Below are 115,343 nucleotides of genomic sequence, written 5' to 3'. Positions count from 1 at the left end.
CTCCACACTTCAGTTTGGTCGATGTTTGTATACGCCTCTTTGAGAAACTTATGGATGCGCTGTAACCCTAAAACTCCCAACTCATTGAGTCCCCTCGCTTGGGCAAATGAGATCCGATATTCATCGATATAGTCTCGCTCTCGGTAGCTGAATTTAGGTAAATCGATCGCTTTGATACTGTATTTGCTCATCAGATCTTTGAGTTCTTTACGCTCGTAAACGTGCGACCAATCGTCTTGCAGTCCCAAATTACGAATCAGGATATGCCGAATTTTTCCTTCAAAATGATTGACCGATTCCACAAACAGTTTGACACTGTCAAAACCACCCGTGCAAACGAACCATTTGCAAATGTCAATTCCATGCTGGGAACTAACATCTAACAACGTGTTGCGTTCCATCCAATCATTAACAGTTGTGAAGACTTGAGCAGGCAAATTGACAATTACAGGTTTGGCTAACGCTAGTTCAAAAATCTTGTCTGCCTCATAAAGCTTGCGCTCCGATTCGCTGAAAATAGCTTGTTTATAATGGACAATCTTTTTGCCATTTTTATCTTCAACATTTTCTGGATAAAACTCTCCCACATCAGGGTTACTGCGATCGGCTTCGACTAGGGTAAACGGATATCCTTTATCAAGGCAGTATTGCACCATAACTCGGCAAAATAGGGATTTACCGACTCCTCCCTTTTCGCCGTCAACAAAGTGAATCGTTGGCATAATAACTAATACTCCATTTGGTTAGGTAGGTTGCTTTAAACAAGTCGGTGCAGTTGTGTCCACGCTGTATCTTTGTGCTTAATAGTCAAAATCAAATCCCGTCAAATAATCCAGTTTCGTCTTGAAATGAGCCTTTTCCAGGTAGCAGGGCATCAGATTTCACGACTCGAGTACGCTTTGAGTTGGCACGACTAGCCATTGGAGCTACGGGTTGACTTATTTCAAAGGGAGCGCTAACAGGGGTAGTAACCGGAGCGATCGCCAAAGCAGCGCTCGCAGTAGAAGCGCCAGAGGCAGGCAAATGCAGCGTTTGTCGCAGGTGCATCAGCTGTTGTTCTAGAGCATTACAACAGTTCAAACTAACATGCCGAAGTTCTTCATCGCTGAGAGTGCCTGCCCATTGGTAGGCTAGAGCTAAATAGCACATCCGCAGTGCCTGGATCGCCATTTCTCTACCACAGCGAATGCCATCTCCAGCTTCGAGAAAGCGTAGAAGGACATCATCAGAACTGTCCGCATAAGGCTGGTAACGGAAGATAAAGACTTGGCGCTGTTTGGTTATACGCTTATTCATACAGCTGACTGAGTTGCTCTAAATTTTAAAAATAAACCGAACCCATCGACTAACCGAAACGACAGCGATTCCTTGCCTGACTGACAGGAACGATAGTCTAAGCCTAAGATTTGCTCAATTTGATGCTGTAAGTCCATACCCCAGTAAGTTGGCGTACTGGGAAAGTAGTCTTCTAGTTCTTGGTAAAGATACATTGCTGCACCACCTGAAAGCACCACTTGAGTGATTGTTCTAGGCAGCACCGCATCCAGCCATTCTTGAAGCCTGCGCCAGTATTCCACTCTTGCCGTAGCGATCGCCCCAATGAGTTGTTTCAGTTCTACTACCTGGTTATCTGGATTATGGCTCTTGACTAAAGATTGCAGAACGGGATTGTTGGGAGTTAACTCAGTTCCTGCCTCATAGATGGCAGCGGTCAAAGAGACTAACTCTTGCCCAGAAGTCCGCTCGATCGCCTGTTGCACCAATTGATGGAATCCCAAGTTGGTGGTGTGTCCGGCGGTCATTTTGCCTCGTTCAAAGATCAGGGCAGTGGTGTTGCGGTGTCCAAACATTAACACCGCGATCGCCTGACGTTGAAACCACTCAACTCCATTTTGCTGGCATTGGATTAGTGCCAACCCTGCCCCCTCTGGTAGACAATTAAAGCTTTCTAGCTTGACTTTGAACCGCTGTCCTCGAAACCGAAAGTCTTTGAGAGCTTTTTGGAGATGAGCTTTCAGCTGCGGGTGATTGCGATACTCCCCATACGGTAAAGGAGTTACAAGCGCCAGAGAAAAGCGATTAGGAAGTCCGCTAGACTGAGCGATTGCCCCAACCGCCGCCAGCACTTTATGAAGGGTAGATTCGTACTTGAGTCGGTTGAGGCGAGGGGAGGCTAGGAATTGTCGAGCTAGAAAACCCACCACTTGACATTCTGATTCACCCGCGCATTGCACCCAGGCTTCATTTTCAGGTCGAGCCTGCCCAACCCCCTGCCGATTGACTAAATACGACTCAATTGAACTTTGAGGCAGTTGAATCATCTCTGGTTCCATTAAGAGGAGCCGAATAGTTTCTTCATTGCCTAATTCATAAATTACCTTGGTCAGGGATGCCCCTGGATCGAAACTGAGAGTAAGATCCGCCATTGATTTAGTTAAGGGGAATTGCCGATCGCATTGAAGGGTGCGACTAACTTGACTTACTACTGAGAAAGTATAAACTCTCCCCTCAAAGTTATAGCAAATGGAAGTGTATATTGCATTTAATTTTACTTGCTTAATCGTAAATTCACTGAAGTATTTTCAACTTAAACAATGCTTCATCAAGGATGGGGCGAATTTTGAACCCAAAGCTGTCACCCTTTCATGGTATATTCATTCAACCCCGATCACTCCTCGATCTGATCGCGGTTAGACCTTTACAAAATACCAAACATACCTTCATCAAACCTTTATCCAACCCCGATCGCTCCCTCGATTTTCATGGATTAATATGTATTTAACAAAATTTTTCTCGTCCTACCCCGACCGGACTGCGATCGCACCTTTATTAAAGCGCGATTAGCCTGCAATTGGACTGCGATGCAACTTGTCTAAATTTCCTAAAGCTCACCCAAGTTGGGTGCGTTAGTTGGTGATGGACGTGGAGTTGACGGAGTAGCAAGCCATGTTTTTTATATGTAAAAAATTTTACGTAAGTTGCTTAAATAATCTTAGGGAATGGAGTCGTGCGATCGCTTTTTTGCAAGCGAGAGGACTGCCACGTACCAACTCAGTATTGTTAGCGATGTAGTGATGCAATCGATTTGATTATGCGAAGACCGCGATCAGAAGATGGAACACCAGCTAACCAGCGGGTGACAATTTACCTGACGGCAGATGAAAAGAAACAAGCTAAGGAATTAGCAGGCAACCTTAGCTTAAACGAGCACTTTCGTCGAGCTGGGTTAAAGATGAAAACTTTACCGCCTGCGCCGCAGCTGAATCGAGAGACTTATTTGCAGCTGGGTTGGATTCGGAATCATCTCAACCAAATTGTTAGAGCCTGCAACCAAGAAAAGAAGCAGGGAGGCGACATTAATATCAACGTGGAATGGTTGAAAGAGTTAGAAGATCGGGTTAGGCAATTGCAGCTGCAAGTACTAAATCCTGACTTGGTCAATTTAACAACGATTGAAAGGCAAGATGAATGATTGGAAAACAGTTTAAGTGTGCGTCGTTTCGCAAAATACTCAATTACTTACACAACAAGTCAGGTGCAAGACAAATTGGCACAAATATGGGGAGTGTAACACTCGATGGGCTTGTCAAGGAATTTCACGAGTCTCGCAAGCTCAATCCTCGACTTAAGCGGTCGGTCTATCATGCTTCTTTAAGCGTTATTCCCATCGAAACAATGGATGACGATCGGTGGATGGATATTGCTGAAGACTACTTGCAAGGGATGGGGTTTGGAGATTCTCAGTACGTAGTTTACCGACACCACGACACCGCTCACGACCACATTCACATGGTGGCAAGTCGGATTCGGATTGGGGATGGGTCTATCGTGAGCGATTCTTGGGACTATCGCCGGAGTGAAGTTTTGATTCGTCAACTAGAACAGGCTTATGACTTACAATCGACAGAACCAAGTTGGGACAAACCAAACCGCGCTCACCCCTCTGGAGAATTTAGCCAGCAGAAGCGTTTGGGGCAGCCTAGTGTTCGTCAAAAGCTTTATCCAATTTTGAATTGGGCAACGGCACACACCGACACGATGCCAGACTACATTCAGCAGGTACAGTCAGCTGGAGTAGAAGTCAGAGTCACCGAACAAGGCATTTCTTATGCCCTTGAAGGAGTTGCGTTTAGTGGTAACAAACTAGGTAGGGATTATTCATTTGTTGGCTTGCAAAAGTATCGAGGAGTGAGTTACGTACCCGATCGAGACGATGAGGCGATCGCGCAACTGATTGGCACGAAGCATGGCTCGTCTCAAACTGCGGCTTTTGAAGTTGAAGCCAATGAAAAGGCGATCGCCCAATTTGACTCGCATGAGAATAAAACCCTTATCGTGCAACTCGATCGCAACTGTCAGCAACAAAACCGAGCAAAGCAGGTGCAATTAGAACTTTGATGTGCAATCAACAGCGAGCTTCGTTAATTATTCAGATTGCAGTTCCTTATTTTCAACAAGCACACGAGCAGGGGCTAACGAAACTGGTAGACCCCAACCGTAATATTTGGCAATTGAACCTAGGACTTTATCAAATCACTTACGCACAACCATTATTGACCGAGAAAAGCTTAACAGTGGAGGTGAAAGGACGGGGGTGTTTATTTATGCTCCAACGCTCAGGCGATCAAACCCAAATTCATATACAGCAGTTAATTACTCAAAAAGATGTTCAGTGGTTTTTACATCTTGGAGAGACAAAACCACAAGACTTTCAGCAAAGAAGGACGCACCGACGGAGGCGGGGACGACAAAGGCAGCTACAGATATAAAAAATTAAGTTTTAAAGACTTTTTATTATTATGTTAAAGATTGATTTTTAGTTCTGGAATTTAATCGATTAAATCTAATGATTATCAAAGTTAAATTGACGATGTTTATATAGAGCAGTGTTAAGTTATCTCGATTAATTTTTCAACTGATTTTGTTACTTCTTTATAGGAGATTTACTGGAACTATTTAGCAACGAAACTAAGCATCAATGAAGCCAGTATGAACAGAACTTTGTTTGATTGGACAGCCCTAGCTGACCGAGGCACGTTTATTGTGGGGGTTGAGTATTTTTTGACTGATAGAGGTCAAATCTTTCAACACTTCCAACGCTGGGGAGAGGAGCGATCGCTTCCTGTTTATTTTTGGAATCCTGGTTGTTCGTCCATTCAACAACTGGGTAATCAGGAGGTGGAAAATACTGTACGTACAGTTTTTCAACCAACAACACTTGCAGAGCGCGATCGCGATATTATCCAATATCTGCTTGACACTCCACAACCAGGAATTTTTTTGCTCGAAGGCGTGTTGCAATTTGACGAGCGCGGGCAGTTGAGCGATCACTTGATTTATCAGCTTTCTAATGCTTTCCAACAGCTTTCTTGGGGCAAGATTCGTCAATATTGGGTGTTGCTGGCAGAGCAAATCGAACTCTCGCCGAGCTTACAGCCTTTTATCCCAGTCTTGATCAATGCTTTACCTAGCCTGCAACAAATTACGCAAGCAGTCGAGCAGTTTTGCCAATCTCACAATAACTTGCAAACCGATGCTGATACTCAAACTCGCTTAATTAGAGCTTGTCAGGGGTTATCTGCGGGAGAGATCGATCTGGTGCTCGTTCAGTCGCTTCCTTTTGCTCGAACTGTAGGGCAATTAGCCCAGATGGTACTGTCTTACAAACTCGCCAAACTTAGTGGTAGGGGACTGGACTTTATTGCCGATCCAGATGTGCCAACAGCAGCAGGACTGGACTTGTTGGATACACGACTCGATCGCATTAGTGCTTTATTCAATCCAGAAGCACAAAAGCAGTATGGGTTAAAGTTTCCCAGAGGCTTAATTCTCTGGGGTCCACCTGGCACTGGAAAGAGTCTTTCAGCAAAACTCGCAGCCAAAAAAATGGGGGTGCCGCTGATGGCCGTGGATTGGGCATCCATATCATCCGATCGAGAGTTACGATTTTTATTGGCTACAGCCGAAGCGATGGCTCCTGTAGTTCTGTATTTCGACGATTTCGACAAAGGATTCGCAGGTTGGGATTCTAATGCAGATGGAGGATTGTCCAAAAGACGCGCGGGCAAACTACTGACTTGGATGCAGGAACATCAATCGCAGGTGTTTGTCATCGCTACGGTCAACCGTTTGGGAATGCTACCGTTAGAGTTGCAACGCCGAGTCGATGACATTTACTTTGTAGACCTACCGCATGACGGGGGGCGGTACGACATTTTCAACCTGCACTTAGCCAAGTACTTTCCCGCCTTCTGCGAAGCACAAAAAACGGGGATTTCGCCTTGGACTGACGACCAGTGGCACGTACTACTGACTGAATACAGACTGTGTACGCCTGCTGAGATTGGTAATGCCGTGCGCCGAGTGGCTGAAGAGAAATATTTCCAACTCGATCGATCTGGAAGACTGGGCGATCCCCTCGAAATCACCTTTGAGGAGATGAAGCAGCAGCGGTGGCAGTTCACCCCAGCTATGATTCGAGAGGAAAATCAAATGTTAGAAATTAGAAATAATGCAACGTTTGCTAAGCCAGTCGCAGGACCTGATCGTTCAAAATTTGCTAAACCCCGCAAGGAGCTATTTCAGAGCGACGAGGAGGAACCCGCGCAACTGCCCTACGTAGAAATGTAAGCCTTATTCACCACCCCAATTAGCAGCCACTTTAACTTCTACTACAGCTGGGATCGGGTCGAGGAAAGGCTGAGCAGCTCGTTCCATGCATCGCTTGAGTTGTTGAGCGATCGCTAGAGCAACAACCTCTGGGCACTCCAGCAGGATTTCATCATGCACCACAGCAATCAGCTTTGCGCCGAACTTTATTAAAACCGTTTCTAAGTCGATCAAAGCCAGTTTGAGGATATCGGCACACAATCCTTGCACTGGGTGATTGTAGAACTCGGTGAGCCGAGGTTTTTTCCTCCATCGCCTGCGTCTGCCAAAGAGCGTGCGAATCTCACTTACTTTCTGATGACCGTAGACCAGTCCTGCTAGCATATCATGCCAACGTTTGATGCCCGGATATGCTTCAAAGAATCGTTTCCTGAACCGACGAGCTTCCTCCAGTGACATGCGAATGCCGTACTTGGTTTCAGCATAGACTTGGAGTTTGACAGCACTCATACCGTAAATCAGTCCGAAATTAATCGCTTTTGCTAGCGTTCGATCTTCTGGGGCGATTTCTTCAATGGGTCTTTCTGTAATCAGTGAAGCAGTCAGGCGATGAATGTCTTCTCCTAAGCGATACGCCCGCAGCAGCCGCGCATCTCCACTCAACTTGGCAACAATACGTAGCTCGATTTGGCTGTAGTCCGCTTTGACAATTCGACAGCCAGGGGAAGCCACAAAGCATTGCCGTGCCGCTTTATTGCGGGGAACGGTTTGCAGTGCTGGGTTGCGGCAGCTATATCTGCCAGACTTAGCTCCATATTGAAACCAGTTAGCGTGAATCCGACCCGTCGTCTGGTGGATGTGTTTGGGTAGGCTAGTGTCGAAAACAGTTAGTACCTTTTGCAGCTTGCGGTAATCCAGCAATGCTTGAATGACTGGGAATTGCCCCGCCAGCGGGACGAGTTCTTTTTCGCTTGTAGATTTGATCGGCGCACCAATCGCTTGTAGTGCCGCAAGGAGTTGTTTGGGTGAGTTGGGGTTGATAGTATCGGTTATTTCTGGTAACAACGACAGTTGTTGCTTGCCAGGAATCGAAAGCTGCTTCACCACTGCAAGCGCGGCTGCTTTTTGCTTTTCTAACGATGCACCGTACCCCTGCCAACGGCTGAGGTCGAGTAACATCCCGTTGAGTTCCATCTGCGCGGTGACAGGGATACAACTAAACTCTAATCGAGCGACTTCGAGCAGTTGGCTTTGTTTGAGTCTGCCGTGCAGGATGGGATATAGATCCAGCAGAATGGCTGCATCGATCGCAGCGTATCGGAGTTGCTGGGAGGTCAATTCAGCTTGAGCAAAATTACTGTGCTGCAATGATTTATTTAATTTCACTCCCAGCAGTTTGCTAGCAACTGATTTGAGAGACAGTTTAGTTTTGATCCCCGCACTCCAGATTCGGTATGCTAGTTGCGTGTCGAAGAAAGGATGAGCTAACCCTAATCCAGCTTGAGTAAGGAATTGCCACTCAAACTTCAGGTTGTGTCCTATTTTCAGGGCAGGACTGTTTAAGAGTTGCCGAAGCGGTTTGAGGTGCTTTGGTGCGATCGCAAATAAGTCGATGAGCAGGACTCTCGCGTGGGGAACGGCAATCTGCACCAGCCGGAGGCGATCGCGCTTGGGATCGAGTCCTGTCGTTTCACAGTCAATCCCGAATAGAGCAGTGCTTTGAATTGCCTTGAGCTGCCGAGCTAGGGTTTTTTCATCTTGAATCAGAAGGTAATTAGGAGTTGAGTAATCCCGCAGTGTGGAAGTTAGAGCGCATATCATGGAGACGTAAATCTGGAGTTGGAAATTACTTAGCGTGCAGCGGTAGCTTGCGAGCTGAAATTAAGAAACTTTCAACCGTTACTGGGCGATCGCTCTGCCAAAAAATCTCTAGTGGCAATTTCTCTACTTGTGCATCAATGCGTTGCAAGAAGGCTCGAAACGCTCTCGCACGAGGACAGTTCTTGCAATTCATCGATGCGCTGACAACTGTCACCAATTGACCGCCAGGAGCAAGAAATAGGTGGAATGCACGTTGAATGTGTTCCAGATCTACCCCTCTGGTGTGGCGATCGGAAAACGGTGGGTTGGCAAGAATGATGTCGTAGAGCGTTTGAGGTTCGGTAGTCAAGAAGTCAGTGCCAACGAGATTGAATCCCTGCTGCTTCAGCAACATTTGAAAATTGGGGTCGATCTCGATCGCGTCCACAACTGCCCCTCGTTCGCGCATTGCACAAGCTAAAGTTCCAGAACCAGCAGATGGGTCAAGCCCTCGCATTCCGAGCGTAATCGTTGCTAGCTTTAGCATTCGCTCAATTAGATCGGGAGAGCTTGGAAACCAACCATAAGGCGGGTTTTGAGTAATGGACTGATAGAGAGGATAAAGGTGAGTCGGTATCATGAAACTACAAACTTAGAAAAATCCCGCTGCCAAGCACTTGGGCAAGCATAAAAACGCACTTAATTAAAAGCGGTAGCTAGGCAGAAAGCTCGTTTGCTCTCTAATTAAAACTTTGTGATTTTTATAACCTTACTAATACCTTAAGAAAACTTGACATGATTTTTACTCGATTCTTGATTTCCTTACAAAGTATGGAAATATTAAGACTTTTATTGTTTATTTATAACTGGATATTTTTTAAACTATGTATAAAGATAATTTGAAATTTACTCAAAAATACTGATAATTAGAATTAACAATAATACATTTATAGTAGGGCTGCGGTACTTGATTTAAAGATTTAACTGAAATGAATACTTACGGATTACCCGAAGACGAAAACTACACCACGAATGGCTACAGTTCTAGCGGTTACGACTCTAATGGTTATGGATCGAATGGGTATGAGACTGAAGGCTATGGTGGCACCAACGTGTTTGGAGCTGGAGATAGCAGCTGGCAAGAAGATCTTTTCAGCAACGGCTACCAGGAGAACGTGTTTGAAGTGAACCACGCCGATTCGCCCTACACCGAGACTGCTGCTAATCCTAATCCCCAATTTAACAATCCTTCAGCCGAAAAGGGCTACAAGTACGAGGATTTTGAACTGTAGTTGAACTTTAGGTACTAAAACATTGGACAACTAAATATCATTCGCTTTCTAGCCTTGAAAAACTAGACAATTTCTGCTGTCTAGCGATTGTTTACTTTGGCAATATTTGTTATGACTGCTGATGTGGTAAAGCACTTGAGCAAGGTGCTTGTTGTATTCATTTTGATTACAGTTGCTTGGTCCGGTTGGGCAGCAGTTGCAAAAGCAGAGTCGGGACGGTTCCCAACACGAGTTTGGGAAGTCCCGATGGGCGAGAGAACTACTAACGTGCTGTTGCCAGATTGGAGCAAAATTAGCTTAGCCAGTATGCCACCGATCGCCTCTAACGGCTCATTTGATGGTAGTGCCTACACTAAGACGGTAGGGTACGATCTCAGCCGGAACTGGAGTGCTGGCATGACTCCCGATCAATACTTGAAGCTGGGCGATCTTTCAGATGCTCTCAGTTTAGAGGTATTTTCTCTAGATGCTATTAGTCAACTCACTGAACTGAACCTTTCTCAAGTTTCTTTAGATGCTTTTACGCTGGCAGGAGAGCAAACTCTCCAACAATTGGTGAAGATTGTGCCAGGTCTGGGCAATCTAACAGTTGCAGATGTGCCTCCAGTTGCAAAGCTACTTCAAACCCAACTGGGTAATACGGTTGGCAGCTCTGCAACTTTGGCTTATATTGTCACCAATCCAAGGCTTGGTCAGTTACAGCTCAATCAAATTGACTTGTCAACGTTTAGTATTGATTCCATTCCCAGCTTAAGAGCAATTGAGCTGCAAAATTTTGCGAACTGGCAAAATAGCTTTGTTAGCAACGTGCCAAGCCTCAACCAAGTTGCTTTTTCTGACTTCCCGACTCCAATTACAGAAGTTGGCTCGGTGGTAATGCGGATTGACACGATCTACGGTTCGTCGGAAATGCATCGAAATAACACCGTTTCCGGTTCAGACCAACAAGGGTATTCTGTACCTTGTGACGAAAAGGACTGCGCCTACATCGAACTCGACGATCTGGAGAACGCAGGGCGAGGTGCTAGAGCTAATTTAGAAGGTAAGCAGTGGATCTCTGGCAAATACCAGGAAGTTGAAGGTGGTTTTGGCATCCTAGGCGCAGTTAATGGTGGAAAGGAACCGACCGGACGCCACCCTTTTGGTTCTGCTTTCAAAGTAGTGGTAACAGAACCAGATGAGGCAACAGATACGGTAGATACGGCGTTGTTTTTTCGCTTCTGTAACCGAGGAATTCCCGATCTTGGCTGCACCCCCTACTTCATTGGTCCGATACCCTTTTTCACCTATAAGGTTAATGCACCTATTTTCATTGGCCTTCTGGAGGAGAAGAGAAATTCTTCTGCCTCGTCCCAACCTACAGGCGCTACCCGCAGCATGTCCAGTTCCTATGGTGGTGGGCAAACTGGCACTAGCAACCTGCTGACACCAGACTGCTTCACTTCTGCCAATGGTTCTACGCTCAAGTTGAGCGAACTGTCGGAGGCGATCGCCTCAATTGAAAGTGCTGCCAGTGGTGACTTTATGGCGATCGGCGTTTACACCTGCGCTGACGGGGGTGGAAACTGCGGGCGCGGACTCGGTCGCTACCAGTTCATGAGCTATAACGAGTACGCTACTAGTTTAATTGCAGCTAAACCAAACGGACAGGACTTTTTGAAGCAAGTCAGTAGGGGGTACGAACCGGCCCCAGCCGAATTGATGCAGTATTTCCCACCAGAAGATCAAAACCGAGCATTCAACAGTTCTCTATCAAGCGCAATCGCACGAGCCAGCCAAGAAATTGACCCTACGACAGGCCAGTTCTTCACAGGCGGTCGCTTGATTGAGCGAGTTGCCCAGATGCATTTTGGTGGTCTCTACAGTGCTGTTGATGGAAGTAGCTCGGATACGCTGGGAAGTTTGAGCCTCAGAGACTACGGAAGGCAAGTAGCAGCTCGTTATCAGGCTAGCAACACCACTCTGACGTGTGCTCCAATTGGTAGGGCTGGTTCTTTGCCAATTGCGATTTTCCCAGTTCGAGACTCCTATCGCGTAGTGCGCGAGTTTGGCGCACCAGCGGTTGCGGCAAGCAACCAGCACAGCAAAGGCATTGACGTGGAGGTGGCTGAAACCACGCCTATCTATGCCGCAGCAGAAGGGAAAGTCATTTATGCAGGACACGCAGAAGGCTATGGCAACACAATTGTGCTGGAACACGACAACGGACGGCAAACCCGATACGCGCACGTGACTTCTATCCAACCGATAGTCGGTACTAAAGTCAAACAGGGCGACCTAATCGCTCTTACTGGTTCGTCCACTCTCCACATTGAAATGAGAGAAGGAGCGATTGCAGGCAACCCGTTTAGCGGTCGAGCAGTGAATCCACGAAACTACTTTGCAAGTTGACGAAGCAATGCATCAGATTTTCAGAATTATTCTGCTATTTGCGATGGGGCTAGCCACCGCGATCGCAACAGCCTTTTGTCATTCAGCTCAAGCCCGTCTACCTTCTTATCAAACTTGTATCGCACCCCTTGGGCTTGAGCGAGTTGAACAGATCGGTACTGCTAGACTGCAAGCACAAGCTTACTATCTCTTGGCTGCTTACGAGCAGGGGGATGAAGATGCAACCGACCTAGTGGTTGCAGCGACAGGCAAAACTTGCCAGCGCTTGTTTTACAACCCCACAGGCGATCGCACTCCTCTAGCTGGTTCGATGCCTTTAGCTGTGGCACAACAACTGACTCTACAAAGATACCGCAAAGAACTCAATGAAATGGGTAGATCGGCACTCCAACAACAAGCAATCTCCGCTTCAGAATCCGCCGAGCAGTGGTTTGCGGAAGAAACCTGGGCGCTGAAACGGCTAGGTATTGCTGTACCTGCAACCTTGGATTAATTACCTTTCTCCAAACGATTATGTCTCAGCAATCGCAGATATCGCTAAATTTACAACCATTTGATGCTGCAACACAGCCTGTTTCTGCTGAACTGGTGTTAGCTTCTAGCAAGGGCAAAACCAACGAAACCAGCAGCGAGCTACCCCTACCTCCTATTTGGTTGAAGCGGTTTGCTTGGTGGTTTCGGATCGGGCTAGGACTCTTTTTGTTGATTTCTTCTCTGTTAGGACTCACTGGATGCAGCGTAGGTGCCGGTGGTGTTCCTTGGCAACAAGCAGCCGCGTTAGTCCCTGAACCCGTGTTAGAGCAAGTCATTGCTCAAAACAGTACATTAAGTGGGAAAGCGGTTGGGCAGCTCGTTCAGTCAATGCAAGGCTGGAAAGTCAATGGCAGTGACGGTAAACTAGTTGTACTCAACTTCAACACGCCAGACTTGTGTGGCGCATTAGGATGCCTCTACAGCGGTGTGTGGTTAAGGAAAAATCAGCCAGCCACTCAGGTTTTTTCAGTTTACCTCGATCCCAATTTACCGAATGGACAAGCCTTATTTAAAGCTAGCGATCTACCTCAACAAAACCAAGTGTTGCCTTGCTTAGAAGTGGTTCAGCTTGACAAAACGCAGCAACAGCTCGTGCGCCAAACTCACCTGTGCTTTAACGGGCAGCAGTACCAAACTGTTGATGGCGTACTGTTGAAAAACGCCAATTCAACATCTACAAAATCTCCATCCCCAATTTCTTCTAAATCGCGTTATTCACGCAATTCAAGTACAGTTCGTTAATTTACATTAAGTAAGTCATTCATTTGTATGGGCACAATTCACGTTCTCCCACGATAAACTGGGGGCTTAGTTGACATTGTAATAATCATTCCACAAAAGCGCGTTACTCTCTTTTGAAGATGGTTAAAGCAGGAGTCAGTAGCAAAATAAATGTGGCGATCGCTCAGCAGCAAAACTCTCCTGAAGTTAACTGGCTGTGAAAGCCCTTCCACAACCAATTAACTAAACGGTGCTAGTTAGTCTTCGTCCTCCTCGAAGTCAAACTCATCGTCGTCTTCATCCCCTTCATCGTTGTCAAGCACCTCTTCGGCTTCTACATCGAGGAAGTCATCGTCAGATTCATCAAACTCGTCTGAGTCTGCTACTTCTGGCTCGCTGGAGCTAGAAGGCAGTACCGGAACAGGAGATGAAGTTTCAATGAAACCAATAATCTCCTCTCGCTGGCTTGTTAGCTGCTGATAGGCGTTGACACTACCAAAGTAGAAGATTTCCTCAAAGGTTTTCCAAGAAGGTTTGTTACGAATGACAGTGATGCAACAGGGATGAGTTTGGTCTGAGCCTCGGTCTTCAGCTACGAATTCGAGGTCGAGGATAGCACAGGCGTGCCACGCATCGCCCTTGCCAGAATAAGTAATTGGCTTGCTGGACGCATTTCGGATTTTCTTTTTGGTACAGTAGTCCACAAACGCCTTTTCCAGTTGTCGTCTGAACTTGCGGATGGCTTTGTTGAATTCCTTACGAGCAATTTTGCGCCAGCTAATTTTGATCGCAGCAACAGTGTGCAGGGGTTGGTTGTCATCATCCAGAAAGATAAAGGCATAATCCGAGCGGATTTCCATCGTTTCTGGATCGTAGTCATCTCGTTTTTCATCGTAAAAGCCGACGAACTCAGGTAACTCGTCTCCCTCTGATTTTGTTTGGATGTAATCCTTACGTTTGCCCAGAATTAACACGCGGGCTTGGGTGAGGAACAGTCCCGTGACTCGGTTCTTGCCGAATTTGCAGGTGGTCAAGTCATCTTCATCTGGGAGATTGGTCCAACCTGCTTCCTCCAACTGATCGAGCGGGATGAGAATGCCAGCTGGTTCATCATTAACTACAATGCCATAAGCCATATCGGGGGGATGAACTTCGTTGTGTTCTTCACCGAGTACTTCTGGGGAAAGCTGGTAGTTGGGATCGACTTTAGCCGCTTTGGGTTTAGGCTTTGATGCTTGCTTCGATTGGGCTTGGGATGCACCAGAAGATGCGGCTCTTGCTGATGGCTTTGCCGAATTATTGCGTACAGAGCGATTGGAGGTTGATTTGCTGGTTCGAGCCATATTTATGCTAGTAATTCTGCCTAATAAAAAGGCGTTAGCCGTTAATTTGATCGCTTAACTGAATGCACGCAGTATTGCTATGATTATCAAAATTTCAACAAAGCTTTACGTGCAGGAAGTGCATCATGATTAATACTGGGTATAATTAGCAACAAAAGTTTTTTTACTACCGTGAATCATCTGACTTATGAAGTCGCGCCATCTCCAACGCTGGCGTCAATTGACTTAGGCAAAATATTTCAAAAGTACAATACCCCTGAAGGCTTGGCTATGATTGGGGGACTGCTGTTTCTAGTGGCGCTCTTCCGCGTGGCAGGTAGCACTAAGGGCAAGATTTCCACTGGACGGCTGGCAGGTATTTCAGAAAAGCTTTCAGCGACTAATCTGGCACTCAAGCAAATAAACATTGTTCGGGATTTGCAAATTTACAATCGTTCTGCTAGAACGCAAACTGAAAATGCTGTCCAACCAACTAGTTCTAAGACTAAAAAATCTGAGCCTAGCTCACCAAAAAAGCCTGCCCATAACCGCATGACTCTGTGGTGTGGTATGCCTCGCTACTGGTGGAATGGTACAGGTAAAGGATTCGTTGCTCGACTACAAACTATGCTAGGGGTATCGCCTACGGTTTGGCTCCCCGATGCCCAGCGGAGTATGCTTGCGATTGGTGCGCCAGGTTCTGGTAAAACATTTGGCTGCATTGATCGAGCGATCGAAAGTGCGTTTGCTCAAGGGATACCCACAATAATCTACGACAAGAAAGGAGACCAAATGCGGTTGCACGCACCCTTGGCTGCCCGCTATGGCTATAAAGTATTTGTGTTTGCTCCTGGCGAACCGTTTAGCGATATCCTTAACCCGTTAGACTTCCTGCGAGATGAACGAGACTCCGTCATGGCAGGAGAATTAGCGCAGGTCATCAACCGCAATGCATCAAGTGGCGGTAAAACAGATGAATTCTTTTCTAAAGCTGGGGATTTGCTAGCTAAAGGCTTACTTCAGCTAGTGAAAAGCCCTGAAGCCAAGTTTCATGACATGGCGATGCTTTATGCGATTCTGCGCTTGCCTGGACTAGTCAAACGTTTAGACTATGCCGTGCAACAAAAACAAATTGACGAATGGATCGCAACCAGTTTCAACCAATTTTTATCAAGTAAGGATGCTGAGAAAACTGTTGCAGGCATTCAGACTACGGCGACAGGTACTTTTTCTTCATTCATCCAGGCTGACCTGCTGCACGCATTTATGGGCAGTTCTACAATTCCAAAACGGATTGAAGGCAAGCAGCTGATTATTTTCAAACTCGATGACGAACGCCGCACAGTGATTGGACCGTTGTTAGCAGCAGCTATTCACTTGTGCATTGTTTCCAACTTGTCTGTACCCCGACGCGACCCGCTCGCCATCTTCTTAGATGAGTTACCGTCAATTAAGTTGGATAAGCTGCCGCAGTGGATTAACGAGTACCGTTCTAATGGCGGTTGCTTCGTGTTAGGAATTCAGTCGCTCAACCAGCTCTACGAAACTTACGGAGAGAAGATGGGCGCTGCGATCGCATCGGCATGTTCTACTCACATCCTCTTCAACCCTGGCGATGCTAAAACCGCTGAAGAGTATTCCAAGCGGTACGGGGAAAAAGAAATTAAGCTGAAAAATCGCTCTACAAGTAGCTCGGCAAACTCGCAGTCGGTAAGCTGGAACGAGTCACTGCAAAAAATTCCTCTATTTACGGTAGACCAAATCTTGAAGTTCACTGAAGGTTGGTGCGTGATTACCAACCCTGGTTACCGAGTAGGTAAAGAGGGTTCGGTTCCTTACGCACTGAAAATTCCGGTTCCTAAGTCAGATGAAACACGAGCAGAAGAGTGCGAGCAGTTGTGGGATTCTCACGTGCGACCTGCGCTCTCAAGACGAGTGCCACCACCCGATCCGGAAAAACTCACACGAGAACTGCTTTTACGGGTAGAACACGCCAAGAAGTTGTTGCCTGATCCACCAGAAGAGGGCAGTCAAACCCCACCACCCTCAGCTGCACCACCACGGGGGACTACACCAAAACGATTTTCGGCTGAGCGCACTCCACGCTCTAATGTTAATGCTCTAGACTTCATCGCACCTGACACTGGACAAGAAGCAAGTTAGAAAATCATTCTAGTAGGTTAAAGCTGCTTGTAGAGCCTGCGAATTATCCGTGCTGTTTTGCCTGTAAATTGAACAACCCATTGCTTGTGACTATTGCTCACCTTGAATAACTCTGTGCTTTTAGCAGGACGAAGCAAGCCCGTTTCAGGGTTTGGGATACATAAAGTTGCACCTGCAACTGGATAGCGATACCAAAACTCCACTGATTCGACCACATCTCCTTTTACTAGTTCTGTCAACGCTTGTGGATAGAAAACAATTTGACAGTTAGTTACATTAAGAACTCGGTTTTGCACCATGAGGCTACGACCTTTGACAATCCACTTGACTAAAACAGACTGCTGAACTCGAACAGGTTGAGTGGTTTGAGTGGTTTGTCGCATTGCTTTAGTTAAAACAGTTTTGCTGGTGCATCTTTTAATTTACTATCTATTTAGCAGCAATGCGGCAACAGGTCGCAGTTTTTAGCAATCAAAGCGGTAATCCTACTAGACTCTGTAGGTGTTGTGCTGTCTGGTTGAATGCTTGGTGCAGTTTTGCTGGAGAATTTGACAAGTCTAATTGTTGTTGAGTCTTTTTTATTGCGATCGCTTATCCAAATCCTGTTTGATTTGCAACCACTTATTAACATCTTTAGGCGTGAGATTCTTAGCTAATTCTAATTTTTCAGTTGGCTCTGCCAGATTAACTTTTATCAATATTCCACGTTCGTCTATGGCAGAAATTAGCAAGGTTTTTGCTTGATTGTCGAGCGTCAGCTTGTAATCTTTTGTTTCTAATTCTTCTAGACTTGGACCGGTTTCTTGAGTCGGAACCAAAGCGTAGGGAGCACGCCCTGCTTCTAATAAACGGCGAGCAATAGGTACGATCGCTGCTGCTCGTTCCCGTTGGGGTGGGTATATGGATCTAGTGTTAAAATCTGTAGAGCTTGATTGTTGTTCTATAGATCGTTGAGGTTTGTATGATACTTGAGTGGACTCTGTGCTAGCCATCGATTCTGGCGTACTTTCTAGCTTTAAAATCCGCTTAACTGGTTCTTGCAAGAGCGGAACGTCATTTTGCACAATATCCCAGATTACTGCTTCTCTTACTTTAAAATAACCATGAGCTAAGAGATTTCGTAATCTGCCAATGTCTTGCCACTCAACTTCTGGATAGCGTTCGCATACTTCTTTGGGTATGTTTAAAACAGCCTCCCCAATTATTTCTAGATTGCGAGCCACCGCATCAAAAGTACGTTCGTCAGCTATGAAGTCATCAAAGCTCATACTGCAAGTGTAGCGCTGAATCTTATTAATGCTTTTGATAATATCTTCTAAATACAATCTGTAATCACGCAATGGGGATGATGTCCTTTTCTACATTAGAACGAATTTCTGGTCTGAGCGTATCCCAATCAACTAAATCAACTTTTCTCCCTAATAAGTCTTCTAGATAGCGATTGAGTTTTACATAGTTCCGAAAAGTTGGCGTTCCTTCAAACTCCACCAAGATGTCTACATCACTATCTGGTCGAGCTTCGTCCCGTGCTACAGAGCCGAATAGTGCTATAGCTTTTACTCCAAATTGAGCAATCTGCTCGGAGTTTCTAATAATTGAAATTATCACTTCTTCTGGGCTAGGAATACTGTGATTTTGAGGCTGGCTTTCCCTATCAAATTGAACTAAGTTAATAGGAATAGCATCCTCCATAACCTTTGGAATAATTTCTGGTCTGAGCATCTTTAAATCTGTTAAATTTACTTTTCTTTTGAGTAGTGTTTCTAAGTGTAGTTTCAAATCTATGTACATATCAAATGTCGGCTCAGTAAAAAATTCTACTAAAATATCTACGTCGGCGTCGCTATTAGGTCGAGCTTCGTTCCGTGCTACGGAGCCAAATATTGCTAGTGATTTGATGCTAAACTTGGGGTAATCGGGAGCTAAACTCACAAGCTTGATTATCGCTTCCTCCGCACTCAACGGTTTTAGCTCTGCTTGTGCTGAAGGTAGAGTGTTTGAGGCAGCAACTTCTAGAATGCTTGTTTGCTTTGGAGCTTTTTGAGGCTTTTCAACAGGGTTCATAACTGCGATTTTTAATTATTACTCGTTGTTCGTACTCCGTGAATCAACCTAAGTCGTGCCTGGGGCTAATAGCTAGAGCAAAACTGGAATTAAGAAGTTGAATCGGCGGTGGCGATCGCACCGCTCAGCTTTTCTAGTAACGCTCCCAGCACGACCCTGAAGCATACACTTGCAGTTGTGTTGGCGAAAGCGTTTAGCATTGGTCTGGGTCTTTAAGAGAGTGTGCCGTGCTGCCAAACTAGATTGTAACCTCTGGGATCGTTTCCAAGTCTAGCATTGGTGTTATAGACTGCTCAACTTGTGGTCGTACTGGGGTTTCTTCAAGGGACTGGTTAACGATCTGACTCAACCATAGCTGGGTTTGAGCGTGTTGCTCTTGGTTCCAACCTATCTTCACTCTACAAACTGGTTTGGAGGGATGTAGGGCTAAGATGATAAGTTGCACTAGCTGGGGGGACACAGAGTATTGCTCGCACGCTGCCCACAGCTTAATTCTGTCTTGCCAAATTAACTTTGGACGGCGAACTGCCCACTCGTAGAGCCTAGGAATGCCACGCCTGAACCCCAGATTAGTATGAACTTGAATAAATGCGTTCTCGGCAAGAGGTGCAACAATCTGGGTATCAATCAGTAGTTTCCTTTTGGGTTGAAACAATTCGGGAGCAAGTTTTTTCATCTGACGCATCCAGCGCCCCATGTGTGGGTGAACCCTTAACAAGGGTTCAACGGGTAGCCCTAGAAACATCTGTTTCATGACAAGCTGAAAATTAGCTTCGTCTTGTTTGGTTGCATTATCATCTTTTACAACGGGTAGAAGTCGGTTCTTAGCAATTATTTGGTTAAGTTGAGGGATGGTAATTAATGACATTAATGGGCTGATCTTAAACGGTCCATCCCAAGAGCGGTAGCTGCGGCTACAAACTAGAAAATTAAAAAGCTAGCTGGAAATTCAATTTCCAGCTAGTAAGTTAACAAGTAGCATCATTAAGTAGTAAATAACTTAGCAAGCAGATAGAGTGCTTGATACAATCATCTCTGCTGTTCTCATCTAGTTTTCGTTTTTAGCGCGATCTCCTATTTTCGATTTCCTGAATTTTCTGGCGAATGGCTTCTTCCCCGATCCTGATGCTCTCCTCATCTAAAGGTGCTGGATACCACTTGGTATCAGGGCTTCTCTCCTGTTCTATCTTTGCAAAAAAAGCATCCCATGCTTCTTCATCATCTCGATGATCTGTCACATAAGTTCTGAGGTCAGCGCGGCTCATTTCTTTAAAGTTTGGTTTTGTCATCAGATGAATCTCCAAAGTCCGCCTTGAGGAATTTCTACTTCAATTTCGTCAGTTTGTACTTCGGTGCCTGCTTGGATGTACACAATTTGTCTCCTTGTGTCATATCGAAATACATAAATAGCTCGGTAGCTGTTTGAGAGCATTTGACACACTCGCATGCAGGCGAAAGCTTGTTCTACTGTCGGCAAATTTGTCTTTCCTCCATGTTAGCTGAACCGCGCTTGTATCCCTACTTCTTAAGCTTTTACCTTAGGGCTGGAATGAGAACGCGGTGTTTGTGTCTAGGTACTTGCCTTTCTTTTAAACTTAAATGTAGGAGCTAACCATTTACTGTTAATTACAGTGCAAGGGACAATTTTTACGCAGTGGCAGCGAGTGCCTCAATTAGTTGGGCTTTCTTCATTTGCATAAATCCTCTAACCTTGCCTCTAGCTAAACTTCTCAATTCTTGAACGGTCATAGCCGCATAATCAAGTCGGGGCGGCTTTACGAGTGAGATCGCCCGAACTTTTGCTAGTTCGATAACGTCTTTGTCACGCGCATCAGCAATCTCATCTACTAAGGTAATTTGCGATAAAAGCCAGTCCAATGTGGCAATTTGCGGCTGTGGATCAACGCCTGCTTTAGTAAAGTTAGCATCACAACAAATACTTTGGCAGCAGTCTGTTTTTAAGCGTGGCTGCATGGGTAGCGTTGTATGATAGGGTCTTACGATGTAATCTACAACCATAGCTAGAAACGAAAACATAGCGATAAATTCGATAACAAATGTCAGAAAGTCTTGGATTGCAGACATCTTGAAACCTCCTAATGCCGATGATTTAATAATTCGCATCGATGCCCTTTGTGATGGTCTTGACCTCTGTCGTAACGCTTAACAAAGGGTTGTGATTCGATGATTCAGGTAGAGTAGCGAACGAAAATGATGTAGAGATCAGCAGTTCAACAAGTATCTGTAGTAACAGCTTCCTTTCACTCCTAATAAGTAAGTAAGCAGCAGTAGCGGAACTTCCACCAATGCTAGTTAGGGCTAGGAGGGGCGATCGCCTCCAGCAAAACTAACCCCAACTGCTTGAGCAATGCAGTGTTACCATCCGGACAACCATGTTGGATCAGGCACTTGGCACATCCAGTTGAGCAATCGCAGCTGCGGGCGATCGCAGCTGCCGCACGAGCAAGTTCAGGCAATTGCTTGAACACAGCTTCTGAAGCACCATTACCACCGTCCGCCTCATCGTAGAAATAGCCCACATAGATGGAAGTTTCTCCCAGTTCTTTGGAAGTGGCAAAATTCACTTCTTTGGGGTCAGCCCGTACAACCAGTTGCAATGCCTGCATGATTTGATGCCCGAAACTGTGCAACGCAATCAAATTACTGGGATGCTCCCAAAGTTGTTGATAGCCTGGTGGAATGGGTAGCCCAGTACGGCTCAAGCTAAGGCGAGTGGCTTTAGCAACTTGTTCGATCGCAGCCTGGGCTTGTTGATTCAAAATCACTTTCACCATTGGTGTAGAGAACTGCACTCGGTAAGGCTGCTCAAAGTTTTCTTCTGCCAACGTCTCAGTAATAATGGCTTTACGAGTTGCCTTGCCGCAAGATGGGCATTGACGTTTCCCTGGCAGCGGCTCTTTGTAGCTCAGGCATCGCTTGTTTAAGCAAGTTTGCTCGTAGATTTGATTCATCAAGCTATAGCCACTGGTGATGTAGCTGACTTGTCCAAAGCTGAGTTCCAGCTTCATCGCAGGGGTAAATTCTTTCTTTTGTTCGCGATCGCATTCGTGTAGTTCTTGGGGCAAGAGCAAGGGAACTTGCACTGGATCGGTTAGGAGTTTGATGCTGCTAGTTTCAAATTCGGTGTTAGCAACTGTATATAAGGAGTTATCTGCCGCCTGCTTCAAGATTGCCCGCCGACCTTGCAAATCCAAAGATATGCAATTGTATGCGAGCATTTTTCCATCAATATCTTGTCGTTTGTAGATTGCTCTAGGGTGAACCTCTCGATAGGCAATGTCAAGAGAGACTTCCTCCAGTTCTTCCCCTGATTCGGCATCTACCAACTTTATCGTGCTTTGAGTAGCTCCGCCGCGAAAATTAATGTCAATATGAGGGTTGCCTTTCGTCCATAGCCCATTCCTACCTTTGTTGAGATGTCCCTGTGACAGGAGCAGTTTCGCGACTTCAACCGCAGCACTGCCAAAGTAGTGCTTAATCTTGTCTGTGGGAATGCCTGTTTCTGCTGCCGCACACATGAGGTGCTTGGCGGCAAAGATGGGATACTCGTCATTGAAAGACACTTCTTCTGCTTCCCCAGATACCAGCATTTCAGGGTGTTCTGCCACATAAAGGTCGATAGGGTTGAGGGCATTGAGAATTAGCACCGTCAATCCAGGCGCTTGTCGTCCAGCTCTGCCCGCTCGTTGCTGATAAGATTTTTTTGACCCAGGCCAACCCCGAAGTACGCAGCACTCTAATTCAGGTAGGTCGATTCCAGCTTCGAGGGCATCTGTGGCAACAATCCATTGGATAGTTCCAGCTTGAAGTTGCTCTACCACCTCAGCTCTACGTTCTGGCGTGATGCCGCTATAGAATGCAGACACCTTAGCAGATTTCAGCAAACCCGTTAGCTCTCGCACGCTTCTGCGCGAATTACAAAACGCGATCCCCGACTTACCCTGTGACAGCAAGAATTGAATAATCCGAGCGGTGTCAGCAGTAAGATTGTGACTGGGGTGAGTTACTACAATTCGCTTGGGAGGGACTGCTGCTCCGCTCTTGCGAATCCAAATAATGGGTTTGAGGTCGCGTTTAGTTGGCTTCAGGGCAGAAAGCTTTTGGGCAAGCTGACGGGGGTTGCCGCAAGTTGCACTCAAGAAAATGAATTGCAGCTGCTTCGAGTCTCCGCCGTAGCGATCTACTGCTAGTTTGATGCGACGAATGAGCCACGCCATATTCGCCCCATAGCTGCCTGAAAGAGTATGAGCTTCATCAAATGCAATATACCTCAGCTTGCTGTAAAAACCTGCCCATCCTTCTGATTTCCAAGCTTGCCGTAGTTGGAAATGAATTAGCTCTGGCGTAACTGCCAAGATATGAGGGTTGCTAGCTAAAATCTCCGCTCGCTTGTCTTGCTCTTTGACATCGCCCGTAATCATTCCCAGCCTGGGTCTGACTTTCTGAGGGATTTTAGCTAGAAGGCTAGAAACCTTATTGTACTGGTCTGCTGCTAATGCTTTAAACCCATAAAACACCAATGCTCGATGTCCTTGCATGCAACCCTCAATCATGCCAGGATAAATACTCAAGGTTTTACCGCTGGCGGTTGGGGAAGTCAAAATTAAGCTTTTCCCAGCTCGAATTGCTTGCAGGGCTTTGAGTTGATGCGAGTAAAGCCGATTGATTCCCTGCTCGTGGAGGGCGTTTGTCAGTTCAGGAGGCAAGTCGCCTGGAATGTCTCGCAGAGTGGGTTCTTGAGCTTTTGTGGTGGTCTGCCAAAGTAGATCGTCGCCTAGAAATTCAGCAATATCTGCTGGTTCTGTTGTTTGGGATAAGCTTGAATTTTCTGGAATGGGTTGGGTGGCAGGAGTCCAAAAGCTCTGAAGCAGAGCGCCATAGTTAGGTGTTGACATGGGGATTTTTTAGCATTTTCTTTAACTACTAAAAAAATCCCCATAAGGGGGAGTTAGTCCAACTGACTCCGCAACAGCGAAATGCGCCTTTGGTGGTGGATGGTGCGATCGCTTGTCAATTCTGGATTGCGGCACCAAGTCGCATCATTATGCTCAAAACACTGTACAACTCATTCCCAGGACTGAGAATTGAAAACACCCTTGACAAAGCGTACTGTGGTGTACCAGAACGAGTTAGCTTCAGGAAAACGAAACTACCGCCATTTGTGATTAACCCAAAGGTCGGTTTATCTACCTTTGGAGACGCTAACATATAGGCTAGTGCCTGCGCTCTAGCAGCCTCTAGAGAGAATTCTGCTTTTTTGGACTCAATGACCAGTATCCACAGCTGGTCGTTCAGCACTAGGACGTCAATACGACCCTTGACGACAATCCCTTCATCTTCAGCGGTAAGTAAGATTGATGTTTCTGTCTCAATTCTAAATGGGGATTGATAAAACCCCGCTAAGTCAAGCAATGGAGATAGAACCACCATCTTGACCGCATCTTCTAGTAGGGGTGGGTATTCAATTAAGTTGCGATAGTTGCTCTTTACCCGGTCAAGTGATCGCTTTTCTTCTTCTGCGATCTCCGGTAAATCATCTTGCCATTCACGGAAAAACTGTTCATCTTCAGTTTGGGTAAGGCTGAATTTAGTCCTTAAGTCGTGTAACGTAATATCAATGGCTTGAAGGGTTTGAATCATAAAAAAAAATGGGAGTGTGAAAACCCAGCGGCTGATTCGCCCTGGGAGGAAACACGACTTTGGGCAACTGTTAAGAAGTACCCTTTGAACAAATGCTAACTAATTATCTCCTAAAGAAACTCCAGATATCGCTGTGACAATCATAAACAAAGTATAAATGCCCACAATGTCTATGTTGTGAACGTTGTGGGCGAAATAACTGAAACAAGGGGAGCGTCAATTGAACAATCGAGCTACTTTGAGAAAAGCTGGCAGCATGACTTTTGTGCTTGCACCCTGTTTTAGTTCAACCTCCAGTTCAAACAACCAAATCACAGCAGTAGCCAAGGCTTTGATAGAGGCGGCTGCAACATCCTTTTTCAGGTAATAGAGCCGATTGGGATTGCCAATTCCACATAATTGGGCAATTTCTACATCTTTCCGCTGCACTCGGTCTTTGAGCACACTTTTCACCCATAACCAAGTCAGAAATTGGGTCTGGAGCGTAGCAACGATCGCCAGCGGTACTTCAGCACGAGACAAAAGATCGTGAGTCAATTGGACGACCCTAGTTGAGTCGCCACATCTGGCTGCTTCTGCCAATTGGAAACTGGTTTGAGTATGGCAGGGGACTAAAGCCTCTACTTCCGATTGACTCAGGGATTTGCCTTGAGCGTAGACCCTTAGCTTGTTTAGCTCTGATGCTACCCTAGCGGAGTCGTTACCGATCGCAACAGCCAAGTAGGTGACGACTGACTTAGACAGCGACAGCTTCATAGCTTTGGATCGCGCTGCAATCGATTGAGCGATTAGATCGGTGCGCCAAGGCGGGAGCAAGGGATATTCTGTCAACTGCCCGTGTTTGAGTAGAAATTTAGCAATTTTCAGCCGTTTATCTAACGAGGCGGCGGTGAATACTAGATTGGTGTTTGGTGGTAAGTGGGGAAGGCACTGCAATAGCTCGAACTGCCATTCCCCAAATTGAGTGACAGAATTGAAGTTGCAGTCTTTGACTACCACCACCTTTAAACGATCGGCGACGGCTGGCGTGCGAGCGGTATTTAAGGCTTCGTCAAGTTGCGTCGGGCTGAAGGCGTGATAGTTAAATGTCAGCCAGTTGGGATCGAGCTGGCGCTTGAGGGCGGCAAGCTGTTGACTGATAGCATACTCGTCCTCTCCAATTAACAACAGCACTGTCATGCGCTCAGTCTCCGATGAGATCTAGCATTCGCATTGGCAGCAGTACGAACAAATACTGTAATGGGTTTAGGGTATTGGGTCACGCGCTGGAGCAGACGGGCGATCGCCTCTTTGTTAGCTTCAAACTTCTCCAAGTAGGTTGGGGCTACCTCCAAGATAGCTTTGGAGCCATTGAGCTTAACGAGAGTAGCTTTAGACAGCAGCATCCGGTTGTTGGATTTAGCGCTATTGATCGCAGAATGCCAAATTTCGTTAAGCGTAGGTTCTGCGGTTGTAGTCGTCAGCTTTGTGAAAATTGGCTGAGGCTCTTGTTGCGTAGCTGACATCAAATTCAGCAAACAAACTTCCAGCCATACTCCGGCGTTGATGGACTGTCGGAGCTGGAGTTCTGCTTTGTGCAGTTGTACCAAAACTAGATTGAGCGTGTCGAAGCTCCACTTGGCTGCTAGTGACTTGAGCTGATGGTAACTGACTACACCTGTTAGCAAGCTCTGCTCTTTAGGAGCAGATTGAAGAACGAGCAAATCTCGAGAGGTTTGCAGCAAGCTGTTAAGAATCAGCGTCGGCGTTTTACCTGCATCCACTAGTTCTCTGGCGGCTTGCAGGAGTTGTAAGGTGTTGCCAGCAGCGATCGCCTCAACGATCGCGAGCAGTTCCGATTCGGTGGTTCCACCTGCCATTTCAATTACTTGGTTTGCCGTCACGCCTTCACCCAACAACCGCACCTGAGACAGCAATTGCAGGGCATCTCTAAGTCCCCCATTAACGATGCGGGCGATCGCCAACAGTGCATCGTCACCGATCGCAATTTCTTCACTCACAGCTACTTTGCGTAACTGCGTTGTAATAGTCCCAATAGAGAGGGCGCGGAATTCAAATCGCTGAGTGCGGCTGATAATGGTAGGCAGAACTTTATGAACTTCGGTAGTGCAAAGCACGAACACTACGTGAGCTGGAGGTTCTTCAATGCATTTAAGCAGAGCATTTTGGGACTGGGTAGTAAGCTGATGGCATTCATCGAGAATGAAAATTCGGTAACGTCCTGCCACAGGTGCAAAACTGCTACGCTCAACTAGCTCTCGCGCATCATCTACGCCATTGTGAGACGCAGCATCAATTTCGCTCACGTCCAGGCTGCTGCTCGACTCAATTGAACGGCAAGATTGACATTGACCACAAGGGTTAATGGTCGGCTTTTTGCTCTCTAGGCAGTTTAACGACTTGGCAAAGATGCGGGCAGTGCTAGTCTTCCCCGTGCCTCTCGGTCCCGTAAATAAGTAAGCTGGGGCAATTTGTCTATTAGTAATGGCATTAGCTAAAGTTGCTTTGACGTAGGGTTGTCCTACAAGGTCTTCAAGGGTTTTAGGTCTGTAAGCTAAATGAAGGGCTGCGCTCATAGTTTTGGTTGTGAAATTGTAAATTGCTCCCCGATAGGGGATAGCCAGAAGCCTGTGCCTGAACGGTCAAGCACAGGTGAAAAAATCAGCGCCTTGCATCAACCAGAATTTGACTGGGCGTTGTACTCTTGCTTCGCCTTTTCTAGATCGTAGAGAGGTAGGATAAAATAGGTTGCGTCGATAGCAATTTCGGGAAATTCTAAATCCCCAGCTGGCTTGAGGCTAACAGGGGTGTAGGGTCGATCCATCGTGAAATTCACTGCCGTACTGCTTAAAGCCTTTAGAGCATCGATCAGGTAGTTGATATTGAACTGAATCTCAAATTTTCCCAGCTCATCAGGGATTGTGGCAGACACAGTTTGAGTGCCTCTGCCGTAATCCCGCTCAATCGTGAGATAGATTTCTTGCGTGCTGCTGTCGAACAGGAGTTTGACAGCGTTCTCCTTCTTACTTGCCAAAGCTGAAAGGCGATCGAGTTTGGAGAGCAAGGCATTGGTTTCGATTGCTACTTGCTTGGGATACTGATATCGCTCGACCAAAGCTTGGCAATCCGGATAGGTATCTTCCAAGCATTGAGAAATTATTTCTTTTTGGAGCTTTTTATCGCTAAACTCAAACAGAACGCGCTTTGATGGGGCATCATAGGCAAACCGCAGCCACTCATCAACTTCAATTTTCTCTAAGTTGCGGGTTAGTTCTTTAAGTGTCTTGGCTGGAATGATGCAAGTTTGATCGCTCAAGTGGGACTTAGCTCGCTGCTTTCGCCCGATCCCATTCGTGGACAGAGCAATCAGGGCGACTTGGTGTCCGTCGGTTGCAGTACAGCGCAGCTGCCCTCGTTCGGCACTGTGTAACCACTGCACGCCTGTCAGGATTTTCTTAGAATCGTCCGTACTTGCTGCAAAGATGACTCCTTTCAAACCAGCCTTGACTGCTTTGGCAGGCAGAGAAACCAAATTGGTTGTGGGTACTGAAATCTCTGGGAACTCTCCTGCATCCATACCATAGATTTCAACCGCTCCCCCCTGACTGTCTTCCAATAGCACGACGGGGCTAGAGTTAGTTTCCTGTGCCTCTGTCTCAGCCTTTGATTTTGTCTTGCGGTTTTTGGCAGCGACTGTAGCGTTCAATTGAATCAGGGTTGTTTCACCTGTAGGACACTTACCCACAACACTTACTAAAATTTCAGCAGGCAAGGCGATCGCCCCACCCCGTAGCACGTGCGCTTCAAAGGCAGCACTCAGAGTTAGGCTGATGTCAGAGGCAATGAGCTTGACCTTGTTCTCCTGCTCGTCAGCGATCGCCAGAATATTAGCTAGAACGGGTTGCAGGGGTTTAGTTGGGACGGCAGCTTTGACAAAGGCTAAAGCCGAATCGAGCGCTTCTTGCTGGCAGATGACGTGCATTCCTTGACTGGCGGCAAGATCGTTAGATGCTGACTTAGCTGGAATCGATCCATTGACAGCATCGGATTGGCTCAATAGATCGGGTTGCTCAATTGAATTCAGTTGTTCATCGGATTCAACCAACTTTTTGCGCTTTGTTTGCTTCGCCGTCTTACCGTTGTGCCGTTCTAATTTAGCTGGAGTAGTAGTAATTTGAGTTGCCCCAGCTACAGCCGATTTAGCATTCTTGTTAGTCTCTCCCGTGGATGAGGTATTGGTTTGCTTAAGTCTAGTTACGCTCATATTTTTAAAAACCGATTTGCCGTGCTACGCTGCGGTAGCAGTGAGAAAGGTGCAATCCGTCGGATTGAGCGATCGCACCTGTTGATTCGCCAACTTTTGATCCAGTCTTGCAAGATTACTATTTAACGATAAACACCCGTTCTCTAGCCCGCGTCGATCCTACATACCAAAGCCGATTGAGTTCCCGCACGCTGCTGAGTTTTCCGTCCAATCCTCGCTTGTTTAAATCGTTTGCATCGATGGCGACTTCATCAAACGTAGACCCTTGCGAGTTGTGAACCGTGAGGGCAAAGCAGGGTCTGACGTTGGCAAACGTTTCTAGATGCTTGTAATACTTCTGCCAGAAGAAGGGGTTACTTTTGGCAGATTGCATTAGCTGTTGAGCTTCAGCATCAAACCGCTGCCGTTCTTCATCATGTAGCACGTAGATCTGCCGCTTTATGTCGTTGTCAGTGGTGGCGATCGCCCGCCATACTTTATAACCTGCGTAGCGGTCTTCGCAGTAATCTGTAACGACAAACTCGCTGGAGGTTGGCAGAATCACCGTTTTCCCGTCTGGGGCGACTATAGGATCGCGAGCGATTAGCCGTTCGCCGATAACAAACCGAGCGGCATTTACGCCGTAAAGGTGGGTACGAATATGGTGGTTATACCAGTCCACCTGCTTATTCGTCCAACAGAGAATTCTAAAGCAGTCGGGGTTGTTGTCAAACTCGCTCTTCATTTTCTTACAGGCGTAATTCAAAAGTGTCTGCTGCCGCACGACGAATACACCATTTTGCTTGTCCTGCGAGTATTTTGGGCAGGGCTTAAACGGCTGCTTGCTTTTCGTAACAGCTTGGCGGCAGGTTGTGACGAATTCCAGCAGAGGACTGTCAGCTCCTTGTCGGACTACCTGCTTCAGCACTGCCCGATTAGTCACGCTGAAACTGGGAGACTTCTTCTCGTTGACTGGATTAAGCTGCGCGGGATCTCCCATCAGCACGATTTTGAGTCGAGGTGCATACAGGCTAGCCACGTCTTCAATCCAATGCCAGAGCTGCTCGCCAATCATGGAGCATTCATCAATGAAAACGATATGAAAGGCATGAGCATAAGATGAGCCAGTCCGTTCTAAAACTTTCTCGCCAGCTCGCGTCACCATCCCTAGTCCTAGCAACTGGTGAATGGTGAAGAAGTCTAGCCCAGCAAGTTCGTTCTTAGCTGCCATGCGCTGGAGTACGTTTACAGCTTTATTGGTGGGAGCGGTCAAAGCAATTCGCTTGCCTACGCCGACCAATGCTTTAACTAGCAGCGAAACCAAAGTAGTATTGTGAGTCACGATGCAGTGCTCTGTGACGTAAAGTCGAGAGGGATGTTCTACAGCAATGCAGACACACTCTTGCTCTGCTTCAGCTTCGACTGAAACAATGTATCGAGCTGGAGCATAGCGAGTTTTTGGTTTCACGCGATCGCGCTTGCGAGGCAGATGAAAAGGATTGATATCTGGGGGTAGGCAAATTGAAAGTCTATAGCATAAACGACCAGATGCTGTGTTTCTTGTTTGTATTGGGCAAATACCACCCAATGATTCAACTAAACTTCTTACATCCGCAGCCAGCTGGGGTGAACTAGTTGCAAAGGATGTCTCATAGCCTTCCTGCGAGACAGTACCATCTGTGTCCATCAATCCACGTAACAGCTCCAAGCGCACTTCTTTTGAGTTAATTAAGTAGCATTGGGGAATGAATTTTTCATAGGAGTACTTGCCCCACAAACCTAAAGATTTCAAGGACTCTGTTAGTGGATTGTGTCGATATTGCCCTCGCCACTGAGTACCTACAAAACGATATTCTCTCTGAATTATAATTCTCATATCCACATCTTCGGGAATTATCTCTCGGCAACGAGTAATAATTTCTGCATCGTTGGTTGTTAACTGGGGTGTATTGCTTGTTAGTCCTCCATCTCCCAGTAGGCAACCGAGTAAGTAAGGAGCTATTGGAACGGTGGAAGGTTCAAAGTCAGCGCACTGCATTACTGGAATGCGATGATTGCTTTGCAGCCCGTTTCTAGCTGATAATGATGCAGCAATTTCTCGCGTAGTTTTGACTCGTCCCTTCTTGGGTTGAGGGATTCTTCCCTTCTTTTGTGCTTTGTAAACTCTCACGCGGTTGGCATTGCGTTCGTGATAGCTTTCAGTTAGCCACAAATGATCGTAGCAGCACAAGGTGGAGCTGCCATCGTTAAACTTAATCCTGGCTACGGGTTTAACTCCTTGAGGGAAAATCCCAATGACTCGTGTGCGAGAACCATCGCCAGCGATCACAAAGTCGCCAGGTTTGAGCTGACCAATTGGTATCCATCCCGTAGGAGTGAGGACGGGGGTATGAATAGGTTGAGCTTTGCCAGTCCCTGCATAGCCGCCCAGCAAAAATAAGGTTTGGTCTGAATCTAAAAATTCGAGAATCGCCTTCAATGCCTGCTCTTGGTCGCAAGTTAATTGAAATGGGAGTTGAGGAATCGAGAGGATCTGTGCGGTCATAGGTCGAGTGTTTGAAATTTCCAAACACCCCCACGCGGTAGCGGTTCACTCAACTTTCTTGGTTTTCTCCAATTCCTCTTTTCTTTCCACTTCCAAGCATTGTGGGGTGGAGAGCGCCGATAGGTATGTCATCTCAAGGATGCTGTGGGAAAATATAGCGGTTTATGTTTTCTACACTGAATTGGGTAAATTTGTGAAGAACGCATGAAATATTTGTAACCAAAAATACGGCTGTTATATTGGTATTGCTGAATTTAGATTTTGTTATCGAACTGCCTTAGTTATGTTTGGTACTTCTTCTCAAGAATTGACGCTTGCAAGTTTAATGTAAGTTTTAATACTTGTATGGCGATAACTAAAGTTTTAGCTGATGGTAGTCTGAGCGTACCTGTTTTCGACGCATCTTACGAAAACGGGAAAGGGCGATTTTTATCCGAACCATTTACCTTAAAGCACTCAATTCTGGCTCAAATGTTTTCGCCAGAAGACTTGAAGTCTTTGGTGATGGTTAAAATCGACGATGCTAATCCCAATCCCGATCGCCTTCGCAACCGCACTTTTGAAGACGGTCAGAAGCGGTTCTTTGCATTTAGTTCTGGGCAAAACTATTATTTTGCTAGCAAGAACTTAAGAGATCGAATTCGAGATTTTTTTCAAACCGAGCCAGACACCGCTTGTCGCTACGGCTCGTTGCTGACTAGCGATTGCTTTAAGGGTACTCAAACCTTTGAAAACCTGCGGGTCAAAATTGTCGATCGCCAAGACCCAAAGTATGCAGAGTATAAAACAGGGGATTGTCACGGCAAAATTTCTCCCAAACTGGCGAAGGTATTAGGTGCGAAGACGAACGCACCGTTTCAATTTCGCTTGGCTTGGAAATCAGATTGGGCTGTTGATGAAAAACTAAACCTACCCAGTTTTCTATCGAAAGGGACATTTCTGCCTGATCGCAATTTGACTGAAGGAAAAGGGTATGACTTGATTCTGGATATCTCCTCGATCAAAGGAATTGAAAAGTCCCAACTGAAAAAGCTGATCCCCTGTGGAGATTACGAATTTCCTCAAGCCGTGCTGGGTAATCGCTCCAATGCCAAAGTCACCCAATACAACAATAGTTGGCAGTTCACCATTTGGTTTTCTGAGGATGCAATACGGCAGGACTTTGAACCTGTTACGCTCAAGAAGGCTCAGCAATTAGCTTCCTTGCAGCGCGACCCCCTGGCTCTAGCCAAATACATTGTTGCAGAGTATGACAAAAAACAGGGACGCGATCGCGCCTTTGGGAATCGCAGCCAATCTGAAGATTTGGATTTACAAATTGAAGACTCGGACTTGGATGAGGATGTGTCTGCCAAAGAGCAGGAAGCCCGAATAATTTCCCTGCTTCGAGCAGATAAGTATGGGCAGCTTTTGGATGCGCCAAAGGTTGCAGATTACCTGCGCGATTATGTAGCTAACAAATGGCGAGACCTAGCGGTTAAGACTGGATTTACACACAGTTCTGGTATGGCAATGCCAGCTCCAGAACTAAAGCAGGGAACGATTTGTGCGCCTCACTTACCAGAAGGAGACACGATCGTTACTCGCTATCCAATTGTTTCAAGGGACAACATTCGACTCTATAAAAATGTCCATTACCCAAAATTGATAAAGACTAAAAATGTGGTTTGGATTAACCCATTGGATGCAGAGAAATATCACCAGGCAGACTTTGATGGAGACCAGTTAATTGTTACGTCTGCTATTAAAATACCTAACATTGCTAAGGAGGTGCGTCGAGCTGGAGAACCCGCTGAGTTCATGGAAGTTAAGCAACGCCCAAAGCTATCTTACATCGATGTTTTAGATGAAGAGGGAAACCGCAAATACACTAATTTAGCAGAGGTAGCGGTTGCTAGCTGCCAGAACAAAGTAGGTCAAGTAGCACTTGCCATTGGGCGAGTGCAATCTTCCCTACCTAATGAAAATGAAAACCCAGCTTTATTTGAACGCAAAAAGCGGAAAGTGTTAAACCGTTTATTTGCTGGATTGCAAATTGAAGTAGACTATCAAAAAAGTGCAGAACGAATTGAAGATGTTAAAGAATTAGAAGGAATTTCAGACTTTAACGGTCATCGGTTACTAGACGATGCTAAAAAGTGGGCGGACGCTCATCCATGTCACTTTTTTAAATTTCATAAAGATGACCGAAGTTATCGCACCTTTACTATTCCTGCTGAAGAAAAAGCCGCAGTTAATGTTATTCCTAGAGAAGTGGTTAATCCTTTGTGGTCAGCGACTCAAATTCGGAACCGCAGCCGTGAAGAATTTCGTTATTTATTTCCCAATCCTATGACTGAGGGAGCAGATGAAGATGAAATTGACTATTGGAAAGAAAATTACTTAAATTGGGCAGAAGAATTAAAACTTAGGTTTGAGGAGTCTCGCAACGAAATCAAAGAAAGAGTTGGTGAAGACTCAGAAGCATTTAATAAAGAACTCGGTAGATTGTACGATTCCTACAGAGCAGAAATTGCAGAGCTTTTTGTCGAACCAGAAGAACGCTCTGCTGCTGCCAGTGCGCTTTGGTATAGCCAGCACAGCAGACCAGAACGTAGAGGAGCCGAAGAAACGTGTCTTAAAATTGCTAAAAAGCTGAAGATAACTTTTGGGTTAGAAGTTGATTACGAATTGCCTAACGAAGCGCTACCTCGCGATGCTTATGTTCTCAGCATTCCCTTTGGAGATGAAGCACTTAAGTGGAAGCAGTCTTTGGATGAACGGGAAATTGAGTATACGGCAATGATCAATTCCGAGCTGCCGATGGTTGATTTTGTGTTCAAAGATTTATCTCCCAAGGTGATTGAAAAGTTAGAAGCAAGATATGGAAATAACTTTAATGGCTCAGAACAACTTAATTTACCCGATAAACTGTGGATAGTTGCACCACAAAACTATAACTGGGCAATGTCACGCACTCAACCTGGTGTTGGAGCTTTAGTTTATAACTTGTTTACCGATGAAATCTGCCAGCAACTTGAATCCACGCAGATCGATCAGATTCAAGTTTTAGGTATTAAACATAATGAATTTGCCGCAGAGAACTTGAATTCGCGTCAGTGGAGAAACCAATCTATTGACTTTAAGGTTGATACGCTTAAGTTAGAGCCAGATAATCCCAATTACTACCGTTACAATGGTACTCCTGCTATTGCTATTGACGGTAAGATTTTAGGCACTTTTTCACCAGAGACACCAAAGCTGCCGATTGGGTCAACTTTCAGCGGCACTATTGAGCCAGAAGGATCTAAAGTCACGTTGCACGTCGATCCCGAATCGGTTTGCTTACCAGTTATTGCGATTGCCTCTGGCACTGCGCTCCGCGCAATCGCATCCAAAGAAGAATCAAAACAAGCCGATTTTCCATCTCCTCCAGAGCGATCAAGCAACAAAGCTGATACTAACTTTAGCGAGCAAATTCATAAACGCCAGCTCCGATCCCAAAACAGGAAGTCTACAGCAATGGTGTCTAATTTAAAAGAACAATCCACTGTAATGGACAAGCTTATTGCTGGCGTATCAGCGGCGTATGCACAAAAGTGCTTGAATCAAGGAATCAAGCCAGACCATGAGAAGCCAGTCCGAGTTGGAGTGGGAAGTTGGGATGCTTATGTCGAGGCATCGGGTGACACGCGGATTCGCGGTGGGCTAGAAGGTGAAGCTAAACGAACGATCGCTCAGTTTAATTTACACACCGTTGCAGTAACTCATCCTTTGTCTCCAGTGCTAACCAAGGCGTTTGAGCAGATGTTGAAGCAATACCAACGGCTTGATCAACAGCAGCCCTCCAAGTTTACACGCACTTTACATTCTTCTTCAGAATATCAAAAGTTTTTGAAAAAAAAGCAAACTGAATTGGATTAGACTTGGCAGTGTAAATACTGCTTGCTAAAGTATTATTTATAGCAAAAAGAATAAATAATAAAGCAGAAAAAGACTCATATTTATTGGCTTCAAATATGATGATTCCTACTAGGGTCAGCTATAGCCAAGCTGGTATCTAATGGAAATCTATGTATTTTAATATTTAGTATTTGCTGATATGACAAAAGCGAAAGCATCAAGTCATTCTGGTATAGGTCATCGTGTCCAGAAACAAAAACCTTGGTCAAACTTGACTGACCCTAAAAAGCTCAAGCACATTTCTAAATTAGTCGATAAAGCCCTTGAAACCGTCATTGGAGACGGTTCTATTTCATCATTGCAAGATTTTAAAGAATTTGTGGAGTCTTACAGTGAGGAACACAGCAGTCAACCAATTGCAATGGAGCTGTGTGAAGGTACAGACGGAGAAATTAGAGGCTTTCGGTTCTACCTCATCAGTAACCCCAAAGAACGCACTAGTGGTAAATATTTGGCACTGAACCTGCAAAAGCATGGGGTAGAAATTGATGAAAACAAATACACCCCCTCCGCAATTCTGGAGAGTTTAGGAATTGATGATGAGTTTGAAAGTGACGTTGAAGAGTTAGAAAAGTTTGAGAGTGAAATAGAAGATAAGTTTGAGAGCGATCGCGACTTGGAACTAGATGACGAACCGATCGCCCAGACTGCTAAACTGCCCAAACAACGTCAAGCTGGAAAACAGAACGGTAAAGGCAAATCTGCTCCAAAGCAGATTGAAGATTTTAAGCAGTCTCTCTCCGAGGATGAGTTAGACGATCTACTCAATGACACAGACCTAAATTTAGAGGTAGACGAACTAGCTTCTACACCTGTTAAAAGTGTTACTAAATCCAAATCGAAATCTAAGACCCAACCGAGCAACGGTAAGCGCCAACAGGATAACGGTAAGTTTCAAGACCAAAAAGATGACCGGAATGAAAAACCATCGCTCGACGGTCAAATTGTAGTTGAAGAAATTTCAAATATGGGTGCTAGAGCTGCGGTGTCTGGATACGAGGTCAACGGCATCAATGTTGCTGGATTGGCAACTCAACTTGCAGCGTTAGGGCTTGCGGTTGGAGAAAACGTTTTCAAATCATTGCAGAATACTGCTTCTAAACAACAAAAGCGTCTCCAGCAAATTCTAGATTTAATTCAGGAGCAGGCTGAACGAACTGAAGGGCTGATTCAACGAGAGCAACGATTGCGATCGTTTAATGCTATAGAACCTGGAGAAACCGAGTTAACACAAGCAGATAAAAGAGCAAGTCGCATTCTAGAAACAGTAGAGAAACAGGATCGGCGAACGCAGCAGCTTGCAGAACGAGCTGAACAACTACAAACAGCCGATCGGTCTGCTCGTACTGTTGACGATGATGAGCCTTCAACTGAGTCTGCTGAAACTTCCACTCCTAAGCGTCAGGTGCAAAATTCTCCAGCAGAAAATGCGGTTGAGGATAGCATCGGTGCAGCCACAAATCAACTGGCAGATAAAGTCAATCAACTGGGCGATAGTTTGGACGCAACATCGACACCTCTACCGCCCATTAAGCTTAACCCCAATGCCAGCCTGGACGACAAACTGACTCAAATTGAAGAATACCTCAATCGACTTGTCAAACGCATTGATGCTTTAGAGGAACGGATCGAAGCCCTAGAGCAACAAGCAGGAATCGACAAACGCATAGAGTCAGAGTTATTGCAGGAATCATCAGAGGGACGTGCTGCTATCTCGCAACAAACAACAGTGGCAAACACCCTCATGGCATTTGTTTACTCAGCACACACCGAAGATGCGCTCCAGAACGAAGATGTGCTGTGTTGCTCGCTGCCACCCGATCGAATAGTCTATGTAGATCGGTCTAGCACCGAGTCCATTAGTATTTCCTTAAAAGACAAAGCCGACCGCCAGCTCTTTACAGCAATTAGTGATGATGGCTCTAGCTGGAAAGTGTTGGAGGATTCGCTTTCTGCTAGGGAAATAGACAATATTCGCATCTTGCCACAGACCCCTGAAGCATTTGAGAAACAGCAGCTTGCTCAGGAGTTTGTTGTCAATTTCAAACAGCATTCCCCAGAATTTTTTAACGGTAAGGGCGAATCTGGGTTTATATTTACCGATGAAGAAGGAGTAAATAACTATGAATTTGAAGTAATGAAATCTAAGAACCAAAAAAGCTTAGTTGGATATGACTTGCTGAATGAAGGAGAGCAAGTTTTCAAAGCCACACTTACTCCTTCTGAAAAAGGTTCTAAATCGGAGTATTACAGAGTTGAACAATGCGATATTCCCACCCCAATCTTGGCATTGTTAAATGAATCTTTGGTTTTAGAGGCAGAAGCGGAGCAAGAACAAAAGCAAGACCTAGCTAAAGAGGCTTCTAAACCCGAGCGAAAGCCTACTCAATCACGTCATTATTCTGACAAAGAAATCGAAATGTAACGCAGCCATTTCTTAACAGCCAGCCTCAGCCCCTCCTACACTTCGAGAAAGGCTTTCTTTACCTTACAGGAAGCTTACGGCGATCGCTTCACCGTACATTGTTCTTTCTACGAATAGAATTGAGCGGCTTCTCGAAAAGCTCGAAGGCTGGCGATCGCTATTGCTAGAAACAAATATTTTAACTATTAACAAATTCGAGGAGATTATGACTCTCATGCGTTTCACTACCTACACCAATAAGCGTAGATTTAACCGGATTAATCGGTTTGATGTAATGTTCATCGTTCTGCTGCTTGCTGTAACAGCTTACTTACTGATTCAAGAGCCTTTGATGGTGGCTATTCTCGGCTGTGCGAGCATTGTTTACCTGGGACTGTACAACATAGGTCGTGCTATTCCGTTGGTTGAAAAGTGGATTAATGCCAAAATTCGATTCTGGCACGTTGCTACAGCAATTATTGGAACTACCTGTTTATTTACACTATTCGATGCTCCAGCTCATGCACTATTTTTGAGCGGTCTAGAAGACTTTGTAGGTGAATTGGTTAATGCCTCTAACTCCGGCGTTGATACTGGAACAGTAGGGACTGTATTTAACATGATTCGAGCTATCTTTTTGCTCCTTGTTGTAGCAGCAGGCTTATTTGCTTACAACCAAGCCCAGCAGGGAAATGACTGGCGACCCATTGCAACTCAAGTTGCGCTTGCCTTTGGTATTGTCATCGGTTTAGACATTATTACGTTAATTTTTACGGGTGCCTAATTTACAAACTAGGCACAAGAACTAGGAAGCAAACTTTGAATTTGATTTCTAGTTAATTCTTCATCATCTTTCTTCATAGCAACATGAATTCAGCGCCAGAAAGAGAATTTATTCGGTTTAATAAAATTCTCGGTAAAGAAGCTAGTATTGGTCCAATTCCCGCCAACCAGCTTGTCCCCTGGATAGCGATCGCTATGGTGTGTTACACCATCACCAATGGATTTCTCAGTTTGGGAATTCAATGGTTCTTTGCCACAACATTTTGGCTGATTCTTAGCTGGTGGATTTTAAATGGCAATAAACCATACAAATTCATCGACCAGTTCAAAAGACCGCCTGGAAAAGATTGGTGCAACGGCAACAAAATTTATATTTCTCCCTTACCTCAAGAGCGACCTAGATGGATTCGCCAACGCTACAGCGATTCAGTTGTTCGAGTGCGTCTAAAGCCTAAAGTTGTGCCAAACCAGTATCAAGGGAAAAGTATTTTTATGCCATTCCAAAATGATGTCAATCTCTGTTGTATTGCAGAAATTAAAAAAGATAATCGAGAAGTTTCTGCTTTTTTATTAGAGCAGGGTAAAGACCAATATCAAGTGGTCTTCATGTTCAAACTAGAAGGGCTGCACGATGTACTGACCCGCAATGAAGTGTCGGGCTTTGCTGACCAAGTAACTGAAGGATTTAAGGGAATTCCAGCAAAAGAGCGAATGACCTTCTGTCTGGGGTGCTACAGCGAAGACTTAGAGCGGCAGCAGCAGTTAGAGGACTTGGCAGACGATTGCCAACTCGCTCCAATTGCAGTTTTGCTGAGAAACGAGCAGAAGCGGGTACGCGAACTAACTGTTAAAGGGACTCGCCAAGTCTGGCAGCAGTATATTTTTTGTACCTGGACTGCTAGCAACACTGCTGAGTCCGCTCACTCAGATTGGTGGAGCAAGATTGAATCCAAACTTAAGTTTGGCATACTTGCCGCGATCGCTGGCAACACCAAAGTCTACCAAGAGCAATTCTTCCAAAAACTATTTGTCAAAGCTTTTCAAGAGGGATTCATTCCTTGGGAGTTGTTACTCACAACCAAGATGGGGTTAAATGTCACGCCTTGCACTAAAACAGAAGCTTGGCAGTGGTTGTGGAATCGTTTCAACTCTGCTACGGCTCCAGCAATTCCACAAGTCATCACATTGGAAGAAAACAGCGATGATGGCTACAAGCTTTATGAAACCAAGACCACGGAAAAACATAGCGTTACGGTTTTGATTGAAGGGCACAATGGTGAATCTGCTTGCCCAGAACATCGGGAGAGCCGAGATACTGTATTCATCAGGGGTAGAGGTGTGAATAAACAGTGCGGTGTTGTAGTCATGGAAGAGCCACCAACGGGATGGATTTCTGCTAGAGAACAACTCCGCTGGGTATGGAAGTGCATGAGCGCCGGGTTTATCCGAGATACAGAAGCTTGGGTCGAGATTTCACTTGCGAATAATTTTTTGATTCAGGACAACCTAGCACGGCAAGCTAAACAGACTAAAGCCGCCAAAACTAGGGCTTTTACCAAAGGTGCAGGTCGAGATGTTGGGGCAGAGATCAAGCAGGAAGAATCGTTTGATGCTCAAAGGCGATTGTATGAAGGCATGAAGGCATTGCATTGTGCGCCAGTGTTTTTAGTCTTTCGAGAAACTCAGGAAGAACTCAACGTTGCCTGCAATGCCTTCGCTAACAACTTTGACACGGCGAAGTTAATTCGAGAGCGCAATATCGCTTGGGAATTGTGGTTGCAAACTCTACCGATTACTACCAAACGGATGTTGCACAGTACAGATGTACTTAGTAGCGAACGCCGTCTTACCCCTGATACCCAGACAATTGCCGGATTTTTACCGCTGACTTTGCCTAAAGCGATTGATCGGCGAGGGGTGGAGTTTGTCAGCGACCGAGGCGGCAAACCGATATATATCGATCTGTTTGATGGTGGAGCAAAACGCTTACTGGTGACAGGAACTTCTGGCTCTGGAAAAAGTGTAATGGTGTGGCGCTTTGCCTTAGAAGCTGTGGCGAACAACATTCCTGTAGTGGGCATGGACATCTCCTCTGGAGGCAATAGCAGCTTCAAAACTGCTGTGCAGCTCCTCGGCGATCGGGGCGCATACTTTGATATCTCCAGAGGCAGCAGCAATTTGATGGAACCGCCGGACTTGCGTCGCTTCAAAAAGGAAGAGCAGCAACGACGCATGGAAAGCTGGAAGGAATCTATCCTTAAAGCACTGTTGGCGATCGCTATGGGTAAGGTTAACAGTCCTCACCTGGCTCAGCGGGTTGAAGCAATTTTGCGTCTCACGTTGGACGTGTTCCTGCGCGAACCGGACATTATTGACCGCTACAACAGAGCATTTGAGCAGGGGTGGAAATCTCAAGAGTGGCAGCAAATCCCCATCTTAGCTGACTTTACTCGCTACTGCACCCGCGAACGATTAAACTTGCGATCGTTTGAGGATCTAGATCGGCAGGCGATCAACCAAATTAACAGCCAGATTTCGGCGCTGTTGGTGTCTCGCTTGGGTAGAGCGATCGGCAGACCTAGCACTTTTTCACCGGAGCCAGTAGTGAAGTTTTTCGCCCTCAGCGGTCTGACAAGCGAGCAGGATGCCTACTTGATGGCAATTAGCGCTCATGCAGCGTGTATCCGAAATGCCTTGTCTCACCCCCAGAGTTTGTTCATTGGAGATGAGTTGTCAGTACTGCTTAAAAAACCTGGTTTTGCCCAGATGATCGGTGAAACTTGCGCTACAGGTCGTAAAGACGGCATTGCCGTATGTCTAATCGGACAAGACCCCGACAGTTTCTATGACTGTGCAGCAGGTCCTCAAATTATGCAAAACCTTAACTACAGGTTGACAGGGTGTATTACCTCAGCCGCTGCTTTATCTTTTCAAAAACTGCTAGGATACGACCCTGCAATTATTAGCCAAAACGCTACCGAATCCTTTTTACCGCGCCGGAGCGATCTCTTCTCCTACTGGCTGATTGAAAAGGATGGACGGTTTTGGAAAACTCGGTTCTACCCTGGTGAAATGATGCTAGCTGCCGTTGCTAACAACCAGGACGAGCAAATGGCTCGCAACCGAGTGATGGTGAAGTATCCCGACACCGTGCTGGGCAAATTGCAGGGACTTGCTGAATTTACCCAGGCTTATATCCCAGCACTTAAAGAAGGAACTGGGCTGAAGCAGATCGGGATTTCTGCGATCAAAGGCTCCGCTATACCAACTGTTACACAAGCGTCCGAGTGCGGTAGTGCATTGATAGATGTGGCAATGCTTTCGGATAGCGATCGACCTCTAGCCGCGTAGGAATTTCTATGAAACTAACACTAAAACCACTAAAGATCGCGAGCGTAGGTACAGCAGTAATGTTTATTACTCTTGCCCCTCTGCCCCAAGCAGCCGCTACCACGCAGTCGTCTACCAGTAAATCCCCTACACCCCTTAAAATCGAGGATGTTTTCGATCGAGTCTCATCTCCGTTTAGTGGAATTGCTGACTTTTTTACTAACATTTCTGGTGCTGTGAGCGCAGCTCTCAGCGATGCTATAGGGGATTTTGGTGTTCCAGATTTAGCATCAGTGTTGGAGCAGTTGGAAAACACTCCCACCTCTAGCGATGAAGGTGCAAAGCTTTCAGAAGCTCTAGAGAATCGACAAAGCGGCAATGGTTCTTTTGCCATTCGCTCTGACCTTGCCAATCAAGCTTCTCGACGGACTGCGCTTGCTGTGATGAATGCTGCCACGTTGGGCAAAGATGCTCAACAGCAGATGGTGCAGCAAGCGCAGATTGCCCAGCGAGCCATTGAGGAAAATGCGCGGTTGGCTGAGGAATCCCAAAATCTTGATGTCACCCAGCAGATCATGCAGAACTTGTCTCGACAATCTGCTCTTGAGGCACGGGTGAATCAACAACTGCTCCAAGAAGCACTGCAAGCACGGGTAGACCGCTCGATTTCTAACACTCTTTCCGCCCAAATTGCCGAGGAAGTATCCGCTGCAAACCTCGCAGACCGTCGGCAAGAAATTGGCTCAGCAAACATGTCTATCCAACACACAGGATTGATTTCGTTACCTGGTGGTTACTACTTAGGTGCTGGCAATTAATCGCTAACTAGCAGATCGGTAATGGGCTTCAAGTAAATGTACACAGGAATCTAGAAATTTCTAGATTCCTGTTCTTAATCAAAGGTAATATAAACAATGGGAGAAGATGGGTTAATCACTGGAGAAAACAATGCCTTTCAAATTGTCAGCCAGTCGATTGATTTAGCACGAAATACAGCTGAGGCTTGGAATACTGTTTGGGGAGAGACGTTTGATAGGTTAGACGGAGGACTTTGGGGTGGATTAGTTAATCTTGGACTAGTTTTAGCCGCAGTTTCAATTTTATTTGTTGCTGTCACTACAGGACGAGAAATTATAGAAAAACACTCCTGGGCTGAGCTGGTTCACATGTTCATCTGGCCCATCATCATTGTTATGTTTTTGGGAAACAACGGTGCACTTCTATCGCAATCTATCCTGATGATTCGAGGCTTTGCACACGTTCAAGTGATGAGCGTTTTGGAGGTGCAATTAGGGGAGTTAACTTTTAGGAATGCCATTTCGCAAGTTGGGATCAGTTCGGCGGCTCGTCAAGCATTGGAAAATCTTTATAGCGAATGCGAAAGATTAGTGGGAGACGAACTTCTACAATGCTGGAATGAAAAACAAGAGCAGGCAGAACAAATTTTAGCCGAAGCAGAAAGGCAAGCAGGGGGTCCACTGGAACAGCTGAGAAGATTTGTTGGTGGGCTGGTGAATGCAGCAAATGAAGGTTTAGGAGAATACGTTGGTGCTGTTTTACGAAGTGTCTACGTACCGTTCATTCGGATGCTGCTGGTTGCAGTTCAGTGGGCATTTGTCAACATACTAGAAGCGTCTTTGTTGCTCACAGCATTATTTGCACCGATCGCAATGGGACTCTCGCTTTTACCCTTGCAAGGTCGCCCAATTTGGGCTTGGCTGACTGGATTTATGAGTTTGTTTGGAGTTCAGCTTGGCTATAACATCGTCGTTGGTTTGGGTGCAGTTGTTGTCGTGAGATCGGGTGGAGAACTGATTACAGATGTGGCGTTTTTAGCCTTTTTAAGTATTTTTGCACCAGGACTGGCAGTTTTAATTGCAGGTGGCGGTGGTATTGCTCTCTACAACGGCGTTAGCAATAACGTCAAAAGCGTCATTGATTTTTCTAGCAACACCATTGGTGCAGTGACTCGACTGGCAGTTAAAGCTATGGCATAAGTGACTTGACAGAAATAAACGGCAGACGTTCATCTCTTAAACTGTGTCAAAGATTCATTCTATATGAAAATTCAACGAGCGCAAACCACATTATTAACCACTGAATCTAAAAATTTCCTAGCACTGCTCCAGTTAGGTATTCTAAGTCTGCAAGTCTTAATATTTGTCTTTATTTTGCTGATTGCTGGGCGACAAAATCAACTTGCTCGTCGTCGTCCCACAATGGCACAGCTCGTCAATGGAGATACAGTTTATATCTCTGAAAAAGACCGATACTGGCGCTATCCGCAGGTGATCCGGAAGGTTGTCAGCGATTGGACAATGCTGACGTTCAATTGGGAAGGCAAAATTGCAGGCAGCGATAAAACTGATGAAGGGGTAAAGGTAGACGATCGACAGCGAGTTCCTACTAACACCTGGTTTGCTTCTGTACTGCTAGAAGATGACTTTGCCCAAGCTGCTCTCAAAGACATTGCACAACTAGTTCCTGCCGATGTATTTACAGGGCGAATTCGCAGTGTGGCGATCGTCAACCACGTTTCTGAGCCGCGTCAGATTGCCCAAGGGCGATGGCAAGTGGATATGGTATCAACTCGGATATTAATTGACCGGACTGGAAAGAGCGAGCGCCTGCCATTTAACCGCACTTTTACCTTAGAGGCTGTTGAGATTCCTCATTCTCCTTTGGGTAGTGATGCATCGCTCGTTGAGCAAAGGATTTACGAGATTCGCTCCGCTGGGCTACAGATTATTAACATTGTCCCCTTCGAGCTAAAAGGGTCTTAGATATGTCAGAAAACCAAAATGAACCACTTTCTACTAACAATGGTCATGCTAACCCAACAGCAACCAGTACGGTTGAACCTGTTACTGAATTAGACGCAGATGCGCAAAAGCAGTTGGCAGGTTTGACTGAAGAAGAGCTTTTGATTCCTGACCAATACATTATTAGTCCAGATTCTCCACAATCTGAAAAATCTAGTAGTAATCCTATAGCTAAAGTCGGGTTTGTAGCGATTCTCATTGGTGGAGTAATGGGACTATTAGCACTTATTTGGTTTTCTTTGTTTGTGCCTAAACCTAATAGTAAGCAGGTTAAGGTCGAACCTAGACCAACCGTGACTCCTCAAGCATCTTCTGCAGATGAAAATGCACGACTAAAAAGCCAGTTGGCGTTTCAAGACCAAAAGAGCACTCTAGAAGAACCTCAACCTGTTGGTACACTTTCATCTCAGCGGGCAAAAAACGCTACTACTCCAACAAGACCTACAACAACGCCTGCTAGACCTACAACGCCGACACCAGCACCTCGTTGGGTGAGAACATCACCACCACCTACACCAGCACAAATATTAGTACGAACACCACTAACCCCAGCACGAACGCCAGCACCGACGCGAGCGCCGGCTACCGAGCCTATCGATCCATTCGAGCGTTGGAGTCAGCTTGCTAGTCTAGGTCAAACCAAGGCTGAATCAAATATTGAAATTACAAAGCTCTCAACCTCCTCTACTGATTCTACTGACTCTCCTGACTTATCTCAAACCGCCTCATCAAGTTCTTCTAACTCTAATGCCGCTTTTGCTAGCGTGTATCATGCGTCTGAAGGGCAGGTTACTACCTCCTTAGTGTCAGATACGCAACTCCCAAGTGTGGCGATTGGAGCGGTAGGAAACGTTTCTGGTACTTCTGTTGGGACTCAAGGTATTTTATCCCGAACTCGGTTCCAAACTCAGCAACAAGTGCAAAAAACTGTGCTCCCTGGAACAATTGCCCCTGCTCTAGTTGCAATGCCGATGGTTTGGGATACGAGCAGCCAAACGCGAAGCCAGGACAAGTTACCTCAGCGATTTACAGTAGAGTTGATCGAGCCATTATTGGCAGAAGATAGGTCTGTGGCATTACCCGCAGGCACAGTGTTTGTGGCACAGGTTAGTTCAGTTAGCGAAGGAAACAATGTGGTATCAGCTAGTGCTGTTGCTGCGATCTACCGAGATGGAGCAGGAAATTTGCACCAACACGCGCTACCTGAAGGAGCTATTTTGATTCGAGGTGAAGGCGGTGGCACCTTGGTTTCTAAAACCCTCAACAATTCAAGGGGAGCCGTTGTACGTCAAGACTTGTTGATCGGCGTATTAAGTGGTCTAAACAAAGTGGGAGAGATTGTCAATAGACCAAAATCTCAAACGATCGCAACAGGGAGCAGGTACAGTCAAATTACTATCCAATCCGACCCGCAAGTTTGGGCGGCTGCACTAGAAGGAGTATTTGGGGTGACAGCCGAGCGGTTGAGTGAGCGTTCAGACCAAACGATTAAAGAATTACTCCGTCGCCCGAACGTCAAGGTTTTAGCAGCAGGAAGCTCTGCTTCTGTAGTGGTATCGAGTTTTTTTCAAGTGATGCCGTAAAAGAAGGGGGTGAAGCAACGATGAATCAAAACACAATAATTTCTACAGTTCCTACACTTTTAAGTGTTGCATTTTTAGGAACTGGAATACTGGTAGCTTCTCCACAAGTTAGTATCGCTGGGCCTGCATCAGTTTCTACAACCTCATTTCTACCTGCTGCTTATCGTACCGTGAGCGATCGAGCAGCAAGACAAACCTTATCAACGGTTGAAATTGCCCCAGGGCGGACAACCGCAATCGACTTCAGCCGCACGAATCAAACGATTGCTTATGTGTTATTGGGAGACTCTTCGAGGATAGTTTATACTGCTAATGCCCAACTTGGTTCAGCCCAAGCCAAAATATTGTTCTTGCGTCAGATCAAGCAGCTTCAGTTTCCAGGTGCAACGACTGCACCCATCACAACCCTAAGCGTGCAAACAATCGATCCAACTGGTCAACAATATTTGTACACGTTTAACCTGGTTTTGACTGCCCGCTCTCAATACGTTGGGCTAATGGTAGTTGCCGATACTCCTACCAACCGACCGGAGCGACTAGTTGTTAGTCGCGATCGCACTGCTACCCTAACTGATATAGAATCAGGGCTGACTATTGCTATCCGTAAGGGCTACACCAGTCGCCAAGATCCAGTAGTTGACTCAGTTAGGCAGTTTCTAGCTTTGGCACGTAACGGGAGCACAATAAAAGAAGCAGCAAACCAAGCCAATGTATCTTTGTCAGTTGTCACAGCTTTGGCTGAAATAGCTTTAGATGAAAGGCTGGTGCGATCGCTGCGACCTGTGGCAAATGCAACACACTCAGAGATGGCGAAACCAAAAGAAGCGCTCGCTCCTGATTTACAACCTACCACGCAAGTTGTGAAGTAGTATGCTGGTTCAGCACTATGACGAATCTTTTAATTATTGAGAGTCCAGGTAAGTTAAAAAAACTCAAACAAATCCTTGGCAGTAACTGGATAGTCAAAGCTAGTATGGGTCACGTGCGGGAGTTAGCTTCGGATGGAGAAGACGCTTTGGGCTTTGACCTGGAAGGGGACTCTATCCAGTGCCGCTACGAACCTAGAGGCGCACGGGGTAAGAAAATTCTGGCAGAACTAAGTCAGGCAGTCAAGCAAGCTAATACCGTCTACATTGCCACTGACCCCGACCGCGAGGGAGAGACCATTGGTTGGCACTTACAGCAAGCGTTGCGGCTGAAGAATCCTCAGCGAATTGTCTACACCGAAATTACATCCCAAGCGGTCAAAGCAGCGATTGCTCGTCCGCGATCGCTCGATCTGGCATTAATTGCTGCAGGGCGGGCGCGAGATTGCTTGGACAAACTGGTAGGTTATAAAGGCAGCAAACACGTAGTCTGGCAGCTCAACATTGGAGCTAAGTCGATGGGACGGGTGCAAAGTGCCACGCTGCACCTGCTGTGCTTGAGAGAAAAGGAAATTCAGTCCTTTACACCCCAGGATTACTGGAGCGTATGGGTAGAATACCAAGAAGGCTTTAAAGCCTTTTACCGAACCAAGCTCAACTCCACCCAGCCCACTTCTCAAGAGCAGCCTGATGACGCAAAAGAAAGTAAGGAAACCCCAGAATCTGACCGAGTGACGAGTCAGGCGGAGGCAGACCGACTGGTAGCGATCGCCCGCTCCCACCCGCATCAAGTTGTGACTGTGGAAGGCAAAATAACTCATCAATCTCCCCCAGCTGCCTTCACGACTTCTACTCTCCAACAAGCGGCCGGTGCAAAGCTGCGCTTCAGCCCAGAGCAAACCATGAAGGTAGCACAGTCCCTCTATGAAGCGGGCTACATCACCTACATGCGAACCGATTCTGTAGCACTGGCAGAGGAATTTTGCGCGTCCGTGCGTCAATACCTGGAGCAGCACGATCCTGTCAATATACCTAACAAAACCACTCAGCACCGCTCCAAAGCGGGCGCTCAAGAAGCACATGAGGCAATCCGTCCTACCGATGTCTATCGCACACCAGCACAATTGGAGTTTCAAGCGAGCGCGTCAGAAGCCAAGTTATACGATTTGATTTGGAATCGAACGGTTGCTTCTCAGTGCCAAAGCGCCTGTTTACGTAGAACTCGCGTAGTGACACAATCGGGTTCAGCCTACTGGGAGGCTAGGGGCCAGGTCTTGGAGTTTCCTGGCTACACCCGCTATTGGAATAACCTTAGCAGCGACACCCAACTCCCTACCCTTCAACAAGGACAATCGCTCAAGCTCAAACAAGCTCAAGCAGACAAAAAACAAACCCAGCCGCTACCCTGTTACACCGAACCCAAGCTCGTGCAATTGATGGAGCGAAAAGGGATTGGCAGACCCAGCACTTACGCCCCCACAATTAAGACGTTGAAGGAACGGGATTACGTGCAGGTAGCCAAAGGCAAACTTCAGCCGACTGCTCTAGGAATGGAGTTGGACGCTGCTTTAGAAAAGCTACTGCCAGACTTGATTCAGCCAGAGTTTACAGCTCAAATGGAGTCAACACTCGATGCGATCGCTCAGGGTCAGCAGGACTGGCAGATGTATTTGACAACTTGGCATCGCACTTACTTTGCTCCTGCTCTTGAAAAAGCCAACCAACAACTTGGTGCTAACAGTTCCTACCCCAAAGATCGGGCAAAAACCAAACTTCAGGCAGAAGCCACTAAAATTTCCTGCGCCCAGTGCGGTGCGGCCATGAGCAAAATTCCTTCTCAGTCCAAGAAACTGAAAGTCAATCATTTTCTCAAGTGCTCTGCTTCTGGATGTGGAACAGTCATGTTTTGGAATCCAAGTATGAAAAGGTATGAATTGCCTTATACCCAACGCCGACCCAGTCCGGAGACATTAACAGAACTCCCGTGTCCTGTCTGTGGTGCTTTATTAGAGCGCTACAACTATACGAAAGAAGAGAAAGTTAAGTTAATGCTACGGTGTTCGATTGCAGAAAATCGGCGAGGCAAATGCCAGGAGGTTGCGTTTTTTGAGGGACAAGATGGCTTTTGGTCGCCTAAGTTTGGGAAATTGTAATTAAATTTAGTCTTTAAAACTAAGTTACGAGCTATCAAAATTTCATAGTTTGACAAAGAATTTTATGCTTTAAGATAATATAAAGGTTTTGTACTTACACCTTCGTTAGATGAAGTTTCGCGTTTGACAGTAAAACTGGCGATCGCCCATGACTCAGCCCAAAATTCACCTGCTCGTAGGCATTCGAGGAGCGATTCTCGTAGTGTTCCATACAAATGCCAAATGCTGGCAATTTCAGATTATCAGTTTTCAAGGCGTGGTATTTAGCGAACAGAAGGTTTATTACACCGCTGAAACTGCTGAGCTTGTAGGCAGGGGTTGGATTAGGCAGGGCAGATAAATGTATTGAATGACTCAGTAGTTTTGAGCAACATTTGTGTAGAACCTAACTTTATTGTTGTTATGTAGAAAAGTTAGGCTCTACACAAATGTTGCTCGAGACGAAAGCTGTCCTTAATACTTCACCTCAGCAACTCCTTGATTTGACAATACTCCTAAATTTAGCAAGTAAACCTCCTACGCCTCTAAGAGCGATCGCTCTTACTTGATCGCGAAGCTTGAGTTCTTGTAACGAGTACGGGTCTGGTTTTTTTCTTCCTTTGCGGGGAATCGTCTTTCGCGCCAGATGGTGGACGACAAATCTCGCAGTAGAGAGTGCGGGGACCGTCAGAATCCCTCTCTGTCAGTTGGTTGCATTGCTGGCAGATAAGCTTGTACAGACGGGTGTGGATTGTACGCTCGGGTGCTCGAATTTTGTATTCTCGAACAAAAACCTTCTTTGATGGTACAGACTAGAGAAAAGCTAAATTTTGCTTGGCAACGACTATATTACTCTTTACCAATTTGTGTTAAATATTTTAGAAAAGCAACAAATGTCAATCTTGAGAAAAAAGCTTTTCTAACTCAGCTAATAGCTTCTCTATTTGCTTCTGTTTTTTAGGATTTTCCCAAATTTTTGATTTTTTAGCAAGGTGATAGGCTGCATCCATACGGTTTTTGAGTGATGACGATTGACTGCGATCGCTCTGATTTGCACCGCAATCTATTATTTGAGCAACTCTTTGTTTGATTTGAGTTAGGGAGAGGTTCTCTGCGATCGCTGACTCTAGTAATGCCTGACGCTGCCCTAAATCGTTAACTTTAGCGATTGCTCTAGCCTTAGTATAGGCAATCTGCCCCAGATGTAGGGCATCTAAAACTTCATCCGGTAAATTCAGCAATGGTAAGCGATTGGTGCGAAAGCTTTCTGGCGTGAATTTTCCTACTGTGTTAAAAACCTCTTGCACCAACTGCCAGTCCTTGCTGTGGATAACGTTATCCACAGAATTACGTTCGGGGTGAGCAGCTTGATTGAGCAAAGCGATCGCCGACTCGGATGTTATATTTAGTTTTAACGCTATGAGTTGTAGGATGCCTTCTGTTTCTTCAATTGGGTTTAAATCTTCGCGTTGTAAGTTCTCCAGCAGGGCAAGCTGCAATGCATCATTATCTGTCAACTCCCGAATAACTACAGGAACTTCTTCTAGACCCGCTGATACAGCAGCTCGATAGCGCCTTTCTCCAGCTACTAGTTCATACTTATCGTCTAAGAGCGGACGTACCAACATTGGTTGGAGAATCCCATGCTGCCTGACTGACTCTACTAGCTCCTGCATAGCCGTAGGATCAAAGTAGCGACGAGGCTGCTGCTGGGGCAGAGCAATTTGGGAAAGTGGGAGAATTTCTGCTGCAACTTCCGCTACAGGTAGTTCTCCAAACAAAGCATCGACTCCTTTTATTTGATAGGGCTGAGAGCGTTGTTTTCTGACACTCATGACATCACCTCCAAATTTTTGGCAATTTGCTTGAGGAGGCTAACCGCTGGGTGTTTAGCATTGTAGAGGGCAAGCGGTGCGTGATCTTGTGAAGCATCCGCAAAGGCAACTGACCGAGGAATGGTTGGATAAATTTTCCCGATTTGGGATAAATGCTCTTGAATTGACTGTAAACTCATTTCGCCTTGTACAGTCCGAGAATCATGCATTGTTGGAATTACACCAGCAATTTTTAGCTTGCGATTGGCGCGAGACCGCACGCGACCAATTGTATTTAACAAAAGTTCTGTTCCTTTTAGGGCTTTGTACTGCGTCTGAATGGGAATTAAGACATGAGTTGAAGCTACTAGGCTGATATAGCTAAGAATACCGAGGGAGGGGGGACAGTCTATCAAAATGAAATCGTATTGTTTCAGAATCGGCTTTAGCGCTTCCTTTAGACGTACATCTCGCATATCTGCTACTACCAATTCTAGTTCTGCCCCACTCAAGTTAATGTTGGCAGGAGCCAAATCCATGTTATGAATGTTCTTATAGATTGGTAGCTGTTCGCCAATAACAATCGCTTCATACACTGTGTTGCCTAGTTCTGATGGCTCCAAGCCCATAAATACGGTCAGCGATGCCTGTGGGTCCATATCAACGAGTAAAACTCGCTGCTGCCGTTGAGCCAAATGGTAGCCTAGATTCATTGTCAATGTACTTTTACCTACTCCCCCTGATTGATTAAACAGCGTAATTACCCTACTCATTGACTTCACATATCAAGTTTGGTTTGACAAAAGCATAACCCAACTCAGTTATGCAATATCTTTTTGAGTATAAGTTAGCTTAGCAACTGAGAAAACTGGAAACTCCCTCTAACGGTAGGAGCAAAGAGTCATGAAACTTCCTATAAAACAGTTTAGGTGACTGAAGAAGCTTAAGGGGTGATAAACAGCTAGGGACTAAACTGAATCAACTTTATAGCTCTCAAACTTTGCTAAAAATAAGACATCTTATGAAATTTGAGACGCATCAATGCTGGCTACCCAAAGATGATCGTATAGTCCCACTCAAAAGTTACTATGTCGTTGGTGAACGTGTCCTGATTTCCTTAAGCGGCAAATAGATTTTTGTACCCCTTTATGCTGGAGTTTTTTACTACAGGGGCTAGCCTAATATTGCAAATTACAAGCGTGCTCAATCGATGATGCAACGATTTGAGAAATAGATTTACTTCAATGTACTCAACTGGAGTGTATAGGCACCTAATTGACCAGGAACGCTTTTCCATCGCCCTTGTTTAGCACCATTCCAGAGGATTTTGCCAACTTGCGCTTTAGCTTTAGTCAAAGCCTTACCTTCAATTTCCCCATATAATGCTCGTGCCACTTTTTCAGGAGTCAAGACCTCGCCAACATTTTCTTCTACTATCGTTGTCACTGCTGCTGTAAAACTCATATTCTGATAGCGCGCTAAGAGTTGCTCGTTCGATTTGGTTATTTGTTTTTGTTGGCGAGATTTAGAATCTTGATTTTCCGAGTTTGATGCAATCAGTTTGAGGTCAATCGTATAGCAACCAGGAGAATCTGGGACTTTCTCCCAAAGTCCTTTTTCTACTCCCTTACGCAGAGTATCATTCATTCTCAACCTTTCTGCTTTAAGGTTTTCTTGCTCAACCTCTCCCTGCACAGCACGAACAATGTAATCTAAGTGCAAAATACTGCCTTCATTTTCCTGCAATAGCTGTTCAACAGCTTCAGATTTACTCAAGTGCTGATACTGTGGCAAAAGTGGTGTTTTGAGAAATTGCGATTGTGCTTTGTGCAACTTTGGAGAAGGCAATTGCTGGGGATACTCCAAAAAAGTTGAATGCTCTGGATCTGGGAATTGAATGGGTGAGTCAGATTCTGAGTGCTGTTGTTCGTCTTGCTGGCGATTGAAAGCTGAGCCAACCACCTCTTTTTGGAGAAAATTTGCAGTGACTGATTGTTCTGAGTGTTCCGGTACTTGCTGTGACGGTTGCTGTTCGCTTTCATGGAGCAATTGGGTTAATACTTCATCAACTAACGTCGGCGAAGAAACCTCGCTATCTCTTGAAATATCAAGATGCTTCGGCTCGACAGTTGAGGATACCTCTGTGCGGGAGGTTTCTCCACGAATAGGAGTGTCCGGTGCTGATTGGATAATCTGAAGCTCGTTGTGCTGTAAGATGAGCTGGTCTGCTAAGAGTGCGTTAATATGCGCAATTTGCTCTTTAGCACTTTGGGCTTTTGAGTGTTGTTGTGCGTGTTGTGTTTGGTAGTGCGCTCGGAGTTGAAGTAGACTTTCCGTCAGTTGCTGTTGTTCGACTAACTGATCCACTAACAAAGCATGAATACGATTAAGTTGTTCAGTTGCATGCGAAATCGCACTGGTACATTCTTGCACAATTATGTGATAGCGATCGCGCAGTTCAATGAGGCTATGAATGAAGTGTTGGTTTTGAAGCATTGTTCGCTCTTGAGCGTGGAGTGTCGCTAGCATAATATGTACAGCAGTGTGATATTTCTAACGTATGCCATCTAAGAAAGTTCATGTTCGAGAATACACCGTCAGAGCACACGAACGGGTAATTCATACGCGCGTGTACAAGTTCATCTGCAAGCAGTGTAACAAAGATGTGGAACGCGAAACATATGGTTCGCGTCCTCTGTACTGCGATCGCTGCCGACCAAGTATGATTCACACTGAAACAGCTCACAAGAAAAAACCTCGACCTGTATTAGTTAAGCGGCAAAAACGCCGTAACGCTAGCTAATGAAGTCGTAGGTGCGCTCTGAGCACTACTAATTACCGCTATAGTAAAAGCAACTTTGCTTCCCGACAAATAAGACTAAGTATGAATTCAAGCAAAATCATTAGAGTTAACCAACTGCCTAAGAAGTCAGTAGAAAAGCCTAAGAAGCCTGATGTGCAAACTGCACAAGCAACAGAAGTTGAAAGTGACATTGACAAATTAGATTTTGAGATAGAGCAACCAAAATCTGAATTCAAGCTGGAGTCTTTAGCAGAAGATTATCCAGAAGATTCAGTGTATGGTAGTGGTTGGAGTATGACTGAATTGCGTGAAGAGTTTAGTGGAATATAAAAAAGAGTTGTGTTCAAGAAACAGCGATTAGCTAAATGTAGATAAGTAGATAAAAATCGCTCTATGTGTTTGCAATACCAATTGAACTACAGTGATAGAGCCTACGCACTTTGGTAGCTGTTTTATCATTGACTTGCAGATTTAGCTGCAAAAAGAAAGATGCTTTTCAGCAGAAGGTTAAAGCAGCGCTCAAATCTATTTAAGTTATTTATTTTATCTTCATTAAAGTAAACTGTGCCAAATCCTAAGCGTCATCATAAAATTCCACATTTCTATCTAGATCAATGGAAAGATCCCTGTAGCGAGAAATCTACTATCTGGATTTTTAACAAAGATAGCCTTGACTGTTCGCCTCGCCTGACCAAGGATGCTTTTGTAGAAGGACATTACTTTACCGAGCAAGAGCTAGATGGTACACGCCACGCTCCATTAGAGAATTATCTGAACAGAAATGAAACTATCGCAGCCACCCTCCTTCCTCGTTTGGAGGCAAACGACCCCCTGACGGAATACGATGGCGAAACGCCCCTGCCGGCGGCAGATCGCAATGTGCTTCGGCAATTTATCGTGGGTTTGTTCGTACGAAGTGCTTGGTGGCGGGAACTTCTGCCTCACGTAATTAGCTATGCGAATGCAAAAACTAATCAAGAAGTGAAAAGCCGAACACAGCGAGAGCTAGAACAGGATTTGCGTCAACAAGGGTTCAATAGAACTGATCGTCGTAAAGCATTGAGAGAGAACAAGAAAAAACAGCCGTCAATTGACTCATCTTTGCAGGAATTAACCGCTTCTTGGATTACTAAAGTACATCCTCAATTCATTATTAATGCATCAAACCAATTAGAACTAGCGAAAACTCTTCCCTTCACGATTGTTAGAGTTGAAGGATTACCGTTATTAACTTCTGATACGCCATGCATCATTGAAGAAGATCCATCCATTTTTCAACTTCATAGAGAAAAAGTACTAGGTAGTGCTTTTATTTGTCCGCTTACTCCTCACTTAGCTTTTGTAGGGGCGTTAGGACTGAAGGATGAATATGCTACTTTTGATTCTAATTGGTCTAGATTATTTAATGCAAGGATACGTGCAAATGCGCAAAAAGAACTTATTGCCAATACTAAAGATGTAGATGAAACTTGGTTTTTGAACAACCAAAAACCACCAAGAACGATGCAAGAAATGTTAGAACCTTCCATAAAAAGGTTATTTGTGGGTACAAAGGTTAAGAACAAAGGATTTGGACGTAAGTAATACTTGCACTTTAAAGCTGTTTAACCTTCGTGATTCGGAGGCAATGAAGGCTGGCTCAGTAACGTGCTTTCTAAAACGGCTGACGGAGGTCTTTCTCAGAAATAGTCCCGCTATTTTTACGAGAACGAAGATATTTACTCAAGAATTGATGGAATTATTTACTTTAATGTTCACAATGATGAAGCAATTTTGCTTTATGAAAGGGCAGGGGACGGATTAGTCTGTTCGGAAGATCGAGTCGTGCGCCTTGCTCACCCGCGATTGCATTCTGCGATCCAAAAAGCAGCAATAGACAATAATTTAATCTTTAAGCCATGACCTCTGTCATACCAGTTCCGAGTTCTACTTTTAAGTAGTGCCACATAAAGGGCAGAAGCGAAACTTGAGGGACACGTCGCCTCATTACAACTGAGACAGGGAGCGCGCAATCGTGTTTCACAAGCAAAACAAAATTTGGAGCGAGGATGCAAACACATCGGTTCAGCTTCAGTTCCTGGCGTCCCACATTGAGGACAAATCTTCAACTGCTGCCCAATATCTGATACAGGCACTCCTTGACAAACCGCATCTAAATATTCTTGTATAATCTGCAACGCTCGTGCTAATCCAACACGCGATTTGGAGTTTAGTCGCGTTGTCTTTCCTGATTCAATCTTGCCGATACTTTGCAAGTGAATTCCTGCTTGTTGCGCGAGTTCGGCTTGACTCGTTTTGAGGTTCATCCGCACTCGCCGCACTAAGATCCAGAAAATGACGACGAAGTTTCATAATGATTCAACTTTACTGAAATTACGAGCAATCAATGATTTGACCATTCTGTCCACTACTCTAAACACTCTAGCCAGCTAGATAGTCAAGATCAGTAGCTAAAACGTTCCTATATCTATATCTATGTCTAATGCAGAAAAATAAAACGGCAATGAAATAACTATCGACTGACGGCAGCCGCTTACAGTTACCCCTTGACATTGAAGTCAGGTATAAGGTTTACGCTGGGGTTAGCACTTAGGAGAAGTTTGAGATGACTAAGCGTTTAGTTGAAGTCTTTACAGCAGGTTGCCCGCTGTGTGATGAAACCGTCAAATTGGTGCAATCGTTAGCATGTGAAAGCTGCGAGATTCAGGTGTGGGATTTGCGTGAAGGGTGTTCAACCCACAAATGCCGTGAGAAAGCCAATCAATACGGGATTCATCGGGTTCCAGCAGTTGTGGTTAATGGCAAACTAACAGAGTGTTGTCAAAATCAGCAGCCGATTTCCCGTGAAGCACTAATCGCGGCTGGCATTGGACAACGATAGAGTATGCAAGCAGGAGGGAAACGATTTCTTTCCTACCTAAGGAGTGTTAATGGAATCATGAAAGAAGGTTTATTGATCGGTGAGTTGAGTCAGCGAGTGCATCTGCCTACCCAGACGATTCGATATTATGAACGACTGGGACTGCTTAAAGCACCCAGACGTACCGCATCGCACTATCGCCTTTATACCGCAGAGGATGAAGAACGACTGCGCTTTATTCAAAAAGCTAAGCAGTTTGGGCTATCGCTGGATGAAATCGAACAATTGATCGAGATTAGGTCCCGTGGAACGCCTCCTTGTAATGATCTCAAGCGTATGGTGAAGCAACACCTCGATGAATTAGATCATCGGATTCAAGCGATGCTGGCGTTTCGCCAAGACTTAGCCAATCGATATGAGCAGATTGAAGCCTCACTTGCTGACGCATCTGCTACCCCAACTAAAACCCATTGCAACGGGATAGTTTGTGGATTAATTGAGCGATCAATCGAGACCAGTGATCTTGGAGGAAACTGTGAAACTTAAGGCAGCCCTAATTGCTAGCCTGACTGGAACGGTCATCATTGCACTCTGTTACTTCACCCCAGTCTTGGTCATTGGATTGGGAGTGATTGGTTTAAGTGCGTGGATTGGCTATCTCGATTATGTTCTGCTGCCTACTTTAGGTGCAATGGTTGGGCTGACTATTGTTTCCTACTGGCGCTATCGTCACTAGTGCCAATGCAAAGATTAGGAAATTAACAGGATTTGTAAGATGCACGATTGTTGTTGTGCAACTCCAGATGTATAGCCACATCTTCTGACAAATCGATGTGTCCTCATGATGGTAGCAACGGGAAGCCTGTTAAACTTATTACGCTCAAAAGCTTGCTTCAGCCCATAGCATTGGAACAGTTAGACCCACAGCCGCCGTATTTTTTTTGTGCTCACGCTGAGTGTCCAATAGTCTACTTTTCAGAAGCGGGACAAGAATTTACAACGGCTGATGTGAAAGTCTCTGTGTTTCAGAAAGATCAAAGAGATACTGTTCCAGTTTGTTACTGTTTTGGCTGGAGCCGTCAGCGAATTAATGAAGAGATCAACAGCGTGGTGAGAGCAGTGCGATCGTCGCCATCATGGATGATATCAAAACCAAACGCTGTGGTTGTGAACTCAATAACCCTCAAGGGTTTTGCTGTTTAGAAAATGTTCGTTTTGTTGTTAAAGAATTATTCAAGAGATGATGTCAAATGTTAATCGTTAGAAAGCACATGCCCAGCCACTTCTTCAATCATGCTGCAAAGCTCTTGGCTGTAAGGATCATCGAACGGGCGATCTGCCCAGCGATCGCGATATATTTCTAGCTCGACCTTAAGCGTCTTGATGCGATCGAGTTGCGCGTCCAACTCAGCAATTTTTCGGTTTAATAGGTCTCGCACTAGTGGGCAAGCTGGATCGCCTTGATGTCGAACACCCAAAATCTGCTGAATTTCGGACAGGGAAAACTGGAGAGATTGCGCCTTCTTGATAAACTGCACGCGCTTAATCGCATCAGTAGTGTAATAACGGTAGCCACTTTCGCTTCTGTGGGTCGGTTCAATCAACCCCAATGTTTCGTAATAGCGAATAGTTCCTACTGCAACATCGCTCTGCTCTGCCAGCTCTCCAATCTTGAGCAGTTTCTCTGGCAATCGGTTTTGGCTCAGTCTTCTCATGGCAGTCCCGTTGAATCTGGAGCAAAATGCCCCGCTGCATTTCCAGTCTAAACTCTATAGCTAACTATAGAGTCAAGGCTTTTTGAGCACTATATGGCTCATCTGACATGATAAAGTTGGCGTTTGACGAACCAAATTATTAAAGGTGGGATTAGTAGCCACATCAACAGTGGCAGTAATCCAGTACCCAAAATTGGGACTATTGGCATGAAATCGGCATAAGTCCAAATACCCAACCATCTTGTTGCTAGGCCTTCAAAAATAACTGTAATTAAAACTCCTACAAGTGTAAATACGCTGATTTGCCTTAGACTGGGTTGACGAACCCATTGACGTGACTTTGATCTGGCTGCAACCACCCAAAAGGAAGTAAGCACAATTCCAACATCACCTACTGTAGCCAGAGTGCAATTTCTGATCATCCCAAAGCAGGAAAGCTCAGATGGGACTTGATAGAACGGCATTTGCTGAACCTCCCAGAAGAAAGACAGGAGAAATGAAAATATAGCTACATTCCATTCGGGTGAATTCAGCCAGTGAAAGGAGCGGATGACGGTTCGGGAATTTGACATAGTACACCTCAATAAGTCCTTATGGCTATCATCAACAGTAAAGTCAGGCTGGACGCCCTTTGTTATCTAACCTAGCGTTGGAGGATCGCTATGCATCGCTCAAAAAATGATTCAAATTTTTTCCTTGGCGAAAGTTGCAAGTAAAGTGAGCGATCAAAGAGTAGTAAAGCTATTTCACTCTAGGACGTTATTGATCGCGTAAGAAAATGTTGTCGATGACTTGACTCTATAGCCGACTAGAGACTCTAGCATAGCAATAGTCATCGAGATGTTGACAAATTGTTGATTGAACATTGAATGAATACTATGAAACGTACTCGAATCATTACCAGTGGAATTGTAGTTGGTTTAGCCATGTTGGGAGTAACCGTACTTCCGGCGATCGCTCATGAGCACAATCAAACAACCTCTACTATTGCTCAAAGGCAGCCTGCAACACCTTCTGATACAAATCAGACGCAGACAGCCCCAACAGAAGAACAAATGAGGCAAATGATTGCTCAGTGCAACTCTATGATGAGCATGATGCACAACATGATGGGCAATGACGATATGTCTGGGATGATGAGGCAGCAGAATAGCCCTTCAGGACAGGGCAGGATGAACCCAATGCCAGGACAATAAGATCATCTCTATCTCTGACAAGAGCAACACGCTGAAAACAAAAGTCAATTTCCTTGGCATGTGTTTTGACTGGAAAGTGTTGGTGGGGCAGGTAGCCGTCGGCATTGCAATTGCTGTGTTAGTACCGCAACTGACGCTGAGGGCATTACCACTGCTGTTGCTAGCAGCCTGTCCGCTTGCGATACTTCTAATGATGAACCAAATGGACAAGGATTCAATATCTGCTTCATCACACCGACGATCTTTGTTACCTGCCAGTAAATTGCTTAATCGGGACGAGCAACTGGCTCAATTGCGCGTGTAACTCACACATTATATAAGTCATTCCACCTGACTCCATAGCTTAATGGAGAGTTTAGGATGGACTTGACACATAGGGAATTTTTGTCTTGGCAGACATTCTTCCCTTTATTTCCTGAATTCAGACTGTGCTATGAACAATTCAGATTCTCGAATTCCTGAAGCGATCGCCCCAGAGGTGTTTGCCCGTGCCGCTTGCTTATATGCCCAAGCAGTGCAGGGGTACTCGTTAGAGGAATTAATTCAAGCTGGAGCAGCCGCCAATATTCCGCCCAAATACATAGAACAAGCGGTGCAGGAGATCCGGTTGAAACAGTTCCAAGTGGAGAGACGAAAACAACGGCTCAAAGATACCCTCGTCGGTGCAGGAATGGCGATTGCCCTGTTAAGCGTCTGGAATGTCAATCACTTCCAACCTCAAACTTTGATAAGCCGTATAGTGACCCCTTGCAGTAGCATGATGGGCATGAGGCAATAACCAGGAAACTACCAGAACATTATGAGTCAGTCAAATTCAAACCAGGGAAAGGCTGCAAAATGGTTAGCTTACGCTGTCCCTGCAATCGTATTTTTCATAGCCTTAGGAGGTGCAGCCTGGTTATTTAGTCGTACCAGCCAGCCTACCAGAAGCAATTTGTCCAGTGCTGCATCTCAATCGCCATCCAACCAAACGGATAACTTACTAGCGCCCACTACTTCAGAAGCGTCTCTAAAACCAGCAGAGAACTGGCAGGCAAACAATCACATTCATGGATTAACCGTCAGCCCTGATAGTTTTCAAATTATCTATGTTGCCAGTCATAATGGTCTTCTAAAGCGATCTGAGACAGGTCGATGGTATTGGGTAAAAGAACGGTACGATTACATGGGTTTCATCGCTCACCCAACTGACGCAAATCGCTTCTATGCCAGTGGCCATCCACCAGAAGGTGGCAACTTGGGGTTTCAAGTGAGCCGAAATCAAGGAGTAGATTGGCAAGAAGTTTCCATGTCAGGAGTAGATTTTCATGCAATGGCGATCGCACCTAGCCGCCCTGACATCATTTACGGTCTAGCCACATCTGGAGAACGAGGCTTCTTTGTATCGCACGATGCTGGTCAAACCTGGGTACAGCAGCCTGCAAATGGTTTAGAGGTAATGCCGTTTAGCCTTAAAGTTGATCCTCTCAATGCAGAGCGAGTGGTAGCGACAACACAAGCCGGGCTATATGAAAGTCAAGATGCGGGCAAAACGTGGTCACTCATTCCCAGCACAGCTACTGCTCCAATAGTAGGATTAGCACTGCAAGCAGATGGCGACAGGACGGTGATGTTTGGATATCGCGTCTCTCCTGCCAATACTGGACTATACCGCAGCGTGGACAATGGACAAACCTGGGAGCTTTGGAGCAGCAATGGACTAGAGGGCACAGTTTTGTATCTAGCTGTTGCTCCCAGTAATGCACAGATTTTCTACGCTATTAATGAGAACAATATTGTTTTCCAATCACAGGACGGTGGTAAAACATGGAATGAACTAAGTTAGTAATTGTGAGGAAACGATGCGTTGCATGATGCTTACATTGCTTGTTGACCAAAGTGCCGAGATGGTCAGTACCTTTTAATCTTTTATGAAGCGCAAGCGACGAAAAAAGCAGCACCTTCTCAACCGTCAGAATACCATTGCCCTGACCATCCTGCTGTTGTATCTACTAATTTGCGGGTGGCTCTGGATTCGACCGGAGTTTGATCTATTTTCTGCTGAAGGGCTGAAACAAGCGACTCAACGTTGGGGATGGCTGGGAGTACTGGTTTACACGGGTATTCTGACGCTATCTGTTGTGATCAGCCCGATTCCAAGTGCCCCACTTGCGGTTGTGGCTGGGATGATCTGGGGTCCAATTTTGGCAGGAATTTATAGTGTCATTGGCGGTTTCTTAGGTGGTTTGCTGGCATACTTTATTGGCTATACACTAGGGCGATCGGCTGTCCATGCGCTAACAGGGAAACTCATCTACTTCTCTAAAAATCGAGGGGAAGTTTATCTTGGTTGGGTGATCTTCATCACACGCCTACTTCCAGTGTTATCATTTGATCTGATTAGCTATGGAGCCGGTATCACAGGACTCTCATTGCCAATTTATGCTACTGCAACATTGCTTGGCATGATTCCATCTACTTTTTTTCTAACATTTTTAGGTTCAACATTTACAGTTGGTTTACCGTTAGGGATTGTTCTTTCTATTCTGTTCCTGATTCTGTTGATAGGTTTACCGTATAGTATTCATCGGTACAACTGGTTCAATATGAGAGATATTATTCACTTGGAATGAATGCGTGGTATTATCTCATTACCCATTTAGAATCAAAGTGTAGTGAAGTATTTGTACCTAAATACATTCAGACATAGATCGTGATTTTGTGGATGAGAAGTTACAAATCTAATTAGGAACAGCTTCTATAATAAATGTGAATCAGAGATTTTGCGCTTTCGGCGTTGTTTGAAGTTTGTCGAAAGTAGAACAATGCCAAAAATAACTGTAGAGAGCAGAACAACACTCGCCCCAGAAGCAACGTCGAAATAGTAGCTTAGATAAATGCTTTTGACGCTGCCCAATGCCACGTAACAACGCCCTTGGTGCTCGTTCAAACAACTGAGAAATACATTCAATCGGTGATGCAACACTTTATTGGGATGCTCATCAAGCTGTCGGCACTCTGGGCATTGGCACTGATGCACCAACTTGTCTGCCATCAACTTCCAAAAAACTGCGGCAAACTTATAGCTGAAAAGTGTGAAGTTATTTCTATATGAACCCTAAGTGATTGAGGTTTACCGTCGCGAGAATGCAGTCCTAAAGCTTGTAAGGACTCTATACCGTTAGGATGAACTAATCAGTTCAGTAATGCCTGGTTTTAACTGCTTAGTCAGTTGGTTTTTCTAGCTATCATTGAATAATCTGAATTAAATCAAGTGTTTGTTGGTAGCCAACCCGATCGCCTTGCTGCTGAAAGAGAGTAGCCGCTTGCTGTAAATCTGAAATGGCTGCGGAACGATTGCTCAAAGCATAGTAAGCAAGACCTCGACGACCGTATGCTTGAGCCAGCGCTGGCTCAAGCTGGATGACCTGTGTAAAATCCTCAACAGCTTGTTCATGGTTATTAAGACTGTAGTGAGCCAAACCTCGGTTGTAGTAAGCATCAAGAAAATTGGGAGCAAGTCTTAGAGTTTCATCAAACTTTTCAATTGCCCCTTGTAAATCTCCAACACTCGCCAGAGCAGTCCCCCAGCGAGCGTAAGCATCAACATGGTTTGGATCAATTTCAATAGCTTGACGAAATCCCTCAATTGCTTCTTGATAGTCTCCCAAAAATGCATAGGCAAGACCACGCTCACAGTAGGCTTCCATATAATCGGGATTAAGCTCTATCACTTGGCTAAAATCCTGAATTGCTCCTTGAAAGTTTCCCCGCTCCAACTGTGTTGAAGCCTGAGTGAACAAATTTTCAGCCTGAGTTGATTCAGCAGCCTGAGTCTCCTGAGTACCCAGGGAAATCCCAGTGATCGATATTAGGGCGATCAGAACCATACTAAATTGCTTGACTCTGTAAATCATTTCGCCTCTATCACACAGAATTTTGATTTGGCTCTGTTCTAATCTTGCATAGAACCATCTTCAATCAAGGTTGCAACAGTTGCTAACCATTCAGTTCCACTATAACAGCGACCAACTCTCAAGTGTTGAAAATTTATCCAAGAGATAACAGCGTACTTTCTGAATGCGGTGCGATCTAACCTGAATGTCCTTAATAGAATCACTGTAAACTCGATCTTCCTAGACCAAACGTCAACAGTAGCCCGCCCTAGGTTAATTGATGGCACTTTTCTTAAAGAGACGAATTCGCATTACCAGATAAGTATAATGCAGTGAAACTTAGCAATTCTAATTCAGCTTGACAAGAATTGATTGATTTTCAACTTTAAGGGAGTAACTTACTAAATCTCTCGTGGCTGGATCTTGAGTGACTTGTCCACGCGAATCAAATTCAGATCCATGACAGGGGCAGACAAACTGGCTCTGATTATCTTCCCACTTCACAATGCATCCAGCGTGGGGACAGGTGGGATTGAGTGCCACAATTGTCTGGGGGTGAGAAGCACTACCCACTACGATGAGTCGAGTATTACCGACTTGGACTTGCAGTTTGCCTGCGGATTGATCTAACTCAGACACGTTGCCAACTACCACAAAGCCATCCGATCGTGAATTGGCAGCAATGCGTTTGAAGCCACAGGCTACCAGAATCGGTAGCAATGTGCTGGTTAGCCATCCCAGTCCTATCCATCTAAAGAAAGCGCGGCGATTCATACATTAGAAATTGACGAGAAGTGCAGTTCCATACATGATGGCTAAACCTAAACTAAATCCAATTAGACTGACAGTAGAGAGCCAGTTACTACCTGATCGATGAGCAGTGCGTATCAAGTATGCTCCAACCTCCACCATCACTTGCAAGATTGCTCCGACTCCAATGCCTAAGAAAACTGCTGCCCAGTGAGGTGAAAAGGTAAAGGCTCCAATCCAAGCGCCAATAACAGCGGGCAGTCCTGCTAAGGCAATTAAACTGAGGAACGTCGTGAATTTAGGGCGTGCATCAACCAGAGGCGCAGCAATTCCGATTCCCTCTGTAATGTTATGCAGGGTGAACCCAACGACGAGCAGTGAACCAAGTGCTGCTTCTCCAGCTGCAAAAGCAGTGCCAACTGCCAATCCCTCTCCCAAATTATGCCAGCCAATTCCCAATGCCAAATAACTTGCAAGTGCCTTCCCTTCTGGAGATTTGCCACCTTGTCTGCCAATCGCCAAAATCGCAAGAAACGAGGTGATAGCAACAAGCCAAACAAGCGCACTAGCAGAGAAAGCACTTGCTGACTTCGTTGCAAGTTCTAATCCTTCCTCCAATGTGTCTACGAGAAGAAATGCCAGCATGCCAACGGTCAGTGCCAAAATGAACTTCATTCCCTGTCCGCCTAATTGTTTTAAAGCTGGGTAGAACAGCATTCCTAGAGTTACAGGCATGACTCCTATATATAACCCCAGCAGCGCATACGCCAAAATGCGAATCAACGAAAATTGGGGCGTTGGTACGGCAACAGCAATCTCATGATCAAACCCGATTCCCGTATCGGTGATGAACCGAATGTGATGCGCCTCATCGAGCACCCAGGGGTAAGGCAATTTGATCCAAGCCGTTTGCAATCGGGGTAATTCTCCAGGTGGCGTTTGGGTAAATTGCCAGTAGGCTCCGTCAACCTGAATTTGGGCAATTTGCATCGGTTCTGAGCCGCTGGCTCTCACTAATAAAGAGATACCTTGATCGCCTAGCAAAGTTCGCTCTACTGTAAGCTTCTCAATTGGAGGGGCTGAAACTCCTAATGGTTCAAGTGGATTGCTAGAAAGAAATACTCCGATCGCGAGCGCCAGTGCAACGAGCGGCAAGATGATCCAAAGCAATGTCTTTCTCATGCCACCACCTCAAATGCACTCATCCAACCGAGTTCCAAAAATTCTGACTGGTGAGCGTGGAACATATAAATGCCCAGTTCATGCTTCTGAAATGTAAACTCCAAAATGCCTCGCTGGGCTTGGCATTGCATGATAGTATCAACCGTTCGCAACGTTGGTATTAACGTGGTTCCGTGGTCGTAGTAATCAAAAAAGTTTCCGTGGAGATGGAAGGAATTGATCGGGTCAAACTCAGTGACATTGATCAAATACACTCGTACTGGGCGATCGCGCTCAATCTGAATCGGGCGTTTCATAAACTCATGCGGAATCGTATTGACCGCATAGAATTCGTTCTCCTCGTCAAAATTGGTGTCAAATGCGTTCATCACCATGAGAAACTCTTGCCACTTGGCGTTCTGCGGACTACCGAGTAACCGAGACTGGGCTTTTTCTTGTTGGTCAGGATGTTGTTTAGGATCAGGGTCGATAATAAACGCGCCGTAGAGTCCTTTGTGCAGGTGTCGTTTGAACGGAGCAGAGTGACAATGATAGAGGTGACAGCCAAAGGGTTTGGCATCAAACTCATAAACCACTTCCTGTTCAGGAAATGCTTCAAGCGTGCCAGGAACACCGTCTTGCCGTGCTGAATGAATGCCGTGAAAATGTAGCGTGTGTGGATGAACACCTGGATTTTTGAAGCGAATCCGGACGCGATCGCCTTCCGTGACTCGCAGCGTTGGACCCGGAACGCGCCCATTGTACGTCCAGGCAGGATAAACCACTCCAGGAGCAATCTCAACCTCCTGTTCTGCAATTGATAATTCAAACTCTCGCAACGTCCTACCATCAGTTAATTGCGAGACTTTTCCTCCCTCCCAATCTGTCAAGATAACTTGCGGATCAAACCCATTGCGGAAATTGTCTACGTCTCCCATCGTCATACTGCCTCCATGCACAGGCACAGAATGACCTAAAGGTGTGCTAGTGTCCCCAGAAGTGGGAGTTCGAGCAAAGGCACTACTGGGCAAAAGCTTACTCAGCAATGTCCCAAAACTTAATATGCCACCACCGATGAGCGATCGCCGCTTGAGGCTCAAATCCATGATTTTTTTCTCATATTTCTTTCATAATTGCACAACTTACCCCACTTTAATTAAGTTCAGCTATTAAAGTTTGTAAGCGAGGTGGACTAGTGGATGCTCATACTTTACGAAGCTCGTAGCAATCATTGAGGGTTTAGAGGTATCACGAACAAACTGCCACCTCATAAGAACCTCATTTTTCTTCTATAGCCTTTAGGTAGAACGATAAAGATCGAGTTCCAAATCTGCATCATATTGCCAAGCGGAGGTTGAAACCTAATCCATGCGATCGTCGATAGGTAAAACTTATCAATCGTAAACCTGTACTCTACACATTGATTGGGCTTCTGACAGGTGATGCGGTAACAACCTTAGCTCTGTTGCTAACTGTCAAGCCACTTCCCCAGGTTTCTCAAGCCCATTTTAATCCTTTATCGACCCTATCCTCTCAAACTATTCCTGGAATGTGGGGCATGATAGGACAACCCGATCAACACTTTATGGTGATAATGATTCCCCATCATGAAGGCGCGAACACAATGGCAGACCTGGCATTAGAGCGATCGCAGCTTTCTGAAATTCGCACCCTTGCTCAGTTCATTAAAGACACTCAAGCCCTCGATATTGAACAAATGTAAACCTGGCATCGGCATATAACGCCGACACAGTGGACAATGGATGGCTGAGTCTGGTTAGCAACCTGGCATGGGTTGTATGGGTATGAAAACTATGCTAGGCAATACAATAGCGCTGCAAAATGTTGCCGACTTTGACCGCGCCTTTATCGAAGAAATGATTCCTCATCATTAGATAGGTGTCATGATGGCGCAAATGGTGTTAGCCAATAGCGATCGCCCAGAAATCCGAGAACTAGCACAAAACATTATTGATACTCAAACGGCTGAAATTAACCAGATGCAGCAATGGTATCAAGACTGGTATCAGTAGATCCTCAAAAAGGAGGTTTGTATGTATCATCATCTAGTTTTAAGCGCATTTGTCCTGTCGCTGATAGTATTTGCTCCTATTACTGCATTGAGCCAACCTACCTCAAAGAACCAATCATGGCGATTGTCATGGTGGTAATCGTGGCGGTCGCGGTGGTTGTTGGTGGTAGTGTTCAAGCCTCACATCACTCAAGTCAAATCCTAGGGGCGTACATCATCACTAATACGCCTACGAAGACAATGGCGGCTCCGACTCAATCCAGGCGATCAGGTACAACATTGTCGATTCTCCATCCTCTGGGGATGGAGAGGATGATGAAAACTCCACCGTAAGCAGCATAAGCCCGACCAAAATTTGCGGGTTGAAAGGTTGCAACAAAGCCATAAGTTGTTAGCAAAGCAGCCCCACATAGCACCAACCACAGCCTTTTACCTTCACGCAACCATAACCAAACTAAATAGCCACCTCCGATTTCACACAAACCAGGCAGAACGAATAGAAACAATGAATTGATCGTACTCATATTGCAATAGTTCAAGATGCAGACTGCTGAACTATTGTCACTGATAATGCCCTTTTCCCTCTCCAGAACGATGGAAATTTGCATAAATCAGGAGATGCTCAACCCAGGTCAATTTTCTGTTGAAGACAATAGTGACAGTATTCCTTTGGAAATTGTTCTCCTACTAGGTTGTCTGGGTAGCCCATTGGGGAGTAGAACGATTAGCAAAACCTCTCAAAAAACTGCGGCGGCAGTAGGGGCTAACTGAAGTTGCCGGAGCAGCCTTTGTCGAGATTGCTGCCGCTACCCCAGAAATTGGCATCAATACGACCAGTGCATTCGAGGTCTTTCAGACATTGGTCTGGGGATGATGCTGGGTTCCAATATCTTTGCAATTCCGTTGATTCTCACTACAGCTTATTGAGCGTTGGCAGGTATTCACCCTCGACAGTGTCCTTTTGGTCTACTTGAGTGTAATGCTCTTTTGGGTACTCAATGTTTTTTAACTTCAAAGGCTGAGTTACCCCAGAAATGCCGACAACAGCCCAAACAGCGCAAAGCCACCTAAAAAGAGCAGCGTTGCAAATCGGGCTTCACCGTCTTGATGGGCTTCTGGGATAATTTCCTCCACAACCAAGGTCGTGAGTATTCCGGCCGTAAAGGTCAACAGTGCCATTTTAACTAGCTCAGATTGTCCACGTATCAACCAATAGCCGATGGTTGCTCCTAAGAAGATTGGAATCGCAAAAGCAGCCGCAATTTGGAACCGTCTGCGACGAGGGACACCTTGTCGCTTAAAGGCAATAATGGTAGCAAGTCCTTCCGGCACATCTGCTGGAACCTGACCTAATGCGAGAAGTAACCCTAACTCAGTGGCTATAGTTGAACCTGTCCCAATCATCACCCCATCGGTAAATAGATCCACCGCCACTCCTAGAAAAATTATCGAGGCTCCAACATCTATATCACCGCTGCCAAACCGAGTTTTAACTAGTTGCGTAACCTGATCCACCACAATGAAGAAAAGACCACCTGCCACAAAGGAGATGACGGTCATCAAGGGTGCATCCACTCGGAGAGATGCTGGAATCAGTTCGAGGGAGATAACCGCTACCACAACTCCTGTTGCAGCATGAAGTGCCAAACTAAGAGCGCGATCAGACGCAATAATAAATTCTGCTAGTATCCCACCCGCAAAGTTGCCGAGTGCAGGTAATGCAGCAAATGCCAGCACTGTCAAGAACTCATTCATCCCCCACCTTGCGTTATAACTGAAAGAATTAGCCCAACCTTAGGAAGACGAGTAGGATTTAGAAACTCCCTTTTAATAGGAAGATAAGAAGCGATCGCTTTGGTATATGCACGACCAGCATTGCCCTCTGCCAACGGAATGCTACAAAACGCAATTGCCTTAGTCCACAAATTGCTAACACAGTAAAGCCAAGCTTTTGCACATAATCTATTCTGCTTTTTCATCCTTCACCTCTTTCAAATGCTTTGAAAGCTTTTGATAAAGGCTAATAACTATGATGATTAACCCGACTGTAATAAACATTACGTCCTTCCCTAGGATATTTTACCAAGTGTTGGATCGCAATGCTCCGTTTTTTGATACCTATTATCTACAATATGCGAACCAGTAAATTTAGGGCAGTTACTAAGACGACAGTGGCAAAAATCAGCAGCAGAATCTGTCGAATCTGCCAAATGATGTAGAGAGAAGCGATAAAAATGACTAAGCTGATCCACTTTCCTAAACCCCACCGCACCATCTTCCTTTGGGCTGGTGCTTGTCTGCTGATTATTTACAGAATGCCCGCACATCACTGAACTACTGCCGCAAATTCATTCTCCTTAGCACGCGATTTAGTTCATTACAAAAGGCAAAAAACAAAGAATATAGGACAAAAAACAAAAATCCTAACTTGTGATAGAGGCACAATTTACCACAACGGCTTCTAATGCGGGGTGTTGGCTAACCCAGGCGATCGCTCATGACAGGTATAGTCTTGGAAATTCTGCTCATTCTGCTGCTCATTATTGGCAATGGTGTGTTTGCCATGTCGGAAATCGCCATTGTCTCTGCCCGAAAAGCTCGCTTGCAACAGCAGGTTAGTCAAGGAAAATCGGGAGCACGTGCCGCCTTAAAGCTAGCCAACTCACCCAGCCGCTTTCTCGCAACGGTACAAATTGGCATCACGCTGGTGGGTATTCTGGCAGGAGCATTTGGTGGAGCTACAATCGCCGAAAAATTGGCAGAAGCTTTACGTTTAGTTCCTGTGCTTGTTCCCTACAGCGATGCGCTGGCATTTGGCATTGTAGTGATCTGTATCACGTATTTGTCGCTAGTGATTGGCGAATTGGTACCCAAAGAGGTAGCTTTGAACAATCCAGAAGGCATCGCCTCCAAAGTGGCTCAACCGATGCAATTGTTATCTAAAGTGACTGCACCGATTGTACGTGTATTAAGCGTTTCCACCCAAGCCGTTGTAAAATTATTAGGAGTTCGCGCCTCTGAGGAGCCGCCAGTTACCGAGGATGAAATCCGGCTGCTCATCCGTCAGGGCACCGAGATCGGCACCTTTAAGCCAGCAGAGCAAGATATTGTAGAGCGAGTATTTCGCCTAGATGATTTGCCCGTCAGCGCTATTATGACACCGCGCAGCCGGATTGTCTGGCTAGATTTGAAAGAGTCGTTCGAGCAAAATCATCAAAAGATTGCCAGCAGTATTCACTCTCGTTTTCCCGTATGTCAAGGTAGCTTAGATGAAGTTCTGGGTATTGTACTGATTAAGGATTTGTACGTTCATCGTACCGCAGAACCCTCAACTAATTTAACGAACTTCTTACAGCGACCGTTATTTATCCCTGAAAGTTTGTGGGCGCTGAAGGTGCTGGAGATGTTTAAGCAAACAGAAATGCACATGGCGCTAGTGGTAGATGAATATGATGTAGTGCAAGGATTAGTTACACTGAACGATATTTTGGAGGCGATTGTAGGGGATATTCCATCCGCTGGAGAACAGGATGAACCCCAGGCAATTCGGCGTGACGATGGTTCATGGCTATTAGATGGTATGTTGTCGATTGAGGAGTTCCAACAAGTGTTGAGTCTTGATGATTTACCTGGAATTAGAAGAGGACATTACCAGACCCTAGGTGGTTTTATAATTGCCCATCTGGGTCGTATTCCTACCTCTGCCGACCATTTTGAATGGCAAGGACTACGCTTTGAAGTAGTGGATATGGATGGCAATCGCGTGGATAAAGTGTTAGTCACTCCTACGCATTTTTCTCCTTACTAAGTCATCGCTTGTTTAACAAGGAGCGTAATTGATTCATACCAGTATCAGAAGCCTTGTGAACGCCTCTGCAAAACGATTATTGCTGCGATCGGTTGCCACCGTGCTGGTGATTCTGCTATTCCTTCCTAGTGCTGTTGCTCAGGCAGAACAAGTAACGGTGCGTCTGGACGGACAAGCAGTATTCCGAGTAGGGGAAGTTGGAAAATTGGATGCAACACTACGCGTCCGGCAAATTGAGCGTCGCATGAATCGCTTGTTGGAAAATCCTGAGGCAATTGCACCACCTCGGATTGAACCTACGAACGCAAATAATACTGATCGTGTAATTATGATCGCCGGTGTGCCAGTAGTGACGGTGACAGAAACCGATGCTCAAGATAACCTAACAACGGTGAGTGTGCTGGCGACGCAGTGGTCACAAGCGATTGACACAGCCTTAAAACGCGCCAGCGAACGCCGCCTTTCTCCAGGAGGACGCTTTATCGCAGAAGTCCAAGCATCGATCGAAACAGCTTTTGGACGACTGATTGAATCTGCCATTGTGATTATTCCACGCGCTCTCGCTGCTCTGTTGGTGATTGGATTGTTTTGGGCGATCGCTACCTTCGTTCGTTGGTTGATGCGGATCATCTTTCGTCGCATTGTGGAAGACCTCACCATTGAGAATTTGATTAAGCAGGTCGCTTACTATGCGGTTTGGATCTTAGGCTTCATCGTGGCACTCGATGCCTTTGGGTTTGACCCGCAAGCAGTTGCCACAGGTTTAGGGTTGACCAGTTTGGCACTGGGGTTTGCACTTAAAGACATTCTCTCTAATTTCATTAGCGGTCTTTTGATTCTGGTATTGCGTCCGTTTGAGTTAGGCGATCAAATTATCGTGGGGGAAACAGAAGGTAAAGTCGAACGGATTGATCTAAGAGCAACGCAACTTCGCACCTATGATGGTCGGGTGGTACTGGTGCCCAATGCTGAAGTATTTACCTCGCGCATTATCAATAATACGGCGGCTCCGATTCGTCGAGGCAGTGTGGCGCTTTTTATTGGCTATGATAGCGATCTTCAAAAAGCGATCGGCGTGATTCAAAAAGCTGCTCAATCAACTAATGGCGTGCTGGAAGAACCCGCCCCCTCTGTTCGAGTTCAGGAGCTAGGACAAGATGACATTATCATTGAAGCTCGGTTCTGGACAGACTCTTGCCGATCAGACTTTGTAGCAACCAGTTCTCAAGTTAGACAAGCGATCGTGGCGGCACTCAAAGAAGCCGAGATTGGGCTACCCGACCCTGACGTGCGGATTTTAGTTCCACGTCATTCAGAGCGTTGGCGTTCGGCGTTGGCGTGGAAACCATCTTCCATCAAACCTAACCGAATGGACAGGAATAAACCCTCCCCTTAAGAGCTAAAACACAGAAATTTCATGAGCATGGGACTGGCTTCTAACAGGCAATGCACCTGATGGAGGAGGTCTGTTTAATATAGCAATTTAATATAGCAATGGCTCGATCGTGCAGTTGACCGCTTTGGGCGGCTTTGGAAATGCTGCGTTGACTTACTCCAACAGCAATACAAACCCAAGTTTTTCTTCGATAGCAAAATAGGGAGCGATCGCCTCACATCTCGTTAATTTCTCAAAGCTCTAAACCTCTGATTTGCATTGTAATTGAGCAATGTTGGATTTGCCAAACGAAAACCATTAAGAACCATAATGCTTCATAAAGTCTTACTAAAATTTTTGCTAGTTTAGTAAATACAGCATATCCCCCCTGGGGGCATACTTCTAAAATTTTACAAACCAGAATTATGCAGACCTTCCAACTGCTCCGGAGTCTCCGAAACCCAATTTTTGCTCGTCTATATACAGCACAAGTGACCAATTTACTAGGGGATGCGCTCACCTGGTTAGGGTTAGCATTGCTGGCATTTGAGGAGGCTGGCAATAATTCAGCCGTTGTGCTGTCAGGAGCCTTGACTTTACGAGTTACTGCCTTTGTTCTGTTGTCGCCATTTGCTGGGGTGCTTGCCGATCGCCTTGATCGCAAAACTATCCTTGTGACAACTCACTTGGCACGGATGGGAATCGTCAGCTTACTGCCATTTGTGAATGCAGTTTGGCAGATTTATGCAATCGTCTTTGCTTTAAATGTCTTTTACGCATTCTTCACGCCAACCTATCAAGCAACGATTCCGCTAGTGACAGGGCAAGAGGACTATCCCCAGGCGATCGCCCTTTCTAGTGCTACCTTTCAACTCCTGGGCGTTCTGGGTCCAGGAATTGCAGGCGCGATCGCAGCCTTTGTTGGAGCAAGGCAAGTCTTTTTTCTAGATGCCTTCACATTTCTAATCGCTGCGATTTTAATTATCACATTGCCTGGCCAACTGCGAGTTGAACAAGCAGCCGCTCAAAACCGCTCATCAGGTCGAACATGGCAAGACATTCAGGCAGGAACAACTCGCCTATTTGCCAATCGATATTTGCGATATGCGTTAGCAATGCAACTGGTGACTTCTGTGACAGGAGCCATGATTCTAGTCAATACTGTGGGCTATGTACAGGGTGTGCTCAAGCTAGGTAGTGTACAGTACGGTTGGGTAATGGGTGCATTTGGTATTGGAGCAACTCTTGCTGCTGCTGCTGTTGGATCGTTAGGACAGCATTGGACGCGCACAACGATTATTTTGCTAGGAGCCAGCTTAATTACGACCGCGCTCCTCCCTGCCAGTTACGTTAAACTCCCATTTCTTTTAGTGCTGTGGTTAGTAGCGGGGGCAGGACAAACGTTAGTGAATGTGTCTGCTCAGACGTTGATTGCTGACCGCACCCCAACCGAATTTCAAGGGCGAGTCTATGGTGCCCAGTTTGCCTGGAGCCATTTATGGTGGTTATTTTCCTATCCTCTAGCAGGCTGGTTGGGTAGTCATCGAGAAGATATATCTTTTCTCTACGGTAGTTTGATTGGTTTAGTTCTTCTCGTGATGATTCAACTGACTCTTTCGCCGAAAGAACAGAAGTACGTCCATAAAAGCTATTGGCATGAGCACGAACATACTCACGATGAACATCACCGACATGAGCATCATCCCAGCATTTTAGTAACAGAACCTCACAGGCATCCCCATCAACACAGCTCACTTCGTCATGCCCATGCCTACTCTGGATTACAGCATCATTATGATTATGAACATGATTAGAAAAAAAATCTTGTTTGTAGAGACAGGGATTCGAGGGTTGGCTCCAAGAGTAACTCTCAATAATGAAAATTCCTTAGAGAAGTTTCATTTGGCTGTTTAGCAGATTGGGGCTTTGGCAAAGACAGCAATTTAGATGTAGCTTATAAATGAGTAAGCACTTGCTTACATAAGCAAGCCATTGTAGGATCGTTTTGTTGATCTTTAAAATGTCGTTCTGTATAGAAGCATAAAATGAATAAATGTTTTGATGATTCAATAGCTCTAAGCAGAGCAATTCAGGAATTACGTGCATTAGAGCAAGAGGGCAACATGGCAGACAAATTGCCAGCAGAAGTCCTACACATATTTGACCAGCATGATACTGTACATATCTTGTTTAACTGCGTACTTCTCTGGAAGATGAAATTGCTGCACATGTCTGGATGCTCTTTGCCACAACAGCAGACATTGGCGAGATGCATCGCACAGTCGCTACCCAACAGCACCGCATTGTCTTGTCTAGCATTAGGCACCTCAAATTGCTAAGCACATGGTTTTTCTGCCTTCCACGTATCGGCGTAGATCGAAGGTTCGTGTCACCAAGTGCAACCTGTCGATGTAACCCTTACTGTGCAATCAATACAGCCATCTGATTCTCAAGTAATAGCGCTCACTTAGATATAATTTTATAAATGTTTTTTTCCTATGAAGCGACTTTAAAGAAATATTTGTGTAACTTATATTAAAGCAATTGCTTAAATTTGGAACTCGAACTCTGTATCCTTTATAAAATAATGGTTCAGAGATAGGCTGTACCATATCGTACGAACCCTATATTTAGGTATACACGTAGCTATTTAATAATTAATAAGGATGCTGTAGATGATTAATGTTATCACCCTTGAAACTTAGATCGTCAAAATCCCAACGTTTAAGCAGATCCATATCAGAAAGTGTTACCTCATACGCTGCCTTGAGAACATTCTCACCTTCTCTTAAAAATATTTTGTGTTCCTTTAGGGTTCCTATTTCCTTTAAAAGGGTTTGAAAAACATCATCTCCCTGCTTTTTCTTCTGTTCATCATCAAACGATGCATCATCCATCACAGCCCAAATGGTAATTTCATATGCTTCATCTGGTTCCATTTCAACGTGGTCGCCAATATCTATGTAGATGCCGTAAAACAGATCGCCGTGCTTCTTCATAAGCTTACGTATTTTACCGCGATCAAACAGAGGTTGAATTCTGCGGTTAAATTCATCAGGAAATCCTTGACGAAAATACCGTCGAGCTGTCCACCTTTGAATCTTTTCGCACTCTCTAGGATTTAGCTGAAAATGGGGATCTTCATGACAAAGAATTTGCCTACTAACAAAATAACGTTGATGAATATTCAAAGTGTAATATTCACCACTATACTCAAATTGATAGACTCTTGGTGATTTACCGTGCTGCTTGTTGCCATCCTTTTCATCAACTATTGCACCTATAAGCTCGACTGTTGGCTCCGCCTCAAACTTCGGGTTAGTAACATCACAATCATGAGAAAGGATCATGAGATGTTCTAATGAATCGCGGGCAATATTATTGCTGATTTTAACTTTGTTAACGAGTTCTGGAGAAAGGAATGCTCCTTGTCGCCAACCACGATCTTTAATATCTGAAGCATCCTCGGCAGAAAGTTTCATACTCTGCTAAATCTCTACTTCACTTCCTTTTTTAATTTGTCTCTTCGCATTTCATATAGAGACTGAGAAGTACGCTCCCGCTCACGCCTAAGAGCCACAATAGCCATGAGTTCCTTTACGTCATTCACGGGTACAGATTTCTGGGACATTAGATGAAAGAGCGAATACCCTTGTTGATTTCTTTGCTTGACATAGATGCCAAGAGGATTTGCTGAAAGATCTCTCCAGTAACAAGCAAGCTGATAGAAAGTGTAAACTCTTTCTCTATTTGTATCATGTGGTTCTATGCCTTCCATCCATTTATAAAGTGTTGTACGAGAAACATCGAGTACTTTAGCAAGTTCGCTGTTAGTAAGTGAAAGGTTTTGTTTAATAGCTGTAAGTTGCTCTTGGAAGGAAAGCAGTTCTATATCGGTAGAACAGACTCTTTGTCTCTGTAATGGTACATGTTTAAAACAATTTTGCTCTTTTAAACGAGTAGACACTATATGATAAAGAAAATTAAGCCTCTCGCCAGTCCTAAAAGACTTAGTAATAAAAGAATTCTTAGTAAAATATTTGGTATTGTCAGATTTAATGACATCCAAAGTATCCAAAGAGAGAGAATCCTCAGAGGGTGGAACGGGAATTCCTCGATCGCTTCCCGTAGGAGTATATGAACTGTTTAATAGGTATTCGGAACTGATACAAGCCATTTTTCTCCTTGAAAATTATTTCACTTCCACTGTTCAAGTGCTTTAGGTGTGACAGCAACTTTAAATGCTTCGCTAGTATAGGTATGCAATTTTCTGATTGTCTGAAGCACTTCATCAGACTTAAAGTCGATGTTAAGTTCGGCAAAGTGATCAATATCTAATGTAATCGAATTATCATTAGTTTCTGGTAAATCAAACTTGAGCTTAGACGTCGCCAGATCTTGAGGAAGTACGACATTATCAGAATTAAACATTGTACGCACAACAAGAATGCCACCAATAGGTGTTTCAGTTTTTGTTAAGGAAGTTGATTCTGGTTTTGAAAGCCCAGAAACTCGATCAAAGGCAAAACCACGAAGTCCTTCTTGGATTAGTTCATTTAGAGAAGCAGATTGATCGCTCTTAATAATATCAATGTATCGTAGTCCAATTCTTACGGCAAATTCAGGACTTGCTGTAACTTGAATTGTTTCAAGCACCCCCTCAAAAGTTTTGATAAAAGTTTCAAGTTCCTCATAACAAATAGTTTCCAACACAACCGAGTCGGTTGATAGGATGACGCATTGCTTTCTTTTGATATCACTAAAAACCCACCGTTTCTTTTCAGCTACTTCTGGGTGTATTTGGCTTTTGGCGATAATAAACTCCTGAATTATCTCCTCTTCATAGATGGGAAAGCCTTTCTTGCGAAGACTTTCTTGGATGTCCTGAATGAAATTTGCCATCTTAAGCACTGTGACAAAGTTCACTTGACACAGCACCATAAATAGAGGCGGTTTAGAGAGTTTACTCATGAGTTAAGGCTCATTACTATAATGGTGTCAAACAAAAAGTTTACACAAAAGCTTACATTTAAGTGTACATATAAGTAGGCGCTCTTTGCAAGGGGGAATTCACCCGTATTGGCGTAAGGCTAAAGAAGCTGCAATAAGTGCTAAACGGTTTAAAACCGTTGCTATAGTTGGCTTTCAGAGACTGATATTCTTTACTGTGATCGCCCATTCCTCCAAACTCGCCTAAATAGAAGGTTGGTGTCACCAGGAGCAACCTGTCGCTAAAACTGTTGCTGTGCAGTCAATACAGCAATCAGATTCCAAAAATCCTGCGCTCTCTAAAATATAAACTACACCCCGATATTTTATCTATAGCTAAATCGTCAATACTCCCTTTAAACAAATGTTTTACTTCATTAGTACTTTCTACAAAGTACCAAAACCTTATTAGTACTTTCTACAAAGTACCAAAACCTTGTTTAATCCGATGCTGTTAGCCAGTAAGGGCAAAAAGTATGTCAAACGAGGTGAGTATAAAGTGGTTTGTAAATAAGTTATAAGTATTCAACACTTAACAGACGTAATGCTAGAGAAAGTTTCATTAAGCAATTGAGTCGTTGGAAGACCTGATATGACTAGCTTTAGTTACCATCCATTCAAACACACAAAAGTTTACACAGTTCCGGTTTCTAGCAATGTAAAAACATTATATGGCAGCATACTTGATGCTTTTATGCTTAATTACAGCGATAATACCAAGTCAAATTAAAAATATAACTACTACTAACTACGTTTTTTAAGTGAGTTTCTTGCACATTCGTAATCTTTGTTGGATGGAATACATAATTCAAAGCTTTTATTTGCTTTGAGGTACTCTTGTTGCAATGTTTCAGACTCTTCAACAAAATTAGCTGGAGTCAATATACCGTCTCGGTATTTAGCTAGAAGCATTCCAATTCTATGATAAATACTTGCATATATATTTCCAGCACTTAGGTGCATATCTGCCTCTTTTTGAAAATTAAAAAGTGTTTGGATTCCTGCTAACGATGCTCCAATAATAGCTAAAAGCTTTATGCTAACTGCCGAATATTTAGGTGTAATTAAATCGAGTAAAGGAGAAAATATTATGATATTAACTATAATAATCGATAAGCCTATTATTTTATGTAGATTCTGTTTTGTTTGAGCAGCATTAAAGTGTGCAGTTTTAACAAGTCTAGAATTATTTTCTAAATCTAATACTTCTTTAACAATCTCTTGGTTATTAGCCATGGTTTAAGAAACAGTTAAAAACTGTTAAATCAATAGCTTAGTTAGTATATTTGAAAAGGTTACGTTAACTAATAACTTACTTTATAAAGTTTTTGAAAGGTCATTTGTAGCGCATAAAAACTATTTATAGTTAACTTGACAGCTAGTTTAACTAATATAGAATTTATTACAGTTTCTATATTTCTAACATTCACTTAAAATCATGTCAATATCTAAAGGTTTAGGAGATTTACTAATGTATTCTCTTCTCAATTCTAATCTGCACTATATGCCTATAAAAACTAGGTGGACAGTATAGGAAAGTGAACACTCTAGAACCAAGGTTAAGTCTACTAGTACTAAGCGCTACCTATAATAGAGGAAATGGCAGATTATTTTATTGATTCCAACACCTAAGAAGTATTTTGAGCTACTATTGATTTAAACTAGTAGGCATTGAGCCAAGATCCGTGACTTTAAGGTTGTAAAATATCTCTTTTTAAATTAGTTCTCGGATTGAGGGGGAATAGCTAGTTTAAAATTGAAAAATATACTCATTTTTGCTGTTAATGGCAGGTAGATAATTATGAGTTGATAGATAATACCTGTTCGAGCAATGTTACAATGATTCCCAGCATGTTGCGTCGCTTAGCGAAGCTTAAACAGAACAATTCATAATTGTTTAAAAACAAGCTCTAACTAATTCTATTGAGCTATCATTAATCCGAAAGCTTTCTTCTCTATAGTCTTTATCATTTTTCTCAATCTCAGCACTAATGATTCCCCATTTAGGAAAGCGCTGATCTACTTCTAACTCACGAGAACGAATTGGATAAATCCGAATCCACTGCAAAGGCTTTTCGTTATCGTCTAATAAAATCCCTGCAGTACAAACTGTCTCTTTGTACTTCGTACTTATTGATGGATAAGTTTTGGCTGCAATTAAAATTTTTCTTCTCTGCATTGGAATCAACCCTGCTTTACACATCAAGCTTCTTTGTAGAAGTTGTTTATTTTGTAGAAAAGCTTGTGGAGTTGATTCTACGATGTAAGATTTTCGTGGTCAAGTTGTTGTTGTTTACTTTAAAGAATTGTTTTAGAGAGCTATTGTTTTGTTACATAAATGTTTTTCTTGATCGCATCTATCAAAAAAACATTGCCCAAAACAGAAGTGGGTACATATCAAAACATATAACTCAAAGCATTATAGCTACGTCTTGGATTATAAAAACATTGCCTAAAAGGGATTAAACTAGGCAAAATAGTTGATTTGTATTTTTTATCCTTCAGTCACAAAAATGGCGTAAAATATAGAATTTAACCTAGTTGCACCATATGATACCAACCTTCCATTTCCGCCGTATCATTGGTATCATCTTCAAGAGCTTACGTATGAAAAAGAAGCTAGCTGTTGAGAATCTCTCCAAACTTAAGGAACAATCCATTCTTGAAATTCGCCGAGAACACGGCATCCTTTTGTGAAAAGGAGAATACAAACATTGTGCAAAAACTTACTTGAACAGTCTAAAACTCGCTGTAAACTCAATGCCTCGCAATAAAACCATCACAGATGAAGAAATTCTTGCTGTGGCGCGATCGCTCTTCATCAAAGAAGGAGCGAAAGCTTCGACACGGACGCTTGCTAAAATGGTAGGGATCTCTGAAGCCGTTATTTTCCAGCGATTTGGTACGAAAGAGGAGCTGTTCTTTGCCGCGATGGTGCTGCCAGAAGCGCAACTTGAGGTAATGTTCAACGTTCAACCTGGTAAGAAACAAGTAACGACAAACCTCAAATTAATTAGCTTGCAGATTGTTTCCTACTTCCGTGAGGTGATGCCAGTCTTTTTATCTCTCATCAGTCATCCATCCTTTAATATGCAAACTTTTTTGCAACATCATACGATGCCTGCGATGCAAATCGGAAATGAGTTAACAGAATATTTGACTGCTGAGTTAAATCTAGGGCGAATCTATACAGATAATGCTGCGGTAACAGCAACAGTTTTACTTTCGCACTTACACAATTTAGTTTTGTCTGAAACCATTGGTGCTCATCAACCCATTGATACTGATCGTGCTATTTCTGATGCGATCGCGGTGTTGTGGAACGGGCTAGCTCCGTGAAGCCCTAACGATGACTTTACGGTTTTTGAGAGTAAAAGTAAATGATTACTCTTAAGCTACACACAGAAGTCATCTCTACTAGCGAAAGGAATATTTAGGATTGCTTAATCTGACAAACCAAGTCTTGTCACAAAAAAAGCTTCTCTCTCGTCTTGATTATGTAAGCCTATCTCTAGCTAGGAGCGATCACCATGATTGAAATGATTGACACATTCGTCCGCTTTGACACAGTGTTAAGTCAAACAGCTCCTAAAATTGCCAGTCGTCTACAGCCTGGATTAACAGCCGATGACATTAAGAAGCAAATCGCTGCATTCTCATGGGCACTGCCCCAAGATATTCACGATTTATATCAATGGCACAATGGGCTTTCTGGCACTTCAGAAAAATTGAATTTAGCTGAAAAATTTCTGCGACTCAAAGGGAAATGGCACGGTGAATTAGCAGGGCGAGAGAACGAAGTCCATCTACTATTTGAAGGGCGGCTCATTGTCGCAAAGTTTTTGCCCTTGGAATATGCCCTGGCAGGGCATCGTCATCTCAAGCTTGGTAAGTGTTTGATTAATTTACTGCCGATCGCCATTCTAAATGACAGCAACACCACCATCTATTGCATGATTCGATTAAATGCGGAGCCGCCGACCCTGTACTGTGCGAATGGAACGAACTTGCCTCCGATAAGAGTAACGGAAGTTTTTTTGTCTACTCAGCTTCAATTTACTGGATTAAGTCACTTAGTTGCTTTGTTAACCGATTGTTTTGAACAGGGTGTTCAACCTCCCTCAATTAGCCAGAAAGGTCAGGGGATAAGGGCAATCGACTGTGAAATTGATTCGGTACTGTTTGCCCAACTCCTTCAACAATTTAGAAGCAAGAACATCACGCAATAGCATTAGAGGATGATGTCACAACACAAGGTAGTGTTTCGTCCTTTAAAGGTAGATATCTAAAATGAAACCCTCTGATGAACCTACTCGAAGTTCAATCCAGCGCTCGGCTAGAAAAATCTGTTTCTCGTACCCTCAGTGATAACTTTATTCATGCATGGCAAGTAACGCATCCGCAAGCACATCATCAACGGCGGGATATTGGTAGCCATCCTCCTGCTCACCCTACACAACTATGGACAACGGCAAATTACACTCAACCAGAAGATCGCTCACCTGCCATGACTGAATCGCTGAAAGAGTCTGAGCAACTGATTGAGGAATTGCTGTGGGCAGATCGGTTGCTGCTAGGTGTGCCGATGTATAACTTCAGCATACCTTCTACTTTCAAGACATATTTAGATAATATTGTGCGAGTCAATCGCACCTTTACTTTCGATCCCATCAATCATACCTTTGCAGGCTTAGCGACAGGCAAGAAAGCCTTGATAATTACGCCAAGTGCAGGCAATTTTTCGCCTGGTACGCCATTGGGACATCTGAATTTTTGTGAAACCTATGTGTGCTCTATTCTAAGGTTCATCGGTATTGAGGATACTACAGTTGTCGCTGTACCTCATCAGTTTATGCCTAACGAGCGACAGCAACACATCGAAAACGCACATACACAACTGATGAATTTAGCAGCAAACTGGTAGCGCCTTATGAGCCAATTAAAGATTTTCAATCAATACAGGTCGCTTCTGTTTGCAATCGCCTATAGGATGTTAGGCAGCGTCAGTGATGCTGAAGACATTGTGCAAGAAGCTTGGATACGCTGGCAGAATACCGAAACCATAGTGAAATCTCCCAAGGCATTTCTATCAAAAATTGTGACTCGATTGTGTATTGATCACCATCGTTCTGCCCGTGTGAAGCGAGAACAGTATGTAGGAGCTTGGCTACCTGAACCTTTAGTAACGGAGTTGTGTACGAAGGATAGTGCGGAATTAGCAGAATCTCTTTCCTTTGCGTTTTTAATGCTGCTTGAATGTTTATCTCCTACGGAAAGAGCAGTATTTCTCTTACGCGAAGTGTTCGATTACAGTTACGATGATATTGCCAAAACTGTTGGTAGAAGTGTTTCAAATTGCCGTCAAATTGTACATCGCGCTAATCACCACCTTGTCCTACGCAGACCAGCGATCAGTCTAGATTCTCATGCGAATAATATCCTGCTAGAACGGTTTCTTGACTATTGGAATCAAGGGGATTTGCAGTCGCTCATTACGTTGATGGCAGAAGACATAACTTTCTGGTCAGATGGAGGAGGCAAGACAATTGCAGCCCAGAAACCGCTACATGGTTGTATAAAGGTAGCTCGATTTTTATTAGCAATTCGACGCAGCCAATTAACCCCTACAATGGTTCCTCAAATTGTCACAATTAATGGACAGCCTGGAATCATCAATCTCGTCAATGAAAAGCTCCATAGCGTTTTTAGCTTTGATATTACAAATGAGCAGATCCAGTCAATCTTTGCAGTGGTCAACCCAGAAAAGCTAAAAGGTATTAAGCAGGGGTGCGATCGCATCTCATATTGGTAAACGAATCGCGCCCCTAATCAGCTTTTAGAAACTTTATAAAACCGAACTGGCAGACGGTTGTGGCTCCGCATTCACCGGAAAACTTGTTTCAACTGCGACTGATTTTTGTTTGGGCATCAAGCGTTTGCCAAACTTCGCGTAGACAGCAGGAATAACCAACAAAGTCAGCGCTGTAGAGGTAAACAAACCGCCTAGCACCACAATTGCTAAGGGTTGCAGAATTTCGTTTCCGGCTCCACTGGCGATCGCTAACGGCAGCATCCCCAGTGCGGAAGTGAGCGCCGTCATTAGAATAGCGTTTACTCGCTCCAGAGAGCCGTTGACAATGACATCTTGGAGGTGCATCCCTTGAGCAAACTTGTTGTTGTAGTTGTCTACCAATAACAAGCCATTTCGGACGGCAACGCCGAATAAGGTGATGAATCCGATCAAGGATGCGATCGAAATTACACCGCCAGTCAAGGCGATGGAAACAATGCCACCCACCAGCGCCAACGGTAGATTAATCATAATGGCGATTGTGGCAGAGAGTGACTTCACCGAGAAGAACATCAGTACCGCAATGGCGATCGCAGCTAGGATACTAAATACTAGCAAGTTATTGCTAGCACGTTGTTCCGATTCAAACTGTCCGCCGTACTGGATAAAATAGCCATTGGGCAACTGCACTTTTTGCCGAATTTGAGCTTGAATATCGCTCACCACGCTGCCCAGATCGCGTTCCGCCACGTTTGCTGAAACAACAATCAACCGCGACACATCTTCCCGATTCACCACATTGGCTCCCATACCGTAATCTACAGTGGCGACGGTACTCAACGAAATGGTTTGCCCGGTGGGAGTAAAGAGGGGAATGGCGCGAATGGCATCTAAATTATTGCGAGCATTCTCTGCCAGTGCAACAGAAATATCGATCAGTTGCTGGTTCTCTGCCACTTGTGACACCACGCGTCCATTGAGAGCAGTTTCCACTACGCCTGATAATTGCTCCATACTCAAGCCATAAGTAGCTGCTGCTGCGCGATTGTATTGGATTTGCACCTGACGGATCGGCAGTTGGGGTTCAAGCTGTAAGTCTACAACTCCACCAATGGGCTGGATGATATCCCGCACCTGTTCGCCGATCCGTCGCAGTTCGGTCAGGTCTGGACCAAAGATTTTCACGGCGATCGCGCTTCTTACCCCAGACAGCACTTCATCCATGCGGTGGGAAATAAACCCGCCAATGTTAGGTGCAACACCAGGCAATTTGAGGAACGCTTCACGCAGTTGTTTCACGCTGGCTTCTCGGTCTTGCATCGCCAGGTCGCTGAGTTCCACATCGACGTGTGCCATATTGACACCTGCCCCATCTGCGTCACCAGGAGTGCGTCCTGCTCGCACCTGCACCCACTCATACAAGGGATTATCCTTAAGTGAATTGGAAAGCGCGGTGCCTGCCCGATTAGTCATATCCAGCGAGACGCCGGGGAACAACACCATCGAGTTGACCATCGATTTTTCCTGGAATTCTGGCAGAAACACCCGTCCCAAAGAGGGAATGATCGCAAAAGCAGCAACCAATGCAGCCAGCGCCAAACCTAGAATAATTTGGGGCGATCGCAGCGACAGATTCAGCAGGGGACGATACAGCCGTTCTGCCCATCGTGAAATGAATGTGCCTTGCTGAGGCAGGGTTTGATTCGCCAGCAGAATGGCACAAAGGGCAGGGGAAAGGGTCATGGCGACCAGTGTAGAAGCCGCGATCGAGAGCAAATATGCTAATCCCATCGGCGCAAAAATCCGCCCTTCTACGCCAGTCAAACTGAAGATTGGCGCAAACACGACAACGATAATCACTGTAGAAAAAATCACTGCCAGCCGCACTTCCACAGACGTGTCATACACAACCTGGAACGGGTGCTTGGGATTGCCCTGTGCCTGATTGGTTCGGAGTCCGCGATAGCAGTTTTCCATATCGACGATCGAATCATCTACTACCGATCCAATAGCAACCACTAACCCACCCAGCGTCATGGTATTGATGCCTAAACCAAAGGCTTTCATAAACATCAACCCGATTAACAAGGACAGCGGAATTGCGCTCAGGGTAATTACCGCTGTGCGCCAATTCATCAAAAATAGCAACATAATCACCGAAACGATAATGATGCCTTCAATCAGAGAGCCGCTGACATTGCCAATAGCAGAATCAATAAAATTAGACTGGCGAAACGTTTGCGCTATTTGCACATCAGGGGGAAAATTCGGCTGCAACGATTGCATCACTGCTTCCACGGCTTTGGTGACAGTAGGTGTATCGACATCGGGCTGTTTATTAATCATCAGTACCACCGCAGGCTGCCCATTAAAGCTGGCATCTCCTCGCTTCAGGGCTGCTCCGGTTTTGACTACCGCCACATCTTTAAGAAAAACTGGCTTGCTATCCTGAACTTTCACGACAGATTCTTGCAGATCGGCGATCGATTTCACCTGCCCAATGCCGCGCACCAACAGTTCTTGACCACCGCCAATCAGAAAACCGCCTGGGGCATTAGAGTTTGCGCCTCTAGCTGCATTGGTAACTTCGGTGAGGGAAACATTGCGCGATCGCAGCTTTTCTGGATCAACTAGTACCTGTTCTTGACGCTCATCTCCACCGTAGATTGTGACATCGGTGACTCCTGGCACGGACAAAATTTGATTGCTGAGCGTACTATCGACTAAACGACGCAGATCCATCAGCGACGTTTTTCCCTGTCCATTGACAGTGAAGGCATATTGCAAAATGGTGCCCAATGGCGATGCTAGGGGTGAAATCTCTGGCGAATGCACACCTTCAGGAAGCTGATTTGTCACCTGTTGCAGCCGTTCTGTCACGGCTTGCCGCGCTTGGTAAATATCGGCATCCTGGTCAAACACCACTTGCACCATCGACAGCCCCACCTTGGAGGACGATCGCACAGTTGTCACACCTGGCAAGCCATTCACCGCACTTTCAATCGGTACAGTAATTTGCGACTCTACTTCCTCTGGAGCGAGTCCAGTCGCTTCGGTGTGAATATCGACTTGGGGTGGGGCGAATTCGGGAAACACATCTAGCGGCATTTGGGTGGCACTGAAGACTCCCCAGACTGTCACTAAAATGGCACAGACGACGATGAACCACCGCTGAGCTATCGAGTTTTTGAGCGTCTGATTTAGAATCGAGTTAAACATCTTAAATTAGAAGCCCCCTTTCTTGTTAGAAAAGATGTTCTTCTTTTTGCGACCGCCACTCATAAAGGCGATCGCCCCTACCAACAGCGCTGCTCCACCACCGGCTGCGGCTACAATCCCTATCGGGAATCCGCTCGGTTGCGGAGTCGTTTCACTAGACTGTGAGACGAGATTACCAGCATCATCGTGGCTATGAGGGATTCCTTGAGCATCTGCCTGAGCATGGGCTGTACTAGTTTGGGGAGAGGCGATTGCGGTTGGACTGGCGGCTGCATTGGCAGTTTGAGTTTTGCGCGATTCTGCATAGAGCGACAAACTTCCTTCAGTGACAAGTTTTTCCCCAACTGACAATCCTTGAGTTACCTCGATCAGGTCGCCCTGAGTTGCGCCAGTTGTGATGGGAACAGGCTCATAAAAATTCTCATACTGCACGAAGACGAGTTGCTTACCGTTAGCATCGACCAATGCTGTGATAGGCACCATAACAGCGGCGCTACCATCTGCGGCTGGCTCAATTGGCGTAACCATAATACCCAACATCTGATCGGTTTCAGCATTGACTTGCACGCGCTGAACACCGCCCTCTGCCTGAAATTCATCGCCATGCCCAACGTGAGCAAACCCAACGCTAGGTACACTGATAGCCAAACCAACAGCAATAATGGAACTAATAAATAGAGCGGATTTCATAATACTTCCTCACAAAGACGCGGGGCTAAACCAAAATCTTCCATAGTCTGCCAAAGAGCAGATGAAAATCAGGTGAAATGGCAGCGATTTCTGTAAAATCAAGCTTGTGGTTAATTTCATTGGGGCTATGCGAGTTTTGCTAGTAGAAGACGAAGCGGATTTGGGACTAGCCATTAAGCAAATCTTAGTGAGCGAAAAATACGTAGTAGATTGGGTGCCAGACGGCTCTCAGGCATGGCATTGTCTTGAAAGCCAGTGGACAGATTACACGGTGGCGATCGTCGATTGGCTGCTACCAGAGCTATCAGGGCTAGAGTTATGCCAGCGGCTCAGAATGCACCAAAACCCCTTACCCGTGCTGATGCTCACCGCCCTGGGACAACCTGAAAACCGGATCGCCGGACTCGATGCTGGAGCCGATGATTACTTGGTCAAGCCATTTGTGATGGAAGAACTGCTGGCACGGTTGCGGGCACTTCAGCGGCGATCGCCTCAACTTCAACCCCAAAACCTCAGTATTGGTGCATTCACGCTAGATTATGCCAATAATGCCCTGTGCAGCGAACTAGCTCAGCCTCCTCAAGCGATTCCTTTAACCGTCAAGGAATTTCAAATCCTCGCCTATCTGATGCAAAATCCTAATCGCATCATTTCAGGTAGCAAAATTCGGCATCAACTCTGGGATCTAGAAGAAGAACCGATCAGCAATGTGGTTGCAGCACAAATGCGGTTATTGCGACGCAAGTTAGCCAGCTATGGTTGCAACTGCCCGATCGAAACCATTCCGGGTCAGGGCTATCGATTCAACACAGCCTTGTGAACAGCCGCTATGAACAGCCACCAGCTTTTTCGCCGCAGTCGTGCCCGTTTGGCACTCTGGTATGCGCTTGTCATGGGGATAATTTTAAGCCTGTCTTGGTTCGGGATGTACCGAGCGCTCGTTCAAGCAAACTGGGCAGCACTAGAACGAGAAATTGAGTCGATCGCTGGAACGCTGCATGACAGTCTGGAACCCAGGCTATCTGCTTCAGAAGATCCGGCAGTTGTTTTACAGCGAATTTTTCCCGAATTATGTTTAGTAGGTCAATTTTGTAATATCAGTTCCACCTTGATTCAGCGCCATACAATCGGCATCAGCGATCGGAGTACCTACTACATTCGCTTGTTCGATCATCACGGCAAACTACTTGCTTTTTCACCTAATCAACCGCTGCCACTTCCTCAAACTTTCAACCCTGCTCCGTGGCAAACGTTTCGCACTACTGATAGGACTCGCTATCGCCAATTCACGACAATTTTGCACAGTGCTAATGCGAGACATCAGGCGGCTCAAACAACTAATCATCCATCCTGGGGCTATCTGCAAATTGGACGTACTTTAGCACCCTTCGATGCTGAAACCAGGCGAATGCAATGGACATTTATTATTGGATTCCCTATTGCGCTGGGTTTGGTGGTTATTTCAAGTTGGCGGCTCTCAGGCTTGGCAATGCAGCCCATTTACCAGTCCTATCAGCAACAACAACAGTTTACCGCCAATGCTGCTCATGAGTTGCGATCGCCTCTTGCTAGCTTACTGGCAACTATAGAAGCCATTTTGCGAGTTCCCCAATCAAATCAACAAAATATCCAAATTATGCTGCATACTGTTGAACGGCAAGGACGACGCTTGAGTCATTTGATCGCAGATTTACTCTTTTTGACTAGTCTTGAACAAGATTCGTCATTAAAGCCCTTTCAACCCTGTTGTTTGAATGACCTCATCAACGATTTGACCGAAGAGTTTTTAGAGCTTGCAACGGCATCAGATATTCACCTAACCAGCCAAATTCCTGATTTCGAGATCTACATCCTGGGTAACGAATCGCAGCTTTACCGCTTAGTGTCAAATTTAATTGCCAATGCCATTCAGTACACACCTAGTGGAGGACAGGTGAGCGCGAGTCTCACAGTGCGTGATCGCACTGCCGTAATTGCGGTAAAAGACACAGGGATTGGGATTCCGCTAGCTGAACAAACGCAAATTTTTGATCGCTTTTATCGTGTTGATGGAGACCGCTCTCGCAAAACTGGAGGAACAGGATTGGGGTTGGCGATTGCACTGGCAATTGCCCAAAAACATCAAGCCCATCTCAGTGTTGAAAGTCTAGTAGGACAAGGGAGCATTTTTACTTTAGAAATGGTGATTACAAACCATAGAACATTTAGGCACGATTGAAGCAAAATTTGAAGAATTCTCTTGTTTGTCAAGAATTTTGCTCTTGTAGATGCTCTGAAACCTCCTGATAAAGGCTGATGATATGCTGGTCGGCCAGACTGTAATAGACATTACGTCCTTCCCTGCGATATTTCACCAGGTGTTGCGATCGCAAAATTCGTAATTGATGTGATACCGCAGACTCGCTTACCTTCACAGCAGCCGCTAAATCACAGACACATAGTTCTCGATTCGCTAACGCAGACATCAGTCGCAAACGATTTGGATCGGCCAATGCATTAAAAAACTCTGCCATCTGTTGCGCCTTGTCTACAGGCATAATTTCTGGTTGTACCTGACGCACCTGCTCAAGATGAACGAGATGAGCGTCGCAACTGGGCATATCTTCATTATTCTGAGAAGACTGCGATTTTGGTGACAATTTGCTCATAGGGGTTAAAGTTAGCAGCTAAAAGCAGGGTGCAGGCTCAGTGTGGGTAAATGATTCTCATTCTAACACCTGAAATATATGAAGATATATTCATATATTTCAGAATTCGTGTTAAAGTTCAGAAAAGTTCCTCTGTAACTGCGTAATGAAATCCCTATGAATCAAATTCCGTCGCTTAAAACTCAGCAGATGCAGATCGGCGGCATGGACTGTGCAAGCTGTGCGGTAAAAATTGAAATAGCCTTGGAACGCTTAGCAGGTGTAGTTGAAGTATCTGTGAGCGCTGCAACTGAACGTTTGACAGTCTCCTACAACCCGCAAAAGGTGACTGAGGCAGACATCAGAAATCGAGTGGTGAGGTTGGGATATACCGTAGCAGTTGAGCAGCCCGCATTAAGCCGAACGATGGATATCATAGTGGGGGGCATGGATTGTCCCTCCTGTGTCGATAAAATTTCGACATCCCTCGAAAAATTGTCAGGTGTTACAGAAGCATCTGTCAATTTTGTTACTGGCAAGTTACGGGTCTCCTATAATCCGCAGCAGGTGAATGAAACAACCCTTCGCGATCGCATCACTGCTTTGGGTTATACCGTTATCACTCCCACACCGAAGCCTCACTCTGAGACACACGACCATGAGCACAATCGCGGGCATAGTCATGGCACGGGTGAGTTTAATCTCAAGGCAGAAATTGTTCCTGTGCTTTTAGTTGTGGCTCTTTTAGCTGGAGGAGTGATTTTTGAGGAGTCTTTGCACAACACACCTTATAGTTTGGGAGAATATGCGGTATTCATCCCTGCTTACCTAGTAAGTGGTTGGACTGTATTGAAGGCGGCTGGACGTAATATTTTACGCGGGCAAGTGTTTGACGAAAACTTTTTAATGACCATTGCGACTTTGGGCGCGATCGCCATTCACCAACTCCCCGAAGCCGTCGCCGTCATGCTGTTCTTTCGGGTTGGAGAACTATTTCAAGAATACTCTGTCGGGCGATCGCGCCGCTCTATCAAAGCACTGTTAGAAGTTCGCCCTGATACTGCCAATCTCAAAGCCAATGATACAGTCAAAGTTGTTTCTCCAGAAACAGTCAGGGTGGAAGATATAATTCTGGTTAAGCCAGGAGAAAAAATTCCTCTGGATGGTGAAGTTTTAGAGGGTAATTCGCAGCTTGATACCTCAGCTTTAACGGGAGAAGCTGTTCCCCGCACGGTAAAAACCGGAGAAATAGTTTTAGCAGGGATGATTAACCGGACGGGGTTACTGACTGTTCGAGTTACGAAACTGTTTGGTGAATCGTCGATCGCCAAGATTCTCGATTTGGTCGAAAATGCGACCAGTAAGAAAGCAGCAACGGAGAAATTTATCACTCGTTTTGCCCGCTACTACACACCAATTGTAGTTGTTCTGTCGCTGGCAGTTGCCCTCTTGCCACCTCTATTCATTCCTGGTGCAACTCACGAAGAATGGGTTTATCGTGCCCTAATTCTGCTCGTCATCTCCTGTCCTTGTGGGCTAGTGATTAGTATTCCATTAGGCTATTTTGGTGGTGTTGGCGGAGCTGCTAAACGAGGTATTTTAGTCAAAGGCTCGACGTTTTTAGATGCGCTCACAGATGTTAAAACGGTTGTTTTTGATAAGACCGGAACCTTAACCAAAGGCGTGTTCAAAGTTACTCAAATTGTCACTAAAAATGGCTTTTCCGAAGCAGAATTACTAACGTTAGCAGCTAAAGCTGAATTTCACTCCAATCATCCGGTTGCACAATCGATTCGAGAGGCTTACGGTCAACCCATCGATGATGCAGATGTGACAAATTACGAAGAAATTGCGGGTCATGGCATCCGAGCTAACGTGAGCAATCAAACGGTGCTGGCAGGAAATGACCGTCTCCTGCATCGAGAAAATATTGATCGCGATACTTGCAATGTAGAAGGAACTGTCGTTCATCTTGCGATTGATGGGCGCTATGCAGGCTACATCTTAATTGCAGATGAAATCAAAGAGGATGCGGTTCAAGCCATTCAAGACCTCAAGCGGGTTGGAGTTGCGCAAACAGTTATGCTCACAGGCGACAACAAAGCCGTTGCTCAAGGCATAGCCACGCGTTTGGGACTAGATTCTTACAAGGCTGAATTGCTACCGGAAGGCAAAGTAGAAGAGATCGAAGAGCTACTCAGTCGTTCGGGCAGAGGCAAAGTAGCATTTGTAGGTGACGGTATTAATGATGCTCCTGTCATTGCTAGAGCTGATATTGGCATAGCGATGGGTGGACTCGGTTCCGATGCTGCCATTGAAACAGCGGATGTCGTGATTATGACTGATGCACCCTCCAAGGTTGCTCAAGCTATTCAGGTGGCTAGAAAAACCCGCAAAATCGTACTACAGAACATTATCTTAGCAATGGCAGTTAAAGGTTTATTTATCGTACTAGGAATGTTTGGCGTAGCAACACTTTGGGAAGCGGTATTTGCGGATGTCGGTGTCGCACTTTTAGCAATTCTCAACGCAACTAGAGTTATTCGTTAAGTCACTTAAATTCATCAAGCTTTCTTCTTTCGACACAAAAAATACTATGCCTCGTAAACAGTCAATTCCCTGGATGCATCGCTGGTCGCGTCCCTTAATTGCAGGTATCGCTACGCTTGGGGCTGTAGTCACAGCATATTTAACTTACACAAAACTCACTGGTGATGCAGCGGCTTGTCCGACAAAAGGCTGTGACATTGTACTTTCGAGTCCCTACGCGACCGTGTTTGGTCAACCGCTAGCTTTATTTGGTTTTCTTGCCTACACCAGTATGATTGTCTTAGCGATCGCGCCGCTACTCGTTAGTTCGTCACGAAATCAGATCCGCGCTCAAATCGAGGCTTGGACAGGGCTAATGCTATTTCTCGGCGGCACTGCCATGCTGGTGTTCAGTATCTATCTGATGTATCTGTTGACGTTTGAGATCCAAGCGCCGTGTATCTATTGCATTGCCTCAGCAATTCTTTCGTTGAGCTTATTTGTTTTAGCTTTGCTGGGACGTGATTGGCAGGACATTGGACTACCACTGTTTGCTGGAGGTTTAGTCGCAATACTTGTAGTTGTAGGTACTTTGGGAGTTTATGCAAACATTAATAACCCAGCGATCGCTGAATCTAATCCTACACAACCTTCACCGGGAGGTTACACAATTACGACAACTTCGGGAGAGGCAGAAATTGCTTTAGCAAAGCATTTAGCAAAAGTCAAAGCAATCATGTACGGTGCATTTTGGTGTCCTCACTGCCACGACCAAAAGCAGCTATTTGGACAAGAAGCCGTTCAATATATTTCCTATATTGAGTGCGACCCTAGTGGCATCAATCCGCAACCACAGCGGTGTCAAGCTGCTAACGTTCAAGGATTTCCCACATGGTCGATTAATGGTCAGACCGTGACTGGCGTGCAAACCTTAGAGGAATTAGCTAAATTATCGGGCTACCAGGGACCGCGCAACTTCAAAAATTCGGAGTCACTACAGTCATGAAACTGATTGCTAGCAGATCCGCTCTCATCCACAAATGCAAGCAAGATGAGTTCTTATGAAACGAACAATTATCGATAAAATACAATCAATCATTGTGCTAGCGATCGCCAGTAGTTTGATCGTAGCTAACCCGCAAGTTGTTCAAGCACACGCCGCAAATCAATTGCGCAATAAAGTTGAAGTTAATCAGGAACTCAACGAGCTTTTGCAACAAGGGCGAAAGCTTGTTCAAGAAAGAAATTTCACCAAAGCGTTATCGCTTTATCAACACGCAGTTGAATTAGATCCAAAAAATCCGCAAATCTTTTCTGCGATTGGTTATATCCAAGCTGTTCAAAGTAACTTTCGAGAAGCATCGAATGCGTTACAGCAGGCAATTAAATTGGATCGGGATAACGCCAATTTTCACTACGCCCTAGCATATTCGCTAGCAAAATTGGGAGATAATCCCGCAGCCGCATCTGCCTACCGTCGCAGTATTGCTCTTGCAGCAAATAACGTCAACGCTTATTTAGGGTTAGGTATCGTACTGCTACGTCAACGCGATGACAACGCAGCATTGCAGGTGCTTCAGCGCGTGACAGAATTAGCACCCACAAACACGATCGCGTATCATCTAATGGGAACGCTTCTACTTCAGCAAAAGCGGTATTCAGAGGCAATTGCCAGCCTCCAGCAAGCAGCGCAGATCGCGCCACAAGACAGTACAATTCAGTTAGATTTGGGAATTGCCTGGTTGAATCAGCAACGGATGACAGAGGCAATCGCCGCGTTCGAGCGGGCTGCACAGCTCGATCGGAATAACAGTAAAATCCGGTTACAAATCGGCAAAATTCTCCAGTTGAAAGGTAATCTTGACGAGGCGCTGCGAGCGTATCAACAAGCCGTTGACATTCAACCCAACTTGATGGAAGCACGCAAGGCGATCGCAGATATTCTGTTAGAACAGCAGAATTACTTGATGGCGCTAGTAGCACATCGCCAGGTGATTGCGTTAGTACCGGAAGATGCTAATTCATACTACCATTTGGGAGTTGCTTTGCAAGCACGGGGACGTCTTCAAGAAGCGATCGCTGCCTTTACTCAAGCACGCAATCTTTATCAAAGTCAAGGCAAGAAGGAAGCTGCGCAGAATGTTGAAACAATCTTGCGCCAATTCCAAGTGCAATAGAAGCTTATGACACAAGCCAAAAATTACTACTATCAACAAATCAATTCGGTGGCATCTCAACATGGGCGAAGAATGCAACCAATTCATCTTTTGTGGATTGTTCTGGGGTTGCGGAGTATCTTTTTTCTAGTGGAGTTAGCAACTGGACTTTTGGTTCATAGTTTGTCTCTAATTGCTATTTCAGGACATATGCTAGTTGATGTGCTGTCAATTGTCATCGCTTTGGGTGCAGCTCGACTAACGCAGTATTCATCTCAAAATAATATAGCGATCGCTCCTCAGCAAATCGAAGCTTGGGCAGCACTCCTTAATAGCATAATCCTAATTGAAGTTGCGGCTTTACTCCTCTGGGGCATCATGAGACAAACACAACCACCAGAACTCAGCGCTGGTTTACCTATGTTGGTCATGGCAGCATTAGGATTTGTGGTCAGCGGGATAAATGCCAGCTTGCTTTATCAAGAAAGTCACCATAATCTAAATGTGCGTGGAGTGTTTTTACACGCGATCGCCGATGCAGCTAGTTCAGTAAGCTTAATTTTAGCCGCATTGGCATTGCTTTACTTCAAGTGGCTATGGGCAGATGTCGTTGCCAGTTTACTCGTTGCTGCACTCATTTTCTTGAACGCCCTCTCACTACTGAGAGATAGTCTCCAAATCCTCAAGCCAGAAATGCTTTAATGGCTAAACTTTACCAGACTTTTTCTACGCTTGCCCGCTATCCAGCGGGGGTAAGATTAGGAGTTTTTGTCGTTATTCTACTCCTATTGTGGCTACCTATCGCAGTTCCGATCTATTGGGTCTGGGGTACAAGTAACTTGACAAGCATAGTCACAATGCTTGCGTTGTATGGCGAGTTTATTTTTCTACTGCAACTTTGGGGGCAAAAAGTTCATCGACAAGTTCATCCGCTTGCAAGTCACGGGGTAAGCGGCACCCGCCGCAATGCGTTGGAGTTGTTAAAAGGAGTAGGCATTGGAGTCACAAGTCTTTTGTGCTTATTTATCTTGGAGGGTTTATTGAGTTGGTTAACCTGGCAGTCCTCAACGCAATTCCTACCCAAAATCATACTTGAAGGGTTAGGAGTAGCATTAGGCGTAGGATTTGCCGAGGAGTTATTATTTCGGGGCTGGCTAGTTGATGAGTTGCAATGGGATTATGGTTTCAAAGTTGCTTTATGGATTAGTAGCAGTATTTATGCAACGTTGCATTTTATTAAGCCTTGGGGAGAAGTTTTACGAACATTGCCCAGTTTTCCAGGATTGTTACTTTTGGGCTTAACTTTAGGTTGGGCAAGACAAGTTAGCCAAGGTCATTTGGGTTCAGCAATTGGATTGCACGCTGGTTTAGTCTGGGGTTACTACATTATCAATGTGGCAGAATTAGTGCGCTATTCCCAGCAAGTACCACCTTGGGTAACAGGCATTGATCGTAATCCTTTAGCAGGTGCAATGGGATTATTGTTTCTAAGCGTGATTGCCTTGAGTTTGCGAATTACTTCAAGTAATTAGTTCTACTTCAATCAGAGTAGTCAAGGTTGAAGACTACAAATAATTAATATTCTGATAATCATGAAGTATAAATACAATATCTAGATGTGCCAGTAATCAAGCTAACTTATACTCGTTTGATCCTCGACCTTCATACATAAGTATAAAAGTTGTTTTAGCTACTCTTTCTGAACATTTCATCCTAATTTCATAAACTTTTGCGAAACTATCCCTAGAGCCAATTGCCTTAACAAAATGAGATTACTTTCTATTGCAGAATAGGGGAGCAGAACCAATGCAGCAAGAGGACGGGCATCACAAACATCAGGATCATCCGCAACGAACAACACTTGATCGTCACGACCAACACGGGCACAATCAAGCCGAATCATCATCGCATAGTAAAGATAGAGCGCACAACAAGCACGCTGGACATAGCCCTGAGATGTTTAAATGGCGCTTTTTTATTTGCCTTTTCCTGACTTTGCCGATCCTCTACTTTTCACCTTTGTTTCAAGAATGGTTTGGCTACACTGCCATTCAGTTTCTTGGCGTGAACTTAGTCAGTCCTATTTTGGGAACAGCGATTTATTTCTATGGAGGCTGGGTATTCCTTCAAGGAGCCTTACGCGAATTTCAAAGCAAAATAGGGATGATGACCCTAATAGCCTTAGCAATTACAGTTGCTTATGTCTACAGTTTGGCAGTCTCTTTAGGGCTACGTGGAGAGCCTTTTTACTGGGAACTCGCAACCCTAGTAGATGTAATGTTGCTTGGTCATTGGATTGAATTGGTTTCAGTGCAGGGAGCAAGCCGTGCTTTGGAACATTTAGCAGATTTAGTGCCTTCTGTTGCACACCGACTAGTAAATGGTCAGATTGAGGATGTATCTGTAGGTGAATTGGCACAAGGAGAGCAAATTTTGATCCGCCCTGGGGAACAAATACCGATTGATGGTGAAGTAAAAGAAGGCGTGTCAAGTGTTAACGAAGCATTTCTCACAGGCGAATCGCGTCCTGTTACTAAACAGGCTGGTGATGAAGTCGTAGCAGGAGCCGTAAATGGAGAAGGCGCATTGACTGTAGTAGTGACGCGAACAGGCGAGCAAACAACACTTAGCCAGGTGATGCGTTTGGTTGAGGAGGCGCAATCTTCGCGAGGGCGGTTTCAAGCACTTGCAGACCAAATTGCTTACTGGTTAACCTTGATTGCAATTGCAATTGGTACCTTGACGTTAGTTATTTGGCTGATGCTAAATCCAGATCCAACTTTTGCAATCAATCGCAGCGTAACAGTATTAGTCATCACCTGTCCTCACGCTTTGGGTCTGGCAATTCCTCTGGTTATGGTTAATGCAACATCAATGTCTGCTAAGAATGGTATTTTAGTACGGAATCGAGAAGCCTTCGAGCGAGCGAGGAATATTAAAACAATTGCTTTTGATAAAACAGGCACTTTGACTGAAGGACAGTTTGGAGTACAGCGAATTTATGCTCAAGATATCAGTGACTTAGAAGCACTTGCGATCGCCGCCGCTTTAGAATCGCTATCGGAACATCCGCTAGCACAGGCAGTCGTGGAGGAAGCAAACAATCAGCAAGTGAAACTTCCGAAAGGAAGTGAGTTTCAATCGGTGACAGGCAAAGGAATAGAAGGTGTTGTTAACGGTAAAAGCTATCGAGTCGGGCGTTCAGAGTGGGCAGAAGAACTGGGTTTGATGTTTCCTACTGAGTTGCAAGCAGGATTAGAGAAAATTGAAGCGCGTGGAGAAAGCGCGATTGCACTACTAGACAATAGTCAGGTTCTTGCGATATTTGGGCTAGCTGACAAGATCCGCGAACGCGCGCGCGAAGCTGTTCAACAGCTGCAAGTCATGGATGTTCAGGTCGTAATGATTACCGGAGATGCCGAAGCTGTGGCAAAAACTGTTGCAGCGGAACTGAACATCGAGCAATATTATGCGCGTGTTTTACCTCAAGATAAAGCAGCAATCATCCAGCGGTTAAAAGCAAAAAGCCCAACGGCATTTGTTGGTGATGGAATTAATGATGCTGCCGCTTTATTTAACGCAGATCTAGGAATTGCAATTGGTGCAGGGACAAATGTAGCAATAGAATCAGCTGACTTGGTGTTAGTTGAAAATGACCCGCTTGATGTAACGTATACACTTCAACTTGCTAAAGCAACTTATAACAAGATGATTCAGAATTTGTTTTGGGCTACTGGGTATAACGTAGTTGGAATTCCATTAGCGGCTGGAGTTGCTGCCCCTCTAGGTATTCTACTCTCACCGGCATTGGGAGCCGTGTTCATGAGCCTTTCTACTGTAATTGTGTCAATTAACGCGATGTTGTTGCGCCGAGTCCAGTTAACCTAATTCGACCGATGCTCTCGGTCAGTTACAAGCCCCATTCCCCTGTGGGTAGGGCGGTTGACTTACTCAAGTCCTCCAGATTGCGGATCTGAACTAGCTGCGCGCTGTAATCTTGCTAACGCCCGATTGTAGTCTAAAATTGCCGTGACGCGATTGCCTTCGGCGTTGGTGAGGTCGTTTTCTGCATCGATGACTTCGGTTTGCGTCCCGACTCCGGCTTGGAAGCGTAAGCGTGCTAATCGCAATGCTTCGCGTGCTTGTTCTAATGCGACCGATGCAGTTTGAATGTTTGCTAAGTTTGATTGAAGCGTGTTGTAAGCTTCTTCCACTTCAAAACGGACTTGGTTGCGCGTGTCGGCAAAATTTGTCTCGGCGATCGCAATATTAGCTTCTTCTTGTCTTGCTCTAGCGCGGGCGGCTCCCCCATCATATAAATTTAACGACACGTTGGCTCCCAGCGAGTAACCATCTGCTAGACCAGCTCCATCATCAAACACATCTAGAACGTTATAACTTGTCACCAAACTGACGCGTGGTCCTAATTGAGATAATGCCAAGCGTCGCTGTGCTTCACTGATATTGCGCTGTACAAGTTGCTGTTCGAGTTCTGCACGATTGCGAAACGCCAGCACAATACTGTCTTCTAGAGGCAAATTCCATAACCCTGAGATTTGCACGGGGTCAGCCGCAGAAACATTTACCAATTGTGCGATACTCAGTCGCGATGCTAGCTGACGACGACTTGTTTGTTGTTGACCCAACGCATTAGTTAAATCTTGTGTAGCGTTTGCTAACTGTACTTCCGCTTGTAGTACAGCAAATCGAGTCCCTACTCCTGCTTGCTCTAACGCTTGGGCATCGCGTAAACTCGCTTGAGCATTGGTGACAGCAGATTGATTGATCCGGACTAGTTCATCAGCTGCTTGCAAATTGTAGTAATCATCTGCAACATTCAAACGCAACTCTTCTGTAGCTTGCTCTAGCTGCAATTCACTCAAGCGCACTTGTTCTTCGGCGGCACGAATTCGCGAACTTCTTTCGCCGGAAGTATAAAGGTTGTAACTCAGTTCCGCTGTTCCACTGAGCACGGTGCTGATTGAACCTTCGTCCGTTTGGGGAATGCCTTGATTTTCTTGAATACGTTGCTGCAACTCCGATTGGGCTGAGCGCGAGCGCGAAATTCCTGAATTTACACCGACACTAGGATACAATGCGGAGCGTGCTTCGCGTAGTGCTGCACGACTGCGTTCAACTGTGAGTCTGGCGACTTGTAACTGTCGATTGTTTCGCTGTGCCAGTTCCAACGCTTGTTGTAGTGTGATTGGCTGCGTACCCTGGACGCGTACTTCTTCCGGTCGTGTAGGAAATTGTAGTGGGTTGGGATTGGGATTGAGATAATTTGGAGCTTCTGTTGATAACCCTGGACTAGGGGAGCTACTGGGAGTAGAGTTTAAATTGTTTTGAATTGGAGTGCTTGTACGCACTGGTACTATTACATCTTGTAGTTGCTTAGAAAATTCGTTTGCCTGAGATTGAATACTCTGACTCGAACTATCAATGTTTTGCTGAGTAATTGATAAAACGTTTTGAGACCTACTTGGCTCAATGTTTCCTAAAGCCGTTACTGTGCTTATACTTACAGCTATAAAATAGCGAGTATAGCTCAAAATATTAATTCTCACTCCTTTTCATCCTACTTATTGATAGTTTTCGATCAGTTTTTTATGAATTAATACGCAAGCGATCGCATAGAATCTTGTCCATTAAGACTGTACTAGGTATTTCGCTACTGTAGATTTCTAAATAAGTAATTGGTAGTGCAAAGAACAAGATACGTTGTCCTGGAAAAATAACTCGTTCAAACCAGCTACTAATTGGGTTGGCAATCCGCAAAATTTGAACTTGTCTTGTAGTATTAACATAGCCACAAAGAATTTGTTCAAAGCGTTCATCAAATAAAGCAGCAGACATTTGAGCCATAATTGTTAGTATTAAATAATGGCTTTTTAGTAAAAATACTACTGTTTAGTCAGCTTAAGGTTTGAAAATTGATTGATTATTGAAGGCAACTGAATTATAAAAGTGCTACCTTTACCTAGTTCACTCTGCACCTGTAAGCTACCTCCGTGTGTTTGGACGATTGCTTGCGCGATCGCCAACCCTAACCCTGAACCACCTGTATGACGAGCGCGATCGCTACTGACGCGATAAAAGCGGTCGAAAATCCGTTTTTGCTCTAAAGGTGCAATGCCAATACCTGTGTCTTGAACTTGAATAATTCCATGGCGATCGCTGTAATTCAAAGCAATATTCACTTGACCATCTGTAAGGGTGTATTGAATAGCATTAACAATAATATTAGAAACCAAGCGATACAACTGTTCCTCATCACCGATAACTTTTATCTGTTGATGCACCCTTGCCTCATAACTGATTGTTACTTTAGCTGCGATCGCTAAGGCCGCAAGTTCTTCGACTAAATCGCTAACAATATCATTCAGATAACAAATTTGGCGTCGTATTGGTATGGGTTGTCGCTCTATACGAGCAAGTAGTAGTAAATCAGCAACCAATGTCGTGAGCCGCCGATTCTGACGCTCAATTGTGCGTAAGATATTCCGTGCTTCTGATTCAGGTAAGTTAGGCATTCCCGATACTGATTCTACCGTTGCAGCAACTGCTGCTAAAGGCGTTCGCAGTTCGTGAGCAACATCTGCGGTAAACTGTTGAATTTGGCTGTATGATTCGTAAATGGGTTGCATTGCAAATCCTGCTAACCACCAACTCGCACTGCCTACTAAAACCATAGCAAGTGGTAAACCCAGCAATAAAACTAGTTTCACATTAGCAAGGTAATTATCGACATCGTTGAGACTTCGTCCCATCTGCATATATCCCCAAGGGCGATTGTCTTGCGTGTGCAGTGGTAAGGAAATTTGATGATAGCGATTTCCTTTAGTATCTTGAACTGTTTGCCAAGTGATCTCTCCTGAGGTAGTAGGTAATCCCTCTGGCTGAAACCCCGCCGTAGTAACGGTCTGTCCCGCCGTGTTTAATAACTTTATAAAGTAATCGCCTTGGTGAATAGCTCCAAGGATATGTTGTTGCGGCTTCCGCTCTGGTAAGAGTTGCTGAGCAGTTGGTTCTACACGTCCAGGCTGCTTTAATACACTTTCAACACTATCATGTAATGTTCCAGCAACTGACTCTAGTTCTCGATCTAAAGTTTGCCAATGGGCATGAACAAGCGCTTGGTATAAACCCAGCGCACATATACTTAAGACTAAACCCATCGCAGCAGAGTAGCAACCTGCTAACTTCCAACGAGTCAGATAAAAAAGCTTATTTTGGTTCATGGGTTGCATTTAGTCGATATCCCATGCCGTGTAGAGTTTCAATCAAACCATCATTTCCAAACTGACCTAATTTACGTCGCAATAAACGCATCTGAGCAGCTACTACATTGCTGGTTGGCTCGGCGCTTACTTCCCACAATTGATGACGAATTTGCTCACTGGTAACAATTTGGTTGGAATGCTTCATGAAATACTCTAGCAGTTGAAACTCCTTTGTTGTTAGAGGAACCACTTGTGCATTAGTTGACTGATTCTGAATACTAACTGTGCGCGTAGTGTAATCTAAGCTAAGGCTACCTACTTGAAGTTTTTGGGGTGAAAGTTGAGGCGATCGCCGCTGCAATGCTCGCAATCGTGCTAGCAATTCTGCCATACCAAATGGTTTGACGAGATAATCATCTGCTCCAGCGTCTAATCCTGCAACCTTATCTTCCATGCGATCTTTAGCTGTAAGCATCAACACTGGTAAACAGCTACCCCGAAGTCGTAACCGCTTGCATAGTTCTAAACCAGATACTCCTGGAAGTAACCAATCAAAAATGGCTAGTGTATATTGTGTCCACTGACCATCTAAATAGTTCCACGCTTCAGTACCATTCAAAACTAAGTCAACTATGTATCTTTCCTGATTTAGAGTACGCTTGATTGCACATCCTAAATCTGGTTCATCCTCAACTAACAGCACTCTCATAACACTCAATCATTTTCAATAAGTATTACAGTATACAAATTTGTATCTGCTTAAGTAATTGTAAGGTTTATCCTTAAAGATAGATTGACACAAGATTATGAAATCAGAATGAAATATTAGTGGAAATGAGGATGTTAAGATAAATTAAGCGAGACAGCCTTAAGTAAATCGTTTTCAGAAAATTTGCGAAGTTCTCAAGGCTGTAGAAAATCATCTTAATAACAGCTAGGGAAGTTTATGCTTCTTCTAGGTGGTACTATTTATTTTTCATCTGCTACACACTCCATAATTTGTTGTTTGCTACAACTCTTTAATATTGTCAAGCCTCAGAAAACATTGCTACAAAACGTCTATATTAACAGTTATTCATGGCACGGATCCCTACTCTAGTAGCACCACCTGTAGGCTCTGCTATAGACGCAGATTGACACATTTTCCGACGATGAGTTTTTGTAAATTGCTGGGAGCCTTTGTTACATCGCTCTATGGCTTGAAGCCGAATTCTAGTAGCACCTCCGCTAGGTTCAGCTATAGGAATATTTTGGCATGTTCTTGCATGAGAACTACTTGTATTTGCAAAAGCAGTAGGCTCAAAAGAAACTATACCTAGAAAAAGTGTAGTTCCGAATACTATCAACAGTTTATTCATGACAAACCTCTCTAATGTATTGGTGTAAGTTGTGAAAACACAACTTAATCTTTGACTATTTGAGTTGTAAGAGATAGTTTTACCAATCAGAAGTAACAACTAAGTAAAATCTGAAGAAAACTACTCCATGTAATTGAAAAATACATAAAAGTTCATTAGAAATGTTTACTTTCTCTTTCTAAATTTTATGTAAATTGAGGTTCTTCACCTCTTACTTCTCTATCTTTTAAGCAGCAATCTACTACTCATAAGTTTGGATTTGAGCTGTACCAAATAGAACATCTTCTTCCATATTTTGATTTTTGCCACTTACCGAATAACGCCAAGTTTTTCTGTATCCAGGAAATGGAGTTTGGACTCCTTTCATCGAAACTGTAAGAATTGTTTCTGGAGATACTGGTCGAGAAAAAGCGACAGTAGCTTTTTTGTCATTGATAGAAACATCAGCATCTAATTTCTTGCCAGATTGATCCGTAACTTCAACTCCTCGCCTAATCTTAACGCCCTCTGGTAAATCTATTGAAATTTGTGATAAATCGCTCCCTTGAACGTGTAGTTTAAAATGATGCATAGCGCTTAAAGCGCGAGCATCATTGGGATGTGCATTGCTATGAAAGAGATGAGAAAAAGATGTTTCACCTGGAACTCCCTCCGCAAAAGCAGCTGGGACTGAATATATACTCAATAAAGTCAAAGTAGTAAGCGAAATTAGTTTTTTCATTGAAATTGCCCTTTGGAATTCAAGAGAGAAAATCATATTCTTCTTATTTACTATCCTGACAGGTAATAATGAAATTAGAATGAAATATATACACTAGATAAACAAAATGTTTATGCTTTATCAAAGCACTTTAAACTTATCGCATCAAAGCATTAATAATGATTGAATACATAATTTAAAGAATCTATACTTGAGAACCACTAGCTAAGCTAAATAAAGAAACTTTAATTCATTCTTATTAAGAAATATGTATCCCTCAAAAATATTATGACTCTTGAGGTCTAATGAAGCAATAAGGGAAATGCTTTTCACTTATCTTATGATAGATTGTCTCTACTGAAAGAAAGTATTGCTCAAGACAGCAAAAAAATCAGTATTCTCAAAGTTTGAAAAATGCGAAGTTCCTATACGATTTTTGCTTCTGCACTTGGATTTAATGCCTATTAGAGCTTTAGAATGATATATTTTGATAGAAAAAAATAGGCTTTTCGCTTGTACTTGAGTAGCACAGTGGAAAAGCCCAATGTTGCATTAAGGGTGTAAGTGATTAAATACTATTATACGAACATGAAAATGAAATTAGTATGAAATACACTACACAACAGTCATTTTTTTTGAATTCGTAACTATTAGTATAATAACCAGCACATATCTACCTAAAAATTAGTAGCAACAAATTGATTATCATAGTCAAATTGATTTCAGGTTTATGTTAAGTTGGTTTTAGAAAAGCTGACAATAAAATAAACTTCTCCTACTAAAAGGCTTTTTATGAGATAAGCATGACGGGTAACATTTACTTTTTTAGACCTGAGCATCACTTCAGGTCTAAAAAGTATAAGTGTAATGCCATCAATACGTTTGAATTCTAGCCATACCAATTCTTATGTCTTCGGTCATTCCTGTCTTCCTTGCATAAACTGGGTAAAGCCATACACGACCAAGCAATGATAATTGCGATCTAACTCCTTTCATAGAGACTGATAGCGTTGTACCTGTACGTATAGGTTGTGAAAAAGCGATCGCAATCTTCCTATCGTTGACAGAAATCGTATTATCAATTTTTTTGCCAGATTCATCAGTAACAACAATGCGATCGCTTACTTTCATTCCCTTTGGTACATCAATAGTAAGTTGTGACAAATCACCACCCTGAACGTGTACTTCAAAATGATGTGTTGCAGATAAACGAGCATTGTTGGGATGTGCTCCACTATGAACAAGATGAGAAGCTTTCGCATCACGTAAAACTCCTCCTGCTAAAGCATCTGGAACTGAAGACGCGATCGCGATTGTAAAAACAGTAGAGAAGATTAATTTATTCATTGCAAAAGTCCTTAAGCAGTTATATTAGTAAACTCCTTATTTAATAGCTTGACATTACCAAGTGAAATTAAAGTGAAATATTAAACATTTAGAACTACAATATATTACTTATTTTGTATTCTGTTTATTTTCAAAGCAATTAATAATACCAATAATTCAACTAAGTAGTATTTAATTGAGGTTTTATCATCAAAATGATTTGTTATAGTCTATATTAATAATCTTCTTCCTTTATTATAGAAGAGAAAATTTTTAAAAAAATAAACCCAAGTGAATTAGGAAATGTTATAGTTTAGTCTAATGCTTTATTTCAAGAAACATTAAGAACTCCTCTAATTTATTTTTCTTATTAATTTAATTCAGAATAATTTTAATAGTTTAGTTAGTGTCCTTGTCTGTTTTGTATTATTGATGGCAAGGACACATTTCAGTCTAATTGTGTTTAGAATTCAAAGGTAGTCCGAATTGTTCCAACATAGATTGTGTCATTATCATTGTTATGTTCTGGATTGAAAATTACAAATGCTCCTGGAGTAATTGAAACATTTTCTGTGAGTTTAAAACGGTAAAAACCTTCAAGATGATAAGAGGTATTTTGATCCTCTATCAGATCGCTATCGACTACCTTCGGTGGTTGACCAAAGATAATAGAAGCAAGATTACCTTCTTTGCCCAAATCTGGAAAAGAAACCGCCGCAGCCCAATTAAAAATCCTGGCTTCATTTCCCTCAATAACACCTAAACCACTAGCTTGTGCTTTAGCCCAGGTATAACCAGCCCAACCTGATAAAATCAAACCTTCACCTACTCCTAACTGTGCTTGTGCGCCAACAGAATCAGCTGAAGTTGCAACTCCTAATGGGTCTTGAGCAATGCCACTACCTGTACTGCCTGTGAGATTGACCTCACCCCCAGGCGCATAAGAACGGACATAAGATAAACCTAGTTTAAAATTATTGGTTGCATTAAAGACTACATTGGTGAAAGCTGCATATGCACCATCAGAAAGACCAGCCTTTTGACTAGGGTTACTAGCAAAATCAGTTGGGACTAAATATCCAGCAGCTAAAGTAAAGGTGTCATTTAGCTTAAAGTCAAACGCAAGCCCTGAACTGTCATCTGGTATTCGCAAAACTGGATTGAGACGACCAAAACGGGAAACAGCCCCATCACCACTACTATAGAAAGGGCTGACTACATCAATAAAATCTCTTGGTTCAAAACTGTTGAGTGCAAGAAAGACTCTAAACTGGTTGTTGAGTGGAAAACGGTAAAAGAAGTCATCAATAATAACATCATTACCTTCGTCACCATCAAATCCCAAGCGGGTCATTGAGGTACCAGTTTCTCCAGTGTTGTTATCAATATTACGAGCTTGTAAACGAGTTCTTAAAAGATCTCTACCAGTAAAGCTAGTATCAAAGTTTAATCGCGCGCGGACAGCAGCAATGGTATTGTACTCTAAGTCACTTCCACCAACAGCTGAATCACCAAAAACATCAGCTAAGCCAAATACAACTTCCCCACCTAACTTGGTAGTAGTAGAGAACTGATTAGCTTCTAGTTCGGCTGTTTGTGCTTCTAATGCATCCACGCGACCGCGCAATGTGGCTAGTTCTGCTGAAAATTCTTCTTGTAATCGCTGTAAAGTTGCTAGGTCTTCCCGATTCACTGCGTCTGCAGTTGCTGTGGCAATGAGTTCGTTTACTCGGTCTAAACAAGCATTTAAACCAGCAGCAAATTCATAGCGCGTCAAAGCCCGATTGCCCCTATAAGTACTATCAGGGTACCCAGCAATACAGCCATAACGTTCTACTAAAGATTGCAGTGCCTGGAATGCCCAATCGGTGGGTTGTACGTCAGATAATTGAGAAACTGATGTAACTTGAGCTAGTGCATCCAAAGCTGAGGGATTTTCGATAGTTTGATAAGTATTAGCTAGCTTTACATCTGGAGGTTGAGGTCTGGAAGAAGACAAGATATCTTCTGAAACACTTTTGATAGAAGAAGTAGTGCTTGCTACAAAAACTTGTGGATTGATAGAGTTTTGTTTTAGTGAAGTGCTATCTTGAGTTGTAACAATAGTAGAAGAGTTAGATACTAACGCCCTCACAGGTACTTCACTAGCTTGAGTACGTTCAAGCAAAAGAAATATAGCACTTAAGAGTGTTGGGCTTAGTTTTAAAACACTCCAGAAAAGTTTCTGCATAATTTTGCTCACACCAAAGAATCTTTTAATATAAATAATGACAGTTAATTATGAAATTAAGATGAAATGATATTCTAAAAAAAATCATAAATATTCAGAGGATTTCATAAAGAGGAGTGAGGAAGACGTTATCGCTTTTGGCTATTTGGCACTTCGTTCACCAATACAATACATCTTTACTCGTTTAGCACTACCTACAAAGAATAAATACGAAATATATTATAAAATCTTAATGAGAATAAGACTTGATTTTTCAATTTATTAACGATTCAGTGACTATACATATTCTCTATTTTTTAATATTTATTGTTGAAAAGCATAACTTACTCGAAAAACTTTACTAATTAAGCTAGCTTTCAAGTAAAGAAGAGTATATTTTATTTTAACAGTACAGTTATACCCTATAGATTCTTAATATAAAAACAACAATCTCGAGTAGAATAGTAAAACAAAGGACAATGTTTTTAAATCTATAGTTAAGTATATATCAGCGTATTACATATGGGATTTAATATATTTATTGATAAAACTTAAAAGGAAAAAGTAGTTCGGAGTGTTCCTATATAAATAGTATTATTAGCTTTGTTATGTTCTGGATTAGTGATAACTAGTATACCTGGAGTGATTCCAATATTTTTAGTGAGTTGAAACCGGTAAAAAGCTTCTAGATGCAAAGATGTATCTTTATCTTCACGTAAATTAATTTCATTACTTGTGACTTTGGGTGGTATACCAAGAACAATTCCTGCTAAGTTACCTTCTTGAAAAAGGTCTGGAAAAGCTAAAGTAATAGCATAGTTCAATATAGTTGCATTGGCTCCTTCGTTAGCTCCTGAAATAGCTTCAGTTTGAACATAACCAACCCATCCACCGACTGCCATCTGAGGACTAATCTGAAAGCTTGCTTCAAAACCATAAGAATTAGCTATATTGTCTGCTCCATCAAAAGGATCGTTAGCGTATATGCTTCCAACTCCTACATTACTGAAACCGTTGAAAGAGCGCACATAAGTTAAACCTAAATTGATAGCTTCAACTGGTCGCAAGGTTAGCTGAGCGATCGCCCCATAAGAGCCGCCAGTTAGCCCGGAGTTAGGATTGCTAGCTTCGGTAGCAAGATAGCCTAGTGATAAACTAGCCGTGTTACTAAAATTATATGTTACGCCAACTCCTGCACCAAAACTACTTTGCCAGTAAATGGGGTTGCGGTTGCTGAAAGCAGAGATTGAACCATCTCCTGCACTTCCTAAAAAAGGATTTATTGTATCTACAAAATCACTTAAAACTCCACCGTATGGCTCAACCAAAACATTTAAGCGTTCTCCAATAGGAAATTGATAGGAAAGATAAAACAACCCAAAATCATTTTCGGTAGATCCACCAGTATCTTGCTCGTAAACCAGTCGTGCCATTTTGCTTCCAGTAACGTCAAGAAAATCTGGAAAATTATTGCCGTAAACTGAAACAATGAGTGCGTCTTGTCCAGTAAAACTAGTTTCAAGATTCAAAATTGCTCGTTGGCTAAACGAGAGGTTACTATCAACATCGCTAACTGAACTAGTTGAGACATTAGAAGGAATAGCTTTGTTATTTCTAGACGCTGTACTAAGAGCAAATATAACTTCTCCATTAAGCTTAGTTGTAGTAGAAAATTGATCTGCTTTCAATTCTGCTGTAGCTACTTCTAGTGCATCTACTCGATTCCCTAAAACAGTAAGTTCATCTGCAAAATCTTCTTGTAACTTTTGTAAAGTGGCTAGATCTTCTTCAGGAAATAGCTCGGCTTTTGCAGTTGCAATCTGTTTATTGACTCGTTTTAAACAAGTATCTAAACTAGCAGCAAACTCATATCTGTTTAATACGCGATCACCACGAAATAGATTATCTGAATACCCTGCAAGACAACTATACCGTTCGACTAATGTTCGCAAAGCTTGGAATGCCCAGTCACTTGGCTGTACGTCAGATAGTTGCGAGACTGAAGTGATGGGAGCTTTTTGAGCTACTAAATTCTCAGAAAAGCTATAAACTTTAGTATGGTAAATAGTGTCGGATTGAGCCATTAAAGTAGAAGCTTGTGCGACTTGTCCACCCAGATCGTTTGTTGCAAACGCAGGTAGAATTGGGGCAAGCGCTCCAATTACGCAAAATATCCCCAAGTTTATATAAGCTTTTTCCACTCTACTTTATGCCTCACTCCTAAAAATTAACTTTCAATTATTGCTATTGAGTAGCAAATTGAAAATTAAGACAAATAATCAACTAATAAGATAAATAATCAACTAAAGCTCTAAACTTTGATCTCTATGTACTGCCAGTCAAGTTTTAGCGATTAAAGGTAAATCTACCGTTCACTTTCTCGCCCTTAATCTCAGAGAGAACGACAACTTGATGTTCTCCAGATGTCTGCCCAGGGAGCAAAGCAGCGTAGTGTTTTCCTTCAGCATCATAACTAAGAGGAAGCTCCTTCTGACTTCCGTCAGGAAGTTGAACTTGAGCAGTTACATTTGCATCGGATATTGCTTGATGATCGTCACCTGTTTGCAGATAGAAATCGATGTGGGTACCATTATTTTCGGGTACAGCTTCAAATTCTAAGTGATAAGGACCTGACTCGACAACTTGGCGACCTGTATTGCTACTATTACTGCCTGTATTTACTGTTGCTTCTGGAGAGGTTGTAGAAGGGTTTTGGGCAGTTGTTGCAGTAGGAGATGATGCCGTACTAGTTGGAGAATTTGCTGTTTGCGTACCGTTGCTGCAAGCTCCCAGAAAGATAAATCCTAAACTACCTATAATAAGTAAACTTGACTTGAATAACTTCATTTACTTTTCTCCTTTTTAATAAGATTAAATTTGTTGGTGATGTGTTACACTTTGTGCGTTAAAGCCTTCAGTTTGAATTGTTTGCTTTATTTGCTTCGGAACCAAAAGTCTACTAAATTGAGAATACAAAGCCGGTAAAACTAGTAAAGTTAATGCAGTAGAAGTAAACAATCCGCCCAAGACAACAACAGCCAAAGGTTGTAAAATTTCTTTACCAGCCCCGCTACCTATAACAAGTGGAACCATACCTAAAGCTGAGGTAAAAGCAGTCATCAAAATTGCGGCTAAGCGCTCGGTTGACCCTTCAAGTAACACTTTTTTTATTTGCATTCCTTGTGCCAACTTAGCGTTGTAATTTTCTACTAGTAATAGCCCATTACGTGTCGCTACTCCAAAAAGAGTAATGAACCCTACCATTGATGCTACAGAGAGGATTCCACCACCCAGAGCAACGGAGAAAATGCCCCCAACTAAAGCTAGAGGTAAATTAACCATAATCATTAACATAGCTGGTATTGATTTGACAGCAAAGTACATAAGAACAGCTATGATAATAAGAGCAACCGTGCCAAAGACAAGTAAGTTTTGGCTGGCTCGCTGTTCGGATTCAAATTGACCACCGTACTGGATAAAGTAGCTCGACGGTAGTTGTACTTGTTGTTTGATGTTTGCTTGAATATCTTCAATAACCGAACCTAAATCTCGCCCAGCTACGTTGGCAGAAACAACGATTAAGCGCGAAACATTTTCTCGATTGATTGTATTTGGACCAGTGCCATAGTTAACTTGAGCTAATTGAGCGAGAGGAATTTTTTGCCCTTCGGGAGTATCTACAAGTAAGTTACGAATCGTATCTAGGTTGTTACGCGAATCGGCTTGCAGCCACACCAACAGATCGAACAGTTGTTGTTCTTGCAATACTTGAGAAACAACTTTACCATTCAAGGCGGTTTCAATCATTTCTGAAAGATTGCCAACAGTAAGACCATAGCGCGCAGCAGTAGCACGGTCAAATTGAATTTGTACTTGTTTAACAGGAACTTGCGGCTCTAACTGCAAATCGACAACACCTGCAATGTTGCTCATCGCTGTTTGCACTTCAGCGCCAATGCTACGTAATTCATCGAGTTCCGGACCAAAGATTTTGACTGCGATCGCACTTCTTACCCCAGATAATACCTCATCCATGCGGTGCGAAATAAAACCTCCAATACTCGGTGCAACTCCAGGTAATTTCGCAAATTCTGCTCTTACCTTCTCAACCGTCGTTTCCCGATCTTTCATTCCTTCGTCGCTGATTTCAATATCAACGTGTCCTAAGTTGACACCACCTGCATCAGCATCTCCTGGGGCGCGTCCAGCGCGTAACTGCACTGATTCAAATCGCGGGTCATCTTTAAGCGCATCTTGAATTGCTAAACCTGCTTGATTGGTAGCTTCTAAAGAAGTGCCAGGATAAAGCAACATGGCATTAACAAGCGATCGCTCCTGAAATTCTGGTAAAAATACCCGTCCCAAGGACGTTAAAATAATTAAAGAAGCAATAAACACCGCAACTGCGCTAACCAAAATAACACTAGGAAAATTTATCGAAAACTTCAAAAGTGGACGATACAATCTTTGGGAAAAGCGCGAAACCCAGGTGTCATCCTCCGGTAATTGCTGCTTAGTTAACAAAATGGCACACAAGGCTGGTGAAAGTGTCATTGCTACTAATGTAGAAGCAAAAATCGACACTAAATACGCCACACCCATCGGCGCAAAAATCCGACCTTCGACTCCTGTAAGAGTAAAAATTGGCGCAAATATCACGGCAATGATTACCGTAGAAAACAGTACGCTGACACGTACTTCTACTGAAGTGTCATAAACAACCTGAAACGGATGAACAGGAGTTCCTGCTAGTTGATTTTTCCGTAACCCTCGGTAAGCATTTTCCATATCTACAATTGAGTCATCTACCACTGAGCCAATTGCTACGACTAATCCTCCCAACGTCATTGTGTTGATGGCTTGACCAAACAAGTTGAGGATGATCATCCCGATCAGCACCGAGAGTGGAATAGCGCTAAGCGTGATCATGGCAGTGCGCCAATTCATCAAAAATAGCAGCAGGATAATGGAAACAATGATGATTCCATCTCGCAAAGAACTTTGAACGTTTTCAATCGCATCATCAATAAAATTTTGTTGCCGGAAAGTAACCGTAAACTTGACATCTGATGGTAAGCTGGTTTGAAGTTCTGCCATTGCGGCTTCAATTGCCTGCGTGACAGTTGGGGTATCAGCTTGGGGTTGTTTATTAATCATCACAACAACTGCCCGCTGACCGTTCAAACTACCATCACCGCGCTGCAAGGCGGCACCAATTTGCACGTCAGCCACATCACCTAACAAGACTGGCGTACCGTTGCGAGCAGTAACTACCGATCGCTGCAAGTCTTCGATTGTAGAAATTCGACCAATACCCCTAATTAATAATTCCTGGTCGGGACTGACGAGAAATCCTCCTGCGGCATTTGTATTCGCTGCTGCTGCCGCATCTGTAACGTCAGCTAAAGTGACATTAAAAGCTTTTAATTTAGCAGGGTCAACCAAAACTTGATACTGACGAACATCTCCGCCATACGCGATCACTTGAGAAATACCTGGAACTGCTAATAATCGATTTGTAATATCGCGATCAACTAATCGCCTTACTTCCATCAATGGTGTAGTTTCAGCAGTAAAAGCATACTGAAGGACTGTGCCAATGGGCGAGCTAATCGGAGAAATTTGGGGTGGTTCAATACCTTGCGGTAACTTACTCTGAGCTTGTTGCAATCGCTCAGTCACAAGCTGACGTGCTTGATAAATATCGGTTCCCCAGCTAAAAATGACTTTGACTACAGAGATGCCTACTGCGGAGGAAGAACGAACCGTTTCAACTCCAGGAGTACCATTGATTGCACTTTCGACGGGTAATGTAATTAAGGATTCAACTTCCTCAGGAGCTAGCCCTGGTGCTTCAGTCTGAATTTCAACCTGGGGTGGTGCAAAGTTAGGAAAAACATCCAACGGCATTTGTGTTAGGTTATAAATTCCCAACACCGTCACGATAATTGCTCCCAGCACAACCAGCCAACGTTGAACAATTGACCACTTGAGAATGGCATTGAGCATATTGATATTTCAGGAGTCAGAATATTTTTTAGTGCCGGATTCGAGTTGACTTACTTTAGGTGTCGGTTGGTGATTGTTATTTTCTACCCATATAGGAGCTTCGTAGATTTCAGGCTCATGGTGACTACTCTCCCCCGAAGCAACTTCTGATGAAGTAACGAAGCCATCATTTGGTACTCCTACATATGCTCCACTCAAATGGCGTTGGTTACGGCGATTAGACCACAGAGTACCTGCCACAAATGCTCCAGCCCCAATTGCAGTTCCTCCGATGGCTCCCACCACCCACCAAGGTAACGGAATACTGTTGCTAGTTGGCGTTGCGGGTATAGGTGCTTGCTGTTGTTCCCCTTCCTGAGTTGTACTACCACCACGTAAAGATTGCGCGTAAAGTTGCGGCGATCGCACAGTAACAATCAAATCTCCCTCGAATAGACCACTCTTGACCTCAACCAAATCTCCAAAGGTTTCACCTAGAGTAACTTCTGCCGCTATATAAGCATTGCCATTTTGCACGTAAACCAATTGTTTGCCATTTGCGTCTACCACTGCTGAACTCGGAATGGCGATTGTCTCTGCTGACGTTTGGTCAGTTAATACCTCTAATTCTGCAAACATCCCAGGTTTGAGTTGTCCATTCAGGTTATCTACTTCCGCCTGTACTGGCACTACCCGCGTTTCTCCTTCTACTACCGAGCCAATTCGCGTAATTCGTCCGCTGAAGGTGCGATTTGGGAGTGAAGCTACCTTAATGTTTACACGTTGACCTGTCTTAACTTGAGCTAAATCTTTTTCGTAGATATTTGCTGTGGCAAACACGCGATTATCATTAACTATCGTCATCAGCTTACCACCAGCATCTTGGAATGATTGACCGAGGCTAGCTTCTCGGTCAGTAACTGTACCAGATATGGGTGCAGTGACAGTTACTAATCCTCTAGCATCAGCACGAGTTCCCAGTTGTTGCAGCCGAGTTTGGTAATTAGCATTACTGAGGTTAATTCGAGATTGAGCTACCTCAACAGCTGATTGTGCGCGTTTGAGTTGTGCTTCTGCTTCTAGTACATCTCGGCGACTCGCAGCTTTAGTGAGTTCGGCTTGAGCTTGTGCCAGTTGAGTTTGTGATTCTAAGGCATTGCGACGCGGTAGTGCGCCTGCTGCTGCTAGTTCGCGATCGCGGTTATACTTTTCTTGTGCAAATGCCACTTGGCTGCGTGCTTGTGCGGTTTCATCTGTTGCGATCTGCAAATATCGTTGATAGTTCTGACGAGCTAGGCTTAAATCGGCTTGTGCCTGTTGTAGATCTGCCAGTCCTTCTGCTTGCTTTTCCTGCGACTCAACTCTTAATTGAACTAATTCAGGACTGGAAATAACCGCCACCGCTTGTCCTTTTCTTACACTGTCTCCAGGGTTAGCGAGTAATTTGACTACCGTGCTATTTAAAGGAGCCGTTACCTCAACTTGTTGATTCGGTAATGTTTCAATTTGACCTGTAGTTTTAATTCCTACAGCTATTGGCTGACGAGTCACTGGCTCAACTTTTATTCCTAGTCGTTTAGCAGTTGTGGCATCAACTTGAATTGCGTCAGCAGCCTGATTTGCTCCGCCTTGAAACTCATTTCCATGTCCGCCATGAGCTAAAACTTTGTTAGGAGTAGCTAAGATCAACAAACTGAACATTGCTCCAGCAACACAGCGGCTTGCTGTACATTGTTTGGCATGATGGGAGACGTACTGCATTGATGACAAATATCCTTAAGTACAACAGGAAATGCTAAGGCTGGAGTTTAACAATGTGCTTGATGCACTCGCATCTGTTTAAAGTTGCTGGCATGGCAAAATCAAGGTTAGCTTTTCTGACCAAACAGATCGTTGCCTTAAATTCTACTTTCTCATCTAAAAATGAAAATAGAATGAAATTT

101 protein-coding genes and 3 pseudogenes (1 of these 104 only partly in view) are annotated in these 115,343 nt (G+C 44.4%); 51 read left to right on the top strand and 53 right to left on the bottom strand.

Annotated elements, in window-relative coordinates; all coding sequences use genetic code 11:
• The 3 genes from B1A85_RS16520 to B1A85_RS16510 all read right to left on the bottom strand — a co-directional run.
• A protein-coding gene (locus B1A85_RS16520; RefSeq protein WP_015328648.1) for a mobilization protein MobD-like protein crosses the window boundary here: on the bottom strand, positions 1–722 show its 5' portion. Its footprint begins 115 nt before the window's first position; only the first 722 of its 837 coding nucleotides appear in the window; its start codon is at positions 720–722; the stop codon falls past the left edge of the window.
• Positions 723–813: 91 nt separating this feature from the next.
• Complete coding sequence (locus B1A85_RS16515) at positions 814–1,296, bottom strand: hypothetical protein (protein WP_015328647.1); 483 nt, start codon at positions 1,294–1,296, stop codon at positions 814–816.
• A complete protein-coding gene (locus B1A85_RS16510) occupies positions 1,293–2,426 on the bottom strand; it encodes a ParM/StbA family protein (protein ID WP_015328646.1) in 1,134 nt (377 codons plus the stop codon). Before B1A85_RS16510 ends, B1A85_RS16515 begins: the two co-directional genes overlap by 4 nt.
• Positions 2,427–3,091: 665 nt before the next feature.
• On the opposite strand from B1A85_RS16510, the gene B1A85_RS16505 reads away from it, so the two are divergent.
• From B1A85_RS16505 to B1A85_RS16490, 4 genes are all read left to right on the top strand, one after another.
• Entirely contained in the window at positions 3,092–3,472 is a 381-nt protein-coding gene (locus B1A85_RS16505; RefSeq protein WP_015328645.1) for a hypothetical protein, read from the top strand.
• Positions 3,469–4,398: a relaxase/mobilization nuclease domain-containing protein gene (locus B1A85_RS16500; protein WP_015328644.1), complete on the top strand. Its 930-nt coding sequence runs from the start codon at positions 3,469–3,471 to the stop codon at positions 4,396–4,398. The genes B1A85_RS16505 and B1A85_RS16500 overlap by 4 nt, the downstream gene beginning before the upstream one ends.
• The gene (locus tag B1A85_RS16495) at positions 4,398–4,769 is read left to right on the top strand and encodes a hypothetical protein (protein ID WP_015328643.1); all 372 of its coding nucleotides are present in this window, start codon (positions 4,398–4,400) and stop codon (positions 4,767–4,769) included. Before B1A85_RS16500 ends, B1A85_RS16495 begins: the two co-directional genes overlap by 1 nt.
• Positions 4,770–4,989: 220 nt before the next feature.
• The gene (locus B1A85_RS16490; RefSeq protein ID WP_015328642.1) at positions 4,990–6,630 is read left to right on the top strand and encodes an ATP-binding protein; all 1,641 of its coding nucleotides are present in this window, start codon (positions 4,990–4,992) and stop codon (positions 6,628–6,630) included.
• Positions 6,631–6,633: 3 nt separating this feature from the next.
• Here B1A85_RS16490 and B1A85_RS16485 read toward each other — a convergent pair whose 3' ends face one another.
• Together B1A85_RS16485 and B1A85_RS16480 are read right to left on the bottom strand one after the other, a co-directional pair.
• Positions 6,634–8,430, bottom strand: coding sequence for a DNA polymerase (locus B1A85_RS16485; RefSeq protein ID WP_015328641.1), 1,797 nt, complete (start codon positions 8,428–8,430; stop codon positions 6,634–6,636).
• 25 nt (positions 8,431–8,455) lie between these two features.
• The gene (locus B1A85_RS16480; protein ID WP_015328640.1) at positions 8,456–9,049 is read right to left on the bottom strand and encodes a class I SAM-dependent methyltransferase; all 594 of its coding nucleotides are present in this window, start codon (positions 9,047–9,049) and stop codon (positions 8,456–8,458) included.
• Between the two features lie 349 nt (positions 9,050–9,398).
• On the opposite strand from B1A85_RS16480, the gene B1A85_RS16475 reads away from it, so the two are divergent.
• From B1A85_RS16475 to B1A85_RS16460, 4 genes are all read left to right on the top strand, one after another.
• Positions 9,399–9,701: a hypothetical protein gene (locus B1A85_RS16475; RefSeq protein WP_015328639.1), complete on the top strand. Its 303-nt coding sequence runs from the start codon at positions 9,399–9,401 to the stop codon at positions 9,699–9,701.
• Positions 9,702–9,812: 111 nt separating this feature from the next.
• Positions 9,813–12,092: a M23 family metallopeptidase gene (locus tag B1A85_RS16470; RefSeq protein ID WP_015328638.1), complete on the top strand. Its 2,280-nt coding sequence runs from the start codon at positions 9,813–9,815 to the stop codon at positions 12,090–12,092.
• 7 nt (positions 12,093–12,099) lie between these two features.
• Positions 12,100–12,585: a hypothetical protein gene (locus B1A85_RS16465; RefSeq protein ID WP_015328637.1), complete on the top strand. Its 486-nt coding sequence runs from the start codon at positions 12,100–12,102 to the stop codon at positions 12,583–12,585.
• Positions 12,586–12,605: 20 nt separating this feature from the next.
• Positions 12,606–13,367, top strand: coding sequence for a hypothetical protein (locus B1A85_RS16460; RefSeq protein WP_015328636.1), 762 nt, complete (start codon positions 12,606–12,608; stop codon positions 13,365–13,367).
• Between the two features lie 236 nt (positions 13,368–13,603).
• Here B1A85_RS16460 and B1A85_RS23975 read toward each other — a convergent pair whose 3' ends face one another.
• Positions 13,604–14,689, bottom strand: coding sequence for a DUF5895 domain-containing protein (locus tag B1A85_RS23975; RefSeq protein ID WP_015328635.1), 1,086 nt, complete (start codon positions 14,687–14,689; stop codon positions 13,604–13,606).
• Between the two features lie 171 nt (positions 14,690–14,860).
• Between B1A85_RS23975 and B1A85_RS16435 the strand changes: the two genes are divergently transcribed.
• Positions 14,861–16,831, top strand: coding sequence for a type IV secretory system conjugative DNA transfer family protein (locus B1A85_RS16435; RefSeq protein WP_015328634.1), 1,971 nt, complete (start codon positions 14,861–14,863; stop codon positions 16,829–16,831).
• 17 nt (positions 16,832–16,848) lie between these two features.
• On the opposite strand, the gene B1A85_RS16430 is transcribed toward B1A85_RS16435, so the two are convergent.
• The 13 genes from B1A85_RS16430 to B1A85_RS16370 form a co-directional block, all read right to left on the bottom strand.
• The gene (locus B1A85_RS16430; protein ID WP_015328633.1) at positions 16,849–17,214 is read right to left on the bottom strand and encodes a hypothetical protein; all 366 of its coding nucleotides are present in this window, start codon (positions 17,212–17,214) and stop codon (positions 16,849–16,851) included.
• Positions 17,215–17,409: 195 nt separating this feature from the next.
• Positions 17,410–18,156, bottom strand: a complete 747-nt coding sequence (locus B1A85_RS16425; RefSeq protein ID WP_071882464.1) for a DUF86 domain-containing protein — start codon at positions 18,154–18,156, stop codon at positions 17,410–17,412.
• A gap of 7 nt (positions 18,157–18,163) precedes the next feature.
• Complete coding sequence (locus B1A85_RS24770) at positions 18,164–18,895, bottom strand: nucleotidyltransferase family protein (protein ID WP_015328631.1); 732 nt, start codon at positions 18,893–18,895, stop codon at positions 18,164–18,166.
• A gap of 238 nt (positions 18,896–19,133) precedes the next feature.
• Entirely contained in the window at positions 19,134–19,763 is a 630-nt protein-coding gene (locus tag B1A85_RS16415; RefSeq protein WP_015328630.1) for a hypothetical protein, read from the bottom strand.
• Between the two features lie 193 nt (positions 19,764–19,956).
• Positions 19,957–20,184, bottom strand: coding sequence for a hypothetical protein (locus tag B1A85_RS16410; RefSeq protein ID WP_015328629.1), 228 nt, complete (start codon positions 20,182–20,184; stop codon positions 19,957–19,959).
• Positions 20,184–20,372, bottom strand: a complete 189-nt coding sequence (locus tag B1A85_RS16405; RefSeq protein ID WP_015328628.1) for a hypothetical protein — start codon at positions 20,370–20,372, stop codon at positions 20,184–20,186. The genes B1A85_RS16410 and B1A85_RS16405 overlap by 1 nt, the downstream gene beginning before the upstream one ends.
• A gap of 170 nt (positions 20,373–20,542) precedes the next feature.
• Complete coding sequence (locus B1A85_RS16400) at positions 20,543–20,980, bottom strand: hypothetical protein (protein WP_015328627.1); 438 nt, start codon at positions 20,978–20,980, stop codon at positions 20,543–20,545.
• A gap of 224 nt (positions 20,981–21,204) precedes the next feature.
• The gene (locus B1A85_RS16395; protein ID WP_015328626.1) at positions 21,205–23,811 is read right to left on the bottom strand and encodes a DEAD/DEAH box helicase; all 2,607 of its coding nucleotides are present in this window, start codon (positions 23,809–23,811) and stop codon (positions 21,205–21,207) included.
• A gap of 115 nt (positions 23,812–23,926) precedes the next feature.
• Positions 23,927–24,556 carry a type I restriction endonuclease gene (locus B1A85_RS16390; protein ID WP_015328625.1) on the bottom strand — a complete coding sequence of 210 codons (630 nt, stop codon included), beginning with the start codon at positions 24,554–24,556 and terminating at the stop codon, positions 23,927–23,929.
• Between the two features lie 216 nt (positions 24,557–24,772).
• Positions 24,773–25,735 (bottom strand): DNA polymerase III subunit delta, encoded by a 963-nt coding sequence (holA, locus tag B1A85_RS16385; protein WP_015328624.1) that lies wholly within the window; start codon positions 25,733–25,735, stop codon positions 24,773–24,775.
• A complete protein-coding gene (dnaX, locus tag B1A85_RS16380; protein ID WP_015328623.1) occupies positions 25,732–27,132 on the bottom strand; it encodes a DNA polymerase III subunit gamma/tau in 1,401 nt (466 codons plus the stop codon). Before dnaX ends, holA begins: the two co-directional genes overlap by 4 nt.
• Before the next feature lie 98 nt (positions 27,133–27,230).
• The gene (gene dnaN / locus B1A85_RS16375; protein ID WP_015328622.1) at positions 27,231–28,820 is read right to left on the bottom strand and encodes a DNA polymerase III subunit beta; all 1,590 of its coding nucleotides are present in this window, start codon (positions 28,818–28,820) and stop codon (positions 27,231–27,233) included.
• Positions 28,821–28,938: 118 nt separating this feature from the next.
• Positions 28,939–31,344, bottom strand: coding sequence for an AAA family ATPase (locus tag B1A85_RS16370; protein WP_015328621.1), 2,406 nt, complete (start codon positions 31,342–31,344; stop codon positions 28,939–28,941).
• Between the two features lie 345 nt (positions 31,345–31,689).
• Between B1A85_RS16370 and B1A85_RS16365 the strand changes: the two genes are divergently transcribed.
• Together B1A85_RS16365 and B1A85_RS16360 are read left to right on the top strand one after the other, a co-directional pair.
• Positions 31,690–35,247 carry a hypothetical protein gene (locus B1A85_RS16365; RefSeq protein WP_015328620.1) on the top strand — a complete coding sequence of 1,186 codons (3,558 nt, stop codon included), beginning with the start codon at positions 31,690–31,692 and terminating at the stop codon, positions 35,245–35,247.
• A 178-nt stretch (positions 35,248–35,425) separates the two neighbouring features.
• Positions 35,426–37,711: a hypothetical protein gene (locus B1A85_RS16360; protein ID WP_015328619.1), complete on the top strand. Its 2,286-nt coding sequence runs from the start codon at positions 35,426–35,428 to the stop codon at positions 37,709–37,711.
• 63 nt (positions 37,712–37,774) lie between these two features.
• On the opposite strand, the gene B1A85_RS23970 is transcribed toward B1A85_RS16360, so the two are convergent.
• Positions 37,775–37,927 (bottom strand): hypothetical protein, encoded by a 153-nt coding sequence (locus B1A85_RS23970; protein WP_168192417.1) that lies wholly within the window; start codon positions 37,925–37,927, stop codon positions 37,775–37,777.
• Between B1A85_RS23970 and B1A85_RS16355 the strand changes: the two genes are divergently transcribed.
• From B1A85_RS16355 to B1A85_RS16315, 9 genes are all read left to right on the top strand, one after another.
• Positions 37,917–38,474: a hypothetical protein gene (locus B1A85_RS16355; RefSeq protein WP_015328618.1), complete on the top strand. Its 558-nt coding sequence runs from the start codon at positions 37,917–37,919 to the stop codon at positions 38,472–38,474. The two genes, B1A85_RS23970 and B1A85_RS16355, sit on opposite strands and share 11 nt — an antisense overlap.
• Positions 38,475–38,557: 83 nt before the next feature.
• Positions 38,558–41,824: an ATP-binding protein gene (locus B1A85_RS16350; protein WP_015328617.1), complete on the top strand. Its 3,267-nt coding sequence runs from the start codon at positions 38,558–38,560 to the stop codon at positions 41,822–41,824.
• Between the two features lie 8 nt (positions 41,825–41,832).
• Positions 41,833–42,621: a hypothetical protein gene (locus B1A85_RS16345; protein WP_015328616.1), complete on the top strand. Its 789-nt coding sequence runs from the start codon at positions 41,833–41,835 to the stop codon at positions 42,619–42,621.
• 96 nt (positions 42,622–42,717) lie between these two features.
• On the top strand, positions 42,718–43,800 hold the full coding sequence (locus B1A85_RS16340; RefSeq protein ID WP_015328615.1) for a hypothetical protein: 1,083 nt from the start codon (positions 42,718–42,720) through the stop codon (positions 43,798–43,800).
• Between the two features lie 63 nt (positions 43,801–43,863).
• The gene (locus B1A85_RS16335) at positions 43,864–44,586 is read left to right on the top strand and encodes a hypothetical protein (protein WP_015328614.1); all 723 of its coding nucleotides are present in this window, start codon (positions 43,864–43,866) and stop codon (positions 44,584–44,586) included.
• A gap of 2 nt (positions 44,587–44,588) precedes the next feature.
• Positions 44,589–46,208: a hypothetical protein gene (locus B1A85_RS16330; RefSeq protein ID WP_015328613.1), complete on the top strand. Its 1,620-nt coding sequence runs from the start codon at positions 44,589–44,591 to the stop codon at positions 46,206–46,208.
• Between the two features lie 20 nt (positions 46,209–46,228).
• Positions 46,229–47,077: a hypothetical protein gene (locus B1A85_RS16325; protein WP_015328612.1), complete on the top strand. Its 849-nt coding sequence runs from the start codon at positions 46,229–46,231 to the stop codon at positions 47,075–47,077.
• Between the two features lie 17 nt (positions 47,078–47,094).
• Positions 47,095–49,227, top strand: coding sequence for a type I DNA topoisomerase (topA, locus tag B1A85_RS16320; RefSeq protein WP_015328611.1), 2,133 nt, complete (start codon positions 47,095–47,097; stop codon positions 49,225–49,227).
• 148 nt (positions 49,228–49,375) lie between these two features.
• Positions 49,376–49,567, top strand: a complete 192-nt coding sequence (locus B1A85_RS16315; protein ID WP_015328610.1) for a hypothetical protein — start codon at positions 49,376–49,378, stop codon at positions 49,565–49,567.
• 535 nt (positions 49,568–50,102) lie between these two features.
• Here the strand turns inward: B1A85_RS16315 and B1A85_RS16305 are convergent.
• The 3 genes from B1A85_RS16305 to B1A85_RS16295 all read right to left on the bottom strand — a co-directional run bounded on the left by B1A85_RS16305 (position 50,103) and on the right by B1A85_RS16295 (position 53,516).
• On the bottom strand, positions 50,103–51,041 hold the full coding sequence (locus tag B1A85_RS16305; protein WP_015328609.1) for a ParB/RepB/Spo0J family partition protein: 939 nt from the start codon (positions 51,039–51,041) through the stop codon (positions 50,103–50,105).
• On the bottom strand, positions 51,038–51,793 hold the full coding sequence (locus B1A85_RS16300; protein WP_015328608.1) for a ParA family protein: 756 nt from the start codon (positions 51,791–51,793) through the stop codon (positions 51,038–51,040). Before B1A85_RS16300 ends, B1A85_RS16305 begins: the two co-directional genes overlap by 4 nt.
• 463 nt (positions 51,794–52,256) lie before the next feature.
• Positions 52,257–53,516 carry a hypothetical protein gene (locus tag B1A85_RS16295; RefSeq protein WP_104547886.1) on the bottom strand — a complete coding sequence of 420 codons (1,260 nt, stop codon included), beginning with the start codon at positions 53,514–53,516 and terminating at the stop codon, positions 52,257–52,259.
• Between the two features lie 64 nt (positions 53,517–53,580).
• Here B1A85_RS16295 and B1A85_RS16290 point away from each other — a divergent pair, with 64 nt between their 5' ends.
• The 3 genes from B1A85_RS16290 to B1A85_RS16280 all read left to right on the top strand — a co-directional run bounded on the left by B1A85_RS16290 (position 53,581) and on the right by B1A85_RS16280 (position 55,407).
• Positions 53,581–53,823: a hypothetical protein gene (locus B1A85_RS16290; protein ID WP_071882463.1), complete on the top strand. Its 243-nt coding sequence runs from the start codon at positions 53,581–53,583 to the stop codon at positions 53,821–53,823.
• A gap of 81 nt (positions 53,824–53,904) precedes the next feature.
• Positions 53,905–54,153 carry a hypothetical protein gene (locus B1A85_RS16285; RefSeq protein WP_015328606.1) on the top strand — a complete coding sequence of 83 codons (249 nt, stop codon included), beginning with the start codon at positions 53,905–53,907 and terminating at the stop codon, positions 54,151–54,153.
• Positions 54,154–54,387: 234 nt separating this feature from the next.
• Positions 54,388–55,407 carry a DUF4238 domain-containing protein gene (locus tag B1A85_RS16280; RefSeq protein WP_015328605.1) on the top strand — a complete coding sequence of 340 codons (1,020 nt, stop codon included), beginning with the start codon at positions 54,388–54,390 and terminating at the stop codon, positions 55,405–55,407.
• A 251-nt stretch (positions 55,408–55,658) separates the two neighbouring features.
• On the opposite strand, the gene B1A85_RS16275 is transcribed toward B1A85_RS16280, so the two are convergent.
• Positions 55,659–56,129: a helix-turn-helix domain-containing protein gene (locus B1A85_RS16275; protein ID WP_210404519.1), complete on the bottom strand. Its 471-nt coding sequence runs from the start codon at positions 56,127–56,129 to the stop codon at positions 55,659–55,661.
• A 299-nt stretch (positions 56,130–56,428) separates the two neighbouring features.
• Between B1A85_RS16275 and B1A85_RS16270 the strand changes: the two genes are divergently transcribed.
• The 4 genes and pseudogenes from B1A85_RS16270 (at position 56,429) to B1A85_RS26240 (ending at position 57,927) form a co-directional block, all read left to right on the top strand.
• Positions 56,429–56,704 carry a thioredoxin family protein gene (locus tag B1A85_RS16270; protein ID WP_015328603.1) on the top strand — a complete coding sequence of 92 codons (276 nt, stop codon included), beginning with the start codon at positions 56,429–56,431 and terminating at the stop codon, positions 56,702–56,704.
• 57 nt (positions 56,705–56,761) lie between these two features.
• Entirely contained in the window at positions 56,762–57,229 is a 468-nt protein-coding gene (locus tag B1A85_RS16265) for a heavy metal-responsive transcriptional regulator (RefSeq protein ID WP_015328602.1), read from the top strand.
• Positions 57,219–57,419, top strand: a complete 201-nt coding sequence (gene merF / locus B1A85_RS16260; protein WP_015328601.1) for a mercury resistance system transport protein MerF — start codon at positions 57,219–57,221, stop codon at positions 57,417–57,419. Before B1A85_RS16265 ends, merF begins: the two co-directional genes overlap by 11 nt.
• Before the next feature lie 95 nt (positions 57,420–57,514).
• Positions 57,515–57,927: pseudogene (locus B1A85_RS26240) on the top strand ((2Fe-2S)-binding protein).
• A gap of 9 nt (positions 57,928–57,936) precedes the next feature.
• Here B1A85_RS26240 and B1A85_RS16250 read toward each other — a convergent pair.
• Positions 57,937–58,398 (bottom strand): heavy metal-responsive transcriptional regulator, encoded by a 462-nt coding sequence (locus B1A85_RS16250; protein ID WP_015328600.1) that lies wholly within the window; start codon positions 58,396–58,398, stop codon positions 57,937–57,939.
• Between the two features lie 878 nt (positions 58,399–59,276).
• Here B1A85_RS16250 and B1A85_RS16240 point away from each other — a divergent pair.
• On the top strand, positions 59,277–59,594 hold the full coding sequence (locus tag B1A85_RS16240) for a hypothetical protein (protein ID WP_015328598.1): 318 nt from the start codon (positions 59,277–59,279) through the stop codon (positions 59,592–59,594).
• A 44-nt stretch (positions 59,595–59,638) separates the two neighbouring features.
• Here B1A85_RS16240 and B1A85_RS25285 read toward each other — a convergent pair whose 3' ends face one another.
• Positions 59,639–59,824 (bottom strand): hypothetical protein, encoded by a 186-nt coding sequence (locus tag B1A85_RS25285; protein ID WP_231295690.1) that lies wholly within the window; start codon positions 59,822–59,824, stop codon positions 59,639–59,641.
• Here B1A85_RS25285 and B1A85_RS26235 point away from each other — a divergent pair.
• The 4 genes from B1A85_RS26235 to B1A85_RS16220 all read left to right on the top strand — a co-directional run bounded on the left by B1A85_RS26235 (position 59,752) and on the right by B1A85_RS16220 (position 62,206).
• The gene (locus tag B1A85_RS26235) at positions 59,752–59,898 is read left to right on the top strand and encodes a hypothetical protein (protein ID WP_352534525.1); all 147 of its coding nucleotides are present in this window, start codon (positions 59,752–59,754) and stop codon (positions 59,896–59,898) included. The genes B1A85_RS25285 and B1A85_RS26235 overlap by 73 nt on opposite strands.
• Before the next feature lie 129 nt (positions 59,899–60,027).
• Entirely contained in the window at positions 60,028–60,372 is a 345-nt protein-coding gene (locus B1A85_RS16230; RefSeq protein WP_015328597.1) for a hypothetical protein, read from the top strand.
• A gap of 21 nt (positions 60,373–60,393) precedes the next feature.
• Positions 60,394–61,419, top strand: a complete 1,026-nt coding sequence (locus B1A85_RS16225; protein ID WP_015328596.1) for a F510_1955 family glycosylhydrolase — start codon at positions 60,394–60,396, stop codon at positions 61,417–61,419.
• An 85-nt stretch (positions 61,420–61,504) separates the two neighbouring features.
• Positions 61,505–62,206, top strand: coding sequence for a TVP38/TMEM64 family protein (locus tag B1A85_RS16220; protein ID WP_015328595.1), 702 nt, complete (start codon positions 61,505–61,507; stop codon positions 62,204–62,206).
• A 125-nt stretch (positions 62,207–62,331) separates the two neighbouring features.
• Here the strand turns inward: B1A85_RS16220 and B1A85_RS24765 are convergent, their stop codons facing one another.
• The 5 genes from B1A85_RS24765 to B1A85_RS16195 form a co-directional block, all read right to left on the bottom strand.
• Entirely contained in the window at positions 62,332–62,628 is a 297-nt protein-coding gene (locus B1A85_RS24765) for a hypothetical protein (RefSeq protein WP_071882462.1), read from the bottom strand.
• Positions 62,629–62,821: 193 nt separating this feature from the next.
• Complete coding sequence (locus B1A85_RS16210) at positions 62,822–63,463, bottom strand: tetratricopeptide repeat protein (protein WP_168192416.1); 642 nt, start codon at positions 63,461–63,463, stop codon at positions 62,822–62,824.
• Positions 63,464–63,817: 354 nt separating this feature from the next.
• Complete coding sequence (locus B1A85_RS16205) at positions 63,818–64,243, bottom strand: ubiquinol-cytochrome c reductase iron-sulfur subunit (RefSeq protein WP_015328593.1); 426 nt, start codon at positions 64,241–64,243, stop codon at positions 63,818–63,820.
• Between the two features lie 3 nt (positions 64,244–64,246).
• A complete protein-coding gene (locus B1A85_RS16200) occupies positions 64,247–65,401 on the bottom strand; it encodes a ZIP family metal transporter (protein ID WP_015328592.1) in 1,155 nt (384 codons plus the stop codon).
• A complete protein-coding gene (locus B1A85_RS16195; protein ID WP_015328591.1) occupies positions 65,398–66,486 on the bottom strand; it encodes a multicopper oxidase domain-containing protein in 1,089 nt (362 codons plus the stop codon). The genes B1A85_RS16200 and B1A85_RS16195 overlap by 4 nt, the downstream gene beginning before the upstream one ends.
• Positions 66,487–66,800: 314 nt before the next feature.
• On the opposite strand from B1A85_RS16195, the gene B1A85_RS25280 reads away from it, so the two are divergent.
• Both B1A85_RS25280 and B1A85_RS24755 read left to right on the top strand, forming a co-directional pair.
• Positions 66,801–67,103: a DUF305 domain-containing protein gene (locus B1A85_RS25280; RefSeq protein WP_015328590.1), complete on the top strand. Its 303-nt coding sequence runs from the start codon at positions 66,801–66,803 to the stop codon at positions 67,101–67,103.
• Positions 67,104–67,284: 181 nt separating this feature from the next.
• The gene (locus tag B1A85_RS24755; RefSeq protein WP_210404517.1) at positions 67,285–67,413 is read left to right on the top strand and encodes a DUF305 domain-containing protein; all 129 of its coding nucleotides are present in this window, start codon (positions 67,285–67,287) and stop codon (positions 67,411–67,413) included.
• 253 nt (positions 67,414–67,666) lie between these two features.
• Here the strand turns inward: B1A85_RS24755 and B1A85_RS16185 are convergent, their stop codons facing one another.
• Positions 67,667–67,936, bottom strand: a complete 270-nt coding sequence (locus tag B1A85_RS16185; RefSeq protein ID WP_015328587.1) for a YnfA family protein — start codon at positions 67,934–67,936, stop codon at positions 67,667–67,669.
• Between the two features lie 70 nt (positions 67,937–68,006).
• Here B1A85_RS16185 and B1A85_RS24750 point away from each other — a divergent pair, with 70 nt between their 5' ends.
• Positions 68,007–68,183: a hypothetical protein gene (locus B1A85_RS24750; RefSeq protein ID WP_155824128.1), complete on the top strand. Its 177-nt coding sequence runs from the start codon at positions 68,007–68,009 to the stop codon at positions 68,181–68,183.
• Between the two features lie 252 nt (positions 68,184–68,435).
• Here the strand turns inward: B1A85_RS24750 and B1A85_RS16170 are convergent, their stop codons facing one another.
• Together B1A85_RS16170 and B1A85_RS16165 are read right to left on the bottom strand one after the other, a co-directional pair.
• Positions 68,436–69,167 (bottom strand): ZIP family metal transporter, encoded by a 732-nt coding sequence (locus B1A85_RS16170; RefSeq protein WP_015328586.1) that lies wholly within the window; start codon positions 69,165–69,167, stop codon positions 68,436–68,438.
• Complete coding sequence (locus B1A85_RS16165; protein ID WP_015328585.1) at positions 69,164–69,391, bottom strand: hypothetical protein; 228 nt, start codon at positions 69,389–69,391, stop codon at positions 69,164–69,166. Before B1A85_RS16165 ends, B1A85_RS16170 begins: the two co-directional genes overlap by 4 nt.
• Before the next feature lie 518 nt (positions 69,392–69,909).
• Here B1A85_RS16165 and B1A85_RS16160 point away from each other — a divergent pair.
• The 3 genes from B1A85_RS16160 to B1A85_RS16150 all read left to right on the top strand — a co-directional run bounded on the left by B1A85_RS16160 (position 69,910) and on the right by B1A85_RS16150 (position 74,409).
• The gene (locus B1A85_RS16160; protein WP_015328582.1) at positions 69,910–71,220 is read left to right on the top strand and encodes a hemolysin family protein; all 1,311 of its coding nucleotides are present in this window, start codon (positions 69,910–69,912) and stop codon (positions 71,218–71,220) included.
• 55 nt (positions 71,221–71,275) lie between these two features.
• Positions 71,276–72,616 (top strand): mechanosensitive ion channel family protein, encoded by a 1,341-nt coding sequence (locus B1A85_RS16155; RefSeq protein ID WP_015328581.1) that lies wholly within the window; start codon positions 71,276–71,278, stop codon positions 72,614–72,616.
• Between the two features lie 404 nt (positions 72,617–73,020).
• Positions 73,021–74,409: an MFS transporter gene (locus B1A85_RS16150; RefSeq protein ID WP_015328580.1), complete on the top strand. Its 1,389-nt coding sequence runs from the start codon at positions 73,021–73,023 to the stop codon at positions 74,407–74,409.
• An 843-nt stretch (positions 74,410–75,252) separates the two neighbouring features.
• Here B1A85_RS16150 and B1A85_RS16145 read toward each other — a convergent pair.
• The 5 genes from B1A85_RS16145 to B1A85_RS16125 form a co-directional block, all read right to left on the bottom strand.
• Positions 75,253–76,077, bottom strand: a complete 825-nt coding sequence (locus B1A85_RS16145) for a hypothetical protein (protein WP_015328579.1) — start codon at positions 76,075–76,077, stop codon at positions 75,253–75,255.
• 14 nt (positions 76,078–76,091) lie between these two features.
• Positions 76,092–76,673 carry a hypothetical protein gene (locus tag B1A85_RS16140; RefSeq protein WP_146087190.1) on the bottom strand — a complete coding sequence of 194 codons (582 nt, stop codon included), beginning with the start codon at positions 76,671–76,673 and terminating at the stop codon, positions 76,092–76,094.
• A 119-nt stretch (positions 76,674–76,792) separates the two neighbouring features.
• Positions 76,793–77,566 (bottom strand): TIGR04255 family protein, encoded by a 774-nt coding sequence (locus B1A85_RS16135; protein WP_015328577.1) that lies wholly within the window; start codon positions 77,564–77,566, stop codon positions 76,793–76,795.
• Positions 77,567–78,328: 762 nt separating this feature from the next.
• Positions 78,329–78,820, bottom strand: coding sequence for an SLATT domain-containing protein (locus B1A85_RS16130; protein ID WP_015328576.1), 492 nt, complete (start codon positions 78,818–78,820; stop codon positions 78,329–78,331).
• A 661-nt stretch (positions 78,821–79,481) separates the two neighbouring features.
• The gene (locus tag B1A85_RS16125; protein ID WP_210404515.1) at positions 79,482–79,787 is read right to left on the bottom strand and encodes a hypothetical protein; all 306 of its coding nucleotides are present in this window, start codon (positions 79,785–79,787) and stop codon (positions 79,482–79,484) included.
• A 557-nt stretch (positions 79,788–80,344) separates the two neighbouring features.
• Here B1A85_RS16125 and B1A85_RS16120 point away from each other — a divergent pair.
• The 4 genes from B1A85_RS16120 (at position 80,345) to B1A85_RS16105 (ending at position 83,396) form a co-directional block, all read left to right on the top strand.
• The gene (locus B1A85_RS16120; protein WP_015328574.1) at positions 80,345–80,923 is read left to right on the top strand and encodes a TetR/AcrR family transcriptional regulator; all 579 of its coding nucleotides are present in this window, start codon (positions 80,345–80,347) and stop codon (positions 80,921–80,923) included.
• Between the two features lie 191 nt (positions 80,924–81,114).
• Positions 81,115–81,813: a hypothetical protein gene (locus B1A85_RS16115; RefSeq protein WP_015328573.1), complete on the top strand. Its 699-nt coding sequence runs from the start codon at positions 81,115–81,117 to the stop codon at positions 81,811–81,813.
• A gap of 74 nt (positions 81,814–81,887) precedes the next feature.
• Positions 81,888–82,508, top strand: a complete 621-nt coding sequence (locus B1A85_RS16110; protein WP_015328572.1) for an FMN-dependent NADH-azoreductase — start codon at positions 81,888–81,890, stop codon at positions 82,506–82,508.
• 6 nt (positions 82,509–82,514) lie between these two features.
• Positions 82,515–83,396 carry an RNA polymerase sigma-70 factor gene (locus B1A85_RS16105; RefSeq protein WP_015328571.1) on the top strand — a complete coding sequence of 294 codons (882 nt, stop codon included), beginning with the start codon at positions 82,515–82,517 and terminating at the stop codon, positions 83,394–83,396.
• Positions 83,397–83,429: 33 nt separating this feature from the next.
• Here B1A85_RS16105 and B1A85_RS16100 read toward each other — a convergent pair whose 3' ends face one another.
• Complete coding sequence (locus B1A85_RS16100; RefSeq protein WP_015328570.1) at positions 83,430–86,594, bottom strand: CusA/CzcA family heavy metal efflux RND transporter; 3,165 nt, start codon at positions 86,592–86,594, stop codon at positions 83,430–83,432.
• A 6-nt stretch (positions 86,595–86,600) separates the two neighbouring features.
• The gene (locus B1A85_RS16095; RefSeq protein WP_015328569.1) at positions 86,601–87,284 is read right to left on the bottom strand and encodes an efflux RND transporter periplasmic adaptor subunit; all 684 of its coding nucleotides are present in this window, start codon (positions 87,282–87,284) and stop codon (positions 86,601–86,603) included.
• 127 nt (positions 87,285–87,411) lie between these two features.
• On the opposite strand from B1A85_RS16095, the gene rppA (B1A85_RS16090) reads away from it, so the two are divergent.
• Positions 87,412–88,104 carry a two-component system response regulator RppA gene (gene rppA / locus B1A85_RS16090; RefSeq protein WP_015328568.1) on the top strand — a complete coding sequence of 231 codons (693 nt, stop codon included), beginning with the start codon at positions 87,412–87,414 and terminating at the stop codon, positions 88,102–88,104.
• 9 nt (positions 88,105–88,113) lie between these two features.
• Positions 88,114–89,502: a two-component system sensor histidine kinase RppB gene (rppB, locus tag B1A85_RS16085; RefSeq protein WP_015328567.1), complete on the top strand. Its 1,389-nt coding sequence runs from the start codon at positions 88,114–88,116 to the stop codon at positions 89,500–89,502.
• Positions 89,503–89,530: 28 nt separating this feature from the next.
• Here the strand turns inward: rppB (B1A85_RS16085) and B1A85_RS16080 are convergent, their stop codons facing one another.
• Positions 89,531–89,932, bottom strand: coding sequence for a helix-turn-helix transcriptional regulator (locus tag B1A85_RS16080; protein ID WP_015328566.1), 402 nt, complete (start codon positions 89,930–89,932; stop codon positions 89,531–89,533).
• A 156-nt stretch (positions 89,933–90,088) separates the two neighbouring features.
• On the opposite strand from B1A85_RS16080, the pseudogene B1A85_RS26230 reads away from it, so the two are divergent.
• From B1A85_RS26230 to B1A85_RS16050, 7 genes and pseudogenes are all read left to right on the top strand, one after another.
• Positions 90,089–90,295 (top strand): annotated as a pseudogene (locus B1A85_RS26230) (cation transporter); the annotation flags it as partial.
• 42 nt (positions 90,296–90,337) lie between these two features.
• Positions 90,338–92,461 carry a heavy metal translocating P-type ATPase gene (locus tag B1A85_RS16075; RefSeq protein WP_041919589.1) on the top strand — a complete coding sequence of 708 codons (2,124 nt, stop codon included), beginning with the start codon at positions 90,338–90,340 and terminating at the stop codon, positions 92,459–92,461.
• Positions 92,462–92,507: 46 nt separating this feature from the next.
• A complete protein-coding gene (locus tag B1A85_RS16070) occupies positions 92,508–93,446 on the top strand; it encodes a vitamin K epoxide reductase family protein (protein ID WP_015328564.1) in 939 nt (312 codons plus the stop codon).
• 55 nt (positions 93,447–93,501) lie between these two features.
• Positions 93,502–94,617 carry a tetratricopeptide repeat protein gene (locus tag B1A85_RS16065; protein ID WP_015328563.1) on the top strand — a complete coding sequence of 372 codons (1,116 nt, stop codon included), beginning with the start codon at positions 93,502–93,504 and terminating at the stop codon, positions 94,615–94,617.
• Between the two features lie 6 nt (positions 94,618–94,623).
• The gene (locus B1A85_RS16060; protein WP_015328562.1) at positions 94,624–95,298 is read left to right on the top strand and encodes a cation diffusion facilitator family transporter; all 675 of its coding nucleotides are present in this window, start codon (positions 94,624–94,626) and stop codon (positions 95,296–95,298) included.
• On the top strand, positions 95,298–96,128 hold the full coding sequence (locus B1A85_RS16055) for a CPBP family intramembrane glutamic endopeptidase (protein WP_015328561.1): 831 nt from the start codon (positions 95,298–95,300) through the stop codon (positions 96,126–96,128). Before B1A85_RS16060 ends, B1A85_RS16055 begins: the two co-directional genes overlap by 1 nt.
• Before the next feature lie 274 nt (positions 96,129–96,402).
• The gene (locus B1A85_RS16050) at positions 96,403–98,484 is read left to right on the top strand and encodes a heavy metal translocating P-type ATPase (RefSeq protein WP_015328560.1); all 2,082 of its coding nucleotides are present in this window, start codon (positions 96,403–96,405) and stop codon (positions 98,482–98,484) included.
• A 59-nt stretch (positions 98,485–98,543) separates the two neighbouring features.
• Here B1A85_RS16050 and B1A85_RS16045 read toward each other — a convergent pair.
• The 11 genes and pseudogenes from B1A85_RS16045 to B1A85_RS15995 form a co-directional block, all read right to left on the bottom strand.
• Positions 98,544–99,884, bottom strand: a pseudogene (locus tag B1A85_RS16045) (TolC family protein); the annotation flags it as partial.
• Between the two features lie 319 nt (positions 99,885–100,203).
• Entirely contained in the window at positions 100,204–100,461 is a 258-nt protein-coding gene (locus tag B1A85_RS16040; RefSeq protein WP_015328558.1) for a DUF1830 domain-containing protein, read from the bottom strand.
• A 38-nt stretch (positions 100,462–100,499) separates the two neighbouring features.
• Positions 100,500–101,837 (bottom strand): two-component system sensor histidine kinase RppB, encoded by a 1,338-nt coding sequence (rppB, locus tag B1A85_RS16035; protein ID WP_041919569.1) that lies wholly within the window; start codon positions 101,835–101,837, stop codon positions 100,500–100,502.
• Positions 101,824–102,528 (bottom strand): two-component system response regulator RppA, encoded by a 705-nt coding sequence (gene rppA / locus B1A85_RS16030; protein ID WP_015328556.1) that lies wholly within the window; start codon positions 102,526–102,528, stop codon positions 101,824–101,826. The genes rppB (B1A85_RS16035) and rppA (B1A85_RS16030) overlap by 14 nt, the downstream gene beginning before the upstream one ends.
• Positions 102,529–103,418: 890 nt before the next feature.
• Positions 103,419–103,898, bottom strand: a complete 480-nt coding sequence (locus B1A85_RS16025; RefSeq protein ID WP_015328554.1) for a DUF2808 domain-containing protein — start codon at positions 103,896–103,898, stop codon at positions 103,419–103,421.
• 852 nt (positions 103,899–104,750) lie between these two features.
• On the bottom strand, positions 104,751–105,224 hold the full coding sequence (locus tag B1A85_RS16020) for a DUF2808 domain-containing protein (protein WP_015328553.1): 474 nt from the start codon (positions 105,222–105,224) through the stop codon (positions 104,751–104,753).
• Positions 105,225–105,666: 442 nt separating this feature from the next.
• A complete protein-coding gene (locus tag B1A85_RS16015) occupies positions 105,667–107,433 on the bottom strand; it encodes an iron uptake porin (protein ID WP_015328552.1) in 1,767 nt (588 codons plus the stop codon).
• 530 nt (positions 107,434–107,963) lie between these two features.
• Positions 107,964–109,496: an iron uptake porin gene (locus tag B1A85_RS16010; RefSeq protein ID WP_104547885.1), complete on the bottom strand. Its 1,533-nt coding sequence runs from the start codon at positions 109,494–109,496 to the stop codon at positions 107,964–107,966.
• Positions 109,497–109,758: 262 nt separating this feature from the next.
• Complete coding sequence (locus B1A85_RS16005; protein ID WP_015328550.1) at positions 109,759–110,259, bottom strand: hypothetical protein; 501 nt, start codon at positions 110,257–110,259, stop codon at positions 109,759–109,761.
• A 24-nt stretch (positions 110,260–110,283) separates the two neighbouring features.
• The gene (locus B1A85_RS16000; RefSeq protein WP_015328549.1) at positions 110,284–113,421 is read right to left on the bottom strand and encodes a CusA/CzcA family heavy metal efflux RND transporter; all 3,138 of its coding nucleotides are present in this window, start codon (positions 113,419–113,421) and stop codon (positions 110,284–110,286) included.
• Between the two features lie 9 nt (positions 113,422–113,430).
• Positions 113,431–115,161, bottom strand: a complete 1,731-nt coding sequence (locus B1A85_RS15995) for an efflux RND transporter periplasmic adaptor subunit (RefSeq protein ID WP_015328548.1) — start codon at positions 115,159–115,161, stop codon at positions 113,431–113,433.
• Positions 115,162–115,343: the final 182 nt, after the last annotated feature.

Source organism: Chroococcidiopsis sp. TS-821, from assembly GCF_002939305.1.
In the GTDB taxonomy this organism is placed as follows: domain Bacteria; phylum Cyanobacteriota; class Cyanobacteriia; order Cyanobacteriales; family Chroococcidiopsidaceae; genus Chroogloeocystis.
The sequence above is the reverse complement of the archived record's forward strand: the minus strand, read 5'-3'. Positions and strand labels throughout refer to the sequence as shown.

What these genes read in the sequence shown, in the direction of transcription:
- B1A85_RS16515 (WP_015328647.1), bottom strand. Translation starts at nt 1,296, where the DNA reads ATGAATAAGCGTATAACCAAACAGCGCCAAGTCTTTATCTTCCGTTAC.
- B1A85_RS16510 (WP_015328646.1), bottom strand. Translation starts at nt 2,426, where the DNA reads ATGGCGGATCTTACTCTCAGTTTCGATCCAGGGGCATCCCTGACCAAG.
- B1A85_RS16505 (WP_015328645.1), top strand. Translation starts at nt 3,092, where the DNA reads ATGCGAAGACCGCGATCAGAAGATGGAACACCAGCTAACCAGCGGGTG.
- B1A85_RS16500 (WP_015328644.1), top strand. Translation starts at nt 3,469, where the DNA reads ATGATTGGAAAACAGTTTAAGTGTGCGTCGTTTCGCAAAATACTCAAT.
- B1A85_RS16495 (WP_015328643.1), top strand. Translation starts at nt 4,398, where the DNA reads ATGTGCAATCAACAGCGAGCTTCGTTAATTATTCAGATTGCAGTTCCT.
- B1A85_RS16490 (WP_015328642.1), top strand. Translation starts at nt 4,990, where the DNA reads ATGAACAGAACTTTGTTTGATTGGACAGCCCTAGCTGACCGAGGCACG.
- B1A85_RS16485 (WP_015328641.1), bottom strand. Translation starts at nt 8,430, where the DNA reads ATGATATGCGCTCTAACTTCCACACTGCGGGATTACTCAACTCCTAAT.
- B1A85_RS16480 (WP_015328640.1), bottom strand. Translation starts at nt 9,049, where the DNA reads ATGATACCGACTCACCTTTATCCTCTCTATCAGTCCATTACTCAAAAC.
- B1A85_RS16475 (WP_015328639.1), top strand. Translation starts at nt 9,399, where the DNA reads ATGAATACTTACGGATTACCCGAAGACGAAAACTACACCACGAATGGC.
- B1A85_RS16470 (WP_015328638.1), top strand. Translation starts at nt 9,813, where the DNA reads ATGACTGCTGATGTGGTAAAGCACTTGAGCAAGGTGCTTGTTGTATTC.
- B1A85_RS16465 (WP_015328637.1), top strand. Translation starts at nt 12,100, where the DNA reads ATGCATCAGATTTTCAGAATTATTCTGCTATTTGCGATGGGGCTAGCC.
- B1A85_RS16460 (WP_015328636.1), top strand. Translation starts at nt 12,606, where the DNA reads ATGTCTCAGCAATCGCAGATATCGCTAAATTTACAACCATTTGATGCT.
- B1A85_RS23975 (WP_015328635.1), bottom strand. Translation starts at nt 14,689, where the DNA reads ATGGCTCGAACCAGCAAATCAACCTCCAATCGCTCTGTACGCAATAAT.
- B1A85_RS16430 (WP_015328633.1), bottom strand. Translation starts at nt 17,214, where the DNA reads ATGCGACAAACCACTCAAACCACTCAACCTGTTCGAGTTCAGCAGTCT.
- B1A85_RS24770 (WP_015328631.1), bottom strand. Translation starts at nt 18,895, where the DNA reads ATGAACCCTGTTGAAAAGCCTCAAAAAGCTCCAAAGCAAACAAGCATT.
- B1A85_RS16415 (WP_015328630.1), bottom strand. Translation starts at nt 19,763, where the DNA reads ATGTCATTAATTACCATCCCTCAACTTAACCAAATAATTGCTAAGAAC.
- B1A85_RS16410 (WP_015328629.1), bottom strand. Translation starts at nt 20,184, where the DNA reads ATGACAAAACCAAACTTTAAAGAAATGAGCCGCGCTGACCTCAGAACT.
- B1A85_RS16400 (WP_015328627.1), bottom strand. Translation starts at nt 20,980, where the DNA reads ATGTCTGCAATCCAAGACTTTCTGACATTTGTTATCGAATTTATCGCT.
- B1A85_RS16395 (WP_015328626.1), bottom strand. Translation starts at nt 23,811, where the DNA reads ATGTCAACACCTAACTATGGCGCTCTGCTTCAGAGCTTTTGGACTCCT.
- B1A85_RS16390 (WP_015328625.1), bottom strand. Translation starts at nt 24,556, where the DNA reads ATGATTCAAACCCTTCAAGCCATTGATATTACGTTACACGACTTAAGG.
- holA (WP_015328624.1), bottom strand. Translation starts at nt 25,735, where the DNA reads ATGACAGTGCTGTTGTTAATTGGAGAGGACGAGTATGCTATCAGTCAA.
- dnaX (WP_015328623.1), bottom strand. Translation starts at nt 27,132, where the DNA reads ATGAGCGCAGCCCTTCATTTAGCTTACAGACCTAAAACCCTTGAAGAC.
- dnaN (WP_015328622.1), bottom strand. Translation starts at nt 28,820, where the DNA reads ATGAGCGTAACTAGACTTAAGCAAACCAATACCTCATCCACGGGAGAG.
- B1A85_RS16370 (WP_015328621.1), bottom strand. Translation starts at nt 31,344, where the DNA reads ATGACCGCACAGATCCTCTCGATTCCTCAACTCCCATTTCAATTAACT.
- B1A85_RS16365 (WP_015328620.1), top strand. Translation starts at nt 31,690, where the DNA reads ATGGCGATAACTAAAGTTTTAGCTGATGGTAGTCTGAGCGTACCTGTT.
- B1A85_RS16360 (WP_015328619.1), top strand. Translation starts at nt 35,426, where the DNA reads ATGACAAAAGCGAAAGCATCAAGTCATTCTGGTATAGGTCATCGTGTC.
- B1A85_RS16355 (WP_015328618.1), top strand. Translation starts at nt 37,917, where the DNA reads ATGACTCTCATGCGTTTCACTACCTACACCAATAAGCGTAGATTTAAC.
- B1A85_RS23970 (WP_168192417.1), bottom strand. Translation starts at nt 37,927, where the DNA reads ATGAGAGTCATAATCTCCTCGAATTTGTTAATAGTTAAAATATTTGTT.
- B1A85_RS16350 (WP_015328617.1), top strand. Translation starts at nt 38,558, where the DNA reads ATGAATTCAGCGCCAGAAAGAGAATTTATTCGGTTTAATAAAATTCTC.
- B1A85_RS16345 (WP_015328616.1), top strand. Translation starts at nt 41,833, where the DNA reads ATGAAACTAACACTAAAACCACTAAAGATCGCGAGCGTAGGTACAGCA.
- B1A85_RS16340 (WP_015328615.1), top strand. Translation starts at nt 42,718, where the DNA reads ATGGGAGAAGATGGGTTAATCACTGGAGAAAACAATGCCTTTCAAATT.
- B1A85_RS16335 (WP_015328614.1), top strand. Translation starts at nt 43,864, where the DNA reads ATGAAAATTCAACGAGCGCAAACCACATTATTAACCACTGAATCTAAA.
- B1A85_RS16330 (WP_015328613.1), top strand. Translation starts at nt 44,589, where the DNA reads ATGTCAGAAAACCAAAATGAACCACTTTCTACTAACAATGGTCATGCT.
- B1A85_RS16325 (WP_015328612.1), top strand. Translation starts at nt 46,229, where the DNA reads ATGAATCAAAACACAATAATTTCTACAGTTCCTACACTTTTAAGTGTT.
- topA (WP_015328611.1), top strand. Translation starts at nt 47,095, where the DNA reads ATGACGAATCTTTTAATTATTGAGAGTCCAGGTAAGTTAAAAAAACTC.
- B1A85_RS16315 (WP_015328610.1), top strand. Translation starts at nt 49,376, where the DNA reads ATGACTCAGCCCAAAATTCACCTGCTCGTAGGCATTCGAGGAGCGATT.
- B1A85_RS16305 (WP_015328609.1), bottom strand. Translation starts at nt 51,041, where the DNA reads ATGAGTGTCAGAAAACAACGCTCTCAGCCCTATCAAATAAAAGGAGTC.
- B1A85_RS16300 (WP_015328608.1), bottom strand. Translation starts at nt 51,793, where the DNA reads ATGAGTAGGGTAATTACGCTGTTTAATCAATCAGGGGGAGTAGGTAAA.
- B1A85_RS16295 (WP_104547886.1), bottom strand. Translation starts at nt 53,516, where the DNA reads ATGCTTCAAAACCAACACTTCATTCATAGCCTCATTGAACTGCGCGAT.
- B1A85_RS16290 (WP_071882463.1), top strand. Translation starts at nt 53,581, where the DNA reads ATGCCATCTAAGAAAGTTCATGTTCGAGAATACACCGTCAGAGCACAC.
- B1A85_RS16285 (WP_015328606.1), top strand. Translation starts at nt 53,905, where the DNA reads ATGAATTCAAGCAAAATCATTAGAGTTAACCAACTGCCTAAGAAGTCA.
- B1A85_RS16275 (WP_210404519.1), bottom strand. Translation starts at nt 56,129, where the DNA reads ATGAACCTCAAAACGAGTCAAGCCGAACTCGCGCAACAAGCAGGAATT.
- B1A85_RS16270 (WP_015328603.1), top strand. Translation starts at nt 56,429, where the DNA reads ATGACTAAGCGTTTAGTTGAAGTCTTTACAGCAGGTTGCCCGCTGTGT.
- B1A85_RS16265 (WP_015328602.1), top strand. Translation starts at nt 56,762, where the DNA reads ATGAAAGAAGGTTTATTGATCGGTGAGTTGAGTCAGCGAGTGCATCTG.
- B1A85_RS16250 (WP_015328600.1), bottom strand. Translation starts at nt 58,398, where the DNA reads ATGAGAAGACTGAGCCAAAACCGATTGCCAGAGAAACTGCTCAAGATT.
- B1A85_RS16240 (WP_015328598.1), top strand. Translation starts at nt 59,277, where the DNA reads ATGAAACGTACTCGAATCATTACCAGTGGAATTGTAGTTGGTTTAGCC.
- B1A85_RS25285 (WP_231295690.1), bottom strand. Translation starts at nt 59,824, where the DNA reads ATGAAGCAGATATTGAATCCTTGTCCATTTGGTTCATCATTAGAAGTA.
- B1A85_RS16230 (WP_015328597.1), top strand. Translation starts at nt 60,028, where the DNA reads ATGAACAATTCAGATTCTCGAATTCCTGAAGCGATCGCCCCAGAGGTG.
- B1A85_RS16225 (WP_015328596.1), top strand. Translation starts at nt 60,394, where the DNA reads ATGAGTCAGTCAAATTCAAACCAGGGAAAGGCTGCAAAATGGTTAGCT.
- B1A85_RS16220 (WP_015328595.1), top strand. Translation starts at nt 61,505, where the DNA reads ATGAAGCGCAAGCGACGAAAAAAGCAGCACCTTCTCAACCGTCAGAAT.
- B1A85_RS24765 (WP_071882462.1), bottom strand. Translation starts at nt 62,628, where the DNA reads ATGGCAGACAAGTTGGTGCATCAGTGCCAATGCCCAGAGTGCCGACAG.
- B1A85_RS16210 (WP_168192416.1), bottom strand. Translation starts at nt 63,463, where the DNA reads ATGGTTCTGATCGCCCTAATATCGATCACTGGGATTTCCCTGGGTACT.
- B1A85_RS16205 (WP_015328593.1), bottom strand. Translation starts at nt 64,243, where the DNA reads ATGAATCGCCGCGCTTTCTTTAGATGGATAGGACTGGGATGGCTAACC.
- B1A85_RS16200 (WP_015328592.1), bottom strand. Translation starts at nt 65,401, where the DNA reads ATGAGAAAGACATTGCTTTGGATCATCTTGCCGCTCGTTGCACTGGCG.
- B1A85_RS16195 (WP_015328591.1), bottom strand. Translation starts at nt 66,486, where the DNA reads ATGGATTTGAGCCTCAAGCGGCGATCGCTCATCGGTGGTGGCATATTA.
- B1A85_RS24755 (WP_210404517.1), top strand. Translation starts at nt 67,285, where the DNA reads ATGATGGCGCAAATGGTGTTAGCCAATAGCGATCGCCCAGAAATCCGA.
- B1A85_RS16185 (WP_015328587.1), bottom strand. Translation starts at nt 67,936, where the DNA reads ATGAGTACGATCAATTCATTGTTTCTATTCGTTCTGCCTGGTTTGTGT.
- B1A85_RS24750 (WP_155824128.1), top strand. Translation starts at nt 68,007, where the DNA reads ATGGAAATTTGCATAAATCAGGAGATGCTCAACCCAGGTCAATTTTCT.
- B1A85_RS16170 (WP_015328586.1), bottom strand. Translation starts at nt 69,167, where the DNA reads ATGAATGAGTTCTTGACAGTGCTGGCATTTGCTGCATTACCTGCACTC.
- B1A85_RS16165 (WP_015328585.1), bottom strand. Translation starts at nt 69,391, where the DNA reads ATGAAAAAGCAGAATAGATTATGTGCAAAAGCTTGGCTTTACTGTGTT.
- B1A85_RS16160 (WP_015328582.1), top strand. Translation starts at nt 69,910, where the DNA reads ATGACAGGTATAGTCTTGGAAATTCTGCTCATTCTGCTGCTCATTATT.
- B1A85_RS16150 (WP_015328580.1), top strand. Translation starts at nt 73,021, where the DNA reads ATGCAGACCTTCCAACTGCTCCGGAGTCTCCGAAACCCAATTTTTGCT.
- B1A85_RS16145 (WP_015328579.1), bottom strand. Translation starts at nt 76,077, where the DNA reads ATGAAACTTTCTGCCGAGGATGCTTCAGATATTAAAGATCGTGGTTGG.
- B1A85_RS16135 (WP_015328577.1), bottom strand. Translation starts at nt 77,566, where the DNA reads ATGAGTAAACTCTCTAAACCGCCTCTATTTATGGTGCTGTGTCAAGTG.
- B1A85_RS16130 (WP_015328576.1), bottom strand. Translation starts at nt 78,820, where the DNA reads ATGGCTAATAACCAAGAGATTGTTAAAGAAGTATTAGATTTAGAAAAT.
- B1A85_RS16125 (WP_210404515.1), bottom strand. Translation starts at nt 79,787, where the DNA reads ATGTGTAAAGCAGGGTTGATTCCAATGCAGAGAAGAAAAATTTTAATT.
- B1A85_RS16120 (WP_015328574.1), top strand. Translation starts at nt 80,345, where the DNA reads ATGCCTCGCAATAAAACCATCACAGATGAAGAAATTCTTGCTGTGGCG.
- B1A85_RS16115 (WP_015328573.1), top strand. Translation starts at nt 81,115, where the DNA reads ATGATTGAAATGATTGACACATTCGTCCGCTTTGACACAGTGTTAAGT.
- B1A85_RS16110 (WP_015328572.1), top strand. Translation starts at nt 81,888, where the DNA reads ATGAACCTACTCGAAGTTCAATCCAGCGCTCGGCTAGAAAAATCTGTT.
- B1A85_RS16105 (WP_015328571.1), top strand. Translation starts at nt 82,515, where the DNA reads ATGAGCCAATTAAAGATTTTCAATCAATACAGGTCGCTTCTGTTTGCA.
- B1A85_RS16100 (WP_015328570.1), bottom strand. Translation starts at nt 86,594, where the DNA reads ATGTTTAACTCGATTCTAAATCAGACGCTCAAAAACTCGATAGCTCAG.
- B1A85_RS16095 (WP_015328569.1), bottom strand. Translation starts at nt 87,284, where the DNA reads ATGAAATCCGCTCTATTTATTAGTTCCATTATTGCTGTTGGTTTGGCT.
- rppA (WP_015328568.1), top strand. Translation starts at nt 87,412, where the DNA reads ATGCGAGTTTTGCTAGTAGAAGACGAAGCGGATTTGGGACTAGCCATT.
- rppB (WP_015328567.1), top strand. Translation starts at nt 88,114, where the DNA reads ATGAACAGCCACCAGCTTTTTCGCCGCAGTCGTGCCCGTTTGGCACTC.
- B1A85_RS16080 (WP_015328566.1), bottom strand. Translation starts at nt 89,932, where the DNA reads ATGAGCAAATTGTCACCAAAATCGCAGTCTTCTCAGAATAATGAAGAT.
- B1A85_RS16075 (WP_041919589.1), top strand. Translation starts at nt 90,338, where the DNA reads ATGGATATCATAGTGGGGGGCATGGATTGTCCCTCCTGTGTCGATAAA.
- B1A85_RS16070 (WP_015328564.1), top strand. Translation starts at nt 92,508, where the DNA reads ATGCCTCGTAAACAGTCAATTCCCTGGATGCATCGCTGGTCGCGTCCC.
- B1A85_RS16065 (WP_015328563.1), top strand. Translation starts at nt 93,502, where the DNA reads ATGAAACGAACAATTATCGATAAAATACAATCAATCATTGTGCTAGCG.
- B1A85_RS16060 (WP_015328562.1), top strand. Translation starts at nt 94,624, where the DNA reads ATGACACAAGCCAAAAATTACTACTATCAACAAATCAATTCGGTGGCA.
- B1A85_RS16055 (WP_015328561.1), top strand. Translation starts at nt 95,298, where the DNA reads ATGGCTAAACTTTACCAGACTTTTTCTACGCTTGCCCGCTATCCAGCG.
- B1A85_RS16050 (WP_015328560.1), top strand. Translation starts at nt 96,403, where the DNA reads ATGCAGCAAGAGGACGGGCATCACAAACATCAGGATCATCCGCAACGA.
- B1A85_RS16040 (WP_015328558.1), bottom strand. Translation starts at nt 100,461, where the DNA reads ATGGCTCAAATGTCTGCTGCTTTATTTGATGAACGCTTTGAACAAATT.
- rppB (WP_041919569.1), bottom strand. Translation starts at nt 101,837, where the DNA reads ATGAACCAAAATAAGCTTTTTTATCTGACTCGTTGGAAGTTAGCAGGT.
- rppA (WP_015328556.1), bottom strand. Translation starts at nt 102,528, where the DNA reads ATGAGAGTGCTGTTAGTTGAGGATGAACCAGATTTAGGATGTGCAATC.
- B1A85_RS16025 (WP_015328554.1), bottom strand. Translation starts at nt 103,898, where the DNA reads ATGAAAAAACTAATTTCGCTTACTACTTTGACTTTATTGAGTATATAT.
- B1A85_RS16020 (WP_015328553.1), bottom strand. Translation starts at nt 105,224, where the DNA reads ATGAATAAATTAATCTTCTCTACTGTTTTTACAATCGCGATCGCGTCT.
- B1A85_RS16015 (WP_015328552.1), bottom strand. Translation starts at nt 107,433, where the DNA reads ATGCAGAAACTTTTCTGGAGTGTTTTAAAACTAAGCCCAACACTCTTA.
- B1A85_RS16010 (WP_104547885.1), bottom strand. Translation starts at nt 109,496, where the DNA reads ATGGCTCAATCCGACACTATTTACCATACTAAAGTTTATAGCTTTTCT.
- B1A85_RS16005 (WP_015328550.1), bottom strand. Translation starts at nt 110,259, where the DNA reads ATGAAGTTATTCAAGTCAAGTTTACTTATTATAGGTAGTTTAGGATTT.
- B1A85_RS16000 (WP_015328549.1), bottom strand. Translation starts at nt 113,421, where the DNA reads ATGCTCAATGCCATTCTCAAGTGGTCAATTGTTCAACGTTGGCTGGTT.
- B1A85_RS15995 (WP_015328548.1), bottom strand. Translation starts at nt 115,161, where the DNA reads ATGCAGTACGTCTCCCATCATGCCAAACAATGTACAGCAAGCCGCTGT.